At 66.2% G+C, this 115,343-nt stretch carries 103 protein-coding genes (2 of these 103 running past the window's edge); 62 read left to right on the plus strand and 41 right to left on the minus strand.

The window, feature by feature from the left end:
* The 4 genes from AC6CHP_RS04990 to AC6CHP_RS05005 all read left to right on the plus strand — a co-directional run.
* Positions 1-149: the final stretch of a hypothetical protein gene (locus tag AC6CHP_RS04990; RefSeq protein WP_188729867.1), read on the plus strand. Its footprint begins 205 nt before the window's first position; the window shows 149 of its 354 coding nt (coding positions 206-354); its start codon lies off the left edge, out of view; its stop codon occupies positions 147-149.
* Complete coding sequence (locus AC6CHP_RS04995; protein ID WP_377191962.1) at positions 139-759, plus strand: hypothetical protein; 621 nt, start codon at positions 139-141, stop codon at positions 757-759. Before AC6CHP_RS04990 ends, AC6CHP_RS04995 begins: the two co-directional genes overlap by 11 nt.
* Before the next feature lie 82 nt (positions 760-841).
* Positions 842-3,496, plus strand: coding sequence for an ATP-dependent helicase HrpB (hrpB, locus tag AC6CHP_RS05000; protein ID WP_498228384.1), 2,655 nt, complete (start codon positions 842-844; stop codon positions 3,494-3,496).
* Between the two features lie 155 nt (positions 3,497-3,651).
* Entirely contained in the window at positions 3,652-3,804 is a 153-nt protein-coding gene (locus AC6CHP_RS05005) for a hypothetical protein (protein ID WP_181038138.1), read from the plus strand.
* A gap of 43 nt (positions 3,805-3,847) precedes the next feature.
* On the opposite strand, the gene AC6CHP_RS05010 is transcribed toward AC6CHP_RS05005, so the two are convergent.
* A complete protein-coding gene (locus AC6CHP_RS05010; protein WP_188729862.1) occupies positions 3,848-4,525 on the minus strand; it encodes an alpha/beta hydrolase family protein in 678 nt (225 codons plus the stop codon).
* Positions 4,526-4,593: 68 nt separating this feature from the next.
* Here AC6CHP_RS05010 and ligD point away from each other — a divergent pair, with 68 nt between their 5' ends.
* On the plus strand, positions 4,594-5,616 hold the full coding sequence (gene ligD, locus AC6CHP_RS05015) for a non-homologous end-joining DNA ligase (protein WP_377191970.1): 1,023 nt from the start codon (positions 4,594-4,596) through the stop codon (positions 5,614-5,616).
* Positions 5,617-5,679: 63 nt separating this feature from the next.
* Here the strand turns inward: ligD and AC6CHP_RS05020 are convergent, their stop codons facing one another.
* Positions 5,680-6,300 (minus strand): L-threonylcarbamoyladenylate synthase, encoded by a 621-nt coding sequence (locus tag AC6CHP_RS05020; RefSeq protein ID WP_188729858.1) that lies wholly within the window; start codon positions 6,298-6,300, stop codon positions 5,680-5,682.
* 131 nt (positions 6,301-6,431) lie between these two features.
* On the opposite strand from AC6CHP_RS05020, the gene AC6CHP_RS05025 reads away from it, so the two are divergent.
* From AC6CHP_RS05025 to AC6CHP_RS05050, 6 genes are all read left to right on the plus strand, one after another.
* Positions 6,432-6,872 (plus strand): VOC family protein, encoded by a 441-nt coding sequence (locus AC6CHP_RS05025; RefSeq protein ID WP_251420171.1) that lies wholly within the window; start codon positions 6,432-6,434, stop codon positions 6,870-6,872.
* A 77-nt stretch (positions 6,873-6,949) separates the two neighbouring features.
* Positions 6,950-7,636, plus strand: coding sequence for a hypothetical protein (locus AC6CHP_RS05030; RefSeq protein WP_188729854.1), 687 nt, complete (start codon positions 6,950-6,952; stop codon positions 7,634-7,636).
* 18 nt (positions 7,637-7,654) lie between these two features.
* A complete protein-coding gene (locus AC6CHP_RS05035; protein WP_498228387.1) occupies positions 7,655-8,161 on the plus strand; it encodes an HAD domain-containing protein in 507 nt (168 codons plus the stop codon).
* A 153-nt stretch (positions 8,162-8,314) separates the two neighbouring features.
* Positions 8,315-9,568 (plus strand): inorganic phosphate transporter, encoded by a 1,254-nt coding sequence (locus AC6CHP_RS05040; RefSeq protein ID WP_188729851.1) that lies wholly within the window; start codon positions 8,315-8,317, stop codon positions 9,566-9,568.
* Entirely contained in the window at positions 9,565-9,786 is a 222-nt protein-coding gene (locus AC6CHP_RS05045) for a hypothetical protein (RefSeq protein WP_104187371.1), read from the plus strand. The genes AC6CHP_RS05040 and AC6CHP_RS05045 overlap by 4 nt, the downstream gene beginning before the upstream one ends.
* Before the next feature lie 134 nt (positions 9,787-9,920).
* Positions 9,921-10,481 (plus strand): dihydrofolate reductase family protein, encoded by a 561-nt coding sequence (locus AC6CHP_RS05050; RefSeq protein WP_498228389.1) that lies wholly within the window; start codon positions 9,921-9,923, stop codon positions 10,479-10,481.
* A gap of 237 nt (positions 10,482-10,718) precedes the next feature.
* Here AC6CHP_RS05050 and AC6CHP_RS05055 read toward each other — a convergent pair whose 3' ends face one another.
* Both AC6CHP_RS05055 and AC6CHP_RS05060 read right to left on the minus strand, forming a co-directional pair.
* Positions 10,719-12,314, minus strand: a complete 1,596-nt coding sequence (locus AC6CHP_RS05055) for an HNH endonuclease signature motif containing protein (RefSeq protein WP_498228391.1) — start codon at positions 12,312-12,314, stop codon at positions 10,719-10,721.
* Positions 12,315-12,959: 645 nt separating this feature from the next.
* Positions 12,960-13,478 carry a hotdog fold thioesterase gene (locus tag AC6CHP_RS05060; protein WP_498228392.1) on the minus strand — a complete coding sequence of 173 codons (519 nt, stop codon included), beginning with the start codon at positions 13,476-13,478 and terminating at the stop codon, positions 12,960-12,962.
* Positions 13,479-13,671: 193 nt separating this feature from the next.
* Here AC6CHP_RS05060 and polA point away from each other — a divergent pair, with 193 nt between their 5' ends.
* Positions 13,672-16,356, plus strand: a complete 2,685-nt coding sequence (gene polA / locus AC6CHP_RS05065) for a DNA polymerase I (RefSeq protein ID WP_498228826.1) — start codon at positions 13,672-13,674, stop codon at positions 16,354-16,356.
* A gap of 109 nt (positions 16,357-16,465) precedes the next feature.
* Here polA and AC6CHP_RS05070 read toward each other — a convergent pair whose 3' ends face one another.
* Entirely contained in the window at positions 16,466-17,923 is a 1,458-nt protein-coding gene (locus AC6CHP_RS05070; RefSeq protein ID WP_188729843.1) for an APC family permease, read from the minus strand.
* Between the two features lie 231 nt (positions 17,924-18,154).
* On the opposite strand from AC6CHP_RS05070, the gene AC6CHP_RS05075 reads away from it, so the two are divergent.
* Both AC6CHP_RS05075 and rpsA read left to right on the plus strand, forming a co-directional pair.
* Positions 18,155-19,471 (plus strand): GNAT family N-acetyltransferase, encoded by a 1,317-nt coding sequence (locus AC6CHP_RS05075; RefSeq protein ID WP_498228394.1) that lies wholly within the window; start codon positions 18,155-18,157, stop codon positions 19,469-19,471.
* A gap of 219 nt (positions 19,472-19,690) precedes the next feature.
* On the plus strand, positions 19,691-21,169 hold the full coding sequence (gene rpsA, locus AC6CHP_RS05080; protein WP_013600871.1) for a 30S ribosomal protein S1: 1,479 nt from the start codon (positions 19,691-19,693) through the stop codon (positions 21,167-21,169).
* Positions 21,170-21,283: 114 nt separating this feature from the next.
* On the opposite strand, the gene AC6CHP_RS05085 is transcribed toward rpsA, so the two are convergent.
* Both AC6CHP_RS05085 and AC6CHP_RS05090 read right to left on the minus strand, forming a co-directional pair.
* Positions 21,284-21,802 carry a GNAT family N-acetyltransferase gene (locus AC6CHP_RS05085; protein ID WP_498228395.1) on the minus strand — a complete coding sequence of 173 codons (519 nt, stop codon included), beginning with the start codon at positions 21,800-21,802 and terminating at the stop codon, positions 21,284-21,286.
* A complete protein-coding gene (locus AC6CHP_RS05090) occupies positions 21,786-22,475 on the minus strand; it encodes an IMPACT family protein (protein WP_427117169.1) in 690 nt (229 codons plus the stop codon). Before AC6CHP_RS05090 ends, AC6CHP_RS05085 begins: the two co-directional genes overlap by 17 nt.
* A gap of 142 nt (positions 22,476-22,617) precedes the next feature.
* On the opposite strand from AC6CHP_RS05090, the gene coaE reads away from it, so the two are divergent.
* The 4 genes from coaE to AC6CHP_RS05110 all read left to right on the plus strand — a co-directional run bounded on the left by coaE (position 22,618) and on the right by AC6CHP_RS05110 (position 28,739).
* Entirely contained in the window at positions 22,618-23,832 is a 1,215-nt protein-coding gene (coaE, locus tag AC6CHP_RS05095) for a dephospho-CoA kinase (protein ID WP_498228396.1), read from the plus strand.
* A gap of 80 nt (positions 23,833-23,912) precedes the next feature.
* Positions 23,913-26,009 carry an excinuclease ABC subunit UvrB gene (uvrB, locus tag AC6CHP_RS05100; RefSeq protein ID WP_104187347.1) on the plus strand — a complete coding sequence of 699 codons (2,097 nt, stop codon included), beginning with the start codon at positions 23,913-23,915 and terminating at the stop codon, positions 26,007-26,009.
* 203 nt (positions 26,010-26,212) lie between these two features.
* Positions 26,213-27,241 carry a TerC family protein gene (locus tag AC6CHP_RS05105; protein ID WP_188729831.1) on the plus strand — a complete coding sequence of 343 codons (1,029 nt, stop codon included), beginning with the start codon at positions 26,213-26,215 and terminating at the stop codon, positions 27,239-27,241.
* Between the two features lie 103 nt (positions 27,242-27,344).
* Positions 27,345-28,739, plus strand: coding sequence for an MFS transporter (locus tag AC6CHP_RS05110; RefSeq protein ID WP_427117166.1), 1,395 nt, complete (start codon positions 27,345-27,347; stop codon positions 28,737-28,739).
* Here AC6CHP_RS05110 and AC6CHP_RS05115 read toward each other — a convergent pair.
* From AC6CHP_RS05115 to AC6CHP_RS05125, 3 genes are read right to left on the minus strand one after another with little or no spacing between them, the layout of a single operon-like run.
* On the minus strand, positions 28,725-30,080 hold the full coding sequence (locus AC6CHP_RS05115) for an alpha/beta fold hydrolase (RefSeq protein ID WP_498228398.1): 1,356 nt from the start codon (positions 30,078-30,080) through the stop codon (positions 28,725-28,727). The genes AC6CHP_RS05110 and AC6CHP_RS05115 overlap by 15 nt on opposite strands.
* Positions 30,073-30,573: a GNAT family N-acetyltransferase gene (locus AC6CHP_RS05120; RefSeq protein WP_188729824.1), complete on the minus strand. Its 501-nt coding sequence runs from the start codon at positions 30,571-30,573 to the stop codon at positions 30,073-30,075. The genes AC6CHP_RS05115 and AC6CHP_RS05120 overlap by 8 nt, the downstream gene beginning before the upstream one ends.
* Before the next feature lie 43 nt (positions 30,574-30,616).
* On the minus strand, positions 30,617-33,160 hold the full coding sequence (locus AC6CHP_RS05125; RefSeq protein ID WP_498228400.1) for a DEAD/DEAH box helicase: 2,544 nt from the start codon (positions 33,158-33,160) through the stop codon (positions 30,617-30,619).
* Positions 33,161-33,257: 97 nt separating this feature from the next.
* Here AC6CHP_RS05125 and AC6CHP_RS05130 point away from each other — a divergent pair, with 97 nt between their 5' ends.
* From AC6CHP_RS05130 to AC6CHP_RS05210, 17 genes are all read left to right on the plus strand, one after another.
* Positions 33,258-34,037, plus strand: a complete 780-nt coding sequence (locus tag AC6CHP_RS05130) for a trans-aconitate 2-methyltransferase (RefSeq protein ID WP_498228401.1) — start codon at positions 33,258-33,260, stop codon at positions 34,035-34,037.
* A gap of 164 nt (positions 34,038-34,201) precedes the next feature.
* The gene (locus AC6CHP_RS05135; protein WP_498228828.1) at positions 34,202-35,947 is read left to right on the plus strand and encodes an ABC transporter ATP-binding protein; all 1,746 of its coding nucleotides are present in this window, start codon (positions 34,202-34,204) and stop codon (positions 35,945-35,947) included.
* Positions 35,944-37,755, plus strand: a complete 1,812-nt coding sequence (locus tag AC6CHP_RS05140) for an ABC transporter ATP-binding protein (protein ID WP_498228402.1) — start codon at positions 35,944-35,946, stop codon at positions 37,753-37,755. Before AC6CHP_RS05135 ends, AC6CHP_RS05140 begins: the two co-directional genes overlap by 4 nt.
* A complete protein-coding gene (locus tag AC6CHP_RS05145; RefSeq protein WP_498228403.1) occupies positions 37,752-38,132 on the plus strand; it encodes a GntR family transcriptional regulator in 381 nt (126 codons plus the stop codon). Before AC6CHP_RS05140 ends, AC6CHP_RS05145 begins: the two co-directional genes overlap by 4 nt.
* Before the next feature lie 47 nt (positions 38,133-38,179).
* Positions 38,180-41,104 carry an excinuclease ABC subunit UvrA gene (gene uvrA / locus AC6CHP_RS05150; protein ID WP_427117159.1) on the plus strand — a complete coding sequence of 975 codons (2,925 nt, stop codon included), beginning with the start codon at positions 38,180-38,182 and terminating at the stop codon, positions 41,102-41,104.
* 69 nt (positions 41,105-41,173) lie between these two features.
* On the plus strand, positions 41,174-41,890 hold the full coding sequence (locus AC6CHP_RS05155) for an HAD hydrolase-like protein (RefSeq protein ID WP_188729815.1): 717 nt from the start codon (positions 41,174-41,176) through the stop codon (positions 41,888-41,890).
* Entirely contained in the window at positions 41,877-42,545 is a 669-nt protein-coding gene (locus tag AC6CHP_RS05160) for a lysophospholipid acyltransferase family protein (RefSeq protein ID WP_188729813.1), read from the plus strand. The genes AC6CHP_RS05155 and AC6CHP_RS05160 overlap by 14 nt, the downstream gene beginning before the upstream one ends.
* 30 nt (positions 42,546-42,575) lie before the next feature.
* The gene (uvrC, locus tag AC6CHP_RS05165; RefSeq protein ID WP_498228405.1) at positions 42,576-44,597 is read left to right on the plus strand and encodes an excinuclease ABC subunit UvrC; all 2,022 of its coding nucleotides are present in this window, start codon (positions 42,576-42,578) and stop codon (positions 44,595-44,597) included.
* Positions 44,598-44,687: 90 nt separating this feature from the next.
* Positions 44,688-45,611: an RNase adapter RapZ gene (rapZ, locus tag AC6CHP_RS05170; RefSeq protein WP_104187314.1), complete on the plus strand. Its 924-nt coding sequence runs from the start codon at positions 44,688-44,690 to the stop codon at positions 45,609-45,611.
* Complete coding sequence (locus AC6CHP_RS05175) at positions 45,611-46,627, plus strand: gluconeogenesis factor YvcK family protein (protein ID WP_104187311.1); 1,017 nt, start codon at positions 45,611-45,613, stop codon at positions 46,625-46,627. The genes rapZ and AC6CHP_RS05175 overlap by 1 nt, the downstream gene beginning before the upstream one ends.
* 9 nt (positions 46,628-46,636) lie before the next feature.
* On the plus strand, positions 46,637-47,617 hold the full coding sequence (whiA, locus tag AC6CHP_RS05180) for a DNA-binding protein WhiA (RefSeq protein ID WP_015937022.1): 981 nt from the start codon (positions 46,637-46,639) through the stop codon (positions 47,615-47,617).
* Between the two features lie 100 nt (positions 47,618-47,717).
* Positions 47,718-48,344 (plus strand): superoxide dismutase, encoded by a 627-nt coding sequence (locus tag AC6CHP_RS05185; protein ID WP_066280635.1) that lies wholly within the window; start codon positions 47,718-47,720, stop codon positions 48,342-48,344.
* A gap of 262 nt (positions 48,345-48,606) precedes the next feature.
* On the plus strand, positions 48,607-49,617 hold the full coding sequence (gene gap / locus AC6CHP_RS05190) for a type I glyceraldehyde-3-phosphate dehydrogenase (RefSeq protein WP_104187307.1): 1,011 nt from the start codon (positions 48,607-48,609) through the stop codon (positions 49,615-49,617).
* 10 nt (positions 49,618-49,627) lie between these two features.
* Positions 49,628-50,854 carry a phosphoglycerate kinase gene (locus tag AC6CHP_RS05195; RefSeq protein WP_377192004.1) on the plus strand — a complete coding sequence of 409 codons (1,227 nt, stop codon included), beginning with the start codon at positions 49,628-49,630 and terminating at the stop codon, positions 50,852-50,854.
* A 117-nt stretch (positions 50,855-50,971) separates the two neighbouring features.
* On the plus strand, positions 50,972-51,787 hold the full coding sequence (gene tpiA, locus AC6CHP_RS05200) for a triose-phosphate isomerase (RefSeq protein WP_188729807.1): 816 nt from the start codon (positions 50,972-50,974) through the stop codon (positions 51,785-51,787).
* Between the two features lie 50 nt (positions 51,788-51,837).
* Positions 51,838-52,092 carry a preprotein translocase subunit SecG gene (gene secG, locus AC6CHP_RS05205; RefSeq protein ID WP_104187299.1) on the plus strand — a complete coding sequence of 85 codons (255 nt, stop codon included), beginning with the start codon at positions 51,838-51,840 and terminating at the stop codon, positions 52,090-52,092.
* A 119-nt stretch (positions 52,093-52,211) separates the two neighbouring features.
* Positions 52,212-52,604, plus strand: coding sequence for an RNA polymerase-binding protein RbpA (locus AC6CHP_RS05210; protein ID WP_104187296.1), 393 nt, complete (start codon positions 52,212-52,214; stop codon positions 52,602-52,604).
* Here AC6CHP_RS05210 and pgl read toward each other — a convergent pair.
* The 6 genes from pgl to tkt are packed head-to-tail and all read right to left on the minus strand — an operon-like array spanning position 52,557 to position 60,779.
* The gene (gene pgl, locus AC6CHP_RS05215; protein ID WP_188729805.1) at positions 52,557-53,375 is read right to left on the minus strand and encodes a 6-phosphogluconolactonase; all 819 of its coding nucleotides are present in this window, start codon (positions 53,373-53,375) and stop codon (positions 52,557-52,559) included. The genes AC6CHP_RS05210 and pgl overlap by 48 nt on opposite strands.
* Entirely contained in the window at positions 53,365-54,306 is a 942-nt protein-coding gene (locus AC6CHP_RS05220) for a glucose-6-phosphate dehydrogenase assembly protein OpcA (protein ID WP_188729804.1), read from the minus strand. Before AC6CHP_RS05220 ends, pgl begins: the two co-directional genes overlap by 11 nt.
* A complete protein-coding gene (zwf, locus tag AC6CHP_RS05225; protein ID WP_174174572.1) occupies positions 54,303-55,862 on the minus strand; it encodes a glucose-6-phosphate dehydrogenase in 1,560 nt (519 codons plus the stop codon). Before zwf ends, AC6CHP_RS05220 begins: the two co-directional genes overlap by 4 nt.
* A gap of 15 nt (positions 55,863-55,877) precedes the next feature.
* The gene (locus AC6CHP_RS05230) at positions 55,878-57,512 is read right to left on the minus strand and encodes a phosphoglucose isomerase-related protein (RefSeq protein WP_498228411.1); all 1,635 of its coding nucleotides are present in this window, start codon (positions 57,510-57,512) and stop codon (positions 55,878-55,880) included.
* 6 nt (positions 57,513-57,518) lie between these two features.
* Positions 57,519-58,634 carry a transaldolase gene (gene tal / locus AC6CHP_RS05235; RefSeq protein WP_188729800.1) on the minus strand — a complete coding sequence of 372 codons (1,116 nt, stop codon included), beginning with the start codon at positions 58,632-58,634 and terminating at the stop codon, positions 57,519-57,521.
* Between the two features lie 27 nt (positions 58,635-58,661).
* The gene (gene tkt / locus AC6CHP_RS05240) at positions 58,662-60,779 is read right to left on the minus strand and encodes a transketolase (RefSeq protein ID WP_188730143.1); all 2,118 of its coding nucleotides are present in this window, start codon (positions 60,777-60,779) and stop codon (positions 58,662-58,664) included.
* A 543-nt stretch (positions 60,780-61,322) separates the two neighbouring features.
* Between tkt and AC6CHP_RS05245 the strand changes: the two genes are divergently transcribed.
* On the plus strand, positions 61,323-62,282 hold the full coding sequence (locus tag AC6CHP_RS05245) for a heme o synthase (RefSeq protein WP_174174566.1): 960 nt from the start codon (positions 61,323-61,325) through the stop codon (positions 62,280-62,282).
* A 204-nt stretch (positions 62,283-62,486) separates the two neighbouring features.
* Entirely contained in the window at positions 62,487-64,820 is a 2,334-nt protein-coding gene (locus AC6CHP_RS05250) for a SulP family inorganic anion transporter (protein ID WP_498228414.1), read from the plus strand.
* 72 nt (positions 64,821-64,892) lie between these two features.
* Here AC6CHP_RS05250 and AC6CHP_RS05255 read toward each other — a convergent pair whose 3' ends face one another.
* Genes AC6CHP_RS05255 through AC6CHP_RS05265 form a run of 3 tightly spaced genes read right to left on the minus strand, consistent with a single transcriptional unit; the run spans position 64,893 to position 67,607 of the window.
* Entirely contained in the window at positions 64,893-65,837 is a 945-nt protein-coding gene (locus AC6CHP_RS05255; RefSeq protein ID WP_498228416.1) for a COX15/CtaA family protein, read from the minus strand.
* Positions 65,838-65,844: 7 nt separating this feature from the next.
* On the minus strand, positions 65,845-66,642 hold the full coding sequence (locus tag AC6CHP_RS05260) for an ABC transporter permease (RefSeq protein WP_498228418.1): 798 nt from the start codon (positions 66,640-66,642) through the stop codon (positions 65,845-65,847).
* Positions 66,639-67,607, minus strand: a complete 969-nt coding sequence (locus AC6CHP_RS05265) for an ABC transporter ATP-binding protein (RefSeq protein ID WP_498228420.1) — start codon at positions 67,605-67,607, stop codon at positions 66,639-66,641. Before AC6CHP_RS05265 ends, AC6CHP_RS05260 begins: the two co-directional genes overlap by 4 nt.
* Positions 67,608-67,712: 105 nt before the next feature.
* On the opposite strand from AC6CHP_RS05265, the gene AC6CHP_RS05270 reads away from it, so the two are divergent.
* From AC6CHP_RS05270 to AC6CHP_RS05295, 6 genes are all read left to right on the plus strand, one after another.
* Positions 67,713-68,555, plus strand: coding sequence for a helix-turn-helix transcriptional regulator (locus tag AC6CHP_RS05270; RefSeq protein ID WP_377089429.1), 843 nt, complete (start codon positions 67,713-67,715; stop codon positions 68,553-68,555).
* On the plus strand, positions 68,555-70,018 hold the full coding sequence (gene sufB / locus AC6CHP_RS05275; protein WP_104187272.1) for a Fe-S cluster assembly protein SufB: 1,464 nt from the start codon (positions 68,555-68,557) through the stop codon (positions 70,016-70,018). The genes AC6CHP_RS05270 and sufB overlap by 1 nt, the downstream gene beginning before the upstream one ends.
* Positions 70,019-70,020: 2 nt before the next feature.
* Positions 70,021-71,307, plus strand: a complete 1,287-nt coding sequence (gene sufD, locus AC6CHP_RS05280; protein ID WP_427117141.1) for a Fe-S cluster assembly protein SufD — start codon at positions 70,021-70,023, stop codon at positions 71,305-71,307.
* Between the two features lie 22 nt (positions 71,308-71,329).
* Complete coding sequence (locus AC6CHP_RS05285; RefSeq protein WP_104187267.1) at positions 71,330-71,689, plus strand: non-heme iron oxygenase ferredoxin subunit; 360 nt, start codon at positions 71,330-71,332, stop codon at positions 71,687-71,689.
* Positions 71,690-71,769: 80 nt separating this feature from the next.
* The gene (gene sufC / locus AC6CHP_RS05290) at positions 71,770-72,558 is read left to right on the plus strand and encodes a Fe-S cluster assembly ATPase SufC (RefSeq protein ID WP_498228423.1); all 789 of its coding nucleotides are present in this window, start codon (positions 71,770-71,772) and stop codon (positions 72,556-72,558) included.
* Positions 72,559-72,572: 14 nt separating this feature from the next.
* Entirely contained in the window at positions 72,573-72,905 is a 333-nt protein-coding gene (locus tag AC6CHP_RS05295; protein WP_066275677.1) for a metal-sulfur cluster assembly factor, read from the plus strand.
* Between the two features lie 164 nt (positions 72,906-73,069).
* Here AC6CHP_RS05295 and ypfJ read toward each other — a convergent pair whose 3' ends face one another.
* Positions 73,070-73,948: a KPN_02809 family neutral zinc metallopeptidase gene (ypfJ, locus tag AC6CHP_RS05300; protein WP_498228425.1), complete on the minus strand. Its 879-nt coding sequence runs from the start codon at positions 73,946-73,948 to the stop codon at positions 73,070-73,072.
* Positions 73,949-74,007: 59 nt separating this feature from the next.
* Between ypfJ and AC6CHP_RS05305 the strand changes: the two genes are divergently transcribed.
* Positions 74,008-75,414 (plus strand): class I adenylate-forming enzyme family protein, encoded by a 1,407-nt coding sequence (locus tag AC6CHP_RS05305; protein ID WP_498228427.1) that lies wholly within the window; start codon positions 74,008-74,010, stop codon positions 75,412-75,414.
* Positions 75,404-76,582, plus strand: a complete 1,179-nt coding sequence (locus tag AC6CHP_RS05310; RefSeq protein WP_498228429.1) for a thiolase family protein — start codon at positions 75,404-75,406, stop codon at positions 76,580-76,582. Before AC6CHP_RS05305 ends, AC6CHP_RS05310 begins: the two co-directional genes overlap by 11 nt.
* 20 nt (positions 76,583-76,602) lie before the next feature.
* Here the strand turns inward: AC6CHP_RS05310 and AC6CHP_RS05315 are convergent, their stop codons facing one another.
* The 4 genes from AC6CHP_RS05315 to AC6CHP_RS05330 form a co-directional block, all read right to left on the minus strand.
* Positions 76,603-77,226 (minus strand): energy-coupling factor transporter transmembrane component T family protein, encoded by a 624-nt coding sequence (locus AC6CHP_RS05315; RefSeq protein ID WP_190611746.1) that lies wholly within the window; start codon positions 77,224-77,226, stop codon positions 76,603-76,605.
* Positions 77,223-77,948: an energy-coupling factor ABC transporter ATP-binding protein gene (locus AC6CHP_RS05320; protein ID WP_498228431.1), complete on the minus strand. Its 726-nt coding sequence runs from the start codon at positions 77,946-77,948 to the stop codon at positions 77,223-77,225. The genes AC6CHP_RS05315 and AC6CHP_RS05320 overlap by 4 nt, the downstream gene beginning before the upstream one ends.
* Before the next feature lie 10 nt (positions 77,949-77,958).
* Positions 77,959-78,603 carry a biotin transporter BioY gene (locus tag AC6CHP_RS05325; protein ID WP_498228433.1) on the minus strand — a complete coding sequence of 215 codons (645 nt, stop codon included), beginning with the start codon at positions 78,601-78,603 and terminating at the stop codon, positions 77,959-77,961.
* A gap of 201 nt (positions 78,604-78,804) precedes the next feature.
* Complete coding sequence (locus AC6CHP_RS05330) at positions 78,805-80,592, minus strand: multicopper oxidase family protein (RefSeq protein ID WP_498228435.1); 1,788 nt, start codon at positions 80,590-80,592, stop codon at positions 78,805-78,807.
* Between the two features lie 291 nt (positions 80,593-80,883).
* Here AC6CHP_RS05330 and AC6CHP_RS05335 point away from each other — a divergent pair, with 291 nt between their 5' ends.
* The 4 genes from AC6CHP_RS05335 to AC6CHP_RS05350 all read left to right on the plus strand — a co-directional run bounded on the left by AC6CHP_RS05335 (position 80,884) and on the right by AC6CHP_RS05350 (position 84,921).
* Positions 80,884-82,419, plus strand: coding sequence for an alkaline phosphatase (locus tag AC6CHP_RS05335; RefSeq protein ID WP_377192038.1), 1,536 nt, complete (start codon positions 80,884-80,886; stop codon positions 82,417-82,419).
* Positions 82,420-82,503: 84 nt separating this feature from the next.
* The gene (locus AC6CHP_RS05340) at positions 82,504-83,046 is read left to right on the plus strand and encodes a hypothetical protein (RefSeq protein WP_498228437.1); all 543 of its coding nucleotides are present in this window, start codon (positions 82,504-82,506) and stop codon (positions 83,044-83,046) included.
* A gap of 135 nt (positions 83,047-83,181) precedes the next feature.
* Entirely contained in the window at positions 83,182-84,555 is a 1,374-nt protein-coding gene (locus tag AC6CHP_RS05345) for a right-handed parallel beta-helix repeat-containing protein (protein WP_498228439.1), read from the plus strand.
* Between the two features lie 186 nt (positions 84,556-84,741).
* On the plus strand, positions 84,742-84,921 hold the full coding sequence (locus AC6CHP_RS05350) for a hypothetical protein (RefSeq protein ID WP_498228441.1): 180 nt from the start codon (positions 84,742-84,744) through the stop codon (positions 84,919-84,921).
* Positions 84,922-84,945: 24 nt separating this feature from the next.
* Here the strand turns inward: AC6CHP_RS05350 and AC6CHP_RS05355 are convergent, their stop codons facing one another.
* Together AC6CHP_RS05355 and AC6CHP_RS05360 are read right to left on the minus strand one after the other, a co-directional pair.
* Complete coding sequence (locus tag AC6CHP_RS05355; protein ID WP_498228443.1) at positions 84,946-85,638, minus strand: LmeA family phospholipid-binding protein; 693 nt, start codon at positions 85,636-85,638, stop codon at positions 84,946-84,948.
* A gap of 69 nt (positions 85,639-85,707) precedes the next feature.
* Positions 85,708-86,517: an alpha/beta fold hydrolase gene (locus tag AC6CHP_RS05360; RefSeq protein ID WP_498228445.1), complete on the minus strand. Its 810-nt coding sequence runs from the start codon at positions 86,515-86,517 to the stop codon at positions 85,708-85,710.
* Between the two features lie 162 nt (positions 86,518-86,679).
* Between AC6CHP_RS05360 and AC6CHP_RS05365 the strand changes: the two genes are divergently transcribed.
* Entirely contained in the window at positions 86,680-88,278 is a 1,599-nt protein-coding gene (locus tag AC6CHP_RS05365; protein ID WP_498228447.1) for an ABC-F family ATP-binding cassette domain-containing protein, read from the plus strand.
* Positions 88,279-88,407: 129 nt separating this feature from the next.
* On the opposite strand, the gene AC6CHP_RS05370 is transcribed toward AC6CHP_RS05365, so the two are convergent.
* Genes AC6CHP_RS05370 through AC6CHP_RS05385 form a run of 4 tightly spaced genes read right to left on the minus strand, consistent with a single transcriptional unit; the run spans position 88,408 to position 90,464 of the window.
* Complete coding sequence (locus tag AC6CHP_RS05370; protein WP_498228449.1) at positions 88,408-88,884, minus strand: YbaK/EbsC family protein; 477 nt, start codon at positions 88,882-88,884, stop codon at positions 88,408-88,410.
* Between the two features lie 3 nt (positions 88,885-88,887).
* Entirely contained in the window at positions 88,888-89,763 is an 876-nt protein-coding gene (locus AC6CHP_RS05375) for an SURF1 family cytochrome oxidase biogenesis protein (protein ID WP_377192050.1), read from the minus strand.
* Positions 89,764-90,033 carry a hypothetical protein gene (locus AC6CHP_RS05380; protein ID WP_188729759.1) on the minus strand — a complete coding sequence of 90 codons (270 nt, stop codon included), beginning with the start codon at positions 90,031-90,033 and terminating at the stop codon, positions 89,764-89,766.
* Entirely contained in the window at positions 90,030-90,464 is a 435-nt protein-coding gene (locus AC6CHP_RS05385) for a DUF3099 domain-containing protein (RefSeq protein WP_498228451.1), read from the minus strand. Before AC6CHP_RS05385 ends, AC6CHP_RS05380 begins: the two co-directional genes overlap by 4 nt.
* A gap of 154 nt (positions 90,465-90,618) precedes the next feature.
* Between AC6CHP_RS05385 and AC6CHP_RS05390 the strand changes: the two genes are divergently transcribed.
* A complete protein-coding gene (locus AC6CHP_RS05390; protein WP_066275721.1) occupies positions 90,619-91,344 on the plus strand; it encodes a beta-ketoacyl-ACP reductase in 726 nt (241 codons plus the stop codon).
* A 127-nt stretch (positions 91,345-91,471) separates the two neighbouring features.
* Positions 91,472-92,236, plus strand: coding sequence for an SDR family oxidoreductase (locus tag AC6CHP_RS05395; RefSeq protein WP_498228453.1), 765 nt, complete (start codon positions 91,472-91,474; stop codon positions 92,234-92,236).
* A 143-nt stretch (positions 92,237-92,379) separates the two neighbouring features.
* Here AC6CHP_RS05395 and serB read toward each other — a convergent pair whose 3' ends face one another.
* Complete coding sequence (gene serB, locus AC6CHP_RS05400) at positions 92,380-93,273, minus strand: phosphoserine phosphatase SerB (RefSeq protein WP_188729755.1); 894 nt, start codon at positions 93,271-93,273, stop codon at positions 92,380-92,382.
* 100 nt (positions 93,274-93,373) lie between these two features.
* Between serB and map the strand changes: the two genes are divergently transcribed.
* The 6 genes from map (at position 93,374) to lplAB (ending at position 98,256) form a co-directional block, all read left to right on the plus strand.
* Positions 93,374-94,144, plus strand: a complete 771-nt coding sequence (gene map, locus AC6CHP_RS05405; RefSeq protein ID WP_188729753.1) for a type I methionyl aminopeptidase — start codon at positions 93,374-93,376, stop codon at positions 94,142-94,144.
* Positions 94,145-94,235: 91 nt separating this feature from the next.
* Positions 94,236-95,021 carry an ABC transporter ATP-binding protein gene (locus tag AC6CHP_RS05410; protein ID WP_066275729.1) on the plus strand — a complete coding sequence of 262 codons (786 nt, stop codon included), beginning with the start codon at positions 94,236-94,238 and terminating at the stop codon, positions 95,019-95,021.
* An 18-nt stretch (positions 95,022-95,039) separates the two neighbouring features.
* On the plus strand, positions 95,040-95,825 hold the full coding sequence (locus tag AC6CHP_RS05415; protein ID WP_188729751.1) for a sulfite exporter TauE/SafE family protein: 786 nt from the start codon (positions 95,040-95,042) through the stop codon (positions 95,823-95,825).
* Positions 95,826-95,832: 7 nt separating this feature from the next.
* Positions 95,833-96,642 (plus strand): TrmH family RNA methyltransferase, encoded by an 810-nt coding sequence (locus AC6CHP_RS05420; RefSeq protein WP_188729749.1) that lies wholly within the window; start codon positions 95,833-95,835, stop codon positions 96,640-96,642.
* Positions 96,643-96,794: 152 nt separating this feature from the next.
* Positions 96,795-97,052 (plus strand): type B 50S ribosomal protein L31, encoded by a 258-nt coding sequence (locus tag AC6CHP_RS05425; protein ID WP_066275740.1) that lies wholly within the window; start codon positions 96,795-96,797, stop codon positions 97,050-97,052.
* A 112-nt stretch (positions 97,053-97,164) separates the two neighbouring features.
* A complete protein-coding gene (lplAB, locus tag AC6CHP_RS05430) occupies positions 97,165-98,256 on the plus strand; it encodes a lipoate-protein ligase LplAB (RefSeq protein ID WP_188729747.1) in 1,092 nt (363 codons plus the stop codon).
* A 102-nt stretch (positions 98,257-98,358) separates the two neighbouring features.
* On the opposite strand, the gene pepN is transcribed toward lplAB, so the two are convergent.
* Both pepN and AC6CHP_RS05440 read right to left on the minus strand, forming a co-directional pair.
* Positions 98,359-101,055 (minus strand): aminopeptidase N, encoded by a 2,697-nt coding sequence (gene pepN, locus AC6CHP_RS05435; RefSeq protein WP_498228458.1) that lies wholly within the window; start codon positions 101,053-101,055, stop codon positions 98,359-98,361.
* Between the two features lie 20 nt (positions 101,056-101,075).
* Positions 101,076-102,131, minus strand: coding sequence for a YeiH family protein (locus AC6CHP_RS05440; RefSeq protein ID WP_498228460.1), 1,056 nt, complete (start codon positions 102,129-102,131; stop codon positions 101,076-101,078).
* A 113-nt stretch (positions 102,132-102,244) separates the two neighbouring features.
* Between AC6CHP_RS05440 and AC6CHP_RS05445 the strand changes: the two genes are divergently transcribed.
* Genes AC6CHP_RS05445 through AC6CHP_RS05455 form a run of 3 tightly spaced genes read left to right on the plus strand, consistent with a single transcriptional unit; the run spans position 102,245 to position 105,636 of the window.
* The gene (locus AC6CHP_RS05445; RefSeq protein ID WP_066275748.1) at positions 102,245-103,801 is read left to right on the plus strand and encodes a circularly permuted type 2 ATP-grasp protein; all 1,557 of its coding nucleotides are present in this window, start codon (positions 102,245-102,247) and stop codon (positions 103,799-103,801) included.
* 60 nt (positions 103,802-103,861) lie between these two features.
* Complete coding sequence (locus tag AC6CHP_RS05450) at positions 103,862-104,788, plus strand: alpha-E domain-containing protein (protein ID WP_066275749.1); 927 nt, start codon at positions 103,862-103,864, stop codon at positions 104,786-104,788.
* Positions 104,785-105,636 carry a transglutaminase family protein gene (locus tag AC6CHP_RS05455; RefSeq protein WP_174174509.1) on the plus strand — a complete coding sequence of 284 codons (852 nt, stop codon included), beginning with the start codon at positions 104,785-104,787 and terminating at the stop codon, positions 105,634-105,636. The genes AC6CHP_RS05450 and AC6CHP_RS05455 overlap by 4 nt, the downstream gene beginning before the upstream one ends.
* 49 nt (positions 105,637-105,685) lie before the next feature.
* On the opposite strand, the gene AC6CHP_RS05460 is transcribed toward AC6CHP_RS05455, so the two are convergent.
* The 6 genes from AC6CHP_RS05460 to glgC form a co-directional block, all read right to left on the minus strand.
* Positions 105,686-106,339, minus strand: coding sequence for a hypothetical protein (locus AC6CHP_RS05460; protein WP_498228463.1), 654 nt, complete (start codon positions 106,337-106,339; stop codon positions 105,686-105,688).
* Entirely contained in the window at positions 106,336-106,941 is a 606-nt protein-coding gene (locus tag AC6CHP_RS05465; protein ID WP_498228465.1) for an RNA polymerase sigma factor, read from the minus strand. Before AC6CHP_RS05465 ends, AC6CHP_RS05460 begins: the two co-directional genes overlap by 4 nt.
* Before the next feature lie 152 nt (positions 106,942-107,093).
* Positions 107,094-107,486, minus strand: a complete 393-nt coding sequence (locus AC6CHP_RS05470; RefSeq protein ID WP_498228467.1) for a hypothetical protein — start codon at positions 107,484-107,486, stop codon at positions 107,094-107,096.
* Between the two features lie 144 nt (positions 107,487-107,630).
* Positions 107,631-108,098 (minus strand): pyridoxamine 5'-phosphate oxidase family protein, encoded by a 468-nt coding sequence (locus AC6CHP_RS05475; protein WP_498228469.1) that lies wholly within the window; start codon positions 108,096-108,098, stop codon positions 107,631-107,633.
* A 15-nt stretch (positions 108,099-108,113) separates the two neighbouring features.
* Positions 108,114-109,565, minus strand: a complete 1,452-nt coding sequence (locus AC6CHP_RS05480) for an SDR family NAD(P)-dependent oxidoreductase (RefSeq protein ID WP_188729734.1) — start codon at positions 109,563-109,565, stop codon at positions 108,114-108,116.
* A gap of 71 nt (positions 109,566-109,636) precedes the next feature.
* On the minus strand, positions 109,637-111,043 hold the full coding sequence (gene glgC / locus AC6CHP_RS05485; protein WP_498228470.1) for a glucose-1-phosphate adenylyltransferase: 1,407 nt from the start codon (positions 111,041-111,043) through the stop codon (positions 109,637-109,639).
* A 102-nt stretch (positions 111,044-111,145) separates the two neighbouring features.
* Between glgC and glgA the strand changes: the two genes are divergently transcribed.
* The gene (gene glgA, locus AC6CHP_RS05490; protein WP_104187191.1) at positions 111,146-112,351 is read left to right on the plus strand and encodes a glycogen synthase; all 1,206 of its coding nucleotides are present in this window, start codon (positions 111,146-111,148) and stop codon (positions 112,349-112,351) included.
* Between the two features lie 94 nt (positions 112,352-112,445).
* On the opposite strand, the gene AC6CHP_RS05495 is transcribed toward glgA, so the two are convergent.
* Together AC6CHP_RS05495 and AC6CHP_RS05500 are read right to left on the minus strand one after the other, a co-directional pair.
* On the minus strand, positions 112,446-114,557 hold the full coding sequence (locus AC6CHP_RS05495; protein ID WP_498228472.1) for an acyl-CoA dehydrogenase family protein: 2,112 nt from the start codon (positions 114,555-114,557) through the stop codon (positions 112,446-112,448).
* 105 nt (positions 114,558-114,662) lie between these two features.
* Positions 114,663-115,343: the 3' portion of a TetR/AcrR family transcriptional regulator gene (locus AC6CHP_RS05500; RefSeq protein WP_498228831.1), read on the minus strand. It continues 69 nt past the right edge of the window; the window shows 681 of its 750 coding nt (coding positions 70-750); its start codon lies off the right edge, out of view; it ends in the stop codon at positions 114,663-114,665.

The raw sequence follows: 115,343 nt of genomic DNA on the forward strand, positions 1-115,343 counted from the left end.
CCGCGCCCCTCGCGGCGGTCCCGGCAGTGCAGACAGTTGCCGCGGCCGCGCCTGCTGGGGACAGACCTGCTGGGGACATTGCCGCCGTGACCGTTCTTTACCCCCGGCCTGCCGCCGTCGTTCCCTTGCGGGGCAGGCATGCCGCCTGACCATCTCCAGCCGGGTGGGGCGCAAGGCTCCCCGCCAGGGCGCCCGCACCGGAGGTCCTGGGCCGGACTGGCCGCGGCAGTGACGGCGGCCGCCCTTGTTACAGGCGCAGTCAGCATCTACCCGGGTCTAGGCACTGCCGGTTCAGATGAGGCCACCCTCCGCGGCTTCCAGATTCGCGTTCTCAACGTCACCCAGGCCGCCGCTGAGAACAGGCTGGACGGAGTCCTCGATGCCCTTGAGGCGCTTGAACGGGACCTCGACCTGGCCGCCGGCCAGGGTTCAATCTCAGCGGCCCGGTACCGGGGGATCGATGCGGCCCTGGAAGCGGTCCGGGCAGATGTCACCCGCACCATCACGGCCCAGTCAGCCTCGGCCGCGGACGCAAAAGCAGCTGTCACCACGGCGGAGGCGCCTGCGGTGATCGCGGCCACCCCTGAACCGGAGCCGGCGCCGGCACCGGAATATGTGCAGTCCCAGCCGGTCCAGCTTCAGCCGGAGGCACCTGCCGCCGCTCCGGGCCCGGCACCTGAACCCGCCCCGCAGCAACAGAACCTTCCAGACGCCGCCAAGGAAGCCAGGGAGAAAGGCAAGGGCGCCGGAAAGCCCTGACCCTCCGCTTTACAGGCCCGGAACCTGTGCCTGGCGGGGCTCGTCGTCCGCAGCTAACCGAAGGGCCGGGCAAAATGGAGGAATGACTTCCCCCAGCGGCCGGCAGGTGCCCCAACCTGGCCGGGCCTTCGATCTCCCGGCCATCGGCGCCGGCCTTCCCTTTGCCGGCTCGCTCGCGGCTTTGGCCGAAGCGCTGGGCGATGGCGTGACGGGAGGAACGGCGGTAGTCCAAGCGCCGCCGGGAACGGGCAAGACCACCCTGGTTCCACCACTTCTCGCCACCCTCGAGGCGCACCTGAAAGCCGGCGCCCCCATCCGGCCGCGCAGGATTGTTGTCACCCAGCCGCGCCGTGTAGCCGCCCGCGCCGCAGCCCGCCGGCTCGCTGACCTGGACGGCAGCCGTTTAGGCAGCCGTGTGGGTTATACGGTGCGGGGAGAGCGCCAGGCCGGCCCCCAAACGCTCATCGAATTCGTCACGCCCGGCATCCTGCTGCGCCGCCTGCTGGCCGATCCGGACCTGACGGCCGCAGGCGCAGTGGTTCTGGACGAGGTCCACGAACGCGGCCTGGAAACGGATCTCCTGTTTGGCATGCTCACCGAAGTCCGCCAGCTGCGCGGCGACCTCACCGTCGTCGCCATGTCCGCCACCCTGGACGCTCCCAGGTTCGCTGCCCTGCTGGGAGGCCACGACGGCGGCGGGCCGGCTCCGGTCGTTGGCTGCCCCTCGGCGCTCCATCCGCTGGAGACGGAGTGGCGTCCTGCCCCATTCCCGCGGCTGGACGGCAGGGGAGTGACGCGTCCTTTCCTGGATTTCATCGCAGACACCGCCGCCGGGGCCCACCGGCAGGCACTGGCAGCGGACGGCGCTGCCGACGCACTAGTCTTCGTTCCGGGGGCATGGGAAGTTTCACAGGTTGCGGCCGGGCTGCGACGCCGGGTGGGCCCGGGGACTGACGTGCTGGAGCTCCACGGCAGGGTAGGCCCAGCCGAGCAGGACCGGGCGGTATCCGGGCGCCGGCCGGGGGAGAACGCGAGGATCATAGTTTCCACGGACCTGGCCGAGTCGTCGCTGACCGTGCCGGGGGTCCGGCTGGTCGTCGACTCGGGGCTGTCCCGTGAGCCGCGGCGCGACGCCGCCCGGGGAATGAACGGGCTGGTAACGGTTTCCTGCTCCCGCGCCTCTGCCGACCAGCGTGCGGGACGCGCGGCCCGCCAGGGCCCCGGGACAGTGGTCCGCTGCTACAGCCAGCAGGCGTTCGGCGCCGCCCCGGCCCACGTGACCCCGGAAATTTCCGTGGCGGACCTTGCGGGCGCCGCCCTGGTGATGGCGTGCTGGGGGTCACCGCGAGGGAAGGGCCTCGCCCTGCCGGACGCCCCGCCGGAGCAGGCCATGGAAGATGCCATGGAAGTCCTGCACGAACTGGGTGCCGTGTCCGGGGATGGCCACGCTACCGCTGCCGGCAGGACCCTGGCGGGCCTCCCGGTTGATCCGCGGCTGGGCCGCGCCCTGCTCGACGGCGCCGCTGCCGCTGGTCCCAGGGCGGCAGCCGAGGTGGTGGCCGCCGTGGCCAGTGATGCGCGTGCTCCGGGTGCGGACCTGCCGCGCCTCCTGTCCGACCTCCGAAGCGATAAGGGACCTGCCGGCCGGCGCTGGGCTGACGAAGGCCGCCGCCTCCAGGTCTTGGCGCAGCAAGCAGGGCCACTGCCCGACGCTCCCGCACTCCCGTCCCTCACCGGCGGGAGCGCACTGGTGGGTGCCGTCGTCGCCCTTGCCTTCCCAGACCGGGTGGCACGCAGGGTTCCCGGCGACGGGCCGGAGCGGTATCTGCTGTCCTCCGGAACGCGTGCCGGACTCCCCGCCGGAAGCAGCCTTGCCGGGCACGAATGGCTGGCAGTGGCTGAGGTGTCCCGAGGCGAGGGCAGGGACTCGGCCGGTACCGGTGCCGTGATCCGCGCCGCCGCCCCGCTCTCCGCCGGCCTCGCCGAATCAGCCGCATCCCACCTCCTCGTCGAGACGGTGGAGGCGGCCTTGACCCAGGGCCGGGTCACCGCGCGCAAGGTCCGGCGGCTGGGCGCAATCGTCCTCGCGTCCACCCCCGTGCGGCCATCGCCCGCCGAAGGCCGGGCCGCGGTGGCAGCAGCGCTGCAGCAGGAAGGACTCGCCGCACTGGCCTGGTCGACGGCGGCAGAGGCCTTACGCAGGCGGCTCGCCTTCCTGCACCGCGAGCTGGGGGAGCCGTGGCCGGACGTGTCGGAGGCCGGACTCCTCGGCAGGCTGCAGGACTGGCTGGGACCCGAACTTGAGTCGCTTGCCGCCGGCGCTGACGTCAACACGATTAACCTTGCTGAGCCCCTTCGGCGGCTGCTTCCTTGGCCGGAGGCAGCCAGGATGGACGAGCTCGCGCCCGAATTGCTGGAAGTTCCCAGCGGCTCCAGGGTACGGATTGACTACCCCGAGTGGTCTGATGTGACGGCGCCGCCGGTAGTGGCCGTCAAACTCCAGGAGTGCTTTGGCCTGGACGCGACGCCCCGCCTGGTCAACGGCCGGGTGCCGGTGCTGTTCCATCTGCTCTCACCGGCCCGGCGCCCGCTGGCTGTCACCGGCGACCTGGCGTCATTCTGGTCCGGACCCTACGCCCAGGTCCGCGCCGAAATGCGGGGCCGCTACCCTAAGCATCCCTGGCCCGAAGATCCCTGGTCCGCGCCCGCCACTGCACGGACCAAACAGCGGAAATAGCGTCCCGCCGGGACGGCCTCCCCGCCCCGTGAACCGTGCGTGAGATGTCCGATACACGCTTGTTACTTCGCGTCGACGCGCTGAAACATGCGCCGCATAGGCTCGGTTCCACCTGGACAGAGTGGTCCACACGCAGACATGGAAGGACCTACAGAATGTTTCTCCTCAACAATCTCAATCTCCTGCTCGACGGCCGCCGGAGCGATGACAGCCGGTTCCACACAGGCGGAACCGGAAGCACGGAATTCCCCGAAGGGCAGCTCACCTCCGCAGCCTGGGAAGGCTGGTGGCACGAAGAAGCAGCCTGACAGCCGGTCTTCGGCCGGCCCGGCCCCTGGAACCCCTCCGGCGTCAGCCGGAGGCGCGGACAAAGCGGGCCACCGGCTCCGCCAGGGAGGCGCCCACCTCTGCCGCGGAACGCTTGAGGCCTGCCACCGCAAAGGAATGGTCACCGCCGTCCACCCACTGCAGGACGGCTGAGGGTCCGATCCTGCCCACCACATCCTCCAGAAGTTCGGGGGTAGCGAACGTGTCCCGGCTGCCCTGCAGGAAAAGCATGGGCGCGGTGATGCCGTAGAGGTGTTCGTCCCGGAGCTTGTCGGGCTTCCCCGGAGCATGCAGGGGGTAACCCAGGTACACCAGCCCGGCGGCTTCCATCCCCTCCGCCACGGCCATGGATGCCATCCGTCCGCCGAACGATTTGCCGGCCGCCCAGAGGGGGCCGGTGTCGCCGTGGTCCGCCGCCCGCTCCGCCGCAGCCGCAATCGCGGCCCGCCAGGCGGCAATGGCGGCAGGCGGACGGTCCGGAAATTTGCGCCCCGCCTCCCGGTAGGGGAAGTTGAAGCGCAGGGTGGCAATGCCCAGGGAGTTCAACCCATCGGTGAACCCGCGCAGGAAGGGGTGCTCCATGCCTGCGCCGGCACCATGGGCCACCACCACGGTGGCGGACGGACTGTCGGGGCGGGCGTACGCGGCAGACACCGTGCCCTCGCCCACAGCGATGGAAAAGTCTGATTCTGAAACGGACATGCCTCCATCTTGCCGGACCGGCTGCGCAAATCTGCCGGGCCTCCGATGCAGGGGTGTACGTTGTCCCCATGGCGAGTGAACAGACCACACTGACAGTCCCGGGCCCGCACGGCGAGCGCGAAATGCGCATCTCGAGCCCCAGCAGGGTGATCTGGCCCGAACCCGGAATCACCAAACTCGACCTGGCGCGGTATATCACCGACGTCGGGGAAGCGTTCATCGCTGCCAACGGCGGCAGGCCGGTGGCGCTGCAGAGGTTCTCGGGCAGCATCGAGGGGGAGATGTTCTTCTCCAAGAACCCGCCCAAGGGTGCCCCGGAGTTCATCCGGTCCACCCCCGTGGTGTTCCCGAGTGCCCGGTCGCACCCCATGCTGATACTTGACGAACCTGCCGCTGCGGTGTGGGCAGTACAGATGAACACCATCGTGTTCCACCCCTGGCCTTCACGCGCGGACAACACGGACAACCCCGACCAGCTCCGCATCGATCTTGACCCCCAGCCTGGAACAGACTTCGACGACGCCGTCCCGGCTGCCCTGGCGCTGAAGGAGGTGCTGGCGGAGGCCGGCCTGGAATGCTTCATCAAGACCTCCGGCAACCGCGGCCTGCACGTCTATGCGCCCGTCGAACCCACCAGGGAATTCCTTGACGTCCGTCATGCCGTGATCGCCGCGGCCCGGGAGCTGGAACGCCGCATGCCGGACAAGGTCACCACGGCCTGGTGGAAGGAAGAGCGCGGCCAACGGGTGTTCGTGGACTTCAACCAGGCGAACCGGGACCGGACCATCGCCGGCGCCTACAGCCCGCGGCCGCTGGCCCATGCTCCGGTGTCCTGCCCCATCACCTGGGACGAACTGGAACGCGTCGACCCGAAGGACTTCACTATCCTGACCGTGCCGGACCGGCTTAAATCGGCCGGTGACCCTTGGGCTGACATGCACAGCAAGCCGGGGACCATTGACACCCTGCTCGGATGGTGGGACCGCGACCTGAAGTCCGGGCTGGGCGAGCTCCCCTTCCCGCCGGATTACCCCAAAATGCCGGGCGAGCCGCCCCGGGTGCAGCCCAGCAGGGCGCGGAAGCAGGACTAGCCCACCCCGCAAGGGGCGGGCCGCCGTCGATATACCTGCGGCCTGACCGGAGAATCGGGCCGGCTATTCGAAGCGGGACGGGTCGCCGGTTCCGCGCCGGACCACCTCTGCCACCCCGGTGGAGTAGTCGACCACGGTGGTGGGTTCGGAACCACAGTCGCCGGCATCGATCACGGCGTCCACCTGGTGGTCCAGGCGTTCCTTGATTTCCCACCCCTGGGTCAGCGGGTCCTCCTCGTCGGGCAGCAGCAGGGTGCTTGAGAGCAGCGGCTCGCCCAGTTCTGCCAGCAGCGCCTGGACCACGCGGTTGTCCGGGATCCGCACACCCACGGTCTTCTTCTTGGGATGCAGCAGGCGCTTGGGAACTTCCTTCGTTGCCGGAAGGATGAACGTGTAGCCGCCGGGGGTGACGGCCTTGATGCTGCGGAAGACATCGTTCCCGATGTTCACGAACTGTCCCAGCTGGGCAAAGTCCCGGCAGACCAGCGTGAAGTGGTGCTTGTCGTCCAGACGGCGGATGCTCCTGATCCGGTCCAGTGCGTCCCGGTTGCCCACCTGGGCGCCCAGCGCGTAGCAGGAATCCGTGGGGTAGGCGATCAGGCCGCCGTCGAGCACTATCTTCACGGCCTGGGTGATGGCACGCGGCTGGGGATCCTGGGGGTGAACGTCAAAGTATCTGGCCATGACCCAGAGCCTACGGCCCAGCCGGACACTTGTGCACCACCCGCCCCGTTTCCCCTACCACATGCCCCTGCTTTGAGGCAGGATGGTGACTGGTTCCACCATGTCCCGTCCCCACGCCAAGGAGATCCATCATGCCGACCACCCTCAATCCCTACCTCAGCTTCCGCGACAACGCCCGCGAAGCGATGAACTTCTACCAGTCCGTCTTTGGCGGCGAGCTGACCCTGAGCACCTTCGGAGAGTTCCAGGCCAGCGATGATCCAGCGGAGTCGGAGAAGATCATGCACGGCATGCTCACCACCAGCAAGGGGATGGTGCTGATGGGCGCCGACACTCCGAACAGCATGGGGTACACGCCGGGGGCGTCCATTTCCATCTCCCTCAGCGGCGACGATGAAGCGGAACTTCGCGGCTATTACGAGAAGCTCAGCGGCGACGGCGGGACGGTGACCGTGCCCATGGAGCAGTCACCCTGGGGTGACATTTTCGGCATGTGCACGGACCGCTTTGGCGTGGCCTGGCTGGTCAACGTCAACAGTGCCCAGGGCGCCGCGGGAACTCCCCAGGGCTGATCCGCCTTCTGGCGTGCGGCTTCCTGGGGTGGATGCGGGTTCTTGAGGAGGGTGCCCGGCGGTGCGAGGATTGAGGCGTGGAATCCCTCTTTGAGTTCCTTGACGACAAATGGTGGCTGGTCTTCCCCGCGATCGCCTTTGCCGGGCATTGGACCAACTCGCTGCGCAAGGCCGGCGAGCGGCGGCACCAGCGAAGAGTGGAGCTGTACACGCTCAAGAACCAGTCCCGCGAACTCGAAAGGGCCTCCGCAGCGGACGTTGAAGCGCTTGTTGCCACCCACGACGCCATCAACAAGCGCTGGCTGGACTACGAGCTGGACGTTGGGAAGCTCATCGATTTTCCGCTCATGACCGACGTCCGCGAACCGCTCACCGTGGCCTTCCTCCGGGCGAAAAGGGAGGCGGACGGCCAGCGCCCGGATTCCCCGGCGGACATGGCCTCGCCCTCGCGGCTGGAGGCCTACCGGAAGGCAGTCAACAGCTTCGCGGTGGCGCTGGACGTGGCCGAACGTGAAGCCCGCCGGATCCGGGACAGCAAGTTCACCGGCCCGGAACGCGAACGCCTTGCCACTGCCCGGCAGCTGCTCAGGATCGCCGGTGACCATGCCGCCACGCCAGCCGAACGGCAGGCGGCCTACAAGCGCGCCCGCCGTGAACTCGATGGCCTGATCGTCCTGCCGGATGCCACCGTTGCTGCCCTGGAGGGGCAGGTAGCGCCAGGGCTTGACGCCGGACGGGAACCGTCGGACTTCCGGCACCACTAGGCTTTCTGGACCCCGGCCGTGACCCGCACCGTCTATATCGACGTCGATGGCGTTATTTGTCCCTTCGGACCGGAAGGCCCCACCGGCTGGGGAACCGGCTGGAAACATTCCGATGCGGGACTCCTGCCCGTCGCCTACGCACCGGAACTGGTGGACGCACTGAACGGAATCGCCGCAATGGCAGGGGTACGGTGCGTCTGGCTCACAAGCTGGGAAGAACTCGCCCCGCAGTATCTATGCCCCGCCATCGGCCTGGACGGCGCACGGTGGCCATACCTGACGGCGGATGGGGCAGGCGCGGGCGCCGGCTGGTGGAAGCTTCGGGCCATTCAGGATGATGTGGAAGAGACCGGTCCGGAAGCCGTGGCCTGGATCGATGACCAGCTCGCGTTCGAGGCGGAAGCCCAATCCTGGGCCAGGCTCCTTGGCCGCCGGATCCTGGCATTATCCCCGGAACCGAGGCGCGGAATCTCGCCTGCCGAACTGCAGCGGGTGCAGTCGTTTCTGGTGCTGCCGTTGTTTTGACCTGATGCCGGGGACGCGTACGATCGATAAGGTTTCACGCCGGTTGTGTTAACGCCACAGGTCATTCCAAGCGAACAGCTGGTGAATTATGCTGTGCAATGCAGCCGGGGGAGATGAAACTACTGAACGTCGACTCTGCAGATTGGGCAACAGGTGGATATCACCTTCATGGTGGCGCTGGTCATCGCACTGGCACTATTTTTCGACTTCACGAACGGCTTCCATGACACCGCGAATGCCATGGCCACGCCCATTGCAACCGGCGCCATTAAGCCGAAGACAGCGGTGACCCTGGCGGCCATCCTGAACCTCGTGGGCGCCTTCCTCTCCACCGAGGTGGCCAAGACGGTCTCTGGCGGAATCATCCGGGAAGGGTCGGACGGGATCCAGATCACCCCGGACATCATTTTCGCCGGCCTCATGGGTGCCATCCTCTGGAACATGATCACGTGGCTCAAGGGCCTGCCGTCGAGTTCCTCGCACGCGCTGTTCGGCGGTCTGATCGGCGCCGCGATCGCCGGCATCGGCTTCAACTCGATCAACCTCGAAGGCCTGATGCAAAAGGTCATCCTCCCCGCCATCTTCGCCCCGCTGATCGCGGGCATTGTCGCCTACATCTGCACGCGCCTGGCATACGCCCTGACGTCCCGGCATGACCCGGAGACCGGCAGCAAGCTCACCCAGAAACGTGGCGGCTTCCGAACCGGACAGATCTTCACCTCAAGCCTGGTGGCCCTGGCCCACGGCACCAACGACGCCCAGAAGACCATGGGTATCATCACCCTGGTCCTGATCGCCGCAGGCACCCAGGAGGCCGGATCCGGCCCCCAGTTCTGGGTCATTGCCGCTTGTGCCTTCGCCATCGCCATCGGCACCTACGCCGGCGGATGGCGCATCATCCGCACCATGGGTGCCGGCCTCACCGAGGTGAAGCCCGCCCAGGGTTTCGCGGCCGAGACCAGCACCGCGTCCGCGATCCTTGCGTCCTCGCACCTCGGCTTTGCCCTCTCCACCACCCAAGTGGCGTCCGGTTCCGTTATCGGATCCGGCATGGGCCGGAAGGGGACCAGCGTCCGCTGGAGCATGGTGGGAAAAATCGCCCTGGGTTGGCTCTTCACTCTTCCGGCAGCGGGCATTGTGGGGGCCCTGACCGCCCTGCTGGTGAAGACCGGTGTCATCGGCGTCCTGATCGCCGCCGTCGCCGGCACGGCAGCTGTCCTCTTTATGTTCTTCTACTCACGCAAGTCCGCCGTCGGCCACCACAACGCCATCGAGGTGGAGGAAGCCGGCCAGGCCGTGCGCTTCGCCAAGAAGAAGGCCATGGCGCGTGCGCGCGCCCACGCCAAAGCCAAAGCGCAGGCAGAGGCTGACGCTGACGCCAACAACCAGAAGGAGACTCAGCGATGAAGTGGTTGGAACTCCTGACCGTTGCCGGCGCCACCCTGACGGCCGCAGTAACAGTTGTAGTGCTGTACTCGCTCGGCGTGCGGCTCACGGCCATTGCCGCGGATGTTCAGCAGACGTCCCCGGGCATCAAGCGGTCCCTTGCCTACATCTGCTTCGGCCTGTGCAGCCTGGCGGTTCTCTTCGGGCTGTACCTGATCATCCCGTACTTCTCCGGCTGACCAGGCCCCCTGTCGCCGCGCCAGGTTAACGCCGGCAAGCCCGTCACTGTCTTCGCTTGAGGCAGTTCCTGCTCCCCCTCCTCGGGTCCAACCAGTCTCTGGCAGGGGCAGGTGCGGTTGGCTAGGCTTGGCCCATGCCTCACATCCAGTACTACGTTGCCGCATCCCTGGACGGCTTTATTGCCACCCCCACTGATGACCTGGACTGGCTCCTGCAGTTCGACGGATTCGAAGGCGGTAAGGAAAGCTACGAGTCGTTCATGGCGGATGTGGGCTGCATTGTCATGGGTGGAGAAACCTATTCCTGGCTTCTGGAACACGAACCGGACAACTGGCCTTACCCCGCCACGCCGTCCTACGTGTTCACCCACCATGAGTACCCGGCCCCGGCAGGTGCTGACATCACGTTCGTCCGCGGGGATGTTACCGAGTTCGCAGCGGACTTCGAACGCGACGCGGGCGGAAAGAACGTCTGGGTGGTAGGCGGCGGCAACCTGGCCGCGCAGTTCGCCGGCGCCGGCCTGCTCCACGAAATCATCTTGTCCGTGATTCCCGTGGTGTTGGGAAGCGGCAAGCGGCTGCTCCCGCTGGAAGGGCCGACGCCGCCTCTCGAGCTGGTTGCCTCCCGCACCATGGGCAGGGGCATCGTTGAGCTGCGGTACCTTTTGGATGGCAGCCCGGCCAGCGGCACATAGGTCAACGGCCGCGCAGCACACGACATCTAGGTTCAGAACCACGGAGCGCCCGCACGCGGGTCCGGCTGCTGCACGCCCGCATATAGGTCCGGCCGTGCAGCAAGCAGGTGGACTGATCACGGCCTAATGGATGGTGGGCCCTTTTTTCGGGACCGTGAGTTGCCTTACTCCGGCTGCTGTTCTTCGACGCCGCCATCAGACGTCGGTCAAGGGCGTCACCCGTGGAGGGGCGCCAGGTCAGCTGCTGCCATAGAAGAACTCCTCCAGCTCGACTTCTGCCTGGGATAGCCCGCGATGAAGCAGATCCGCGGGGCGGTGTGCCTGCCCCATGTGACGTTCCCGGCGCTGCTCACCGGGTTTCAGGTGCGCGGGCATGGCGGACAGGGCAGACTCCGGCCAGTGGGGTGGTTCCCAGTCCTGGTGTTCGCTTTTGTAGTGGCGTCCGGTGGGTGAGGTCCAGCCGGGTGGTTGGTTTTTGGTGGCTGGTGTTGGTGTCCAGCCGGTGGTGTGCCGGAGTTTGTGGTGTTTGGGGCAGGGTTGTCCGAGGTTGCTGATTCCGGTGGTTCCGCCGTTGTGCCATGCGAGGAGGTGGTCTGCCTCATTGTCCAAAGAGCTGTTGCTGCAGCCGGGGAAGGGGCAGGTGCCGTCGCGCAGCCGGAGCCAGGTCCGCATGGCTTTGGTGACCCTATAGCTGCTCCGCCCGATTTCCAGCGGGGCGCCGTCCCGCGGGTCTATCAGGACGCGGTGGAACGCATCGGCGCCGTTGGCGACCAGGTCCCTCGCCATGGAGGCTGGGATGGGTCCGTATCCGTCGAGCATGGCGGGCTCGTCGGTCAGGCCCATGAGGGCGAGGACCGGGACGGTGACGAGAACCTGCGCCCGGATCCACGGCGACGGGGCGGGATCCGTTCCTGCATCTGCCCCGCTGCTGGTATCTGCCGCGGCGCTGGTGCCCGCCGCGACGCTGGTGTCTGCAGGAATGCCGGGACTGTCGGCTCTCCCGTGGTTGCTGCCACTGTTGGTGCTGCTGGTGAGGATGGCTTCGGCGAAGTGGTCGGCGCGGATTTGGGTGAGGGTGCGGGGTTCGTGGGGTCCTTGTGCGGCGCGGGCGAGGGCGTTGAGCCGGTTCCAGCCTGCCATTGCCTGGTGGGCGGGGAGGTAGGCGGAGAGCCAGGCCATGCCGTCCTGGTCCGGCCTGTAGTCGACCCGCCGGTCTGCCGCGGCGTTGGTATGGCGTTTTTCGATTGATTCGGGATGGTGGCGTTCGCGCCAGGTGCGGGCCTTGTGCTTGAACCGGTGCGCGGGCATCTCCCCGATCGTCGCCGCACCGGCAGGCCGTGGTGTGTCGGGGTCCAGGAAGTGGGCTTCCAGGGCGGTGGCGGCGGTGGGGTCGAGGGTGGCTGCCTCGTCTGCCATGACCTGGGCGTGCTGCCAGGAGATCGTGCCGGCCTGCAGGGCCGCGAGGGTCAGGGGCAAGGTGGTGGTCAGGGCGTGGGATACGGCCAGGAACGCGCTGGCGGCCCGCGGCCCGATGGCCAGCACGCACCCGATCTCGGCGGCCACAGCCATTTCCTGGGCCTGCACCGGCGTCCCGGGAGGGGCGAGGGCGTGGGCGGTGTCGGCGTATTTCATGGCAGCTCGGGCCTTCAGGCCCGCGAGCCCGGCTTCGGACTCCTTGGCGGCGGCGAGGATGTCCAGGCTCCCTTCCGCCAGCCCGGCCAACGGATCAGCAGCCGAGAACGGCTCAGAACCGCACCCGTCCACCTCAGCGTTGAGCACGGCAAGGGCGGCCCTTATATCCGCAAACGCCTTCTCCACCGCTCCCCTGCCCATAAACCCATCATGCCAAGGGGGTCCGACAATGAGGCGGACAGCCCACGGCGGAGATTTCCTCAGCGGCGTTGCCACCGGAAACCGCCAATCCTGCCCCGCCTGCTGGCGCCCAGGTGACCCTGGCGGACCCTGATTGAGCCGGGAGCCGGGAGCCGGGAGTCAGGGGTCGGGAGCCGGTGGGCCCTATAGCGGCGGCAGCGCCACGGTAGTTTCGCCAAACAGGAGTGTCACCTGACCCGAACTGTCTATATCGGAAGGAGTCTTGATGATGTAGGTGCGTGGCGCCATGTCGGCTGTGCAGTTGGGTCCGCCGCGGGTCGAGGCCAAGTTTGATGGTGTAGGCATCGGCAACGTCGATGGAGGACGGAAACGCAGGGCAGCTCGAACTGCCGGCCAGCACAACGGCGAACCTGGCGCCGCCGTCCAGCCAGCCTGCCGTGGGAAAAGGGTATGCAAGATCCCGGCCGGAGGAGTCTTGAGTCGCGGTAATTGCTTCAGCAGGGAGCCCGCCCGTGTGTTCAGATTCAGCAATTGACGCAGGCGCAGCAGAACACGCGGTCAGCAGCAATGAGACACCGACAATCCAGATTCCGCTGATCCTGCCCATGGGTTGAGGTTACGTGGCCGCCGTCTGCATCGTCACTGTCAGCCGTCGTTAGTCGTCCCCTGCGACGGACTGACCGGCCCCTTGTGGACGGGGCTCGGGATGTTGTCCCGGATCATATTGGTGATGCGTGCCGTGGACAGCCGCCTGCCCTGTTCGTCTGTCATCACGATCTCATGGGTGGCCAGGGTCCGGCCCAAATGGATGGCTGTGCACGTTCCCGTCACGGTTCCGGTGGAGATGGAGCGGTGATGGGTGGCGTTGACCTCGATGCCCACCGCATGGCGGCCCGGCCCGGCATGCATCCCGGCGGCGAAGGACCCCAGTGTTTCGGCGAGCACCACGTGCGCCCCGCCGTGGAGGATTCCCGCGACCTGCGTGTTGCCCTCCACCGGCATGGTGGCAACGCTGCGCTCGGGGCTCATCTCCTGGAACCGGATCCCCATTTTCACCACCAGGGCGCCGATCCCTAACCGCCCCAGCCAGGCATGCAGGTGCTCAGGGATGCCGGCGGCGGAAAGCTCGTCGGCGAAGGGGCCGGGCGTGAAATTGTCCATCATGGCAACTAGGCTGGCACCTGTGAGTGAAACAACCAAACCGGCCCCTTTCCCGTCCCAAACCCTGCAGGAGGACAACGCCCCGCAGGGCTCAACCGCCCTCCAGGACGCTGCAGTCGGGGAAGGTGCAGGTCAGGACAACGCTGGGGTCCCGGCCGGCGGGTCCGTTTCAGCGACCGCCGCCCCCGTAGTCCCCATGACCGGCCAGCCGCGGCTGCTCGTCCTGGACGGCCACTCCATGGCATTCCGCGCTTTTTTCGCGCTCCCTGCGGACAAGTTCTCAACCACCAACGGGCAGCACACCAACGCCATCCACGGATTCACCTCCATGCTGATCAACCTCATCAAGGAGCAGCAGCCAACCCACATCGCCGTGGCCTTCGACGTCTCTGACGAGTCCACCCACCGCAAGACCGAATACAGCGAATACAAGGGTGGCCGGAACGAAACCCCCCGGGAGATGAACAACCAGATTGACCTCATTGGGCAGGTCATGGAGGCCTGGGGCATCAAGACCATCAAAATGCCCGGTTATGAGGCTGACGACATCCTGGCCACCCTCGCCGCCATGGGTGAAAAGGCAGGGTACGAGGTACTGCTGGTGTCAGGGGACCGTGACGCGTTCCAGCTCATCACGGACAACGTCTTTGTGCTGTACCCGAAGAAGGGCGTCAGCGATATTCCGCGGATGGATGCCGCCGCCATCGAGGCAAAGTACTTCGTCAGCCCCGGCAGGTACTCCGACCTCGCCGCACTGGTGGGCGAAACCGCGGACAACCTCCCGGGCGTGCCCGGCGTCGGGCCGAAGACCGCAGCAAAGTGGATCAACCTCTACGGGGGACTCGAGGGCGTCCTGGAACACCTGGATTCCATTGGCGGGAAGGTGGGCGACGCGCTGCGTGAGAACGTCGACGCCGTGAAGCGGAACCGCCGGCTGAATCAGCTCCATACGGACCTTGAACTCCCCGTCACACTCGATGACCTGTACCAGCCGCGCCCGGACCAGGCAGCACTTGAGGACCTCTTCGACAAGCTCGAATTCAAGACCATCCGCAACAGGCTCTTCGCGCTGTACGGCGATGAGGACAAGCCGGCCGCCGAGCGGGAGATCATCGACACTCCCGAGTACGTCACCCCGGCTGACGCCGCGGAACTGTCCGCATTCCTGGCCGCAGGCTCCGGACAACGCTCCGCCCTCGCTGTGGACCTCATCCCTGGCCGCATCGGCGAGGACGCCGCAGCGCTGGCCATCGTCCGGGACGGCGCCGCCGCCTACATTGACCTGTCCGGACAGGACGCCGACACGGAGAACGTCCTGGCTGCCTGGCTGCGCGACCCCGGCGCTCCGAAGGTCATGCACGGCTTCAAGGCCGCCCTCAAAGCCCTGACCTCCCGTGGGCTGGAGCTGGAAGGCGTCGTGGACGACACCTCCATCTCCGGCTACCTGATCCAGCCCGACCGGCGCACCTATGAACTCGCCGAGCTGGCCCAGCACCACCTGAACGTGGGCATCCCGGGCGCAACAGCCAAGGCAGGGCAGCTGGAGCTCTCCTTCGACGGCGAGGACGATGCCGCCGCCGACGCACTGGTCCAGGCCGCCGCCGTCGTCCTTGCCCTCAGCGGCTACTTCGAATCGGAACTGAAGGAGCGCCGGGCCGAGGAACTCCTGTCCACCCTGGAGCTGCCCGTCAGCCGGGTCCTGGCGGACATGGAACTCGCCGGCATCGGCATCGACATGGCACGCATGGACGACCAGCTCGCCGACCTTGCCAGGGTCATCGACCAGGCGCAGGAGCAGGCGTTCGCGGCGATCGGCCACGAGGTCAACCTGGGCTCGCCCAAGCAGCTCCAGACGGTCCTGTTCGAGGAACTCCAGCTGCCCAAGACCAAGAAGATCAAGTCTGGCTACACCACGGATGCGGCCTCGCTGAAGAACCTGCTGGAAAAGACCGGGCACGAGTTCCTGGTGCAGCTGATGGCCCACCGGGAGGCCGCCAAGCTGCGCCAGATGCTTGAATCCCTGAAGAAATCGGTGGCAGAGGACGGCCGCATCCACACCACGTACGCGCAGAACGTGGCAGCAACAGGCCGGATCTCCTCCAACAACCCCAACCTGCAGAACATCCCCATCCGCAGCGAGGAAGGCCGGCGCGTCCGCGGCATCTTCGTGGTGGGGAAGGGCTATGAATGCCTGCTGTCCGCAGACTACTCGCAGATTGAGATGCGCATCATGGCGCACCTGTCCGGCGACCAGGGCCTCATCCAGGCCTACAAGGACGGCGAGGACCTCCACCGGTTCGTCGGCTCGAACATCTTCCACGTGCCCACCGAAGAGGTCACCAGCGCCATGCGCTCCAAGGTGAAGGCCATGTCCTATGGCCTGGCCTACGGCCTGACGTCCTTCGGCCTGTCCAAGCAGCTGGAGATCTCCGTGGATGAGGCACGCACCCTCATGAGGGACTACTTCGACCGGTTCGGCGCCGTCCGGGACTACCTCCGCGGCGTCGTCGACCAGGCCCGCGTGGACGGCTACACGGCCACCATCGAGGGACGCAGGCGGTACCTGCCGGACCTGACCAGCACGGACAGGCAGCTGCGCGAAAACGCCGAGCGCATCGCACTGAACAGCCCCATCCAGGGCTCGGCGGCGGACATCATCAAGCGTGCCATGCTCGGTGTCCACGCGGAACTGAAGGCCCAGGGACTGAAATCACGGATGCTGCTCCAGGTCCATGACGAACTCGTCCTGGAGGTCGCCACGGGCGAACGCGCAGCCGTGGAGAAACTGGTTACCGAGCAGATGGCCGCCGCGGCGGACCTCAGCGTTCCGCTGGAGGTCCAGATCGGCGTCGGACCCAGCTGGTACGACGCCGGGCACTAAGCCACGCGCAACGCGAAAGAGGTGGGACGGATAACCGTCCCACCTCTTTCGCGTTGTCAGCAGGCCCCCGGGCGGGGACAGTCTGGCAGGGACAACAGGGCAGGGATACTCAGCTGTTCCTTGCCGACTCCCGCCGCTGCCTCAGCCGCTCCAGCAGGTCGTGCTCAGCATCCGCGCCGGGCGTGATGCCGGACGGGATGCGGAACAGCAGGACCGCTCCGAGCACCCACCAGAGGCCGAACAGGATCCACGGCGGCGGGGTGAGGGCTGCGGGCATGCCGGGCATGTAGAGGCTGAGCAGTCCCAGGCAGAGGACCACCGCGGTAACGCCGATTATGACGCCGCCGTTGCCCTGGCCGCCCACGCGGAGCGGCCGGTCCATCCCGGGCTCGCGCCGGCGCAGGATCACAAACACCACGGCGACCAGGATGTAGGCAATAACGATGCTGGGCGCCCCCGAATCCACAAGCCAGCCGAGCATCGATACGCCGAAGAACGGCGCAACGAAGGACAGCACGCCAATGAACAGGAGCGCGTTGACCGGAGTGCGGTACTTCGGATGCAGCTTGGCGAACCACGCGGGCAGCATGCCGGAACGCGCCATCGAGAACATCAGGCGCGAGGCGCCCAGAAGCAGCGAGTTCCATGAGGTCAGGATTCCCGCGATTCCACCGGCAATCAGGATCTTCGCCATCACGTCACTGCCGAACAGTGCACCCATGGCATCGGCTGTTGCAATATCCGCCTGTGCGATCTCTCCCGCGGGCATCGCAGAGGACGTGGTCAAAACAGTCATGACGTACCAGATGGTTGCGAGGATGACGGCGACGACGACGAGCCTGCCTATTTGCCGGGCGGGGATGTTCACTTCTTCGGCTGACTGGGGGATGACGTCGAAGCCCACGAACAGGAACGGAACCACCACCAAGACGGCGAAGTAGCCGTTCAGGCCGCCCGTGAAGAAGGGCTCCATGTTCGTCGCCGAACCTCCAACGAAGGAACCGAACACCAGCATCAGGCCAATGACCAGCAGGAAGACCACCACGAACGTCTGGGCAACACCGGCAAGCTTCACACCGAGGATGTTGATTCCAGTGATCACTACCGCTGCGACAGCCCCCACCAGCGCCCAGGTCAGGTGCACCTGGTAGCCCGCCACTTCCCACAGCGGGATCTGGCTGAGGTTCGGGAAGAGGTATTGCGCAGTCCGGGGCAGGGCCACGGCCTCAAAGGCAACAATGGTGATGTACCCGCCGGTGATGGCCCAGGAGCCGATGAAGGACCACCGTGGGCCCATCCCGCGGAGCAGGAAGTTGTGTTCACCGCCCGCCTTCGGCATGGCCGCAGTCAGCTCGGCGTAGGTCAGACCCACCACGCCCATGATGGCGCCACCGGTGATCATGGCCAGGACGGCCCCCATAGTGCCGGCGGACGCGATCCAGCCGCCGGTGAGGACCACCCAGCCGAAACCGATCATGGCTCCGAATCCGAGTGCCAGGGCGTCCCAGTTGCCCAGGACTTTCAGTAGGGATGCGTCCGGTGTTTGTTCCGCTTGGGAAACTTGCATGTGTCCTCGCTAGGGTCAGGTACTGCGGGCAGATAATTTGCGTGGGCGCAGACCGCTTGTCCCACGCTTGTGAAGCGCGTCACGTCCTGCTCTAACTTAGACCCCCAGGGCTGACCGCGCACTGTGCATTGGCCCAGGATGCTGCAGCCCTGTTTGAACAGGATGCCGACGACGGTGCCTGCGGCGGAGCTGCGGATGGGGTCCGTGTTTGACTGGTGAAGGCCGCCGGCCATGACTAGGCTCGTAACCGTGGCTGAACTGAGTGGCAACTATGAAATCCGGCGCTTTGGCGCTGTCTCCGAGGGCAAGGACGGTTACGCGGAGGCGGAAGCCTGGTCGCGTGCTGTGTCCTTTGGCTTCCACGAATCCACCAGGACTCCCGAGCACGTGGCAAAAACGCTCGCCACGTACGAAGCTGACGGCCGGGCGCTCACCGGCGTTTACCAGACGGGGGCGGTGGCGCAGTCCTCCATGCCGGCAACGGTGCCGGTGGCCACCTTCGCAACCTTCCGCAAGACCCTCAATATCGGATTTGGCCGGATGCTCGAATCCCAGATGGTCACGTCGGTGACCGTCCGCACGTCGCACCGGCGGCGGGGCCTCCTGCGGACGATGATGAGCGAGGACCTTCGCCTCGCCAAGGATGACGGCATCGCCATGGCCGCCCTTACCGCCTCGGAAGGGACCATTTACGGCCGTTTCGGTTACGGCGTGGCCAGCTTTGAACGCACCGTCAAGGTGGACACCACCGCGCGCTTCAACCTCCGCCACCAGCCTGCCGGAAGCGTGGAGATTGCCGATCCCAAAGCCCTGCTGCACCTGGCGCCGGAGGTCTTCGAGCGTGTGCACCGGCTTACCCCCGGGTCCCTGGGCAGGCAGGACTGGTACCGGCAGTTGGCGTCCGGGTCCTTGGGCCGTGACGGCAAGGAGGACCCTGCCGTCAAGGTTGCGCTCCACTACGGTCCGGGCGGCGACATTGACGGCTATGTCTCCTACAAGTTCCTGGGCTGGGATACGGAGCCCTACACCGTGGAGGTCGTGGACCTGGTGGCAGCCGGCAATGACGCCTACCTGGAACTGTGGCAGTTCCTCGGCGCCATCGACCTGGTGGAACGCGTCTCGTGGGACGAAGCGCCGGTTGACGACCCCCTGGCGTGGGCGCTCGACGACCCGCGCTGCATCGATTCGTCGGACAGCCGGGACATGCTGTGGCTCCGCATCCTCGACGCCGGCAAGGCGCTGGAAGCCCGGCACTACCCGGCGGACGGCCGGCTTGTTTTCGGCATTGCGGACCCGCTGGACCTGACGGCAGGCAAGTACGCCCTGGACGTCGACGGCGGCCAGGCCGCCGTCGAGCGCTTGCCTGACACCGCCCCGGCGGACCTGGCGCTGGATGTCTCCGCCCTGTCCTCGATCTACCTGGGCGGGGTGTGTCCCGTCACGCTGGCCGCGGCGGGGCGGATCACCGAAACCACGCCCGGCGCCGCCCAGAAAGCGCGGCAGATGTTCGCGGTGGAGCGGGCAACGCACTGCCTCACCCACTTCTGAACTGCAAGGACACGTCAAGCCCGCGTGCCTCGCTTTGACCCTCGTAACGGGCAACGACTAGAATGAACAGGCGTGTGTTACGTGTGCCCAGCTTTGGCTGCACGTAAACGCCGCGCAATCAGGATGACCCGGCAAATCCGCCGCGCTCCGCCTCCAGGTCAGTACCCGGAAGTGGTGGTCGCCTGATCAACTAACTATCCACAACGGAGCCCCTACTACATGACCATCACCTCCACCGAGAAGCCCGGTACCCCCGTAGTCGCTATTAACGACATCGGTACCGCTGAGGACTTCCTCGCAGCTGTCGACGCCACCATCAAGTACTTCAACGACGGAGACCTCGTCGAAGGTACCGTCGTCAAGGTCGACCGCGATGAAGTCCTGCTCGACATCGGTTACAAGACCGAAGGTGTCATCCCCTCCCGTGAGCTGTCCATCAAGCACGATGTTGATCCCGGAGACGTCGTCTCCGTTGGCGATCAGGTCGAAGCCCTGGTGCTCACCAAGGAAGACAAAGAAGGCCGCCTGATCCTCTCCAAGAAGCGCGCTCAGTACGAGCGTGCTTGGGGCGACATCGAGAAGGTCAAGGAAGAAGACGGTGTTGTCACCGGTACCGTCATCGAGGTCGTCAAGGGTGGTCTTATCCTCGACATCGGCCTGCGCGGCTTCCTGCCCGCATCCCTCGTCGAGATGCGCCGTGTGCGCGACCTGGCTCCGTACATCGGCCAGCAGATCGAAGCCAAGATCATCGAGCTGGACAAGAACCGCAACAACGTTGTGCTGTCCCGCCGTGCATGGCTCGAGCAGACCCAGTCCGAGGTCCGCTCCACGTTCCTCAACAAGCTGGAAAAGGGCCAGGTCCGTCCCGGCGTCGTTTCCTCCATCGTCAACTTCGGTGCCTTCGTGGACCTGGGCGGCGTAGACGGCCTCGTTCACGTTTCCGAGCTGTCCTGGAAGCACATCGACCACCCGTCCGAGGTTGTCGAAGTTGGCCAGGAAGTCACCGTCGAGGTTCTCGAGGTGGACCTGGACCGCGAGCGCGTTTCCCTGTCGCTCAAGGCTACGCAGGAAGATCCGTGGCAGACCTTCGCCCGCACCCACGCCCTGGGCCAGGTTGTTCCGGGTAAGGTCACCAAGCTGGTTCCGTTCGGTGCGTTCGTCCGCGTCGAAGACGGCATCGAAGGCCTGGTCCACATCTCCGAGCTGGCTGTCCGCCACGTGGAACTGGCCGAGCAGGTTGTCTCCGTTGGCGACGAGCTGTTCGTCAAGGTCATCGACATCGACCTGGAACGCCGCCGCATCTCGCTGTCCCTCAAGCAGGCCAACGAGGGCGTCGACGCCGACAGCACCGAATTCGATCCCGCTCTGTACGGCATGGCCGCAGAGTACGACGAAGAGGGCAACTACAAGTACCCCGAGGGCTTCGATCCCGAGTCCAACGAGTGGCTTGAAGGCTACGAGAACCAGCGCGCCGCCTGGGAGCAGCAGTACGCTGACGCCCAGACCCGCTGGGAAGCCCACAAGAAGCAGGTTGCCCAGCACGCTGCCGACGACGCTGCTGCTGCAACGTCCGGTGACAGCGATTCCGGCACCACCAGCTACTCCTCGGAGCCGGCTGCTGAGTCCAACGCCGGTGCAGGCACGCTTGCATCCGACGAGGCTCTCGCCGCCCTGCGCGAGAAGCTGACCGGCAACTAATTGCCACCGGCCCGGTTTTCCGGGCCCACGCAACAGACCCCCTGCCCACAAGGCAGGGGGTCTGTTGCTATAACCCAGCTGTTGGCTTCAGTCGGTCAGGCGTCACCCAGCGCCTTAAAGTTCGACGACGGCGCGGACCGTCCCGTCGTCGTCGTGCGTCAGGACGGCCCCGGCTGAGGCCAGAATGCGCTGGGCGCCCACGTTTCCCGCCAGGGTGCGGGCAATCACCCGGGAAAGTCCCGCCCTTCGGGCCTCATCCAGCACCAGCCGCAACGCGGCGGCGCCAATGCCCCGGGACCGAAAGCTCCGGCCAAGCCAGATACCCGTATCGGCCGCCGCTCCGGCGGGTCCGGCTGCCGTGGTGCCGGATGCGATGCGGCGCAGCCGGATGGATCCGGCGAGGCTGCCATCGGCGAGAATTCCCCACGTCTTCTCCCCGGCAAGGCCGTCCAGGCCGTAGGCGGCGGCGCGGTGGTAACCGAAGAACCAGGCTGTCCGCTCAGGGTTCCAGCCCGGCCCGCCCAGCGGGGGAGCCACCTCATCGGGGGAGGCATCGCGCTTAGCGAGGGCAAGGAGCCCGTCCAGCACCGCCTCATCCACGTCCACCAGGGACACCTCAGGTGAAGGGGACATCCACCCACTCCGTTCCCTTCGCCACCAGCGAGGCACTGCCGGCCGTCAGCAACTGCACCCGTTCTGCGGCGTCCGCTATTGCGCCGGCGTTGTCCGGCACCGCCACCTGCAGGACAGTGTGCCGGGATCCGTAGCTGGTTCCGGCCATCACCAGGTTTGCGGCCCGCAGGTCGTTTTCGAGCTTCCCGGCCGCAGCATGCGGCACTTCCACCGAGCAGATCCGCAGGCGGCTGCGGCGCACCAGCGGCACAAGGGTTAGCGCCGAGGACACGGACTCGGAGTATGCCCGCACCAGTCCGCCTGCCCCGAGCAGGACACCGCCGAAGTAGCGGACGACGACGGCGCTTACGTCGCTGAGGTCGGCGGCCCCGGGCGTCGTCTCCCGTTTGGCCAAAGCTTCCAGCATGGGAAGGCCCGCTGTTCCGGACGGTTCGCCGTCGTCGTTGGAGCGCTGGATGCTCCGGTCGGGTCCGATGATAAACGCCGAGCAGTGGTGCCGGGCGTCGTGGAACTCGCGGCGGAGGCCTGCCACCAGGTCCCGTGCAGCGTCCTCGCTGTCTGCCCGGCGCAGCACAGTGATGAACCGGGAACGCTTGATCTCCAGCTCGTGGCGGAAATCGGAGCCCGCCGCCAGTGTGGTGTAGCTGGTGGCCCTGCTCTCTTCCCCTTGCACCCGCCCAAGTCTAGGCCCAGGCTCCCATGACCCGGCAAGCCATGGGCTGCCGCGCGTACTCGTCGTCGCCCGCGCTCTTGCGGCCAGCATGTGGCATTTAGGAGATGTACGTGGACCTGGGCCGGGCGATTAGGGTGGGGGGATGCTCAAGATCGGGTTGACGGGCGGCATCGCCTCCGGGAAGTCAGTGGTGGCCTCGCGCCTGAAAGAACGCGGCGCGGTGCTCGTGGATGCTGATGCGTTGGCCCGTGAAGTGGTGGAGCCCGGCACCGAGGGCCTGGACCGCGTTGTGGCGGAGTTTGGCAGAGATGTCCTTGGCGCCGACGGCCGGCTGGACCGCCCCAAACTCGGTACGTTGGTGTTTGGCAGCCCCGAGCGACTCGAGGCCCTCAACGGGATTGTCCACCCCCTGGTCCGTGCACGGGCCGCGGCTATTGTGGCGGCTGCGGCAGAAGATGCCGTGGTAGTGCAGGACATCCCCTTGCTTGTGGAAACCGGGCAGGGGAGCGACTTCCACCTGGTGGTGGTGGTGGATGCGCCGGACGACGTGCGGCTCCAGCGGATGCTGGAGCACCGTGGGATGACGCGGGAGGCTGCACTGTCGCGGATGGCCGCGCAGGCAACGCGGAAGGATCGGCTGGCTGTAGCCGACGTCGTCCTGGACAATTCTGCCAGCGTGCAGCACCTGCTGGTCCAGGTGGACCGGCTCTGGGACGACCGGCTGATGCCCTTCGCCCGCAACCTCGCTGCAGGCAAGCGTGCCGCGAGGAACTACGGACCTGTCCTGGAGCCGTATCGGGAGGAATGGGCCAAGGACGCGGCCCGGATCTCGGCAAGGCTGAAGTCCGCAGCCCACGGGCTCATCCTGGCGGTGGACCACATTGGCTCCACCTCCGTCCCCGGCCTGGCCGCCAAGGACGTCATAGACCTGCAGGTTGCCGTTTCCGGCCTGGACGCAGCAGACAGTGCGGCACCCCTGCTGGCGGCAGCCGGGTTCCCCTTGGTGCCCGGTGCCGGGTCCGATACGCCTAAACCTGGTGCGCCGGATCCCGGGCAGTGGCAGAAACGGTTCCACGCCAACGCGGACCCCGCGCGTCCAGTCAACATCCACGTCCGCGTTGCCGGCTCGCCCGGATGGCGCTATGCCCTGATGTTCCGGGACTGGCTGCGGGCCAACCCGTCCGCACGCATGCTTTACGCAGGGCATAAGGCAGACCTTGCGGGGCGCTTCGCCAGCTCGGCGGGTACGAGGGCATATGCGGAGGCCAAGGAACCGTGGTTCACGGACGTTGCATGGCCCCTTATGTCCGCCTGGGCTGACGAGACCGGCTGGGCGCCGCCGTCGTACGCGTCGTGAAGCCGGTTCCGCGGACCGGAGCTGTTCGCCCGTAACGGACGGGCCCTTATAGTGTCGGTGCCCGGTTGTAGATTAGTTCCATGAGCCTTGCGCAGGATATCAACCGTGTTGTGGCGCCCTTTGAGGTCATCAGCGAATTCAAGCCCGCGGGCGATCAACCCGCCGCCATTGCCGAACTGACGGAGCGCATCAAGAACGGCGAAAAAGACGTGGTGCTTCTCGGCGCCACGGGTACCGGTAAGAGCGCCACCACGGCCTGGCTGATCGAGCAGGTCCAGCGCCCCACCCTGGTGATGGTCCAGAACAAGACCCTCGCGGCACAGCTGGCCAACGAATTCCGCGAACTGCTGCCCAACAACGCGGTGGAATACTTCGTGTCCTACTACGACTACTACCAGCCCGAAGCGTATGTGGCGCAGACGGACACCTTCATCGAGAAGGACTCCTCCATTAACGAGGAAGTTGAAAGGCTCCGCCACTCCGCCACAAACGCCCTGCTGACCCGGCGGGATGTGATCGTCGTGGCTACAGTGTCCTGCATCTACGGCCTGGGTACGCCGGAGGAATACATCGCCGGCATGGTCACGCTGCGCAAGGGCGCGGAGATGAACCGGGACGACCTCCTCCGGAAGTTCGTGTCCATGCAGTACGCCCGCAATGACATGGACTTCCACCGGGGCACGTTCCGGGTCCGCGGGGACACCGTGGAGATCATCCCGATGTACGAGGAACTTGCCATCCGGATCGAGTTCTTCGGTGACGAAATCGAGAACATCCACACGCTCCACCCGCTCACCGGCGAGGTGATCCGGGACGAAGAGGAAATGTATGTCTTCCCCGCCTCCCACTACGTTGCCGGGCCGGAGCGCATGTCCAGGGCCATCAAGCGGATTGAGGACGAGCTCGCCGACCGGCTGAAGGTGCTGGAGGGCCAGAACAAGCTGGTGGAGGCGCAGCGCCTCCGCATGCGGACCAACTACGATCTCGAAATGATGCAGCAGATGGGCTTCTGCAACGGCATCGAGAACTACTCCTCGCACATTGACGGCCGAGCCCCCGGCACGGCGCCGCACTGCCTCCTCGACTACTTCCCGGACGACTTCCTGCTCGTGGTGGACGAATCCCACGTGACCATCCCGCAGATCGGCGCGATGTACGAGGGCGACATGTCCCGCAAGCGGAACCTGGTGGACTTCGGCTTCCGGCTGCCCTCAGCCATGGACAACAGGCCGCTGAAATGGGACGAGTTCCTTCAGCGCGTCGGCCAGACCGTCTACCTGTCGGCCACCCCCGGCAAGTACGAGCTCGGCAAGGCCGACGGGTTCGTCCAGCAGATCATCCGGCCCACCGGGCTCATCGATCCCGAGGTGGTGGTCAAGCCCACCAAGGGCCAGATCGATGACCTGCTGGGGGAGATCAAGACCCGTACCGCCAAGGACGAGCGCATCCTGGTCACCACCCTCACCAAGCGGATGGCGGAGGACCTCACCGACTACCTCCTGGGCCACGGCATCAAGGTGGAGTATCTCCACTCCGACGTGGACACCCTGCGGCGCGTAGAGCTGCTGCGCGAACTCCGGATGGGAAAGTTCGACGTCCTGGTGGGCATCAACCTGCTTCGTGAGGGCCTGGACCTCCCGGAAGTGTCCCTGGTCAGCATCCTGGACGCGGACAAGGAAGGCTTCCTGCGCTCCTCAACCTCACTGATCCAGACCATCGGCCGCGCCGCCCGTAACGTCTCAGGCCAGGTGCACATGTACGCCGACCGCATCACGGACTCCATGGCGCATGCCATCGACGAGACCAACCGGCGCCGAGCCATCCAGGTGGCCTACAACACCGAGCATGGGGTGGACCCGCAGCCGCTGCGCAAGAAGATCGCGGACATCACCGACCAACTGGCCAAGGAAGACGCCGACACCCAGGAGCTGCTCAACAACAGCCGGCTGGCCAAGGGCGGCAAACGGAAGTCCGCGGCGAAGGGTGCCGCCCAAGTGCGCTCAGACGGCCTCGCAGCAGCACCGGCGGAGGATCTGGTGGGGCTGATCGAACAGTTGACGGAGCAGATGCACGGGGCTGCCGCCGAACTGCAGTTCGAGGTGGCAGCCAGGATCAGGGACGAAGTGAGCGAGCTGAAGAAGGAACTGCGGCAGATGCAGGCGGCCGGGCACGCCTGACACAAAGGTAACGGGGGGACGGGCGGCCCGGGTGACTGCGGTACAGTTAAGGTCACGTAGGGGAGTATCCCGAGCGCTACGATCGTCAACACGCAGGGCATAGTTGCCCGGCCGGGCGTAGCGGGCCGCCATTTCAGCACCAAGTGCACAGGCAGGCCGGAGAGACTTACACCGCATCTCTGTACCCTGCGAAAGGCTACCCTGTGCTCGAATTGCCCGTGTGGTTCGAAGTCGGCTCACTTGTCGTCCTCGGCCTGATCCTCCTGATCGACCTTCTTTTGGTGGTCCGGCGTCCCCATGAACCTTCCATGAAGGAAGCCGGACTGTGGGTAGCGTTTTATGTCAGCCTCGCCCTGGTGTTCGCCGGCGCCATGTTCGCCTTCACCGGCCCTGAGTACGGCGGCCAGTTCGTCGCCGGCTGGGTGACGGAATACAGCCTCAGCATCGACAACCTGTTTGTCTTCATCATTATCATGGCCCGCTTCTCCGTGCCCCGGAAGTACCAGCAGGAAGTGCTGATGGTGGGCATCATCATCGCCCTGATCCTGCGCGGCATCTTCATCCTGCTCGGCGCCATCGTCATTGAGCAGTTCAGCTGGGTGTTCTACATCTTCGGCGCGTTCCTGCTGTGGACTGCCTGGAAGCAGGCCCAGGACGAGGGCGAAGACGAAGAAGACCGGGAAAACCCGCTCATCGCCAAGATCCGCAAGGTCTTCCCCATGTCGGAGAACTTCGACGGCAACAAGCTGCGCACCACCGTGGATGGCAAGAGGGTCTTCACCCCGATGCTGATCGTGTTTATCACCATCGGCCTGACGGACCTGCTCTTCGCCGTCGACTCCATCCCCGCAATCTTCGGCCTCACCCAGAGCCCGTTCATCGTGTTCACGGCCAACCTGTTTGCCCTGATGGGCCTGCGCCAGCTGTACTTCCTGCTTGGTGGCCTGATGAACCGCCTGATCTACCTGAAGCACGCGCTGTCCTTCATCCTGGCCTTCATCGGGGTCAAGCTGGTCCTTCATGCGATGCACGTGAACGAACTGCCGTTCATCAACGGCGGGCAGCACATCGAATGGGCTCCCGAAATCCCCACGTTCGTATCCCTGGCGGTGATCGTTGGCACCATCGTGATCGCCGTGATCGCCAGCCTGGTCAGCTCCAAGGCCAAGGAAGCGCACCTGGATCCCCGCCTCGAAGACGACATCCGGAAGAGCCACAGCGACGCCGAGTAGCCCTTTCCTCCCGATACCAGCAAGCAATCCCGGCCGTCGTTCGGCCGGGATTGCCTGCTTTAACCGTCCTGCTGCGCGGCGCGGCGAGGACTATGCTCGGTGCATGGGTCCAATCCTGATGACGGAACAAGGGGTGCGCCAGGTGCAGCGGCGCACCGTGGCGCTGCTGGGCACGGCCCAGGTTTTCGGCGGCATTGGTACCGGCGCCACGGTGTCCATCGGATCGATCCTCGCGGTCGAGCTGTCAGGGTCCAGCGCCTGGGCGGGTGCCGTGGCCACAGTAATGACGCTGGGCGCGGCGCTGGCAGCACTGCCTCTGGCCGCCCTGGCAGACCGCCGGGGACGCCGGATCGGGCAGGTAGCCGGGCTGTCCGCGGCACTGGCGGGTGCTGTGCTGATGGTGCTCGCGGTGGTGTCCGGCCTCTTCGTGCTGCTGGTGCTGGGGGCCGCCGGCATCGGAGTGGGCAGCGCTGCCAGCCTGCAGGCGCGCTTCGCCGCGGTGGACCTTGCCGACCCCGACCACCGCGGCCTGGCCCTGTCAACGGTGGTCTGGGCGGTCACCATCGGCGCCGTCACCGGACCCAACCTGATCCAGCCCGGCACCGTGGTGGGCCAGGCGCTGGGTCTTCCGCCCGTTGCCGGGCCCTTCGTGATTTCCGGTGCCGGCCTGCTGCTGGCAGCCGTTCTGCTCTTTGTTGGGCTTCGGCCGGACCCGTTGCTGCTCGCCAGGGAACTCGCCGCCCAGCAGGCGCGTGAGGGTCTGCAGGCCGCTCAGGCCGTGGAGCTGCCGGCGGCGCCGCGGGTGGACGGCCGTGCAGGTAGCGGCCCTGCCGGACAGGGCGCGCACGACGGCGGGACGCTCGCCCGGGGCCTGCGCGCCATCCGCGGCTCCCGGACCGCGCTCCTGGCCGTGGCCGCCGTCGTCGGAGCCCACGCCGTCATGGTGGGCGTGATGTCCATGACGCCCCTGCACCTGCAGGAACTGGTGGAGGGCCCGGGCACCAGCCATGCAGGCCACACGGCGTCCGGCGACGTACTGGTGATCATCGGGTTCACCATCTCGCTGCACATCGCCGGGATGTTCGCCCTGTCGCCCGTGATGGGCTGGCTGACGGACAAAGCGGGCAGGGCCCAGACCATCATGATCGGTTTCACCCTGCTGATGACGGCCGTGGCTGTCGCCGGGTTCGGCCAGGCATCCACCGCGGCCGTGGCGGTGGGCCTGGTCCTGCTGGGCCTGGGCTGGTCCGCGGCCACCGTGTCCGGCTCCACGCTGCTGGCCGAAAGCGTGGCGCAGGAGTCGCGGGTTGCGGTCCAGGGCGTTTCCGACATGCTGATGGGTGCTGCCGGCGCCGTGGGCGGGGCAGTGTCCGGCCTGGTCCTCAGCTGGATTGGCTACCTGGGGCTCAACCTCCTGGGAGGTGCCGTGGGCGCAGCTGTCCTGGCCGCGGCGTTCCTGACCGTCATGGCCGGGCGGCGGCAGTCAGCGGCCGCCTGAGCGTGCCATGCCCAGGAGCCGGGCGAAGATCCCTTCCCCGTCGTCGGCGATGCCGTCGTGGTGGAAGTCCCCGGACTCCCACACCTGCAGCCCGCGGACGGCGGACGCCGTTTCCAGGGACAGCTTCCGGTCCACATAGATATCGTCCGAGTAGACGGCGGCGGCCACGGGAACCGTGTTGGCTGCCAGCTGCCCGCGGTCGTAGAGCTGTTTCCAGTCCTCTTTGGCGGCCAGCAGTTCCGCCACCTCCCGGAGGGGCTGAAGGGCCGGGTCCTGCTCGAAATACCAGGGATAGACCATTTCGCCGGTCAGGAGCAGCGGCTCAGCGTCAGGCTTGAACTCCGGATACTCGTCCAGGACGCGCCAGGCCGCCCACCCGGTGGCCTGCCCCTGGCCGTAGATGGACTCGTGCATCAGCGCGTAGAGGGGATTGGAACGGCGGGACACGATGCCCTGCACCTGGTCCAGGAAGGCGTCGGAAAGCCGTGGGCCTGCGGCGGTTTCCGTGAAGGCATCCTCCAGCAGGTGGTGCAGGCTGTCCACCCTGGTGTTGCCGCCGAGGAAAGCCCCCACCATCTGGAAGCGCTCCACGGTGAGCGGACCGCCGTCGGGCAGGTATTCCGGGGTGTGCCGCAGGTGGCTGGCAATCCGCTCAACCTCGGCACGGTCCTCCGGGTACCAGGCGAAGTATTCGGCGTTCCGGGCGGCCACGCGCTGGAATGTGGCGCGGTAGACGTCGTCGGCCGGGCCGGCCAGGGGCGCAAGGCCGCCGGTGACCAGTACTTCCCGAAGGCCCTGCGGGGCAAAGGACAGGTAGGTCAGGGCACAAAAGCCGCCGTAGCTCTGTCCGTACACCGTCCACGGGTCCGCCCCCAGGGCTTCCCGGACCAGCTCGGCGTCGGCCACGATGGAATCGGCCCGGAAGTGTTCCAGGTACGCGGCCTGGGCCGCGGCCGGTCCGCGCAGCGGAAGCGTGCTGCGGTCAATGGGCGAGGAGAGGCCGGTGCCCCGCTGGTCCAGCATCAGGATTCGGAAGTCCCTGGCGGCCGCCTTGCTCCAGCCGCCCAGGGATCCGAACCTGTTGCCGCGCCCGCCCGGGCCGCCCTGGAGGAAAAGCAGCCACGGAAGCTCGGAGGCCTGTTCCTCGGAGTGCGCGGCCGAGACGTACTCGCGGGCAAAAACGGTGATGGTTTCGCCATCGGGGAAGCCGCCGAAGTGGTCCAGCGGCACCCTGAAGAAGTGTTCAGCGGTGCGCATGCCACGGAACTCGTGCCGTGCCCTTACCTCGTGCTGGACCCGGACCGCCGGGCTGGCCGGAGCCGGCATCCGTGCGTCAGCCATTGGCGCGGGCCGGGACGGCACTGCCGAACTGTTCGAGCGCCTGGCCGGTGAGCCGGAACGTGGACCAGCCGTCCATGGGCCTGGCACCAAGGCTGCGGTAGAAGTTGATGGAGGGCTCGTTCCAGTCCAGGACGCTCCATTCCACCCTGGCGTATCCGTTGTCTACTGCGGTGGCGGCAAGGTGCTGGAGCAGCGCCTTGCCGTGCCCTTCGCCGCGGGCCTCCGGGCTGACGTAGAGGTCCTCCAGGTAGATCCCGTGGACGCCTTCCCAGGTGGAATAGTTCAGGAACCAGAGGGCGAAACCCTGGACTTCCCCTGCCTGGTTTTCGGCCATGGCTGCGAACACGCGCGGGTTCTCGCCGAACAGCACTTCCTGGAGCATTTCCGGTGTGTTCCGGACGGCGTCCGGCTCCTTCTCGTAGTGCGCCAGTTCGTGGATCATCCGAAGGATCGCGGGTACGTCTTGCCGGGTTGCGGGGCGGATTACACTCATTATTCGAGCTTACCGTCAGGTTCCAGCGCTGGCGTGTGACCGCTCAGAGCCGGTTGACGTCCGTCACCTTGATCACGGCGGTGCCCGTCTCGTCGGAGGCGGCCAGGTCAACCTCGGCGGAAATTCCCCAGTCGTGATTGCCGGCCGGATCCTCGAAGATCTGCCGGACCTTCCACTGGTCACGTTCCTCGGTGATGATGAGCAGTGCCGGTCCGCGGGCATCAGGGCCGGTTCCGATGTCATCGTGTTCATCGAAGTAGTCGTCCAGGGCGTCTTCCCAGCGCTCGGCGTTCCAGCCTGCGGCGCCGTCGAGTTCGCCCAGCGCTGCCGCGTCCTCGTCAGCAAAGAGTTCCACGCGGCGGAACATCTCGTTGCGGACCATCACCCTGAAGGCGCGGATGTTGGACGTGAGCGACGGCGGGGGAGGCGGGGGAGCGTCATGCGGTGTGGGTGCCAGGCCGGACGCAAGTTCCTCCCATTCGTCCAGGAGGCTGGAGTCCACCTGCCGGACCAGTTCGCCGAGCCACGCGACGAGGTCCTCCAGGTCATCGCGGAGCATGTCCTGCGGCACAGTCTGGCGGAGGGCCTTGAAGGCGTCCGCGAGGTACCGCAGGACGATGCCCTCCGAACGGGCCAGTCCGTAGAACTGCACGAACTCGCCGAAGTTCATGGCGCGCTCGTACATGTCCCGGACCACGGACTTGGGCGCCAGCTCGAAGTCGCCCACCCAGGGCGCGGCCTTCCGGTACACCTCGAAGGCTTCGCCCAGGATTTCCGCCAGGGGCTGGGGGTAGGTGACGCTGTCCAGCATGGCCATCCGCTGGTCGTAGTCGATGCCGTCCGCCTTCATGGCCGCCACCGCTTCGCCGCGGGCCTTCTTCTGCTGGGCGGAGAGGATCTGGCGCGGTTTCTCCAGGGTCGCCTCGATCACGGACACCACGTCCAGTGCGTACGACGGCGACTCCGGATCCAGCAGTTCCAGTGCGGCGAGTGCGAAGGGGGACAGCGGCTGGTTCAGTGCGAAATTCGGCTGGAGGTGCACAGTCAGCCGGACCGTGCGGCCGTCCGCTCCCTGCTCGTCGGCGGGGATCCGCTCCACGACTTCCGCCGCGAGCAACTCCCGGTAAATGCCCAGCGCCTTCTTCATGAGCTGCAGCTGGGAGGACCTGGACTCGTGGTTTTCGGTCAGCAGGCGGCGGGCAGCGGCAAACGGGTCGCCGGGCCGCTCCATCAGGTTCATCAGCATTGCGTGGGTCACGGTGAAACTCGATGTCAACGGGTCCGGTGCCGATTCGACGAGCCGTTTGAACGTTGGTTCGCCCCAGCTCACCAAGCCCTCCGGCGGCTTCTTCTTGACCACCTGGCGGAGCTTCTTTTGGTCGTCACCGAACTTGGCGACGGCCTTGGCCATGGCTTTCACATTTTCGGTCACGTGCTCGGGCGCCTGGACCACCACGGTCCCTGCGGTGTCGTAACCTGCCCGGCCGGCCCTGCCCGCAATCTGGTGGAACTCACGGGAGTTAAGCAGGCGGGTGCGGACGCCGTCGTACTTGCTCAGGGCGGTCAGCAGGACGGTGCGGATGGGCACGTTAATGCCCACCCCCAGCGTGTCAGTGCCGCAAATGACCTTCAAAAGCCCCGCCTGGGCGAGCTGTTCCACCAGACGGCGGTACTTCGGCAACATCCCCGCGTGGTGCACACCGATGCCGTGGCGGACCAGCCGGTTCAGCGTCTTGCCGAAGCCGGCCGCGAACCGGAAGTTCGCAATCAGCTCCGCGATCGCGTCCTTCTCCTCGCGGGTGCAGACGTTGATGCTCATCAGGGTCTGGGCGCGGTCGATCGCTTCGATCTGGCTGAAGTGCACCACATACACCGGCACCTGCTTGGTGGAAAGCAGTTCCTCCAGGGTCTCGTGGACCGGCGTCTCGTGGTAGTAGTAATGCAGCGGAATGGGCCGCTCCGCGGAGCTCACCGTGGTGGTGGGCCGCCCGGTCAGATGCGTCAGGCCTTCCTCGAACCGGCTGACGTCGCCGAGCGTGGCAGACATCAGGAGGAACTGTGCCTGCGGGAGCTCCAGCAGGGGCACCTGCCAGGCCCAGCCGCGCTGCGGGTCGGAGTAGAAGTGGAACTCGTCCATGATGACGGTCCCCAGTTCCGCGGCCGCCCCTTCGCGGAGTGCGGTGTTGGCCAGGATCTCCGCCGTGCAGCAGATGATGGGCGCATCCTGGTTAACGCCGGAATCCCCCGTGATCATCCCCACGTTCTCAGCACCGAAAATGTCGCACAGGGCAAAGAACTTCTCGGAGACCAGCGCCTTGATGGGCGCAGTGTAATAACTGCGGCGGCCCTGGGCCATCGCCTGGAAGTGGGCGGCGATGGCCACCAGGGACTTCCCGGACCCGGTGGGCGTCGCCAATATGACGTTGGCCCCGGTTGCCAGCTCCATGATTGCCTCGTCCTGCGCCGGATACAGGGCCAGTCCCCGGCTTTCTGTCCACTCCACAAACCGGGTGTAGAGGTCATCGGGGTCGACGCCGGCAGGCAGGCTGGGGGCGGAAAGCTGGGTCAGCTGATCAACGAGTTTCATTGATTTCCAGCTTAGTGCCCGGCCGGGCCCGGGATTCCGCCGGGCCCGGGTTAGGCTTCGCCCGTAGACGTGACGGCTTCAAGACGTGGAGATGGACATGGAATGGGATCCGGCGAAATACGTCCAGTTCGGCGATTACCGGGACCGGCCCTTTTTCGACCTGACGGGGAGGGTCCACGCGGACCGTCCGGTACAGGTGGTGGACCTTGGCTGCGGACCGGGAAACCTGACAGCGACGCTGGCGGAGCGCTGGCCTTCCGCGGACGTGGTGGGGGTCGACTCCTCTGCCGAGATGCTGTCCAAAGCGGCGGCGCTGACCGGGGCAGGCGGGGGCCTGCGATTCGAGCAGGCTGACATCGCCGGCTGGAAGCCCTCGACGGAGACTGATGTGGTGGTGAGCAATGCCGCCCTCCAGTGGGTGCCGGGCCACCAGGAGATGATGCGTTCGTGGCTGGATGCCCTCCGGCCAGGCGCCTGGTTCGCCCTGCAGGTTCCCGGGAACTTCAACGCCCCGTCCCACGCACTGATGCGCGGGCTGGCCGCCTCTGCGACGTGGGAGCCACAACTTGGCGGCGTCCTGCGAGGCGGGGAGTCGGTGGGCGAGCCTGCGGACTACTTGCGTATCCTGCTCGACGCCGGGTATGCAGCCGATGCCTGGGAGACCACCTACCAGCAGGTCCTGCCGGGCAGGGACGCTGTCCTGGAGTGGGTCCGCGGCACGGCGCTGCGCCCCGTCCTGGCTGCCCTGTCCGCGCCCGATGCTGCCGAGTTCGAGGCGGAGTACGCAGCGGCGCTCCGGGAGGCCTACCCACAGACCGGGCATGGCACGGTGTATCCCTTCCGCAGGGTTTTTGCCGTGGGCCGCAAGAACCCGTGACCAGGATCCAGCCGTTTGAGTACCTCGACAATGCAGTCACGTGGTGTGACAACAGCAGAAAGTGATCTGGCTTACAATAACGGGGTGGCTGATGGGGGAGAGGCTACCGCCGGCTGCCCCCTCGGCTGACTGACCTGAGTGGAGGTACGTTGCTGATCGGACTAATGAGGCGGCTGCTCGGGGCCCACAAAGCCCCTGTGGTTGCCATCGTTGTTCTCCAGTTGGTCCAGGCGGCCGCCACGCTGATGCTGCCTACGGTCAACGCCGCGATCATCGATGACGGGATCGTGGCCGGGAACAATGCGGTCATCACCCGCCTGGGCGCCGTCATGGCGGCCGTGGCCGTCGTCCAGGCAGCGGCTGCCATAGCGGCAGGGTACCTCGCGGCCGTGGTGGCAATGAGGAGCGGACACCAGCTTCGGGGCGAAATCTTTACCAAAATCCAGTCACTGTCCTCGCAGGAAGTGGCAGCCTTCGGCACCCAGAGCCTTACCACCCGGGCCACCAACGATACCCAGCAGATCCAGGCCTTCTCCGTGCTGGTGTTCACCATGCTGGTAGCGGGACCGGCAATGGGCCTGGGCGGCATCGTCCTTGCCCTCCAGCAGGACGTGGCACTGTCTGCGGTGGTGATCGTCATCGTGCCGGTGCTCCTGCTGATCATGTACCTCATCGTGCGGCGCCTCATTCCCCTCTACCGGGAGGGCCAGGACCTCCTGGACCGCGCTGGGGGCATCCTCCGCGAACAGATCATGGGAGCCAATGTCATCCGTGCCTTCGTCCGCCAGGACCACGAGGTCCGGCGCTTCGCCCGGACCAACAGCAGCCTGACGGCCAACAATCTCCAGTCAGCCCTCCTGGTGGCAGGAATGCTGCCGCTGATCATGCTCGTGGTGAACCTCTCGTCCGTGGCCGTTGTGTGGTTGGGCGGCCACCGGATCCAGGCGGGCCTCATGAACATTGGGGCGCTGGCCGCTTTCATCGCCTATATCCTGCAAATCCTGCTGGCCATCATGATGGCGATGTACGTCCTCATGACGGCGCCGCGGGCGGCAGTCTGCGCGGAGCGTATCGGAGCGGTCCTCACCACTGAACCTTCGGTACGCGATCCGCAGGACACCGGAGCCGGGCTACGGACGGCGGGCAGCGGCTTCCTGCAGGACGCCCGAGGGGTTGTGAAGTTCAATCGGGTGGGTTTTTCCTATCCCGGCGCGGAAGAGCCAGTCCTGGCGGAGATCACCTTCACTGCCGGGCCGGGAACCACCACGGCCATCGTGGGCTCTACAGGCAGTGGTAAGTCCACGCTGCTCAACCTGATTCCCCGGTTCCTCGATTCCACGGCAGGAACCATCAGCCTGGATGGTGTGGACATCAAGGACCTGCCGCTGGACACGCTGCGCGCAGCCATGTCGATAGTTCCCCAGCACTCCCATCTGTTTTCGGGCACCATTGCCGACAACCTCCGGATGGCCGCGCCGAATGCCACGGATGAAGAGTTATGGGACGCCCTCGAGGCGGCACAGACCATGCGGTTCATGCGTGAGCTGCCGCTGGGGCTTGCCACGCCCGTGGGCCAGGGCGGAACGAATCTTTCCGGCGGCCAGCGCCAGCGGCTGTGCATCACGCGGGCCCTTCTCCGCAAGAGTCCGCTTTACCTGTTCGACGACAGCTTCTCGGCCCTCGACTACGACACCGATACCAGGCTGCGGCAGGCGCTGGCAGCCCGGCTCGCTGGCGCCACGGTCATTGTGGTGGCGGAACGGATCTCCGCCGTCGAGAACGCGGACCTTATTTTGGTCCTCGACGGCGGTCAGCTGGTGGCGCAGGGTACGCACCTGGAGCTGCTGGAAGGTTCGTCAACCTACCGGGAGATTGCAGACTCGCAGCTGGCACTGGACGGACCGGCATGACGCCGCCGGCTGCAGCTCCCGGAGCGGCTGAAAAGTTCTGGCCTACGGCCAGACGGCTCCTGGGCCGGCTGCGGCCGTTCAGGCGTTTCATGCTCGGCGCCGTGGCGGCCACGTGCGCCTTCGCGGGACTCAACGTGGCGGCGCCGAAATACCTGGGCGACGCCACGGACGTGGTGGTGGAAGGGGTGTTCCAGGGAGCTTTGGACCACGGGCGGCTTGGCTTCCTGCTGGCCGGCGTTTCCCTGATGTATGTCCTTGCTTCACTGTTCAACTGGATCCAGGGCGCGCTGACGGCCCGTTCCGTCCAGGGGCTCATGTACGGCCTGCGGGCTGCTCTGGAGGACAAGCTGCACCGGCTGCCGTCCGCCTATTTCCGGGAACGGTCCCGGGGCGACGTCCTGAGCCGTGCGACGAACGACATCGACAATATTGCCCAGGCCATGAACCAGCTCCTGACGCAGCTGATCATGTCCGTCCTGATGCTGTGCGGGTCCCTGGCCATGATGCTCTGGATCTCGCCCCTGCTCGCAGCGATCGCCATTGCCACCGTGCCGCTGTCCACCCTGATCACCGTTCTCGTGGCCCGCCGTTCGCAGGCACACTTCGCAGGGCAGTGGACGGAGACCGGCGAGCTCAATGCGCACGTCGAGGAGTTTGTCTCAGGACACGAGGTCATCAAGGCCTTTGGGCACCAGGCCCAGGCCGCAGAGACCTTCGGCCGGAGCAATGACAGGCTTGCGCGCGCAGCCACGAAAGCCCAGTACTCGGCCGGTATGGTGCAGCCACTGATGGTGCTGATCTCCAACCTCAACTACATCGCCGTGGCCGTGGTGGGTGCCCTCCAGGTCATCGCCGGCGCCATGACTATCGGCGGGATCCAGGCCTTCATCCAGTTCAGCAGGCTCTTTACCCAGCCAGTGGGACAGATCGGCGGCCTGCTGAACCTTATCCAGTCCTGCGTGGCCTCCGCGGCGCGCGTTTTTGCCCTCCTTGATACGGAGGAGGATCCTCCGGATCCCGAGGAGGCCAAAGCGGTACCGCCTGGCGGACGCATCGAGTTCAATGACGTCACCTTCGGCTATCCGGAATCTGCCCCGGCAGTACACAACCTCTCCTTTTCCGTGGAGCCCGGCCAGACGGTGGCCATCGTGGGGCACACGGGAGCGGGGAAGACCACCGTGGTGAACCTCCTGATGCGGTTCTACGAGCCCGGCTCCGGCCGGATAACCATGGGCGGGACGGACATTGCCGCCATGTCCCGGGACCGGCTCCGGGAGCAGTTCGGGGTAGTGCTGCAGGATGCGTGGCTCTTCGCGGGCACCATCCGGGAAAACATTGCCTACGGACGGCCGGGGGCTACGGAAAGCTGCATTACCGCGGCGGCGGAGGCCAGTTACGTGGACAGGTTCGTCAGGGCGCTGCCCTGCGGTTACGGCACAGTCCTGGAAAACGGTGGTGAGCCCCTGAGCCAGGGCCAGCGGCAACTGCTGACCATTGCCCGCGCCCAACTGGCGGGCAGGGCGGTCCTGATCCTGGACGAAGCCACCAGTTCTGTTGACTCCAGGACCGAGCTCCTGATCCGCCAGGCCATGCAGCGCCTGCGGCAGGGCAGGACCAGCTTCGTCATAGCCCACCGTTTGTCCACGATCCGCAACGCTGATCTAATTCTGGTCATGGACCATGGACGCATCGTTGAACAGGGCACGCACCACAGCCTCCTGGCTGCCAACAGCTACTATGCCCGGCTTCACAACGCCCAGTTCTCCGCGGGCCCGGGCCGGACTGACGCACTCGAGGCTGGCATTTGACGCCGGCAGCAGGCTTTCCCGGAACGTGGAGGCCCAACACCGCCAGCACCGTGGCGTTGTTCGAGCAGCTCCGGTTGCACGTCATCCACCTGGCGGACGACGGATCCCTGCCGCCCGGAACCAGGCTGCCCGCGGTCAGGGCGTTGGCCGAGGTCCTTGACGTTGCTCCGCACACGGTGGCCCGGGCCTATAAAGAGCTTGAGGCGGCCGGAGTGGTGGCCACCCGCGGCAGGAACGGTACGGTGGTGTGCGCACGTGATGAACGTCTCGGCGGGCTTTCCGCCGCGGCCGCAACCTACGCAGCTGCAGCCAAGGCGCAGGGCGCCACGTTCGCCGAGGCAGTGAAGCTGCTGGCTGCTGCCTACGATGTTCCCTGAGGGCGGAACCGTGCAAGTTCGAAGAAGTTTTCGATTAGCATTATGGGGTGCCTAAAGCCGTAGCTGAAGAAACCTCCGCCCCCTCCACTGCATTATCTGTCCCCCCTGCGGCTGCCCCGCAGCGCCCGGACCTTTCCCGCCTTGTGGTGAAGGGCGCCCGCGAGCACAACCTCCGCAACGTGGACCTCGATCTGCCCCGGGACGCGATGATCGTCTTCACCGGGCTCTCCGGATCCGGGAAGTCCTCCCTTGCCTTCGACACCATTTTCGCGGAGGGCCAGCGGCGCTACGTCGAATCGCTGTCCGCCTACGCCCGCCAGTTCCTGGGCCAGGTGGACAAGCCCGACGTCGACTTCATCGAAGGTTTGTCGCCGGCAGTCTCCATCGACCAGAAGTCCACCAGCAAGAACCCCCGCTCCACGGTGGGCACCATCACCGAAATTTACGACTACATGCGCCTGCTCTGGGCCCGTGTAGGCCGTCCGCACTGTCCTGTGTGCGGCGAGCCCGTGGCCAAGCAGACGCCCCAGCAGATCGTGGACCAGCTGCTGGAGCTTGACGAGGGCACGCGCTTCCAGGTGCTTGCTCCCGTGGTGCGCGGACGCAAGGGCGAGTTTGTCGATCTTTTCAAGGAACTGACCGCCAAGGGCTACTCACGCGCACGGGTGGACGGAAACCTGGTGCAGCTGAGCGATCCGCCCAAGCTGGGCAAGCAGTTCAAGCACACCATCGAGGTGGTGGTGGACCGCCTGGTGGTCAAGGAAGGCATCAGCCAGCGGCTCACGGACTCCATCGAGACGGCCCTGGGCCTGGCCGAGGGCCGCGTCCTGGCAGAGTTCGTGGACCTTGAGGCGGACGATCCCGGCCGGCTGCGCGCTTTCTCGGAAAACCTGGCCTGCCCCAACGAACACCCCCTTGCCATCGACGAGATCGAGCCGCGCTCCTTCTCGTTCAACAACCCCTTCGGCGCCTGCGCGGCCTGCAGCGGCATCGGCACAAAGCTGGAAGTGGACGAGGAACTGATCGTTCCCAACCCGGAACTCTCCCTGGGCGAGGGCGCCATTGCACCGTGGTCGCTGGGCACGGCCACCACGGAATACTGGAACAGGCTGCTTGAGGGCCTGGCCAAGGAGCTCGGCTTCTCCATGGACACCCCGTGGGAGAAACTGGGCAAGGACGTGCGCCAGACTGTCCTGCACGGCAAGGACCACAAAGTGGTGGTGCAGTACCGGAACCGGTTTGGCCGGGAACGCAAGTACAGCACCGGTTTCGAAGGCGCCATCCAGTACGTCCACCGCAAGCACGGCGAGACGGACTCGGACTGGGCCCGCGACCGCTACGAAGAGTACATGCGGCAGGTTCCCTGCCCTGCCTGCAACGGTGCCCGCCTCAACCCGGCATCGTTGTCCGTGCTGATCAACGGCAAGTCGATTGCCGATGTCGCCGCCCTTCCCATGCGCGACTGCGCCGACTTCCTGAACAACCTGGTGCTGACCGGGCGCGAAGCGCAGATCGCCCACCAGGTGCTCAAGGAGATCCAGGCGCGCCTGACGTTCCTCCTGGACGTTGGCCTTGAATACCTGAACCTGGAACGTCCGTCCGCGACGCTTTCCGGCGGGGAGGCGCAGCGCATCCGCCTGGCCACCCAGATCGGTTCCGGCCTGGTGGGAGTCCTCTATGTGCTGGACGAGCCGTCCATCGGCCTGCACCAGCGCGACAACCGGCGGCTGATTGACACCCTCACCAGGCTGCGGGACATGGGCAACACGCTCATCGTTGTTGAACACGACGAGGACACCATCCATGTTGCGGACTGGATTGTGGACATCGGACCCGGTGCGGGGGAGCACGGCGGCCAGGTGGTCCACTCCGGCTCCTACAAGGAACTGCTGGAGAATACTGCGTCACTGACCGGCGACTACCTGTCCGGGCGCAAGAAGATCGAAGTCCCCAAGAAGCGCCGCAAGTATGACAAGAAGCGCGAGCTGAAGGTTGTGGGTGCGCGCGAGAACAACCTCGTGAACGTGGACGCAGCCTTCCCGCTGGGCCTCTTCACTGCTGTTACCGGGGTGAGCGGCTCGGGCAAGTCCACCCTGGTTAACGAGATCCTGTACAAGGTCCTGGCCAACAAGCTCAACGGCGCCAAGCAGGTGGCCGGGCGGCACAAGACTGTCCAGGGCCTGGAACACCTGGACAAGGTTGTCCACGTGGACCAGAGCCCCATCGGCCGCACCCCGCGCTCCAACCCCGCCACGTACACGGGCGTCTTCGACAACATCCGGAAACTCTTTGCCGAAACCACCGAAGCCAAGGTGCGCGGCTACCTCCCGGGCAGGTTCTCGTTCAACGTCAAGGGCGGCCGCTGCGAGGCCTGCTCCGGTGACGGCACCCTGAAGATCGAGATGAACTTCCTGCCGGACGTCTACGTCCCGTGCGAGGTATGCCACGGTGCGCGCTACAACCGGGAAACCCTTGAGGTGCATTACAAGGGCAAGACCATCGCGGACGTCCTGAACATGCCCATTGAGGAGGGGGCGGAGTTCTTCGCTGCCTTCTCGCCCATTGCCCGGCACCTCAACACGCTGGTGGACGTGGGGCTGGGCTATGTCCGGCTGGGCCAGCCCGCCACCACGCTGTCCGGTGGCGAGGCCCAGCGCGTCAAGCTGGCCGCGGAGCTGCAGAAGCGCTCCAACGGACGGAGTGTATACGTCCTGGACGAGCCCACCACCGGGCTCCACTTCGAGGACATCCGCAAGCTGCTGATGGTCCTGCAGGGGCTGGTGGACAAGGGCAACACCGTGATCACCATCGAACACAACCTGGACGTCATCAAGAGCGCGGACTGGATCGTGGACCTCGGACCTGACGGCGGCTCCGGCGGTGGCCAGGTGGTTGCGTCGGGAACACCTGAGCAGCTTGCCAAGTCCACCGCCAGCCACACTGCTGCATTCCTGGCTGAAATCCTGGAGTAGGACCGCACAAGTATTCCGTTCCGCGTATGCGAGTTTCAGGCATGAGTGCTGACATGAGAAACTAACCCGGTGACTCAAACAACAGTGCCCGTGATCTTTGACCTGGACGGCACTCTTGTCGATCCGGCCGGTGGGATAACAGACGGAATTGCCTCGGCACTGCGTGCCGTGGGGCTGCCGGTTCCAGGCCAGGACCTGCTCCACTCGATGATCGGGCCGAAGCTCAGTGATGCCCTGCTGAACGTGGCACAGGTGCCGGCGGACCTGCTGGATGAAGTCATCCGCCTCTACCGCGAGTACTACGTTGCCACCGGGATCGCGCAGAGCCGGATTTACCCGGGCGTCCGCGAAGTCCTGGAGTCCTTTGCCGCAGCAGGGCTGCCGGTGGCTGTTGCCACCCAGAAACCGCAGCGCCTGGCCCGCACGGTACTGGAGCATCACGGCGTGGACGGGCTTTTCCACGGCATCCACGGTTCCGCGGATGACGAGAGCGCCGTGCAGGGGATTCCGCTGGGCAAAACCGAAATCATCGCCGCCGCACTCAAGGACCTGGACACGCAGCATGCGGTGATGGTGGGGGACCGGGCCCAGGACGTTTCCGGTGCCATCGCCAACGGCCTGGACTGCATCGGGGTGTCATGGGGATTCGCCCCGGACGGCGAACTGGAAGAGGCAGGTGCCGTGGCGATCGTGGACACCGCGGAAGGCCTTGAGGAGCTGATCGGACGGATGCAGGCTGTCCACGCGGCCGCCATGAGCGGGGTGACCAACGATGGCAATGTTTGATGCCGTACGCTGGACCACCCGCAGCCTGATCTCAGGCACCTGCCGGCCCACCGTCGTCGGACTTGAAAACGTCCCAACCGACGGGCCGTTCATCGTGGCCCCCAACCACCTCTCATTCTTCGACAGCGTCATTGTCCAGGCATTGATGCCGCGTCCCGTCGCTTTCTTCGCGAAAGCCGAATACTTCACCACCGGGGGCGTCAAGGGCAGGGTCATGAAGGCCTTCTTCGAATCCGTCGGTTCCATCCCCGTGGAACGGGGCGAGCAGGCAGCCAGCGTGCAGGCGCTCAAGACGCTGCTGGACATCCTGGAATCCGGGAAAGGCATCGGCATCTACCCGGAAGGCACTCGCTCCCGGGACGGCATCCTCTACCGCGGCCGCACCGGCGTGGGCTGGCTTGCCCTGACCACCGGCGCGCCGGTCATCCCTGTTGGCCTGATCGGAACCGAGAACCTCCAGCGCGCGGGAGAGAGCGGCGTGCGGCCCCAGCACTTCACCATGAAGGTGGGGGAGCCGCTGTACTTCGATAAGACCGGCCCCGACCATTCGCTGCCGGCCCGCCGCGAAGTGACGGACCGCATCATGGACGCCATCGCCGAGCTCAGCGGCCAGGAACGGTCCACCAGCTACAACCAGAGCAAGACCGTGGAATAAGTCCTGCCGGCGCCTCAGTAGACTGTATAGGTGGCAAATCCAGCAAGTTACAGGCCGAAGACGGGTGAAATTCCCACCAACCCCGGGGTGTACCGGTTCCGCGACCAGCACGGCCGGGTGATCTACGTGGGGAAGGCGAAAAGCCTGCGCTCCCGCCTGAACTCCTATTTCGCCAACCCCGCCGGGCTGCTGCCCAAGACCTACGCCATGGTCCACGCGGCCAGCAGCGTCGAATGGACTGTGGTGGGCAGCGAGCTAGAGTCGCTGCAGCTGGAGTACACCTGGATCAAGGAATTCAAGCCGCGCTTCAACGTCGTCTTCCGGGACGACAAAACCTACCCCTACCTGGCCGTGACCCTGAACGAGAAGTATCCGCGCGTCCAGGTGATGCGCGGCGACAAACGGAAGGGCACCCGCTACTTCGGCCCCTACACCGCCGGTGCCATCCGCGAAACCATGGACACCCTGCTCCGCGTCTTTCCGGTGCGGAGCTGCAGCGCGGGTGTGTTCAAGCGCGCGGAAGCCAGCGGCCGGCCCTGCCTCCTGGGCTACATCGACAAGTGTTCAGCCCCCTGCGTGGGCCGGATTTCCCCGCCGGACCACCGTGCCCTGGCCGAGGACTTCTGCGCCTTCATGGGCGGGGAAGCCAAGCGCTTCATCGTCAAGCTGGAAAAGCAGATGGCCGAAGCCGTGGCCGAGCTTGACTATGAGCGCGCCGCCCGGGTCCGCGATGACATCACCGCCCTGCGCAAGGTCTTTGAACGCAACGCCGTTGTGCTCGCAGACGAGACCGACGCCGATATCTTCGCGCTGCACGAGGACGAACTCGAAGCCGCCGTCCAGGTGTTCCACGTCCGCGGCGGCCGGATCCGCGGCCAGCGTGGCTGGGTGGTTGAAAAGGTGGAGGATTCCACCACTCCGGACCTTGTGGAGCATCTGCTGCAGCAGGTTTACGGTGAAGATGGCGACAGCCACGGAAGGCTTCCCCGCGAGGTACTCGTGCCCGTCACCCCAAGCAACGCCGACGAGCTGGCGCAATGGCTCAGCGGACTCCGGGGTGCCAAGGTTGATATCCGCGTGCCGCAGCGGGGGGACAAGGCCACATTGCTGTCCACGGTGAGGGAGAACGCCGAACACGCCCTGAAACTGCACAAGACCCGGCGCGCCGGGGACCTGACCGTGAGGTCCCAGGCGCTCCAGGAACTGCAGGAGGCGCTGGACCTTCCAGTCCCGCTCCTGCGGATCGAATGCTTCGACGTCTCGCACGTGCAGGGCACCAACGTGGTGGCCTCCATGGTGGTGGTGGAGGACGGACTGCCTAAGAAATCCGACTACCGGAAGTTCTCGGTCACCGGACCCGCCGCGGCGGACGACACCGCGGCCATGCACGACGTGCTGACGCGCCGGTTCCGCCACTATCTCCAGGACAAGTCGGCGCAGGTGGATGAGGCCGCCCTGGCCGGTGCCGCTGACGGGCAGGACCCGGCCCAGGACCCGGCACAGGGCCAGGACAGCTCCCTGGACACCACCACGCCGGCGCCGCGGGCGAAGTTCGCCTATCCGCCCAACCTGGTGGTGGTGGACGGCGGCAAGCCCCAGGTCAACGCTGCAGCCCGCGCCCTCGCGGACCTGGGCATCGTGGACGTCTACGTGGTGGGCCTGGCCAAGCGCCTGGAGGAAGTATGGCTGCCGGACAGCGACTTCCCGGTGATCCTGCCCAGGACATCGCAGGGGCTGTACCTGCTGCAGCGGATCCGGGACGAGGCCCACCGTTTCGCCATCTCCTTCCACCGGCAAAAGCGGGGGAAAGCGATGACCGTCTCCGCACTGGACGGGGTGCCGGGCCTCGGCGCGTCCAAGCGCAAGGCACTGCTGGCGCACTTCGGCTCGGTCAAGGGCGTCAAGGCAGCCTCGGCCGCGGAGCTGTCGCAGGCGAAAGGCATCGGGCCGGCCCTGGCCACCGCGATCGTCAACCACTTCGCGCCGGACGGTCCCGGAGCGGCACCGGTGCCGGCCATCAATATGACCACCGGCGAAGTGATCGAAACTTAGCGGAGTTCCCTGAAACTTGGCTAGGGTAAAGAACGGGGTTTCCGCCAACGCGGCAGCCTGCGGGACAACAACAGAAACGGGGCGGACTTAATGGCAGACACGACGGCGGAATCCGGAGCCGGGGAGGACGGGCTGCAGCCCGTCAAGCCCCTCGAAGCGGAGCTGCTGGTGGTCACCGGAATGTCCGGAGCCGGGCGGAGCACAGCCGCTGACGCCCTCGAGGACCACGGCTGGTACGTCGTGGAAAACCTCCCGCCGCAGATGCTGGGTACCCTGGCGGAGCTGGTGTCCCACGCCCCGCAGTCCATTCCGCGGCTCGCAGTGGTCATCGACGTCCGCAGCAAGGGCCTGTTCGCGGATATCCGTGCCGCGCTGGGAGCCCTTGCCGCCAGCGGTGTCACCTTCCGCGTGCTCTTCCTCGATGCCAGCGACAACGTCCTGGTCCGAAGGTTCGAACAGGGCCGCCGGCCGCACCCGCTGCAGGGCGGCGGCCGGATCCTGGACGGAATCGCTGCCGAACGTGAGCTGCTGCAGGAACTCCGCGACAGCTCCGACGTCGTGCTGGATACCTCCGGCTACAACGTGCACGGCCTGGCCACCGCCATCACCGAACTGTTCAGCGAAACCGGCCCCGTAGCCCTGCGCCTGAACGTCATGAGCTTCGGGTTCAAGTACGGCCTGCCCGTGGACGCCAACTATGTGGCCGATGTCCGGTTCATCCCCAACCCTCACTGGGTGCCGCAACTGCGCCCACATACCGGCCTGGACAAGGATGTCAGCGATTACGTGCTTGAGGCCGAGGGCGTCAAGAATTTCGTGGACCGCTACGTCATGGCCCTGGAGCCTGTCCTGGACGGTTACCGCCGAGAAAACAAGCACTACGCCACCATCGCGGTGGGCTGCACGGGCGGGAAGCACCGCTCGGTGGCGGTCGCCGTCGAGCTTTCCAAGAAGCTGGCGCAGTACCCAAGGGTCACGGTGACCACCACCCATCGGGATCTGGGCCGGGAGTAATGTCGCTGTTCACCGGCGCCCTGCCTCTGGTCCCGCCCGCGGGGTCCGCAGCGGGCCAGCATGACAAGGGGCCCAACGTTGTTGCCCTGGGCGGCGGCCACGGCCTGTCCGCCTCGCTCTCTGCCCTGCGCCTGCTCACCTCCGACCTGACGGCCGTGGTGACAGTAGCGGACGACGGCGGATCCTCCGGGCGCCTGCGCGAAGAGTACGGCGTCCTTCCGCCCGGCGACCTGCGGATGGCGCTGTCCGCCCTGTGCGACGACACCGACTGGGGACGCACCTGGCGGGACGTCATGCAGCACCGCTTCCGTCCCGGCAGGGGCCCGGGCGGATCCCTGGACGAACATGCCATGGGAAACCTCCTTATTGTGACCCTTTGGGAGCTGTTGGGCGACGCCGTAGCCGGGCTCAGGTGGGCAGGCGCACTGCTGGGGGCACGCGGCCAGGTATTGCCCATGTCCACCGTGCCGCTCACCATCGAGGGGGATGTGCGCGTCAACGCCCCGGACGGCGGCACCGCCCTCCAGACCATCCGGGGACAGGCCCGCTGTGCCGTGGCAGGGTCCCTGGAGCAGGTGCGGCTGCTGCCCGAGGCAGCCCCGGCCTGCGTCGAAGCCCTGACGGCCATCGAGCTCGCGGACTGGGTGATCCTTGGCCCCGGCTCCTGGTACACCTCCGTGCTGCCGCACCTCCTCCTGCCCGAGATGCGCCAGGCACTGTGCCAGACACCGGCCAAGCGCTGCCTGACCATGAACCTGGCCACGGACACGAAGGAAACAACGGGCATGACCGCCGCCGACCACCTGGACGTGCTGCGGCGCTACGCTCCCGGGTTCAGCGTGGACGTGGTCCTTGCTGATCCCGCCTCCGTCCCGGACCGGCAGGAGTTCGAGAAAGCCGCCGCGATGATCGGCGCCGAGGTGGTCTTGGGTAAAGTAGGGGCGTCGGGCCGCCGTCCCGTCCACGACCCCTTGCGTCTGGCGACGGCGTACCAGGACATTTTTGGGAACAGTTAGGAAGGTGCCATGGCACTGACAGCATCGGTCAAAGAAGAACTGTCCCGTCTGGACATCAAAAAGTCATCAGTGCGCAAGGCCGAGGTTTCCGCCATGCTCCGTTTTGCGGGCGGGCTGCACATCATCTCCGGGCGCATCGTCATCGAGGCGGAAGTGGACCTCGCCTCCACGGCGCGCCGCCTGCGGGCCGCGATCGCCGAAGTCTACGGACACCAGAGCGAAATCATCGTGGTCTCCGCCGGGGGACTGCGCCGGGCCAGCCGCTACGTGGTCCGGGTGGTCCGCGACGGCGAGGCGCTGGCACGCCAGACTGGCCTCCTCGACGGCCGCGGCCGTCCCGTGCGCGGGCTGCCGTCCGCCGTCGTCAACGGTTCCGCCGCTGACGCCGAAGCCGTCTGGCGCGGCGCCTTCCTGGCGCACGGTTCGCTGACGGAACCCGGACGTTCCTCCTCCCTTGAGGTCACCTGCCCGGGGCCGGAGTCCGCGCTGGCGCTGGTGGGCGCCGCACGCCGGCTGGATATCCAGGCGAAGGCCCGCGAAGTCCGCGGCGTGGACCGGGTGGTCATCCGCGACGGCGACACCATCGCTGCCCTCCTTACCCGGATGGGTGCCCACGATGCGCTGATGGTGTGGGAAGAACGGCGGATGCGCAAGGAAGTCCGCGCCACCGCCAACCGCCTGGCCAACTTCGACGACGCCAACCTGCGCCGCTCCGCCCAGGCGGCCGTGGCGGCGGGCGCCCGCGTGGACAGGGCCCTTGAGATCCTTGGCGACGACGTTCCGGACCACCTGAAGTACGCCGGCGAACTCCGGGTGGCGCACAAGCAGGCCAGCCTGGATGAGCTGGGACGCCTTGCGGACCCGGTCATGACCAAGGACGCCATTGCCGGCCGGATCCGCCGGCTGCTGGCCATGGCGGACAAGCGCGCCCTCGACCTCGGCATCCCGGGGACCGACGCCAATGTGACGCCTGAAATGCTGGACGAGTGACAGCCCCATAGAATCAAAAAGGATTCCGGGCGCCAGCCGCCCGGATGCATAATCCGAGAGTTACCAACCGGACCGAATGTCCACGATATTGGAGGATTTTGTGACCGAGTACGTATTGCCCGAACTCAGCTACGATTACGCCGCCCTGGAGCCGCACATTTCCGCGCGCATCATGGAGCTGCACCACAGCAAGCACCACGCAGCCTACGTGGCCGGCGCCAACAACGCCCTGGCCCAGCTGGCGGAAGCCCGGGAGAAGGGCGACTTCGCCAACATCAACCGGCTCTCCAAGGACCTCGCATTCCACACCGGCGGGCACGTCAACCACTCGGTGTTCTGGAACAACCTTTCCCCGGACGGCGGCGACAAGCCCGAGGGTGAACTCGCAGCCGCCATCGATGACGCGTTCGGTTCCTTCGACGCCTTCCGTGCCCAGTTCTCCGCGGCTGCACTTGGCCTGCAGGGTTCAGGTTGGGGCTTCCTGGCCTACGAGCCCATCGGCGGCAATCTGGTCATCGAGCAGCTCTACGACCAGCAGGGCAACGTTGCGCTCGGCACCACCCCGCTGCTGATGCTGGACATGTGGGAGCACGCCTTCTACCTGGACTACGTCAACGTGAAGGCGGACTACGTCAAGGCGTTCTGGAACATCGTCAACTGGGCCGACGTCGCAAAGCGCTTCGAGGCTGCCCGCACCAGCGCCACGGGTCTTATCACCCTGCCGTAGTGAGGTGCATCGCACCACGGTGTAACAAACTTCACAATCCGGACATATAAAGGCCGGGATGTGGACGGTCCGCCCCCGCACTTGCGGGGGCGGACCAAGTTAAACGTAAGATAGGTCACGGAAGGCGGTTAGCCTTCAGCAATGAGGCTGGTCGCCCTCCGTATGTAAATCATCTCTGCCCAATGGCGTGCGGGATCTGTTAGTTGGCTTGATAGCCCGCTCAACTAGTTGTGCTTCTGAAAGCACCAAGGAGACTGAAAAAGTGACGACCCGTATTGGTATCAACGGCTTTGGCCGTATTGGCCGCAACTACTTCCGCGCAGCACTCGCACAGGGCGCGGACCTGGAGATCGTTGCAGTCAACGACCTCACCAGCCCCGAAGCACTCGCACACCTCTTCAAGTACGACTCCGTCGGCGGCCGCCTGAAGGAGACCATCGAGGTCAAGGACGGCAACATCGTCGTCAACGGCACCGTCGTCAAGGTCCTCGCCGAGCGGGATCCCGCCAACCTTCCCTGGGGCGAGCTGGGCGTGGATATCGTGATCGAGTCCACCGGCTTCTTCACCAAGGCTGCCGATGCCCAGAAGCACATCGACGCCGGCGCCAAGAAGGTCCTGATTTCCGCTCCTGCCTCTGACGAGGACATCACCATCGTGATGGGCGTGAACCACAACCTGTACGACAACGCCACGCACCACATCATCTCCAACGCTTCCTGCACCACCAACTGCCTCGGCCCGCTGGCCAAGGTGGTCAACGACGAGTTCGGCATCGAGCGCGGCCTCATGACCACGGTCCACGCCTACACCGCTGACCAGAACCTGCAGGACGGCCCGCACAAGGACCTGCGCCGCGCCCGCGCCGCCGCCATCAACATGGTGCCCACGTCCACCGGTGCTGCCAAGGCCATCGGCCTGGTCCTGCCCGAGCTCAAGGGCAAGCTGGACGGCTACGCCATTCGCGTACCCGTGCCCACCGGCTCCGCCACCGACCTGACGGTCACGGTCTCCCGCGAGACCACCGTGGAGGAAGTCAACGCCGCCCTCAAGCGCGCTGCCGAGTCCGAGGAGCTGCAGGGCTTCCTGACCTACACCGACGAGCCCATCGTCTCCAGCGACATCGTCGGCGACCCGGCTTCGTCCATCTTCGACTCCGGCCTGACCAAGGTGATCGGCAACCAGGTCAAGGTTGTTTCCTGGTATGACAACGAATGGGGCTACTCCAACCGCCTCGTCGACCTCACGGAGCTTGTCGCAGCCAAGCTGGGCTAGGGTTAGACACATGACATCAAACACCCTCAACGAACTCATCGCTGAAGGTGTCCGCGGGCGGTACATTCTGGTTCGAAGTGACCTGAATGTGCCGCTCGACGGCTCTACAGTCACTGACGACGGCCGCATCAAGGCCTCACTGCCAGTGCTGTCAAAGCTTACGGACGCCGGTGCCCGCGTGCTGGTAACAGCCCACCTCGGACGCCCCAAGGGCGCTCCCGAGGAGAAATACTCCCTTCGGCCCGCAGCAAGCCGCCTGGCTGAACTGGCCGGCTTCAAGGTCACCCTCGCCGCCGACACTGTTGGCAGCGCCGCCAGGGAGGCAGCAGCGTCCCTGCAGGACGGCGAGGTCCTTGTCCTCGAGAACGTCCGGTTCGATCCCCGTGAAACCAGCAAGGACGACGCCGAGCGCGGCGCCTTCGCAGACGAGCTGGTGGCCCTGACCGGTGACAACGGCGCCTACGTGGACGACGCCTTCGGAGCCGTGCACCGCAAGCACGCCAGCGTGTACGACGTCGCCACCCGGCTTCCGTCCTACCTCGGCGACCTTGTGCACACCGAGGTTGAGGTCCTGCGGAAGCTCACCACGGACACCCAGCGCCCCTACGTGGTGGTGCTCGGCGGCTCCAAGGTCTCGGACAAGCTGGCCGTCATCGACAACCTGCTGGGCAAGGCTGACACCATCCTGGTGGGCGGCGGAATGCTCTTCACGTTCCTCGCGGCAGCCGGGCACAAAGTGGCCTCCAGCCTGCTCGAGGAGGACCAGATTCCCGTGGTCCAGGATTACCTCAGGCGCGCAGCGGATGCGGGCACGGAGTTTGTCGTGCCCACGGACGTCGTGGTGGCGGAGAAGTTCGCGGCAGACGCTGCCCACGAGACCGTCCCTGCAGACAACATCGAGGGCAGCAGCTTCGGCGCCCAGGGTATCGGACTGGACATTGGACCGGACTCGGCGGCAGCATTCGCCGAGCGGATCAAGGGTGCCAGGACCGTGTTCTGGAACGGCCCGATGGGGGTCTTCGAGTTTGAAGCCTTCTCCGCCGGCACCCGCGCCATCGCCCAGGCCCTCACCGAAACCGAAGCGTTCACCGTGGTAGGCGGCGGAGACTCGGCCGCTGCGGTCCGCACGCTCGGGTTCGCCGACGACCAGTTCGGCCATATTTCCACCGGCGGCGGTGCAAGCCTGGAATACCTCGAAGGCAAGGAACTGCCGGGGCTCAGCGTCCTGGACCGGTAGGGCCCTGCCCGGTGGTTCCCTCCGGCAGCAGTACCTGACCCTTCAGTCCCTCCGGCCGGCAGGTTGCCCACGGCAGCCTGCCGGCCGAACACTTATCTAGTACTTTTTGGAGAATACGTGACAACGTCAACGAACGGCGCTTTCGACCGCAAGCCATTCATCGCGGGCAACTGGAAGATGAACATGGACCACGTGCAGGGCATCACCCTGCTGCAGAAACTTGCCTGGACCCTTTCCGACGCCAAGCACGACTACAGCCGGGTTGAGGTTGCCGTCTTCCCGCCGTTCACGGACCTCCGCGGCGTCCAGACCCTTGTCCAGGGCGACGACCTGGATGTCGCCTACGGCGGGCAGGACCTCTCACAGTTCGACTCCGGTGCCTACACGGGCGATATTTCCGGCCAGTTCCTGAACAAGCTCGGCTGCAAGTACGTCCTGGTGGGCCACAGCGAACGCCGCACCATCCACAACGAATCCGACGACGTCCTCAACGCCAAGGTCAAGGCCGCCTTCAAGCACGGCGTCACGCCCGTGCTCTGCGTCGGCGAAGGCCTGGAGATCCGCCAGGCGGGCACCCACGTCAACCACACCCTGGAGCAGCTGCGTGCCGGTGTGGCCGGGCTGAACGCCGACCAGGCCGCTGAGCTCGTCGTCGCGTACGAACCCGTCTGGGCCATTGGCACCGGTGAAGTAGCCGGCCCGGAAGACGCGCAGGAGATGTGCGCGGCAATCCGCGCCGAGCTCGGGCAGCTGTTCGGAGCGGACACCGCCGCTAAGACCCGCCTGCTGTACGGCGGCTCGGTCAAGGCCAACAACGCGGCAGCAATCCTCAAGGAACGCGATGTTGACGGCCTGCTGGTGGGCGGGGCGAGCCTCGATCCGGCCGAGTTTGCTAATATTGTCAGGTTCGAGAGTCACCTGGTGACGGACTAGTCCGTCCCGCCGCGCACACTCCCGCAATTCCAACTTCCTGAAAGGCCGTCGTGGACGTTCTTCATGTCATTCTGCAGATCCTCCTGGGCATCACCAGCCTCCTGCTGACGCTGCTCATCCTCCTCCACAAGGGACGGGGCGGCGGGATGTCGGACATGTTCGGCGGCGGCATGAGCTCAGGCCTCAGCTCCTCCGGCGTTGCCGAACGCAACCTGAACAGGTTCACCGTCGTCCTGGGCGTCACCTGGGGAATGGTCATCATCGCGCTGGGCCTGATCATGCGCTTCAGCGGCGGCGACTCCTGACCCCCTAACCCGGGAAAAGGCACCGCGCGGGCACTGCCGCCGCGCGGGTCAGAGAACTAAACTGTGGCTGTCGGTTCCCGACAGCCACAGTTTCTGTTTAAGCAGGCAGGAGTCCTTCGATGATTCATCCGGCGTCAGGCTTCCGCGGCACCCGTGCGGGCGTCACGGAAGGGACGGGTTTCAGCTTCGAGTCCGAGGATCACGGCAAGGCCCTGCCCCGTATCCAGGTTTCCTATTGGTGCGCCAAGGGGCACGAGACCAGGCCGGTCTTCGTCAAGCTTCCGGAGGACCAGATTCCGCTGGTGTGGGACTGCCGGCGCTGTGGTGCACCCGCGTCACGGGACGGGCAGGCAGCGGCGGCCGCGGACGCCATGGACGACGGCTACAAGACACACCTCGAATACGTTAAAGAACGGCGCTCCGGCCAGGACGCCGAAGACGTCCTGGCCGGAGCGCTGGAAAAACTACGCGCCCGCGGCGTCCTTGCGGACGAGCTGCTGCGGGACACGTGACGCGGCGTTCTCGTCAATAAGCCACAGGGTCCGGGACGTCCCACGCGGTCCTGCTGCGGGGACCTGCACCGGGTTGGCGCCCGCCAGGGCCAGCCCTACCGCGCCGGCCTTGTCCTCTCCTGCCACCACCATCCACACCTCAGAAGCGGTGTTGATGGCCGGCAGCGTCAGGGAAACCCGCAGCGGCGGCGGCTTGGGTGAATTCCGGACACCCACCACCGTGCGTTCCTTTTCACGCACGCCCGCCTGCTCAGGGAACAGCGATGCGATATGCGCGTCCGGGCCCACGCCCAGCAGGACAACGTCCAGGCGGGGCAGGGCAGCCGGTTCTTCGGGCCGGTCATCCGACATGTCCGCGGCGTGCTCGGCCGCCGCAGCTTCCCGAAGCCTCCGGGCGTAGTCGTCGGCTGCCTCTTCCGGGCCGCCGAATTCATCCGCGGACCCGGGCGCGTGGATCCGCTCGGGGTCCACGGGTATGTGCGAGAGCAGCGCTTCGAACGCCTGGGTGGTGTTCCGGTCCGGGTCCCCGCCGGGAAGGAAGCGCTCGTCGCCCCACCAGAAATTCACCTTGGACCAGTCGACGGCCGGAGCCGCCGGAGAGTCCGCAACCGCCTTGAGCGTGCCGATGCCCACGGTTCCGCCGGTCAGCACCACGGTGGCCTCGCCGAACTTATCCTGCACATCAACAAGCTTTGTGATGAGGCGGGCGGCAATGGCGGCCATCAGGACGGACGAATCAGGATGAATGCTTACTCTTGGGTCAACGCTCACTGGGTCGGACGCTCCTTAGATTGGTACGTGGCAGTCCAATAGTAATCACTTCCCCAAACACCTCGTCGGGGTCCAGGCGGCGGAGCTCCTCGGCGAGGCAGTCCCGCAGGCTGCGGCGCGGAAGCGAAATCCGCTGCGCCGGCTGGCCGGGCTGGGTCAGCTCGGCCACGGACAACCCCGGCCGGAAGAGCTGGATGTCCCCGCCGGGCCGTGTCAGCCGCACGCGCCGGATGCCCGTGCCTGCCGGGTCGGCAACGATGGTCACCGGCGCGTCCAGGGTGAGCGTCAGCCAGGCTGCGAGGAGGATGGTGCTCGGGGAATCAGAGGCGCCCTCGACGGCGACTGCCGTTACGGGGGAGGAGTCCACCTGGTCCAGGACGGCGGCAAGCTGGATCCGCCAGTTGGTCAGGCGCGTCCAGGCGAGGTCCGTGTCACCGGCTTTGTAGGTGGACCGGATGTTCTCCAGGGCACGCTGCGGGTCAGGCTCGTTGGCGGAGTCGGTGATGCGGCGGTGGGCGATCCGTCCGATGGAGGTTTCGCAGGCGTTCTCCGGGGCGCCGTGCGGCCACCAGGCCACGATCGGTGCATCCGGGAGCAGCAGCGCGGCCACCAGGGACTCGCTCTCGTGCGCGAGCTGCCCGTAACCGCGCAGCACGATCACCTCGGAGGCGCCGGCGTCACCGCCCACGCGGATCTGGGCGTCCAGGCGGTCCGGAGCCGTAGCTCCGGCGTCGGCCAGGACAATGATCCGGCACGGATGTTCACGGCTGGCCTCGTTGGCGGCCTCGATGGCTTCTTCCTCAAGCCCGGACTTGGTGACCACCACCAGGGTGAGCACCCGGCCCAGGGCGATCACGCCGCCCTGCTCACGCAGGGACATGATCTTCTTGGAAACCGTTGAGGTGGTGGTGTCCGGCAGGTCTACAATCATGGCCTTCTCCAGGTTCGTCCGTCGCGGGCCAGCAGCTCGTCAGCCGAGGCGGGGCCCCAGCTGCCCGGTGCATAGGGTTCGGGCTGTTCGTTCAACTGGGCCCAGTATTCCTCGAACGGGTCCAGGATCTTCCAGGACAGCTCCACTTCCTCGTGCCGCGGGAACAGCGGCGGCTCGCCCAGGAGCACGTCCAGGATCAGCCGTTCGTACGCCTCGGGGCTGGACTCGGTGAACGAGTGGCCGTAGCCGAAGTCCATGGTCACGTCCCGGACTTCCATCTGGGTGCCCGGGACCTTTGAACCGAACCGGATGGTGACGCCTTCGTCCGGCTGGACACGGATCACCACGGCGTTCTGGCCGAAGTCGTCCTCGGCGTGGTCGCGGAACAACAGGTTGGGCGCCCGCTTGAACACGACGGCGATTTCCGTCACGCGCCGGCCCAGGCGCTTGCCTGCGCGCAGGTAGAACGGGACCCCGGACCAGCGGCGGGTGTGGATGTCCACCCGGATGGCGGCAAAGGTCTCGGTGGTGGAATCGGCGGGGATGCCTTCCTCCTCCAGGTAGCCCTGGACCTGTTCGCCACCCTGCCAGCCTCCGGTGAACTGCCCGCGCGCGGAGTGCGTGGAGAGGTCATCGGGGAGCTTGACGGCGGCGAGGACCTTTTCCTTCTCCGCGCGCAGGTCGTCGGCGTTGAAGGAGATGGGCTCCTCCATCGCCGTCAGGGCCAGCAGCTGGAGCAGGTGGTTCTGGATCACGTCGCGGGCCGCGCCCACGCCGTCGTAGTACCCGGCGCGGCCGCCCGTGCCGATGTCCTCGGCCATGGTGATCTGCACGTGGTCCACGTAGTTCGCGTTCCACAACGGCTCGAACAGCTGGTTGGCGAAACGCAGCGCCAGGATGTTCTGGACCGTTTCCTTGCCCAGGTAGTGGTCGATCCGGAACACCGCGTCCGGCGGGAACACCGATTCGACGATGTCGTTAAGCTGCCGGGCGGACTCAAGGTCGTGCCCGAACGGCTTCTCGATCACCACGCGGCGCCACTTGTCACCCTCAGCCTGTGCCAGGCCGTGCTTGGACAGCTGCCGGCAGACCTGTTCAAAGGCCTTGGGCGGGATGGACAGATAGAACGCGTGGTTCCCGCGGGTGCCGCGCAGCTCATCAAGCTCATCGATGACTTCGCCCAACCGCTCAAAGGCGTCGTCGTCGTCGAACTCTCCCTGCACGAACCTGATGCCCTCGGAGAGCTGGTTCCACACTGCCTCATCAAAGGGGGTGCGGGCGTAAGCCTGCACCGAGGCCTTCACCTCGGCGGCGAAGTCCTCCTTGTCCCACTGCCGCCGGGCAAAACCCACCAGGGCAAAGCTGGGGGGCAGCAGGCCACGGTTGGCGAGGTCGTACACGGCGGGCATGAGCTTCTTGCGGGCAAGGTCACCGGTCACTCCGAAGAGGACCAGCGATGACGGACCGGCGATCCGGTTCAGGCGGCGGTCACGCGGGTCGCGGAGCGGATTCCGCCCACGGCCAGCAGACTTCCTGCCGTATTCAGTTTCTGGCATGGTGCTTTTCGTGCCTTAGCTTTCAGTAACGGAGGCTGACCTGGCGGACAGCGCAGCAATGATGTCCTGCAACTGTGCCACACCGGCAGCCCGGTCAGTGAGGTGCAGCCGAAGCACGGGACGTCCGTGGTCGGACAGGACCTGGGCGTCTCCGGCGGCCTGCGCGGCGATCAGTTCACCGAACGTGAAGGGACGGTCCGGGATGGCGAGGTCCTCCGAGGATGCGGCCGTGACCTGGAGGAACACTCCGATGGCCGGGCCGCCCTTGTGGAACTGGCCCGTTGAGTGGAGGAACCGGGGGCCCCAGCCGAACGTCACGGGACGGCCGGAGACGGCGGCCAGCTCATCGCGGATGCCTTCGAGCTGCGTAAACGCCAGCCGGTCGAAGTAGGCCTGGACGCTGAGGTAGCTGTCGTTCTCCAGAGTGTCCAGCAGTGCCTTCACGGCGTCCCCGGCGGTGCGGGCCTCACCGAGCCAGTCACCGCCGCGGACCTCGATGGCTCCGTCAACGAAGGCTGCCGGAGTGGGCTCGGGCTGGGCGTCCAGCAGGCCGCGCGCAGCCACCTTGGCGGCCTCGACATCGGGCTGGTCGAACGGGTTGATGCCCAGCAGGCGTCCGGCCACGGCAGTGGCGAACTCCCAGACCATCATCTGGGTGGGCAGCCCGTCGGCGATGGCAACCTCGTTTTCACCGAGTTCGACGTCGGCATCGGCTGCCACCAGCCGCACCACCAGGACGTCAGGCGCACCGCCGGTGACCTCGGGCGAGGTGGGGCCGGCAACCACCGGAAGCACACCGGTGCCCAGCTTGCCGGTGGACTCGGCGATCAGCTGCTCGGCCCAGTCGGCGAAGCCTGCAATGCCGGAGCCGTCCTCGGCGATGACGATCTTGTTCCGAAGGGGGCTGGTTCCGCCTAGGGCGGTTCCGAGTGCCAGGCCGATGTTTTCCGGCGCATCATCGTTGAGGATCTCCGCTGCTTCCTCGGCCTCATCCAGGAAGGCCTGGATGTCCACACCGGCCAGGCCGGAGGGCACAAGACCGAAAGCGGTCAGCGCGGAGAAGCGTCCGCCCACGTTGGGGTCGGCGTTGAAGACGGCACGGTAGCCGGCCTCGCGGGAGGCCTTGTCCAGTGGGGAACCGGGATCGGTGACGATGATGATCCGGCTCTTGGCGTTGATGCCGGCGTCGTTGAACGCCTTCTCGAAGACCCGCCGCTGGGAATCCGTTTCAACGGTTGAACCGGACTTGGACGAGACCACGATCGCGGTCTCGTCCAGCCGGTCGGCGAGGGCTGCACGGACCTGGTCGGGGTCCGTGCTGTCCAGCACTGTCAGCTCGACGCCGGCGGTGCCGGCAATAACCTCTGGAGCCAGCGAGGAGCCGCCCATGCCGCACAGCACAATGCGGGTCACGCCTTCTGACGTCAGGGCGTCGCGGAGTTCCAGGATGTCCTTGACCAGAGGCTGGGAGACGGTGGCAGCCTCCACCCACCCGAGGCGGATTGCCGATTCGGCCTCCGCATCGGGACCCCACAGGGTGTGGTCCTTGGCGAAGATGCGGGTGGCGATGCGTTCCTCCACGAGGACGGGGAGGTGCAGTTCCAATGCCTGCTGTGCGGCACCGGTGGCGTCGTAGCTGAGAGTGGTCATAGTGGGTTAGGAAGCCTTCCGTGCAGAGGCGAGGGCGCCCTCGACGTCGGCCAGCAGTTCCTTCCAGCTGGCCACGAACTTGTCCAGGCCTTCGGATTCGAGGAGTGCCACGACGTCGTTGTAGGCGATGCCGAGCTTCTCCAGCGCGTCGAGGGTGGCGTTCGCTTCGGCGTAGGTGCCGGTGACGGTGTCCCCGGTGACCACTCCGTGATCGAAGGTTGCGTCCAGGGTCTTCTCGGGCATGGTGTTCACGACGCCCGGGGCAACGAGTTCGGTGACGTAGAGAGTGTCCGGGTAGGCCGGGTCCTTCACGCCGGTGGAAGCCCACAGGGGACGCTGGGGGAGTGCGCCGGCCTCGGCCAGCAGTGCCCAGCGTTCGGTGGCGAACAGCTCCTCGTAGACCTGGTATGCCAGGCGGGCGTTGGCCAGGCCGGCCTTGCCCTTGAGTGCCTTGGCTTCCTCGGTGCCGATGGCGTCGAGGCGCTTGTCGATCTCGGAATCCACGCGGGAGACGAAGAACGAGGCCACGGAGTGGATCCTGGAAAGATCGTGGCCGTTTTCCTTCGCCTGCTCCAGGCCGGACTGGAAAGCGTTAATAACGGCGCGGTAGCGCTCCAGGGAGAAGATCAGTGTCACGTTGACGCTGATGCCCTCGGCCAGGGTGGCGGTGATGGCTTCGAGGCCCTCGAGGGTGGCCGGGATCTTGATGAGGACGTTGTCCTTGTTGACCCGCTTGTACAGGTGCTTGGCTTCGGCGATGGTGCCTGCCGTGTCCCAGGCCAGGCGGGGGTCAACCTCGATGGAGACGCGTCCGTCAACGCCCTTGGTGGCTGCGGCCACCGGTGCGAAGAGGTCGCAGGCGTCCGCGACGTCGGTGGTGGTGATCTCGAAGATGGTGTCCTCGACGCTTGCGCCTGCTGCTGCCTGCTTGGCGATGGTGGCGTCGTAGTCGGTGCCTGCGGTGATCGCGGCGTGGAAGATCGACGGGTTGGTGGTTACGCCAACGACGTTCTTCTCTTCGATGAGCTTCGCCAGGGTGCCGGTGTCCAGGCGTCCGCGGGAAAGGTCATCAAGCCAGATGGAAACTCCGGCGTCGGAGAGCTGCTGGGTGGGAGTAGTCATTGTTCTGTATCTCCTGGAAATCGTTGGTTAGGCCTGGAGGCCTGCGAGGGAGTCCTTGGCGGCAGCGGCGACGGCCTCTGCGGTGATGCCGAACTCCTGGAAGAGGCGCTTGTAGTCCGCGGAAGCGCCGTAGTGCTCCAGGCTGACGGAACGGCCGGCGTCGCCGACGAATTCCCTCCAGCCGAGGGCAAGTCCTGCTTCGACGGATACGCGGGCCTTGACGGCGGCGGGGAGCACGGACTCGCGGTAGGCGGCGTCCTGCTTGTTGAACCATTCAACGCAGGGCATGGAGACAACGCGGGCGGCGATGCCTTCAGCCTGCAGGGCCTCACGGGCCTGGACGGCCAGCTGGACCTCGGAACCGGTGCCGATGAGGATGACGTCGGCCGGGACGGTGGCGCCGTCCTTCGATGCTTCGGCAAGGACGTAGCCGCCCTTGGCGACGCCGGCAACGGAACCGAAGGTGTCGCCGTCGGCCTCGCCGTCACCGCGCTCCCAGGTGGGGATGTTCTGGCGGGTCAGCACGATGCCGGCGGGGTTGCTGTGGTTCTCCAGCATGGTCTTCCAGGCGACGGCTACCTCGTTGGCGTCACCGGGGCGGACAACATCCAGGCCCACAATGGCGCGCAGGGAAGCGAGCTGTTCCACCGGCTGGTGGGTGGGGCCGTCTTCGCCGAGGCCGATGGAGTCGTGCGTCCAGACGTACAGCGACGGAACACCCATCAGGGCGCCGAGGCGGATGGCGGGCCGCTGGTAGTCGCTGAAGATCAGGAACGTGCCGGAGAATGCGCGGGTCCGTCCGTGCAGGCTGATGCCGTTCACAATCGACGCCGCGGCGTGCTCGCGGATGCCGAAGTGCAGCACGCGGCCGTACGGGTTGCCGGACCAGGCGTCGGTCTGCTTGGAGGCAGGAACGAACGACGGCGAGCCCTCGATGGTGGTGTTGTTCGACTCCGCAAGGTCAGCGGAACCGCCCCAGAGTTCGGGGAGGACGGGGCCCAGTGCGTTCAGGACCTTGCCGGAGGCCGCGCGGGTGGAGACATCCTTGCCGGCCGGGAAGACCGGAAGGGCTGCGTCGACGCCGTCGGGAAGTTCCTTGGCCTCGATGCGCTGCAGGAGCTCGGCGCCGGTGGGGTTGGCGGCCTGCCAGGCGTTGAAGGACTCCTCCCATTCCTTGCGGGCAGCAGCACCCCTGTCCACCACCGCACGGGCGTGGGCAAGAACGTCCTGGTCGACATCGAAGGACTTGGCGGGGTCGAAGCCCAGGACCTCCTTGAGGGCTGCCACTTCCTCGGCACCAAGGGCGGAACCGTGGATCTTGCCGGTGTTCTGCTTCTTGGGCGCCGGGTAGCCGATGATGGTGCGCAGCGAGACGATGGAGGGCTTGGACGTCTCAGCCTTGGCAGCAAGGAGTGCCGAGTAGAGTTCCTGGACGTCTTCCTTGTATTCGCCGGTCTTGGTCCAGTCGACGCGCTGGACGTGCCAGCCGTAGGCCTCGTAGCGCTTCAGGACATCCTCGGTGAAGGCGATGTCGGTATCGTCCTCGATGGAGATGTGGTTCTCGTCGTAAACCACCACGAGGTTGCCGAGTTCCTGGTGGCCGGCGAGCGAGGAAGCCTCTGCCGTGACGCCTTCCTGGAGGTCGCCGTCGGACGCGATGACCCAGATGGTGTGGTCGAACGGGCTGGTGCCGGCGGCAGCATCGGCGTCGAACAGGCCGCGCATCCGGCGCTGGGAGTAGGCGAACCCAACGGACGACGCAAGGCCCTGGCCCAGCGGGCCCGTGGTGATCTCGACGCCGGCCGTGTGCTTGTACTCAGGGTGGCCGGGCGTCAGTGAATCCCAGGTGCGCAGGGCCTCGAGGTCCTTCAGTTCCAAGCCGTAGCCGGACAGGAAAAGCTGGATGTACAGGGTCAGGGAAGTGTGGCCCGGGGACAGGACGAAGCGGTCACGGCCCAGCCAGTCGGGATTCCGTGGGTCATGGCGCATCAGCTTCTGGAAAAGAAGGTACGCGGCCGGCGCCAGGCTCATGGCCGTTCCGGGGTGGCCGTTGCCAACCTTCTCCACCGCGTCCGCGGCCAGTACGCGGACAGTGTCCACCGCACGCTGGTCCAGGCTAGTCCAGGACAGTTCTTGCTCTTCCAAATGTGGCACGAAAACCGGGCCCCTCTCTGTGCTGATGGCAGGTGGCACACCGGATCCGCATGAAGGCACGCTGTGTGGCGCCCGCTGCGGTGTGTACCAGCCGTTCACCATCGAAACGTTGATCTTTCACTCAGCCACTGGCAGTTGGGAATGCGTTTTCCACCGCTTCCTTGCTGCGTGCTGATCTGGTGACAGCTTAGCTCTATTCCATTCTCCGGGCGGCCCAAATCTCACGTTTTGGACGCAATTTCCGCTTATGTGAATGCGTCTGAAGTGAGGTTGAGTTAATCTGCTCGAATTGGCGCGCGAGCGATCACCACCACCAACAGAAGGCCTGGCGGGTGCCGATTGCCGGTGTCGGCGGACGGGCGGTGGCGTGGAGGCCGGCGCGGTATGATATTCGGAGGCCAGCGCCGGGTTGGGGGACACTTGCCAGCCGCCCGGACTCCCGCTGTTGCGTGGATCACTGTTCCGCGGGCGCCCGGTTTGGGGCGGGGCCGGACGACACAGCTGGACAGCCAGACAGAACTGCCAACAGAACGGGTGACTGCCACCGTGAGCACAACAGATACGACGCTGAACGCATCACGGGCTTCGCGGCCCGGGATCGCCCGTAAGGCAAAGGCGTATCTCGCCCTCACGAAGCCCCGGGTCATTGAACTGCTCCTGGTCAGCACACTGCCCACCATGATCTACGCAGAGCGCGGCTTTCCGTCCATCGGGCTCATTCTCGCCACGCTGGTTGGCGGCGCCTTCGCGGCCGGCAGCGCCGGAGCCTTCAACTGCTATATCGACCGCGACATCGACAAACTGATGCACCGCACCGAGAACCGCCCGCTGGTCACCGGTGAGGTCACGCCGCGTGAGGCACTGATCTTCTCGTGGCTCCTGGGTGCCGCCGCCATCGCGATCCTGTGGTTCGGTGCGAACCCCTTGTCAGCCTGGCTCGGGTTGGGCGCCATCTTCTTCTACGTGGTGATCTATACGATCATCCTCAAGCGCCGGACCGCGCAAAACATCGTGTGGGGCGGGGCGGCAGGCTGCTTCCCTGTGCTGATTGCCTGGGCGGCGGTCACCAACTCGGTGGAATGGCCGGCCGTCATCCTCTTCATGGTGATCTTCCTCTGGACGCCCCCGCACTACTGGCCGCTGTCCATGCGCTACGGCGAGGACTACCGCAACGCCAAGGTCCCCATGCTCGGCGCCATCGCCGGCGCCAAGGTGGTCTCCGTGCAGGTGGTCCTCTACGCCTGGGCCATGGTGGCCTGCTCCTTGCTCATGGTTCCGGCCGGTGGAGCCGGATGGGTCTACACCGTCACTGCCGTCCTTGCGGGCGCCTGGTTCCTCTACGAGTCACACGCGCTCTACAACAGGGCCCAGCGTGAGGACATCTCGGACAAGCGGGCCATGAAGGTCTTCCACGGTTCCATCAGCTACCTCACCCTCCTGTTTATCGCCCTGGCTGTGGACCCGTTCATCGGCCCCGCCGTCATGGCCGGCTGACTCCACAATCCCGCAGACTTTGAACCTCCCCCGGCCGCGGCCGGGGGAGGTTTTTTCTTGGCCCCGGATGTGACAGAGTGCCGGGGCAAATAGACACTGCTGCATTTATGACAGAAAGTGTCATGTTGGTCACTTTAACCTGTCATGCCCCGTGACCGTGTGGTTACGGTGGAACTGGTCCTGCTCCCAAGCAAAGGAAGTTCCATGGCACAACCGCCGCACCCAGCAACAGCTGAAGCCCCAATCCATAGCCCGCCGCCGGGTGGCACAGGCAACCGGTACGGGTTCCGCCGGCCGGGCTTCGTGGCCCATCTTGCGGCCGACGTGCCTGCTTCGCTGGTGGTGTTCCTCGTTGCCCTGCCACTGTCATTGGGAATTGCCGCGGCGTCCGGCGCCCCCGTTATGGCCGGCCTTATCGCTGCCGCAGTCGGCGGCCTCGTGGCGGGGAGCCTGGGCGGGTCGCCGCTGCAGGTGAGCGGCCCGGCCGCCGGCCTGACCGTCGTCGTCGCCGGCACTGCCCAGGAGTTCGGCTGGCAGGTGACCTGCGCCATTACCGCGGCAGCCGGCGTTGTCCAGCTGCTGCTGGGCATCAGCCGTGTGGGGCGTGCCGCGCTTGCCGTCTCGCCCGTGGTGGTCAAAGCCATGCTGGCCGGCATCGGGGTCACCATCATCCTGCAGCAGGTCCACGTCCTGCTCGGGTCGCAGCCAGCCGGCTCAGCCCTCGAGAACCTCGGGGCCCTGCCCGCAGCCATCACCGGCGTCGAACTGCACGCCGCCCTCCTGGGCCTTACCGTCGTCGCTATCCTCCTGGGCTGGAAGTACCTGCCCGCCGCGGCGCGCCGTGTCCCGGGGCCGCTGGCCGCCGTCGCTGCCGGCACGGCACTGTCGGTGGCGTTCGCCCCTGCTGTTGAACGTATCTCTTTCACCGGTTCAATCTTTGACGCCGTCGCGTTGCCGCAGCTGCCCGACGGCAGCTGGCGGGCAGCGGCGTTCGCCGTCCTGACGATGGCGCTGATCGCCAGCATCGAGTCCCTCCTGTCCGCCGTCGCCGTGGACAAAATGCAGCACGGGCCCCGGACCAACCTGAACCGCGAGCTGGTGGGACAGGGTGCTGCCAATATCGTTTCCGGATCGCTGGGCGGCCTGCCTGTCACCGGGGTGATCGTCCGCAGCGCCACCAATGTGGAGGCCGGCGCTGCGACCCGGGCCTCCGCCGTCCTGCACGGTGTTTGGGTGCTGGCCTTCTCCGCACTCTTCGCAGGGCTGATCCAGCTGATCCCGCTGTCCGTCCTCGCAGGACTCCTGGTGGTCATCGGCGCCCGCCTGATCAAGGTGGCAGACATCCGCACCAGCCTCCGGACGGGTGACCTGCTGATCTATGCCGTGACCCTGCTGTGCGTGGTCTTCCTGAACCTGCTGGAAGGCGTCATGATCGGCCTGGCACTCGCGGCGGCCAGTGTGCTGTGGCGCGTGCTGCGGGCAACAGTCCACGCGCAGGCGCCTGTTCCGCCGTCCAGGTCCTGGCGGGTAACCATCGACGGTTCGTGCAGCTTCTTCGCACTCCCGCGGCTCAACCGCGTGCTGCACTCGGTCCCGGCCGGGGAACACGTGCTTGTGGAGCTCAACGCGGACTACGTGGACCATGCGTTCCGCGAGGCCCTGCTCGCCTGGCAGCAGCAGTACCAGGCCGCCGGCGGTGCTGTCCTCCTTGAACATCACGGGAACACCCTGTTCCAGGACGCGGCGGACCGGGCGCCGAAGCGCCAGGAAGCGCAGGAGCTTCCGCTCCCACCCAGGACCTCGTGGCAGCCAGACCCGGACGAACTGGCGGAGGGAAATGAAGGACAAAGCACGCTGCCGCCATCACCGGTCCTGCTGGGCATCAACAAGTACCACCGGCGCTTCGCTGACAAGGTCCGGCCGCTGGTGCAGGACCTGGCGGAAGGGCAGAACCCGGACACCCTGTTCGTGGCCTGCGTGGACTCGCGCGTGAACCCCAACCTGATCACCAGCAGTGGCCCCGGCGACCTGCTGACGTTGCGGAACATCGGCAACGTTGTGTGCCATGACGGCCAGGACGCCTCGATCGACTCGGCCCTCTCCTTTGCCCTGAAGGGCCTGGAGGTGGACTCGATCGTGATCTGTGGGCACTCGAACTGTGGAGCCATGAAGGCCGTCATCGCCGACGCCGAAGGTGCGGGCAATCCCGGACTTGGTGCCGGTTTTGACGCCTGGCTGGAGCATGCCCGCCCCAGCTACCTCGAATTGCTGGCGGACCATCCGGTGGCCGCCAGTGCCGCTGCCGCAGGGTATTGCCGGGTGGACCAGCTGGGCATGGTGAACGTCGCGGTCCAGCTGGCCAAGCTGGAAAGCCATCCGGTGGCAGGTCCCGTCCTGGCCGACGGTCGTGTCCAGGCAACAGGCCTCTTCTACGACATCGCCACGGCCCGGGTGGTGCTTGTGCGCCAGGCGGGCATCGAGTTCCTGGACCCGGAACAAGCCGCGGAGATGTCCACGGCCCACGCGCCTGCGGGCTGAGCGCGGCATCGGCAGGCAGGCAAAAGGGCGCCCCGGTTCACGAACCGGGGCGCCCTTGGCAGGGGAGCGGGGTCAGGCCACGGGGCTTGACTTGGCGATGTCCCAGGCGTTTGTTGCAGCGCCCATGAGCATTGCGGCGCCGAGCATGTGGGCTGCCACGAGCAGGGCCGGGACGCCGTTGTAGTACTGGGTGAATCCGATGACGGCCTGGAGCAGGGTGACGCCAAGGAGGCCGAGGACCGCCGTCCGGATGGGGCCAGTGATCCGCCGCAGAAGCACCAGCGCGAGCGCCACCAGGGTTCCTGCCGTCACCAGGTAGGCCGGGACGGCGTGGATGTGGGAGAACAGGTCCCAGTCCAGACCGTTGCGCGGTGCATCGGCGTCTCCTGCGTGCGGACCGGCTCCGGTGACCACCACGCCCAGCATGACGGCGAGGGCGGAAAAAAGCGCGACGGCGGCCGTCACCGGGCGCATGACCCCCGGCAGGGGGGCGAGGGAGACAGTGCGGAACCGGCCGGTCCGGCCGAACGCCCGGTTGACCAGCAGCGTGGCGAGCACCACCAGTGCCATGGAGACCAGGAAGTGGAGGCCCACCACCCAGGGGTTGAGGTTGGTGAGGACGGTGATGCCGCCGATCACGGCCTGGGCGGGGATGCTGGCCAGCAGGCCCAGCGCCAGCAGGAAGAGGTCGCGGCGCTCCTTGCGGAGGTTCCACAGGTACACCAGCATCAGCGCGGCGACGGCGGCCAGGGCGAAGGTGAGGAGGCGGTTGCCGAACTCGATGAACCCGTGGATTCCCATCTCGGGCGTGTTCACCAGGGACGTGTCCGTGCAGCGGGGCCAGGTGGGGCAGCCCAGCCCGGAGGACGTCAGCCGGACGGCTCCACCGGTCAGCACCAGCATGGTCTGCCCGATCAGGGAGGCCACGGCCAGGCGCCGAACACTTGCGTCCACGGTGCGGGGCAGCCGCGACGCGAGGCGGCCGGCGAACTGGGGAAGGCGGAAGGCGGTGCTCACGAGTATCTCAATTCCACTTGAACCAACGGATTGCTGCGGCCCCGGCAATAACTGTCCAGAGCACCAGTATGAGGGAGGCGGCGCCATTCAGCGCACCGTGCAGGAAGGCGTCCCGCAGGGCTTCACCGAGTGCGCCCGAGGGCAGGAGTCCAACGATCTGCTGGGCCGCGGCGGGCAGGCGTTCCGCAGGAATCACGATCCCGCCCAGGGCCCCGAGGAGGATCCAGAGCAGGTTGGTGATTGCCAGGGTTGCTTCGGGTCGGACGGTTCCGGCCACCAGCAGCCCCAGGGCGGTAAAGGCCGCCGCGCCCAGCGCGAGGAGGAGCAGCCCGGGGACCCAGCCGGCCGCCGTCGGCTGCCATCCGAGGCCAAGCCCAACCGCAGCCACCACGCAAACCTGCAGGCAGAGCACCGCCAGCACGGAAAGCACCTTGCCGGCGATCAGCCCGCCCCGGCCCAGGGGGGTGGTGGACAGGAAACGCAGCACACCGTACCGGCGGTCGAATCCCGTGGCGATGCCCTGCCCCGTAAAGGCTGTGGACATGGCGCAGAGGGCAAGGATCCCCGGGACCGCCACGTCGATGCGGCTCGGCCCCAGGCCGTCCAGGAACGGGGTCACTGTCAGGCCAACGAGCGCCAGCAGCGGCAGGACCACAGCGAGGATCAGTTGCTCGCCGTTCCGCAGCATCGCCAGCGCCTCGTATTTGCCCTGCAGCAGGATGCGCCGGAGCAGGGATGCGGGCTGCTGCCGGGCGGGTGCTCCGGCCCCTGCTGCGGGAGCGGTGCCAGAGGGGGTCGGGTTCATCGGATGTCCTTTCCCGAGATGTCCAGAAAGACGTCTTCAAGGCTACGCGCCTGCAACGACATGGCGGCGGGCATGACGTCGTGCACTGCCCACCATTCGGCGAGCGTGGCAAGGTGCCGGGGAGTCAGGGTGCCTGTGGCGGTGTAGCTTCCGGCCCGCTCCTCCAGGACCACGACGTCGGCGGGCAGCACTCCGGACAGGTCCAGTCCCGGCTTCGCGTCGAAGGTGAGGGTGCGCACGTGGTCCGTGCCGGCGTCCACGGCGGGTCCGCGCTGCAGCAGTTCCTGGACTGTTCCCTCGGCGACGTTGCGGCCGCCGTCAATGATGTAGACGTAGTCCGCCAGCCGCTGGGCGTCATCCATCAGGTGCGTGGTGAGGATGATGCCCATCCCCCCATCGCGCAGCTCGCCGATCAGCTCGAACACCAGTTGGCGGGACTGCGGATCCAGTCCTGCGCTGGGTTCGTCGAGGAAGAGGACCTCCGGCCTTCCGACCAGGGCGGCGGCGAGGGCCAGGCGTTGCTTTTGCCCGCCTGAAAGCCGGCGGACGGTGGTCCGGCTGAAGGTGTCGATGCCGAGCCTTTGGATGAGGTCGTCCACGGCCCACGGGCGGGCGTAGAGTCCGGCAATATGCCGCAGCAAGGGGATAGGCCTTGCCGACGGCGGGAGGCCGCCGTCCTGAAGCATCACGCCTACGCGGGAGCGCAGCTCCGCCCCGGCCGTCGCCGGGTCCTGGCCGAGCAGCGAGATGCTCCCGCCGCTGCGCTTCTGCAGGCCCTGCGCGCATTCCAGGGTGGTGGTCTTCCCGGCGCCGTTGGCGCCCAGCAGCGCTGTGACCTGCCCGCGCCCGGCTGAGAGCGAGACGCCGCTCACCACCCGGAGCATTCTTCCATCCATGCTGGAAAGCGGGCCTACATCTTTAATGAGCCCGTTGATGGACAGGACGGGGGACAGGGGCGATCGCACCCCAGTATTCTACGGGAAGTAGTATTGCCGGCAGTCCGCTGCCTGCCGGGTCAGGTCAGCCTCGCCTTACTGGAATGCGGGACCAAATTACGACACTATTATGTTGTGTATTCCATGACCAACGCTACTGCTGTGCCTGTTGCCCGGCACGGGGCCTCCGCTGTTACAGCGGAACGCGGCGCCCTGCCCGCCGGGCCGGTAGCTGACGCCGACGAGCGCACGCGGGACCGCGTCCTCGCGGCCGTCCTGGAACACGGACCCGTCAGCGCAGCCGAACTGGGCGACCTCCTGGGGTTCACCCCGGCCGCCGTCCGCAGGCACCTGGACCACCTGTCCCGTGCCGGCGTCATCGAGGTCAAGCGGGTGGCAAAGTCCGGCAGCGGCGCAGGCCGTCCGGCACGGCGCTACGTGCTCAGCTCCCAGGGCCAGTCGAGCCTCGGCAACGACTACCTCGACATTGCCGCCCTCGCCCTCCAGCAGCTCCAGAAGGTAGCCGGTCCGGACGCCGTGCGGGCCTTCGCCGTCGAGCGTTTCGCCGACATGGAACGCCGGTACGCCCCGGAAATCGACCAGGCCGGCCCGGACATCACCGACCGCGCCAAGGCCCTGGCGGACGCCCTGAGCCGCGACAACTTCGTGGCATCGGCAGCCTCCATAGAAGCCAAAGCTCCGCTGCCCGCCGCGCTTTCCAGCGTCCAGCTCTGCCAGGGCCACTGCCCCATCCAGCAGCTCGCGGCCCGCTTCCCCGTGTTCTGCGACGTGGAAACCGAAGTCTTCTCCAGGCTGGTGGGCGTTGACGTGCGCCGGCTTTCCACCCTGGCCCGCGGCGGCCACGTCTGCACCACCCATATACCCACAGGCCGGCTGTCTGCCGGAGGGCCCACAACGCCCCCGGCAGCCCCCGCCAGCCTGACTGAAGAAAACAACCATCAGCAAGAAAGGCCGTGATGACGGACCAACTATCAGAGAAAGCAGTAGCCGAAAACACTGTGATCTCGGAGATTCTCGAGAAGAATCCCGAGCTTCACGGCATCGGCAACTACGAGTACGGCTGGGCCGACAAGAACGATGCCGGCGCCAACGCACGCCGTGGGCTCAACGAAGAAGTGGTCCGGGACATTTCGGCCAAGAAGAGCGAGCCGGAGTGGATGCTTGACCTCCGCCTCAAAGGCCTGAAGTACTTCGACCGCAAGCCCATGCCCACCTGGGGTGCGGACCTTTCCGGCATCGACTTCGACAACATCAAGTACTTCGTCCGCTCCACGGAGAAGCAGGCTGCCACATGGGAAGACCTGCCCGAGGACATCAAGAACACGTACGACAAGCTGGGCATCCCCGAAGCTGAAAAGCAGCGCCTGGTGTCCGGTGTCGCCGCCCAGTACGAGTCCGAGGTGGTGTACCACCAGCTGCGTGAGGACCTTGAGCGGCAGGGTGTCATCTTCCTGGACACCGACACCGCGCTCAAGGAACACCCCGAGATCTTCCAGGAGTACTTCGGCACGGTGATCCCCGTGGGCGACAACAAGTTCGCGTCGCTGAACACCTCCGTCTGGTCCGGCGGCTCCTTCGTCTACGTCCCCAAGGGCGTCCACGTGGACATCCCGCTGCAGGCATACTTCCGCATCAACACGGAAAACATGGGCCAGTTCGAGCGGACCCTGATCATCGCGGACGAGGACTCCTACGTCCACTACATCGAAGGCTGCACCGCGCCGATCTACACCTCGGACTCGCTGCACTCCGCCGTGGTGGAGATCATCGTGAAGAAGGGCGCCCGCGTCCGCTACACCACCATCCAGAACTGGTCCAACAACGTGTACAACCTGGTGACCAAGCGTGCCATCTGCGAAGAGGGCGCCACCATGGAATGGGTCGACGGCAACATCGGCTCCAAGGTCACCATGAAGTACCCTGCCGTCTACCTCGTGGGCGAGCACGCCAAGGGCGAGACGCTGTCCATCGCGTTCGCCGGCGAAGGCCAGCACCAGGACACCGGCTCGAAGATGGTGCACATTGCGCCCAACACCAAGAGCTCCATCATTTCCAAGTCCGTGGCCCGTGGCGGCGGACGTGCAGCGTACCGCGGCCTGGTGCAGGTCCGCGAAGGCGCCAAGCACTCGGCCAACACCGTCCGCTGCGACGCGCTGCTCGTTGACACGATCAGCCGCTCGGACACCTACCCGTACATCGACATCCGCGAGGATGACGTTGTGATGGGCCACGAGGCAACTGTTTCCCGGGTCAGCGAAGAGCAGCTCTTCTACCTGATGTCCCGCGGCATGCGCGAAGACGAGGCCATGGCGATGATCGTCCGCGGCTTCATCGAGCCGATTGCCCGCGAACTCCCCATGGAGTACGCACTTGAGCTGAACCGCCTGATTGAACTGCAGATGGAAGGGTCCGTCGGATAACGATGACTGAAATCACTACTGAAAAGGCACGCATCGGCGCGCCTTCAGCCCAGCCGTTCATCGACGGCTTCACCGAAGAAGGCGAAAGCCTCTCGCCCATCAACGCGGCAGGCTCCAAGGCCCCGCTGGCCGGCGCGGCGGCGAAAAGCCACTCGCACGGCGGCGGCGTCGGTGTTCCGGACAGCTCGCGCGCCGGCCGCCTGACGTCCTACAAGCTTGCCGACTTCAAGCCGCTCACCGGCATGGAGGAAGACTGGCGCTTCACCCCGCTTAAGCGCCTCCGCGGGCTGCACTCCGAGGTCCTGTCCGGCGCGGCACCCACCGTCGTCGTCACCGGTCCGGAGGAAATCACCGTGGAGAGCGTCGGTCGCGATGACCGCCGAATCGGCACCGCGGGCATCCCCGAGGACCGCGTCTCCGCCAACGCCTGGGAGAACTTCGCCGGCGCCACCGTGGTGACCATCCCCTCCGAGTTCGAAGCGCTCACGGAAGTCAGCGTCGACATTGAAGGCACCTCACTGGACCCGGCTGCCCAGCACCTGGTGATTGTTGCGGAGAAGTTCTCCAAGGCAGTTGTTGTCCTGAACCACCGGGGATCCGCCATCGTCTCCGAAAACGTCGAAATCATCGTCGAAGACGGCGCCAGCCTGACGGTCATTACGCTCCAGGAATGGAACGACGACGCCGTCCACGCTTCCTCCCAGCAGGCGAAGATCGGCCGCGACGCCAAGCTCAAGCACGTCATGGTGAGCCTCGGCGGCGACCTGGTCCGCGTTACGCCGTCGGCCCGTTTCACCGCCCCCGGCGGCGAGGCCGAGATGTTCGGCCTGTACTTCGCCGACGCCGGGCAGCACCTGGAGCAGCGCCTGTTCGTTGACCACGCAGTGGCCAACTGCAAGTCCAACGTGCTCTACAAGGGTGCACTGCAGGGCCGCAACGCCCACGCCGTGTGGGTTGGCGACGTCCTGATCCGCAAGGAAGCCGAAGGCACCGACACCTACGAGGCCAACCGCAACCTGCTGCTGACAGACGGTGCCCGTGCCGACTCCGTGCCCAACCTCGAAATCGAGACCGGGCTGATCGAGGGTGCTGGCCACGCCAGCGCCACCGGCCGGATGGATGACGAGCACCTGTTCTACCTCATGGCCCGCGGCATCCCTGAGGATGTTGCCCGCCGACTGGTGGTCCGCGGCTTCCTGAACGAGATCATCCAGCAGATCAAGGTCCCCTCCATCGAGGAGCGGCTGACCGAGGCTGTTGAGCACGAACTCGCTCTGACGGACAACTAGAAGGCACGGAGCACGGTTACAGATGACTGACCAGCCAAAGGGCGAGCTTGTCTGCAAGGCGGATGAAATCCAGCTGAAGCAGGCGCTGCGGATCCTGATTGATGACTACCCGGTGGCGATCGTCAAAGACTCCATGGGGGAGATCCACGCGATTGGCGACACCTGCTCGCACGCGGACATTTCGCTGTCCGAGGGCGAGGTGGAGGGCTGCGCCATCGAGTGCTGGGGCCACGGCTCACAGTTCGACCTGCGCAGCGGTGAACCGCTGCAGCTCCCGGCCTACGATCCGGTCCCGGTGTTCGCCGTCGAGATCGTCGGGGACGAGGTCTATGTGGACGTCACCAATGTCCTCAACGGCGCCGAGGCTCCCAACTTCAGCTAGCACCACAGAATTACGAACCAACTTCCAGACAGAGACCGCACCGCCGCCGCCCAGGCCCGGTGCAGAGGAGAACAAGACACATGTCTACTCTTGAGATCAAGGACCTGCACGTCAGCATTGAGACGGAGCAGGGCACCAAGGAAATCCTGAAGGGCGTCAGCCTGATCATCCGGACCGGCGAAACCCACGCCATCATGGGCCCCAACGGCTCCGGCAAGTCCACGCTGGCCTCCACCATCGCAGGACACCCGCGCTACAACGTCACCAGCGGCTCCATCACCCTCGACGGCGAAGACGTCCTGGAAATGAGCGTTGACGAGCGTGCCCGCGCCGGCGTTTTCCTTGCCATGCAGTACCCGGTGGAGGTCCCCGGCGTGAGCATGACCAACTTCCTGCGCACCGCCAAGACCGCCATCGACGGCGAAGCCCCCAAGCTCCGCACCTGGACCAAGGACGTCAAGGCTGCCATGGAGCAGCTGCGCATCGACGCCGACTTCGCCCAGCGCAACGTCAACGAGGGCTTCTCCGGCGGTGAGAAGAAGCGGGTGGAAATCCTCCAGCTGGAACTCTTCAAGCCCAAGTTCGCCATCCTGGACGAGACCGACTCCGGCCTGGACGTTGACGCGCTCAAGGTTGTTTCCGAGGGCGTCAACCGCGCCCACGCCGAAGGCAAGATGGGCACTCTGCTCATCACGCACTACACCCGCATCCTGCGCTACATCAAGCCTGACTTCGTGCACGTGTTCGTGGACGGCCAGGTTGTTGAGGAAGGCGGCCCGGAGCTTGCCGACCGCCTCGAAGAAGAAGGCTACGACCGCTACGCCAAGGGTGCCGGCGCAGCCGCTGCACCCGCCGTGGTGCAGGCCTAGTAAGGACTTTCGCCATGACCGAAATCAACGCGGCACGCACGAGCCTTGAGGACGTAGAGGAGGCGCTGAAGGATGTCATCGACCCCGAACTCGGCGTCAACATCGTTGACCTGGGCCTGCTGTACGGCCTGAAGTACTCGGACGACGACGGCGCACTGCTGATCGACATGACGCTGACCACCGCAGCCTGCCCGCTCACCGACGTGCTCGAGGAGCAGGTGGGCAAGGCCCTGGACGGCGTTGTTGATGACTGGCGCCTGAACTGGGTCTGGATGCCGCCATGGGGTCCGGAACGGATCACCGACGACGGCAAGGACCAGATGCGGGCCCTCGGCTTCAACATCTAGATCCCCACCGCCTCCCTAAACTCGCTTCGCTCAGTTAGGGAACCTCCCAACTACCTCCCCAATCTCGCAAGCTCGATTGGGGCCCCTCGGTAGCGTGGGCCCAGGTACGACGACGGCCGGTTACCTTCATCGCGAAGGTAACCGGCCGTCGTCGTTCTCTGGGGTTACAGGGTGGGTGCCGAGAACGTGTCGCACTGGTTGATGTCGCCGGTCTCGTAGCCCTTATAGAACCAGCGCTGGCGCTGTTCGCTGGAGCCGTGGGTCCACGCCTCCGGGGAGACCCGCCCGGTGGCCGCTTCCTGGATCCGGTCATCACCAACAGCGGAAGCGGCGGACAGGGCGTCGTTCAGGTCCTGCTGGGTGAGGGGTTCCAGGAACGGCTGGCCGTCGGGCCCGGGCTGGGTTGATGCATGCTTGGCCCAGAGGCCCGCGTAGCAGTCGGCCTGCAGTTCCACGCGCACGGCGCCGGATTCAGGTCCCTGCGGATCCTGCTGGGCCTGGTCGAGGTTTCCCAGCACGTTCTGGATGTGGTGCCCGAACTCGTGGGCCACCACATATTCCTGCGCCAGGGGTCCACCCGAGGAGCCGAACCTGTCCACCAGCTCCTGGAAGAACCCGGGGTCGAAGTACGCGGTGGTGTCGGTGGGGCAGTAGAAGGGTCCAACAGCACTGGAGGCCGTGCCGCAGCCGGTGCTGACACCCTGCTCAAAGATCACTGTCTCCGGCTGCGGGTACTGGACGTTGTACTGCTGCAGGTAGGCAGGCCAGAAGGCGTTCAGGCTGTTCACGGTGCCGGTGATGCGGCAGTCCACCCGGGCATCCGCGTCCGCTCCTGTCAGGCAGGCGGGAGCCGTGCCCTGGCTCTGCGGCTCCTGCCCGGCCCCGGCCAGGCCCTCCAGCAACTGTGGATTGACACCCAGGAGTGCCGCGATGAGAAGGATGAGCCCACCGCCGATCCCGCCGCCCACTTTGACTCCCCGGCCCATGCCGCGCCGGTCCTGGACCTGGGAGGGATCCAGCTGCACATTGTCGTTGAAACTCATAAAGTCACAATACCCGCGGACCAGAAGCTCAACCGGTGCCGGCCGGTAAAGTTGATCCGATGCCTTTCCTGAACAGAATCCAGCGCTGGGCCGAGGAACGGCCCCACGACACCGCCGTCGTGATTGCCGGGCGCCGCCTCTCCTGGGCGGAGCTCCGGGACTCCGCTGCGGCACTGGTACCCCACACCAAATCCGTGACCTCCCTGTGCGAGGCCAACTCGGTTGACTTCGCGGCGAAATTCGCCGCGGCAGTGGCCGCGGGACGCCAATGCGCCGTCCTCGATCCTGCCTGGCCGGGCCCCCTGCAGGAGGACATGAAGCGGCGCGTGGACGCGTGCGCCCAACCCGCGGCGGTGTCCCCGGATGACGAGCTCGCGGACGGCGATCCCGGGTCCACCTTCCTGATCGGGCTCACGTCCGGTACCACGTCGATTCCAAAAGCCTTCACGCGGTCCCGGCGGTCCTGGCAGGAATCCTTTGAGGCCTCCATCCAATTCTTCGGGCTCCGTGCGGACGATGTGACCCTGGCACCGGGCCCCCTTGCCGCCAGCCTCAACCTGTACGCGCTGGCCGAATGCCTCTACGCCGGTTCGGAATTCCAGACCCTTGCAACCTTTGACGTGGGCGACGTCCATGCCGCCATCACCCACGACCGCGTCACCCGGCTGGTGCTGGTACCCACCATGCTGCGGATGCTCAGCGAGCGCGGCCTGACCGGATGCGTGGATGCCTCCGGCGTCCGGAGCATCATTTGTGCCGGCTCGAAGCTGGACGCGAGGACCCTTGAGGCTGCCCGCCGCTGGGCCCCGAATGCCACCATCTTCGAGTACTACGGTGCTTCCGAGCTGAGTTTCGTCTCGGGGGCGGGGCTGGCCGCCAGCCAGCTCGCCGTCCTGGGTGGAACGGGGATCGGCCGGGCGTTTCCGGGTGTGGACGTGCGGATCCTCGATGATTCGGGGCGGCAGCTGCCCGATGGGGAGGCCGGAAACATCTGCGTCCGCAGCGCCATGGTCAGCAACGGCTACCTCTGGGGTGATGACGGGGAGGCCCTGAAGTCCTTCGACGGCTGGTTCACGGTGGGCGACCAGGGATACCTGGCCGAAGGGGACCTGCACATCCTGGGCCGCCGCGCGGACATGATCCTCACCTCAGGCAGGAACGTCTACCCGCATGAGGTGGAACTGGCGCTGTCGGCGGTGCCGGGTGTGTCCGCCGCCGTCGCAGCGGGAATGCCCGACGACTTGCGCGGGGAACGGGTCGTGGCCGGTGTTGTCCCCTCCCATGGCGGCATCACGGCCACCCAGCTCCGTGCCGGGCTTGAGGACCTCCTTGCCCGGGACAAGCGCCCGCTCCAGTACTACCTGCTGACCGAACTCCCCACCACGGACCGGGGCAAGGTCAGCCGCAACCTGCTGCTGGACTGGATCGCTTCCCGGGACCGCAGGGTGCGCAGCCTTGACAGCTGAGATGCTCCCGCCGGACCGGCAGCCTGTCATTATTGCCGCCCGCCGCACTCCTGTGTGCCGCACCAACGGTGCCCTCCGGAGCCTGCGTGCCCACGAACTGCTCGCGCCCGTGCTCCGGGAGCTCCTGGCGGGAACGGGGGTGGAGCCCGGCAGAGTCGCCGACGTTGTGATCGGCAACGCCGTGGGCGGCGGGGGAAACGTTGCACGCCTTGCCCTGCTGGAGGCAGGGCTGCCGGTCAGTGTTCCGGGGATTACCGTGGACCGCCAGTGCGGCTCCGGACTCGACGCGGTGGTCCTGGCATCGCGGCTGGTGGCTGCGGGCGGAAACCCGCTGTACCTTGCCGGGGGAGTGGAGAGCACCAGTACAGCGCCGCTGCGTGCCTACAGGAACGACGACGGCGGGCCGGATTTCTACGCGCGGGCACAGTTTGTGCCGGCCGGATTCGGCGATCCGGACATGGGCGTGGCTGCAGAAAACGTGGCGCGGGAGTTCGGCGTCAGCCGTGAACGCCAGGACGCGTTTGCCCTGCGCAGCCACCGCCTGGCGCTTGCCGCCAAGGACGCCGGGGTGTTCGACGACGAGCTGGTCCCCTTGGATACGGGCGCAGGGACTGCCGGTGCGGACGATGGCCCCAGGCGGGGGCTCAACGCCGCCGTCCTGGCCCGGTTCGCCGCCGCCTTCGTTGACGGGGGAACTGTCACCGCGGGGAACTCCTGCTTCGACGCCGACGCTGCATCCGCCGTCGTCATCACGTCCCTGCAACGGGCACGGACCCTGGGCGCCGTGGACGGGTTGCTGGTGCTGGGCAGCGGGACGGCTGGAGTGGATCCTGAACTGCTGGGCGTCGGCGCCGCCACCGCAGCCCGGGACGTTCTGTCAGCCGCGGAGGTGTCAGCGGACCAGGTGGACCTGGTGGAGTTCAACGAAGCCTTCGCGTCGCAGACGCTTGCCTGCCTTGACCAGGTGGGAATTAATGCTGAGCGGGCCAACCTCGACGGCGGCGCGCTGGCCCTGGGCCATGCCTACGGCGCGTCCGGTGCCGTCCTGGTGACCCGCCTGCTGGCCCAGGCACGCCGGGCCGGAACACCGGGAAGCCTGGCGCTGGCCATGATCAGCAGCGCCGGCGGCATGGGCACCGCTGCGCTGCTGGAATACCAGCGGCTTTAAAACGCGGTGCCCCGGGGGCGTCAGTCTTCCGCTTCCCCGAGCCCGCGGGCGGCGAGCGCCTCGCCCGTCTGGCGCGCAAACGCCACCGAGGTGATGAAGACAGGCAGGATCAGGGCACGCGGATTGCGCTCCAGCCCCCGTGCCCGGGCGGAGTCCCGGACATCGGCGAAGGTGCCGGCGATGTAGGGGATGCTCCGCAGCATGATGGCGATCGTCAGGGCGAACCGCTCGGGGTCGGCGCCGAAGCGCTTGAAAGGGCCCGCTGCCCTGACCACTCCGTCAAGGAGCCGTTGCACGGGAGTGGTGGCAGTGAGCAGGGATGCAGCCACCACGCAGACCAGGATGTTCAGGACAATCCGCGCCGCCGTAGGTGCTCCCAGCATCCACCACTGGAACACCCCGATGACTGCCAGCACGGCGGCGAGCGGCCGGATGGCGGCCCAGAGCTTCTTCAGGCCCGCTCCGGTCAGGAGGAACAAGCCGCAGAGCCCGGCCAGGACTGCCAACGACACCCGCCAGTCCACCACAATGAACGAGGCCAGGCCGCAGCCGAAGACCAGGAGGAACTTCAGCCCCAAGGGTGCCCGGTGGATGAAGGACTGTCCCGGCACGTAATTGGCCAGCAGGAAGCCGTGGCCCCTCATCGCGGTTTTCCCGCCGGCAGGCCGTCGCGGCACAACGTCCGGTAGTGGTCGACGGCCGGCGCCGCGCCGCCGTCGAACACTACCTCGCCCTTTTCGATGACCAGCACCCTGTCCATCTCCAATGCCAGCTCAAGGTCATGGGTGGACATGATGATCTGCTGGTCCAGCCCTGCCAGGGTCCTGCGCAGGAGTTCAAGGTTACGGAGGTCCAGGAGGGTGGACGGCTCATCGAGGACCAGCACCGACGGGTTCACCGCGAGCACTGCGGCCAGGGCCATGAGCTGCCGTTCCCCGCCGGACAGCTCGTAGATGCTCTGGTCCGCCAGCTCCAGCAGGCCCAGCCGGTCCAGTGCCGCTTCGGCCGCTTGCCGCCTCTCCTTACCGTTACGGACGGAGCGCCGCAGGGACAGCTCCACGTCCTCCCGGCCCGTGGGCATCACCAGCTGGGACAGCGGATCGGTGAAGACAAAACCCACGTTCCGGCGCACTGTCCGGACGTCGCGTACCGTATCCGCGCCGTCCACCGTGACCTTGCCCTCCGTTGGCTGGACCAGGCCGTTGACCAGGCGGAGCACTGTGGACTTACCGGAGCCGTTGGCGCCGATGACGCCGATCCGCTGTTCGGTGAGCTCCAGGCTTATGGCCTCGAGCAGGACTTTCAATACCGGTGCGCTGTCCGTTTCGACGGCGACCGTCACGCCATCAAGGGTCACGGCGGGCATGGCGGGTCCCTTAGACTTTCGCGGGCCTGGCGGCACTGCGCCGGACGCGGCGCACCAGGATGTCCGGGAAGGCCCGGTGGAGTGCGACGGCGATGACGGCGGCCAGGATGTTCTTCACCATGTCACCCGGGTAGAACACCAGGTCGCTCAGGAAAGCCTGCCCGAGGGTGGCCTTGGTGTTCAGCGCGATCCCGGCGATGCCGAGGGAATGGACCACAACGGCGCTGGTGACGGCGGCAGAGACGAAGAACCACAGAGCCCTGGCCTTGGTGGTCCGCCGGATCACGATGGTGGCCAGCCAGCCCACAACGCAGGCAGCGATCGGGAAGGCGATGATGTAGCCGGCTGAAGGGCCGGCGAGGATGCCCAGGCCGCTGCGGCCCTGGCTGAAGATGGGAAGGCCGGCGAGCCCCAGCAGGGTGTAGAGTCCCACGGCGGCGAAGGCCCGTCCCGGTCCAAGAACCAGGCCGGTCAGCATCACGGCCAGCGTCTGGAAGGTGATGGGGACGCCGAATCCGTTCACGGCCAGGCCGGGGACCAGGGCTGCGCCGGCAACCAGGGCGGCGAAGACGGCGATCAGGCCAAGGTCGGTGGCGTTCCAGCGGCGGCGCCCGGTGCTGGCGGGATTCTTAAAGGCGGTGTCGGTGTTGCTCATGGCAGTCCTGTCGGGGTTGTACAAGCGGAATCTAATGTACTGCCGACGTTACTGGTGCGGAACTGCGGGTATTTTGTAGGGGGTCTACTAATCGGGTTGCCTGCAGCTACATGCTGGGCACAAAGGTCGTGGGTTTTCCCTGCCGCGTGGTGGTGAACGTGGTGCCTTAAAGGTGAACGTGGTGCCTTATAGGGGCAACCGTTATTCGATGACGTAGCGCTGCATCATGTCGTTGTCCTCGTGTTCGAGGATGTGGCAGTGCCAGACGTACTCGCCTGTGAACGAGGAGCCGATGGCCAAGGGTGCTCCACCCGCTGCACCCGCCCCAAACGGAACACTGATCCGTGTCACTTCTCCCGGCATCGACACTACGGTGTCCTTCCAGCCCCGCTCGTTGGCCGGTGCCGCCTTGGGGCGGCCCATCAGGAACGGCGTGACGGGCACGCTGTTGCCCTGGCCCGGCGTCACCAGCCCGGTGGCAGGATCCACGTATCCGGTGGCGGCAAGGTATTTGCCGACGTCGAAGCGCTGGCGGTTGAGGACCTGGAACTGGGTGAAATGGAGGTGGATGGGATGCGCGTCCACTGTTGTGTTGATCAGCTCCCACTCCTCAAGGGTGTCGCCCTGCACGGCGGTGACGTCGGTGGTGTGGAAGGGGCGGTTGTTCAACAGGGCCATGATGGGGATGCCCGCGGCATTGAGGACTTCCACGAGGGTCATCTGGCGGGTGGCCGCCGTGGTCAGGCCTGCCAGCCTCGTCATGGGCTGGGGCCGCAACTGTGCGGGCAGCGGCGCCGCATAACCTTTCTGGCTTTGCACGGTGAACTGCATGATTTCGCGGAGCGGAACCCCGCCTTGCTTCGCCGAGACCGGGCCGTCCGGATAAGGGGTGGGGGCATTGTTGCCCAGGACCACCTTGGATCCGGCGGACAGGCCGGCAAAGTCCACCACAAGGTCCGCCCGCTCGCCCGGGCCCAGGACCAGTTTGTTGAGCTTTGCCGGGGCGTCGAGGAGACCCCCGTCCGTGCCGATCTGGGCGAACGCGAGCGCGTTTCCGCCCGCCACGAACTTGAGGTTGTAGAACCTTGAGTTGGACCCGTTGTACACGCGGAACCGGTACTTTCCCTGGTCCACGTCCAGGTTCGGCCAGCACTTTCCGTTGACCGTTGCCACATCCCCGAAAAACTCCGGCGCCCAGGGCCGTGGAGTGCCGTCGCTGGTCGTCAGCACCGGATTGGGCGGGTAGGCGAAGGATCCATCGGGATTGAACATCCGGTCCTGGATGACCAGCGGCACCTCGTATGGGGGCGGCGGGAGGTGGGTTCCGTCTCCGGTGTCGATTCCGGTCCCGGACGGCCCCGGGGCGTCCCGGATGAGGTAACCGCCGGCCAGCCCGGCGTAGACGTTGAGGCGGGTGATGCCCAGCGCATGGTCGTGGTACCAGAGCCCGGCGGCATCCTGGTTGTTGTCGTAGTGGTAGGTGTAGGAACTGCCGGGGGAAAAGACCTGTTCAGGGCCGCCGTCGGACCCTGGCCTGGTGTTGCCGCCATGCAGGTGGGTCGAGGTGCGCGGGGCGTTGGCGTCGTCGCTGCCGGCCGGCACCAGCTCATTGTCGACGGCGAATGCCAGCGGGTGCTCTCCCAGCTGGTTGTGCACAGTGAGGGCGAACGGGGTGCCGCGTTGCGCCACGATGACGGGCCCGAGGTACGTTTGCGACGCGCCGGCAGCCCGGTAGGCGAACGTGTCCGTGGGGTCAAGCTTGCTGTGGAAGTTGTGCTCGGCGTTGATCATGGATAGTTCGGTCTGGCCGCCCGCCCGCATATCGATGACCCCTAGTTCGGCCAGCGTGGGCAGCTGCTCGGAGAACATCGTCAGTGGACCGGGCTGCCGGGCAAATGTGCGGGCAGCCAGTGCGGCATCCGGGTGGACCAGGATGCCGGCGCCGGCTACTGCGCCGGCCTGCAACAGCTGGCGTCGGGTTAGATACATCGCGGACTCTTTTCGCTCGAAAGATGAGTCCCCCTTGATTGACGGTACGAGTCCGGTGCGGCCTGGAACAGGGCCGTTGGGCCCGCGGTTCACGGCACCTCAAGATTGGCTGAAGAAATCGGAAGGATGGAAACGTTTCCTTCCTTCCGCCGTCACTGCTTCCTATGGTGGTCTTACAAGCTCGTCTAGGGGGGTGGATTCTTTGGTAACCGACGATGCGCCTGCTGGAAGGAGAAACGAAAAAGCCACGCCGATTTCGACTTCCGCCCCCGGCTGGGAAAGGACCCGCTCATGAGATACGTTCCGGCCGCACTCATGTCCGATGGCCCTCCGAGGAAGATACGCGGGATCGTGTGGATCGTCCTTGGCGCGGTCTTGGCGATCTCGCTGGTCGCGTACGCGGTGTTCACTGCCACCAGGCCGGCGCCCGCAGCCCTCCAATCGCCGGCGAAAAATGTCATCTACCTGCTGGGCGACGGGATGGGCCGCTCCCATGTCACGGCGGCCAGGGAACGCTACTACGGCGCCGAGGGCAGGCTGGTGATGGAGAGCCTCCCGTCCCACGGTTCGGTCAGCACCTATTCCGTGGAGAAGAACTCCGGCCAGCCCGGGCAGGCCGGCTTCGTGCCGGAGCTGGTCACCGCGTCCCCCGCTGCGGCCACAGCCTTCGCCTCGGGGGTGAAAACGTATAACACTGCCATCGGGGTGGACGCCAAGGGTGTTGTGGTGCCGACCATCATGGAATTGGCCAAACAGGCCGGCTACCGCACAGGCAACGTTTCCACTGCCGAAGTGACCGATGCAACGCCCGCCGGGCAGATGAGCCACGTCCTCGCCCGCGGCTGCCAGGGACCGGACTACTCCGCCGATGCGTGCCAGGATACCGATGTGACCGGCGACAAGCTGCCCACCAGTGATGTCCGGGTCACCCCGATCGCAGACCAGATCGCCCGCAATGGCACCGCCGACGTCATTTTCGGCGGTGGCATGGCCCGGTTTGACGCCAAGGATGAAACCGCGCTGAAGGAGCAGGGCTACTCGATCCTGGGGTCTGTGTCGAGCCGGATCCCCGCCACACGCGCCGACCTGAACGGGGCCTCGGGTGAAAAGGTTTTTGGACTGTTCAATACCGGAAACCTGACCCTCGAAAAGGCCAAGAAGGACAACCCGGACAGACCCCAGGCGGAGGAACCGTCCCTGCAGGAGATGACACAGAAGGCCATCGAACTGCTGGACCAGGAGCAGAGCAACGGTAAAGGTTTCTACCTGCAGGTTGAAGGTGCCCTGATCGACAAGCGCTCCCACGACAATGACGCGGCCCAGACACTGGATGAAGTCAAAGCCTTCGACGACGCCGTCGCCGCTGCCCTGGACTTCGCGAAAAGGGACGGCAACACCCTGGTTATTGTTACCGCAGACCACGAAACGGGCGGTTTCAACATTATTGAAAAGGGCTCCTTCACGAACGCGGAAGCAGCCGGGCCCCCACCGAACGTCGATTTCGGGAACAGCGCCAACAGCTCCACCCCGACCCGGAACGGCGGAAACTTCAAAGACGAGGAGCGCTCGACCGGAATCATCAACGGCGAAGGTTCAGAGGATCCGAAGAACTTCGGTCCGGCCACCTTCCGGACCCCCAATGACCCCGCCGACGTCAAGGACGGTTCCAAGGAAGCCAGCCTTTGGCTGTCCTACGCCTCGGGAAACCACACGGGCGCCGACGTGCCCATATACGCCTACGGGCCAGGTGCGGAACAGTTGCAGGGCAGCGTGGACAACACCGACCTGTTCGACATCGTGGGCCAGGCCCTGCGCGTCCTGCGCTGAGATGAGCGTGAACGACCACCGCAGAATGGCCGCAATCCGGGTATCTGGCACCCCGCGGCCGCCGCAGACGCAGGAGGGGACACGATGAACTGCAAGCCCTGGATTCTCCTGATGGCAGCCCTCGCTGCTGCCTCGCTGGCTGTGCTTGCCCCCGCCGTACTGGGTGGTCGGCCATCTGCCCCTGCGCCCGGTGCGGACAGCGTCCCGCAGGCATCCGCTGCCGCCAAAACAACCTTCCCAGGCCTGGCCAGTGCCGAAGGAGAACCGGACTTGGCAGGACTCCGGACAACCCGGCCGGCCCCGGGCCAAATCCTTGGAATCCAAGGCCCGTTCGATGACAGGATCCTGTTCAAGGACCTGGCTTTTGATGGACAGGCGGCCACGGGAACAGTCAGAGTCACCAGTGATGTCAGCGACCTGCTCGAACTCCAGGTGCTCGCCGGCTTCTACGATGACCGCGGCAACCTCCTTGGCACGGCCCGGTTTGTGCACCATCTCGGCACGGAAGGCCATGCACACTCGGGACCGTCTGAAGAAGGAGAAGAGTTCAGCATCCCGGTACCGGCCGGGCTTGCACCCCTAGCTGTCTCAGCAGCCGTAGGCGTACCCGTCCTCGTCAACGAGTAGCGCGGAAACGTGCACCGGATCGCCGGTACGTTCGGGTACCCGGTGTGCATAGTCCTGTTTTTCGCTGACGGCTTCCCTGCCGGTTGCAACCGGATAAAATCGCTCGTGAGATATCCGTGAGGACCATCCCCGGCAATGAAACTACCTCCGAGACCATTCAGCCGCCGCACGCTCCTCAAGGGGGCCGCTGCCGGCGTCGCAAGTTCCGCTGTGTTCACGGACGAACGCACCCCTTCCCGCGTGGGCAGGAACACCCGGTATGTGACCGTCTTTGGTTCCGACTCGGCCCCGGGCACTGAGGCAGCCCCGTGGCGCAGCCTCGCGCGCGTCCAGGACGCCCTCGGCAGCGGGGACCTGCGCCGCGGCGACGCCGTCCTGCTCAAGCGCGGCGACACATTCTTCGGCACCCTCCACGAGCCGTCCATCCAGGGCACATCGGGAGTCTTTACGGTGGGCGCCTACGGCACCGGCCCACGCCCCAAGGTTGCCGGCTACAAGGTCAGCAGACGGGCCTGGATCCGGCACACCACCGGGGTTTGGAAGCTGGACATCACCGCCCGGTCCGGCCAGTACAGCGGCAACATCGCCGCTCCGTCCACCAATGTTGGTTTCCTGAAGGTGGCGGGCCTCATCCGTGGATGGAAGCGGACCAGCCTGGATGCACTGGCGAACCAGTGGGACTTCTATAGCGACGAGACCTTTGTGTACGTCAGGTCGAACTTTGACCCGGGCGACGGCGTCGAAATCGCCATCCAGCAGGACGGCATCCGGCCCGCTTCCCACAGCATCCTGGATGGCATCCATATCGAGGGTCATGGAGCACACGGTATTGCGACCGGGGGGTCGGAGAACATCCGCATCAGGAACTGCCGCCTGGAGGACCTTGGCGGATCCCGGCTGAGCGCCGACGGCACCCGGTACGGCAACGGCCTCGAGGTCTGGATCGGCGCGTCCAACATCATCATCGAGGACAACACCATCCGGGAATGCTATGACGTCGCCTTCACGATGCAGGGGACGGCAATGCAGGATGCAAAGTCGTGGACCGACATCCACTTCCGGAACAACCGGGTGGAGAACTGCAACCAGACCTTCGAGATGTGGTCTGCCGGCGATGCGACTCCAGGGTCCGGGCACATCCGCTGCACTTTCACAGACAATATCTGCACTGACGCGGGCTACTCATGGGCTGCGACCATCCGGCCGGACACGGACGGCAAGGGCACCCACATCCTCACGTATGACACCGAGCTGCCCATGGATGTAGAGGTCACGCGGAACCAGTTCATCGGCGCGCGGGACAGCTACATCAACATCAGCGGAGACAGGACGGCCCCCAAAGGGCTGAACCTGCACCACAACGTCATCAAGCTCGGGCCAGGCAAGAAAACCGACTACCAGACCGCGGAGACTATCGAGCAGGCCGCACACTGGCAGGCGCGCACCGGTAAGGAGCGCGGTTCAACGTTCGGTGTGCTCACCACCGGCCGTTGCGAAGGGCAATCATGAACACGCCGGGAAACATCCGGGTCCGATGCTCAGGATTTGATCAAGAGCATTGCCTGGATGGCTGGCGAGGCCTACGGTCAGGTGCATGACTCCAAGATCGAGCAGGCATGACGCCCGTGCGACAGGACCCGAAGGGTAAACGGACTGATGCGGCAGCGGAACTTCCCTAGCACGGGCGGGCTCTGTGTGGGCGCCCTGATTCTCGTTATATCGCTCATCGCCCAGCCTGGTGACCCGAATTCGGTGATAGTCAGGGACCTCCTGATCACCTTCAGCGCCGTCTTCACCGGAGCAAACGCGGTCGGGCTCCTGGAACTTCGACGGCGGCAGGAAGTTCCGGACGTATTGACTAAGAAACCCACCTAGGGCCACAGATCAGGGCGGGCGCCGTCATGGAACGAGCTTGACGTTCGCGCCGGAGAGCCCCGCACGGAAGCCGTCGCCCTGGACCGCGACGTCCTGAAGGACGAGGCCCTCGGGGAGGCCCTCAATGCTGTGCTCGATGGTCACGAGCCTTCTTACGGCGGCACCGAGGGCGTCGGAGAGGAAGCCGGGCCCGCCAATGTCGATCGAGCGCGGCTCAACAACCAGCCTGCCGGCGTCGACCCTGACTGTGCCCGTGGCGTTGACGTCCAGCTTGCGGCCCAAGACCTGGACTGTGCGGACCACCAGAACCTGGCCGCCGTCGGCGGCGCGGACCACGGTCCCATCACCGAGTTCCCCGGCAACGACGTCGAACGGAACGGTCGCGTCCACGGCGAGGCGTTCAGCAACCATCCCGCCCGGCCCCGTGACCACGCCCTGCCCTTCGGCCCTAACGTCGTGAAGCAACGAGCCCGCGATAGCCACTGTCCCGGCGTCCAGGGCAAGATCGGCGAGCCACACCTCATCCCCGCGCAGGTCGGCGGGAGGCTCGGCGCCCGCCGTGGGTTCAGCGCCCGTCGTGGGGGAGGGCGCAGGCGCTGCTGCCACCCCGCGCACCGGACTGCTCACCACCCACCACGCGATTGCAACCGCAAGACCCAGGACGATGACCATCCCAGCAGCACCGATCAGCCAGTCCTTGGCACGCGTCCACTCCATCAGGACAGTCTGAAGGCTCGCCCCCGGGCCGCGAAACCCCAAACCGCACTTGCTGCTACTCGATCTGCCTCAGACCCCCATGAACTGACGGAGAGCCGCCACCCAGGAGTGGAACGCATCCAGATGGCTGTCATGGGACGCCCCGGGCAAATCCACGCGCTCGACCCTGCGGCCGCGCTCGCAGAACTCGGACTTGTCCTCCGCAGCGAACATCCCGTGTTCTCCATACACAACGAGCGTTGGTACAGCGATGCTCTCCCACTCGTCCCAGCGGGGCGCGGCCAATCCTTTGATTGCGGCCACCATGACGTCAGCCTCAAACCGCGGCCACAACCCGTCCGACCTGTCCTCCAGGTCAGCCACCCACGCCCGGGCCAAGGGTCCGTCCCCAAGAAGCTCCTGTGCTGTTGTGCGGCTTCCGAAGGGCACAGGCCAGGACCGGAAGTATTCACCCAAGAGTTCATGCTCGTCCACGCCTCCGCCGCGTGCGCCGGTCTCAAGAAGGACCAGCCGGGAGACCAGGTCAGGGCGCCCGGCTGCCACCAGCATCGCCGTGTGCCCGCCCAGAGACTGGCCAATAAGGGTCACGGGTGCGCTGGCCACTGATTCGATAACACGTACGACGTCGGCAATAAAGGCTTCGCGGGAAAGGTCGCCCGGCCGGGTGGTACTTCTGCCGTGGCCGCGGAGGTCGATCAAAACGGTTCGGAATTCCGGTAGCGCAAGGGCCGTCTGGACGAACTCACCCGCACTGCCGGCCAATCCATGCAGGATGACGACAGGCGCTCCGTCGGCCGGTCCCAGTTCGAAGCCGCGGATGTGAACGCCGGGCCCGGTACTGACTCCGAAAGTCCGGGCAGGGAAGTCCATCAAGGTCATGCCGCAACGCTAGCTGAACAGGCGGCTGCAGACGGGGCGTTCTGCGTGGACGTTGCCGGACGGTAGACTTGGATGGGCCGTTCTCCGGCCACTCTGCCCCGGCTCCCTCCCAACATCGTGCGAGGGCTGCGGCGTTCCCTGTTGTGAAAGGCCTTACCTGCTGTGATTACTGTCCAGGATCTTGAACTGCGTGCCGGCGCCCGGCTCCTGATGGACCAGGTGAGCTTCCGCATCGACAAGGGAGACAAGATCGGCCTGGTGGGCCGTAACGGCGCCGGGAAGACCACCCTCACCCGGGTCCTCGCCGGTGAAGGACTCCCCGCCGCGGGGAAAGTGACCCGTACCGGCGAGATCGGCTACCTGCCGCAGGATCCCCGGACGCCGGACATGGAGCAGCTCGCACGGGACCGTATCCTGTCCGTCCGTGGCCTGGACATCGCCGTCGGAAAACTGCGCCTGGCGCACGAGGAAATGGCCAGCGAGGACGCGGCGGTCCAGCGCAAGGCGATGAACCGTTACGAACGGCTCGAATCCGAGTTCCTGGCAGCCGGCGGCTATGCCGCCGAGGCCGAGGCAGCAGCAATCTGCTCCAACCTGGCCCTGCCGGACCGCCTGCTGAACCAGCCGCTGAAGACCCTTTCCGGTGGCCAGCGGCGCCGCGTGGAGCTGGCACGCATCCTCTACTCGGATGCCGAGACGATGCTCCTCGATGAGCCCACCAACCACCTCGACGCCGATTCCATCGCCTGGCTGCGTGACTTCCTCAAGAACCACCAGGGCGGCCTGATCGTGATCAGCCACGACACCGAACTGCTCGAAGCCACCGTTAACAAGGTGTTCCTACTGGACGCCAACCGCGCGCAGATCGACTTCTACAACATGGACTGGAAGCGCTACCTCACGCAGCGCGAAACCGATGAGCGCGCCCGCAAGCGGGAGCGCGCCAACGCCGAGAAGAAGGCCCAGGTCCTTTTCGACCAGGCCAACAAGATGCGCGCCAAGGCCACCAAGGCGGTTGCCGCCCAGAACATGGCCAAGCGCGCCGAACGGCTGCTCAGCGGACTCGAGGCCGTCCGGGAAAACGACCGCGTGGCAGCACTGCGTTTTCCGGACCCCTCGCCGTGCGGCAGGACCCCGCTCACTGCCGAGGGCCTCAGCAAGTCCTACGGTTCGCTGGAGATCTTCACGGACGTGGACCTGGCCATCGACCGCGGCTCCAAGGTGGTCATCCTGGGCCTTAACGGTGCCGGCAAAACTACCCTCCTGCGGATGCTCGCGGGCGTGGACCAGCCTGACACCGGTGACGTTATAGCCGGCCACGGCCTGAAGGTGGGCTACTACGCCCAGGAGCATGAAACCCTCGACGTGGACCGGACCGTCCTGGAAAACATGCGCTCCGCCGCCCCGGACATGAAGGACGCCGAAGTCCGCGGCATCCTGGGTTCGTTCCTGTTCTCAGGCGACGACGTCGACAAGCCCGCCGGCGTCCTCTCCGGCGGTGAGAAGACCCGCCTGGCCCTCGCCACTATCGTGGCCTCCAGCGCCAACGTCCTCCTCCTCGACGAGCCCACCAACAACCTGGACCCTGCCAGCCGCGCAGAAATCCTGGGCGCCCTCAGGAACTACAGCGGCGCCGTCGTTCTGGTCAGCCACGACGAGGGGGCAGTGGAGGCCCTCAACCCCGAGCGCGTAGTCCTGCTGCCCGACGGCGTCGAGGACCACTGGAACGAAGACTACCTGGACCTGATTACGCTGGCCTAAGCCTTTCACTCCGGCTGGCTCCGCTACGCGGCGCAGGCGATTTCCCGCGTGCTGGCTCCTTCGTCGCCTTTGACGCACGCTACATAAATCACCTACACCGCTGCGCTCGTGCCCAATGAGGCTTGAGCATTAGCGCACCTTCAGTTCCAGGGCTTCGGTCATTTTCTGAAGCTGCTTGTAGGTGATGCTGAACATGGAGTGGTGGTCGCCTGCGCCTGCCCAGAGGCGTTGGTGCTCCCGGAGGCTCGTGTCGAGGAGCGTCCTGACTTTTTCCGGGTGACCCACCGGGGCCACTCCGCCTACCGCCTGGCCGGTGTGCTGCAGGACGAAGTCGGGGGAGGCGCGGCGAATCCTGCCCGCCCCCAACTTTTCAGCAACCAGCCTGGTATCCACGCGTGCGGCCCCGCTTGCGAGGATCAGCAAGGGCTCGCCGCCGAGGTCGAAAATCAGGCTGTTCGTGATCGCCGCAAGGTCGCAGCCGAGCGCCTCAGCAGCCGCGGACGCCGTCGGAACGCCCGCGGGAAAAGTCCGCACGGTGTCCCCAACTCCGGCAGCTACCAATGCCGCGCGCACCAAGGCAACCGGGCCGTCGTCGTGCTCCGTCATCCTTCAGTACCCCTGCGCATCCAGGAGGGCGTCTTCCTCTTCTTCGGAGGTCGCTTTCTTCCGCTTCCTGGGAGGTGAGGGGCGACGGCGGTGCTCGCCGCCTGCCGGGCGGGCCGAGCCCTCTGGCGTCCCGTCGTCGTCCTCGGCGTCGATGGCGGCGTTGCGTGCCTGCTGGCGGGCAGCGTAGCCAAAACCAACGAACATCAGCACGCCGAACGCGAACCACTGCAGCGAGTACGAAAGGTGTGTGCCTTCCTCGGTGGAAGGCTTCGGGAACGGGAACGGCATCTCCGCTGCAGGCGGCGTCTCCGACGCGAGCTGGCCGTACGCCCCGGTCAACAGCGGATACCCGAGCTGTCCGGCATAAGCGGCAAGGTCGATGGATGCCAGCTGGCCTTCGGGGGCGCCGCGCTGGAGTTCGGGCTCGGGATGCTTCAAACGCACGACGGCGGTCACGTCACCGGCAGGGGGTTCCGGCACCGAGTCCGGGGCGCCTGGATTATCGTTGCCGATGGGCAGCCAGCCCCGGTCGATGACCACTGTCTCACCGGAGTCAAGACGGAACGGGACCACCACTTCGTAGCCCGGCTGGCCATTGAGCGGACGGTTCCGGACCACGCGCTGGCCGTCGGTGAGGTACGTGCCCCTCAGCTCCACCTGGGTCCACTCCATGGCGGGGTCCAGCTCATCAAATTGCTCCCTGGCGTCCGCGAACGCGATGGGAGTTGCCGAGTAGTTGGTCACCACGCGGTTGATTTCGGCCAGGGTCTCGGCGCGCCGGTCCATCTGCCAGCGGCCCAGGAATACGCAGGCGGAGGCGAAGATGGCAGCCAGCAGCAGATAACCCAGCCACTTGCTGGAGAAGAGGAAACGGTACATTCAGCTGTCCTGCCCTGAGCCGCCGGACGCCCGTGCGTCGTCGAGGGGCAGGGTTTCCTTCCAGAGGCCCCGCGTCTGAAGGTAGTCCTCCAGCCATTCCCGGTGGTCGGCGCAGGCAAGCCAGGTCTTGCGGCGTTCCGGTGAATGGATCTTGGGGTTGTTCCACAGGAGCTGCCAGGAAGCCTGCGCCCGGCATGCCTTGCGGGAACAGATGGCACCGGCTTCCGCCATGGCGGGATCGGTGCCGGCGGCGAAGTCGAAGATGCTCACGAGGCCTTCCTTTCCTGCCCGGACGGAGATTTGTCGTCGTCAATAATCAGCTCGCCCTGCAGGAGTTCACTGCCGGGATCCTCCCCGGCGGGCCGCACCGGCGGGCTTTCCAGCTCAGCCAGCGGGGCCGAATCCAGCAGGAGGTCGCTGTGGCCTTCGGCTTTGTCGTTCCCGTTCGCGATGATCACGGCGATCCAGGGCAGGAACACCGCGCCGGCCACCGGAATGACCTTGAACCAGCCGTCCACCACGAAAATCAGGACCAGGCACACCATGCGGATTCCCATGGCCAACGCGTACTTGATCATGCGCTGGCGCATGTCCTCCGAATGGGCTCCAGCGGCATCCGTGATGCTGTGGACTTCCGAATCACCGGAGAACCGGCCGGGTTCTCCAGGCGCGGATTGTCCCGCATGGTTTTCAAGGGTCACGGTGGTTTATCACGCTCCAAAGGCTTGCATCAATTCTCTCACCATCGGCAGTGGCGCCCAAACCCGGGCCGGGTCGGGCGCTAAGATCGAAGTCAGCCAAATCACCCCCATCTACAGCGGCCCCAGCGCGCCGCAGAATTCCGGAGCCTCCTACATGACTGAAGCAGCCACAGCCCCCCGCAGCGTCCTGATCACCGGCGGCAACCGCGGCATCGGCCTGGCCATCGCCGAGGCGTTCCTGGCCAACGGCGACAAGGTTGCCGTGACCTACCGCAGCGAAACCAAGCTGCCGGAGGGGATCCTCGGCGTCAAGGCGGACGTCACGGACGAGGCATCCGTGGACGCGGCCTTCAAGGAAGTGGAAGCTGCCCACGGCCCGGTGGAAGTCCTGGTGGCCAACGCCGGCATCACCAAGGACACCCTGCTGCTGCGCATGAGCGAAGACGACTTCACGTCCGTCATCGACACCAACCTCACCGGCGCTTTCCGGGTCATCAAGCGCGCCTCCAAGGGCATGATCCGGCTCCGGAAGGGCCGCGTTGTGCTGATCTCCTCCGTGTCGGGCCTGTACGGTGCGCCCGGACAGATCAACTACTCGGCCTCTAAAGCGGGCCTGGTGGGCATCGCACGCTCCCTGACCCGCGAACTCGGTTCGCGGGGCATCACCGCCAACGTCGTGGCGCCCGGCTTCATCAACACGGACATGACTGCCGAACTTCCCGAAGCCACCCAGAAGGACTACCTGTCCAGCATCCCGGCGGGCCGTTTTGCCGAGGCCTCCGAGGTTGCCAACGTGGTCCGCTGGATCTCCAGCGACGAGGCCGCCTACATCTCCGGAGCCGTCATCCCTGTTGACGGCGGCCTGGGCATGGGGCACTGACCGGCGCCGGCAAACTAGCAGCCAGGCGCTTCTTTGTGTAGGTCACACAAGGGAATTGTCCGGGGCCGCTGGCATGATGGACTGCAGGCCATCAGCAATTTAGACGTTTCAGACAAAAGGAGCCCGCATGGGACTGCTGGATAACAAGACTGCCATCGTGACCGGATCCTCGCGCGGAATCGGCGCGGAGGTAGCCAAGAACCTTGCCCGCGAGGGCGCCGCCGTCGTGGTGAACTACCGCCAGAAGGCACCGCGCGCCAATAAGGTTGTGCAGGGGATCGAAGCCGACGGCGGACGTGCAGTGGCCGTGGGCGCGGACCTCACCACCCAGGAAGGCGTGCAGGCGCTGGCCTCCGCGGCCATGGAGAACTTCGGTTCCCTGGACATCCTGGTGCTGAATGCCTCCGGCGGCATGGAAACCGGGATGGGCGAGGACTACGCACTCAATCTGAACCGCGACGCCCAGATCAACATGCTCAACGCTGCCGTGCCGCTGATGAAGGAAGGCTCGCGGGTGGTCTTCGTGACCAGCCACCAGGCCCACTTCATCAACACGGTGCCCACCATGGAGGCCTACGAGCCGGTGGCCCGCAGCAAGCGTGCCGGCGAGGACGCCCTGCGCGAACTCATCCCCAACCTGGCCGAGAAGGGCATCACCCTGGTGGTTGTCTCGGGCGACATGATCGAGGGCACCGTCACGGCCACCCTGCTTGACCGCTCCACGCCGGGTGCCATCGAGGCCCGCCGGGCCGAAGCCGGCAAGCTGTACTCGGTGGAGGAGTTCGCGGAGGTTGTGGCCGGCATGGTCACCGCCGACGTCGAGTCCGGCCACACCGAATACGCCGGCGGTGCAGACTACTTCGGCAAGGGAGCCGGCCAGGCCACTAGCTAGGCCCACGCTGCCCTACACGATATGGCAGCCGCGGCAATGTCCCTTCCGGACACTGCCGCGGCTGCTCCCCACCCGCACCCTAACCTCGCAAGCTCGGTCAGGGAACCCTGCGGGCGTGGGCCCATTTCGCGGTTAAGAACGAGTCACACGCCGGCGACGTACCGGACGGCGTCGAGGTACGGCATGTTAACGGCAGCGTCCGCCACAGCCCGCACCGCAGGTTTGGCGTTGAACGCGACGCCGATGCCGGCCGCCCCGAGCATGTCCAGGTCGTTGGCTCCGTCGCCCACCGCCACAGTGTGCTCCAGGGCGATGCCCTCGGCGGCGGCCCACTCTCGCAGGTACTTTTCCTTGGCTGCCCTGTCCACCACAGCGCCCAGCACCCTGCCCGTCAGCTCGCCGTCGACAATCTCCAGCTCGTTTGCCTGCCAGTAATCCAGGCCCAGTTCGCCGGCGATTGGCTCCAGGATCTGGTTGAACCCGCCGGACACCACGGCTACCACGTGCCCTGCCGCCTTGAAGGCGGCCACGAGTTCGGCCGCTCCCAGGCTCAGCTTCACTTCGTTGCGGACGGAATGGACGACGGCGGCCGGCAGCCCTGCGAGCACCGCGACGCGGGCGTGAAGGCTTTGGGTGAAGTCCAGCTCACCGCGCATGGCGGCCTCGGTAACGGCCGCCACTTCTTCCCGCTTGCCGGCGTAGGCTGCCAGGAGTTCGATGACCTCTTGCTGGATCAGGGTGGAATCAACGTCCATGATCAGCAGCTTGCGTTCTGCCGACCTGAGGACGGCCGGGACGAGCGCCGTGTCGAGTCCGGCGATGGGGGCTTCGGCAACGGCGTGGCGCAGTGCGGCGAGCCCGGCTGCGGTGGCGTCCGGCAGCTGGAGCTCGGCCACATGGACCTGGTAGCGGCCGTCGCCGGAGGAGGCCTCGGACAGCACGGCGGCGCCTTGTGCGGTGAGGGTGGAACGGAGCTGCTCCAGCCCTGTTGGAGACACATTCAGGCCATAGCTGACCGCAGTCACGTTCGAAGTCATGCCTGCCATCTTAGCCAGCGGGGGAGGGTCCCTTGAATTCATTTCACTGCTGCTGGAAGGTGGCAAGCGGATAATATTACGCCCACACCTGGAGGAACCATTGATTGAACTGCTCACACCGCGAGAGATTGACCTGGCCCGTCCCTCGGGCCAGTTCGTAGCCAATACGCTGCGGGATCTGAGGGAGCGAACCGCACCTGGAACGAATCTCCTGGAGATCAACGACTGGGCCGCTGCCATGATCAGTGCAGCGGGAGCCCGCTCCTGCTATGTCGACTACGCTCCCTCGTTCGGCCGCGGGCCCTTTGGGAAAGTCATCTGCACGTCCGTCAACGATGCCGTGCTGCACGGACTCCCTCATGATTACGTCCTCAAGGACGGGGACCTGCTGACCCTGGACTTCGCAGCCAGCGTCAATGGGTGGGTTACGGACTCCGCCATCAGCTTCGTCGTCGGGGATTCTGCTGCCCCCGAGGACACCCGCATGATCGAAACCACCGAGAGGGCATTGGCGGCGGGCATCGGTGCGGCACAGCCCGGAGCGCGCATCGGGGACATCTCCCACGCAATCGGCTCGGTGCTCAAGTCGGCTAATTACCAGGTCAACACCCAGTTCGGCGGGCACGGCGTTGGAAGCACCATGCACCAGGACCCCCACATTCCGAACACCGGCAAAGCAGGCCGCGGATATGAGCTCCGCCCCGGCTTGCTCCTGGCTATCGAACCGTGGGTCATGGACGGCACCAGCAAACTTGTCACGGCTCCTGACGGCTGGACCCTGTGCAGTTCCAACGGCCGCCGGACCGCCCACTCCGAACACACCATCGCTGTCACCGAATCCGGACCCGTGATCCTCACGCAGCCGGCCTGACGGGCGCCTGGCAAAGCTGCCCAATCAGGGTTTCACTGTTACCTTGCCCCGGTTATCAGTCGGCCTCTTTTTTGTCCTAGTGTCTACTCCTATGAGTGATGTTCTGGAATTGGCTTCCGTCAGCGTTGTCCGAGGTAAGAAAACCCTGCTGGACAAGATCGACTGGGAAGTCAACGAAGGCGAGCGCTGGGTAATCCTTGGGCCCAACGGTGCCGGCAAGACCACGCTCCTGCAGATCGCGGCCGCGCGCCTGCACCCCAGCAGCGGGAAAGCGGGCATCCTCGACGAAACCCTGGGCCGCACCGATGTCTTCGAGCTCCGTCCGCGCATCGGCCTGTCCTCCGCCGCGCTGGCCACCCAGATCCCGGAACAGGAAAACGTCCTCAACGTGGTGGTCACCGCCGCCTACGGAGTCACCGGCCGGTGGCGTGAGGGATACGAGCGCGACGACGAGCGGCGGGCTTTCCGCCTGCTCAACGACTGGGGAATGGGCCCGCTGCTCAACAGGACGTTTGCCACACTTTCCGAAGGTGAACGCAAGCGTGTCCAGATCGCCCGCGCGCTGATGACCGACCCCGAGCTGTTGCTCCTCGACGAACCGGCGGCAGGCCTGGACCTTGGGGGCCGCGAGGAACTCGTGCACAAGCTGGGAGAGCTGGCACAGGATGAGGACGCACCGGCCATGGTCCTGGTCACCCACCACCTTGAGGAAGTCCCTCCGGGATTCACCCACGCCATGCTGCTGCGCGACGGCGGAGTGGTTGCCGCAGGCCCCATCACGGACGTGCTGACCGCAGAGAACCTCAGCAAGACCTTCGGGCTGGACCTGGACATGAGCGTCAACGCCGGCCGGTACACCGCCGTCGCCCGCCGCTAACAGCGGCAGCGCAGCATCTTGGATCTTCTCAGCAGCATCTTTGTGGCCATCGCCGGCCTCTGGGCCGGCACCATCAACGCCGTGGTGGGTTCCGGCACCCTGGTGACATTCCCCGTCCTGATCGCCCTGGGGGTCGCCCCGGTGGTGGCCTCCATGAGCAACGCCATGGGGCTGGTGTTCGGCACGGCCGCCGGCGCCTTCGGCTACCGCCGTGAACTGAAGGGGCGCGGACGCCAGCTGATGCGGCTCCTGCCGGCCTCCCTTCTCGGCGGCATCTCCGGCGCCTGGCTGCTCCTGCACCTGCCGGAGGAGGTCTTCCACTACGTTGCCCCCGTCCTGATCGTCCTGGCCCTCCTGATGGTGGTGTTCCAGCCCCGGCTGCAAGCATGGGTCCGGTCCCGTGAGGAGAACCCGGAGCACGCTGTGCGCGACAAGCGGCACGGGGTGCTGCTGGTGGTGCTCGTCTATCTGGCCGGTGTCTACGGCGGCTACTTCGTGGCTGCCCAGGGGATCCTGCTGGTGGGCATCCTGGGTATCTTCCTCACCGGCACCATCCAGAACGCCAACGCCATGAAGAACATCCTGGTACTGGGCGTGAACCTCGTGGCCGCCGTGTCCTATGTGCTCTTCGCCTTCGACCGGATCAACTGGCTTGTGGTACTGCTGATCGCCGTGAGCTCGAGCATCGGCGGACTTCTCGGGGCCAAGGTGGGCCGCCGGCTCTCACCCACGGTGCTGCGCGCAGTGATCCTGGTCCTGGGCCTGGTGGCGCTGGGATTCATGATCGCGAATCTGCTGAAATAATCACCCGGTGACAATCCACTATCTTGAATCGGCCGCGGACCCCCGGGTCTCCGACTACACGCAGCTCACGGACGTGCACCTGCGCAAGCTGCGCGAACCTGCCGAGGGGATGTATATCGCCGAGTCTTCCCGCGTGCTGCGGCGTGCCCTGGCAGCAGGACACCAGCCGCGCTCGTTCTTCCTGGCGGAGAAGTGGCTCGAGGACCTCCGGGACGTCCTGGATACCTACCCGCAGGTCCCGGCCTTCATCGGCAGTGCGGCACTGCTGGAGGACATCACCGGCTTCCACCTCCACCGCGGCGCCATGGCTGCCATGCAGCGCCCGGCGCCCGTTCCGCTGCCGGAACTGCTGGCCGGGGCACGCAGGGTGGCTGTCCTGGAGGACATCGTGGACCACACCAATGTGGGCGCCATCTTCCGGTCGGCCGCCGCGCTGGACATCGATGCCGTCCTCGTCTCGCCCCGCTGCGGGGACCCCCTTTACCGGCGGAGCGTCCGGGTGAGCATGGGCACGGTGTTCCAAGTGCCGTGGGCCCGGCTCACCGGCTGGCCGGAGGACCTGCACCTGCTCAAGGACCACGGCTTCACCGTTGCCGCGCTGGAGCTCACGGACGACGCCCAGGACGTGGATGCCGTCGCCGCCCGGAACCCCGGGAAGCTTGCCCTGGTGCTCGGCACCGAGGGTGCCGGCATGAGCGCCGGGACTCTCGCCGCCGTCGACATCGCCGTGAAAATACCCATGCGCAACGGCGTGGATTCCCTGAATGTGGCGGCCGCATCAGCTGTGGCCTTCTGGGAGCTGCGGCCCCGGAACTAGGGGTGTAGCCAGCCAGGAGGTTGGTTCGCGGGCATCCGCGTTCTTACGCTATTATTGACAGCTGGCTGTAGTGCGCCCCCGGGCGACGCTGGCGCCATCCCATTCATACCTGGCAGCTGGCAAAATCCAGTTGTGCGAACAAAGGTCCAATTATGAAGTCTGATATCCACCCGAAGTACGAAGCTGTTGTTTTCAACGACCTGGCTTCCGGCACGAAGTTCCTGACCAAGTCCACCGTTTCCTCCTCGAAGACCATCGAATGGGAAGACGGCAACACCTACCCGGTCATCGATGTCGAAATCTCCTCCGAGTCGCACCCGTTCTACACGGGCAAGCAGCGCATCATGGACTCCGCAGGCCGCGTCGAGCGCTTCAACGCTCGCTTCAAGGGCTTCGGCGGCAAGAAGTAACACACTTCCGCAAAGTTCTTTTGGGAAAGCCCGCACCGGTAAACGGTGCGGGCTTTCTGCGTCCCGGCCGCCTGTTACTGGCATCCGGCACTTCTGGGGCAGGATGGATGGCATGACCGCCACACCCTCTTCAGCGAGCCTCTCCGCCTCCCGCCGCCACGGTGAATACAAAGTGCCCGGCGGCAAGCTTGTGGTCGTGGACCTGGACGTTGTTGACGGCCACCTCGCCAACGTCAGCCTCAGCGGCGACTTCTTCCTGGAACCGGACGAGGCACTCCTGGACATCAACCGGGGGCTCACGGGACTGCCGGACACCACGACGGCGGCCGAGCTGGCCGCCGTCGTATCCTCTTCGTTGCCGGCCGGCGCCGCCCTGTTCGGCTTCTCCGCGGACGCCGTCGCCATCGCCGTCCGCCGTGCCCTGGCCAAGGCAACCTCCTGGGCGGACCACCACTGGAACCTCATCGCACCCACTGTCCTGCCCACAGAAATCAACGTGGCCCTGGACGAGGTCCTCACCGAGGAGGTCGGCGCGGGCCGCCGCCACCCCACCCTCCGGTTTTGGGACTGGCAGGAGCCGTCAACGGTGATTGGCAGCTTCCAGTCCTACCGCAACGAGGTGGACCCCGGCGGCGTGGCTAAGCACGGGATCAAGGTTGTCCGGCGCATCAGCGGCGGGGGAGCGATGTTCATGGAGGCCGGCAACTGCATCACGTACTCGCTGTACCTGCCGCAGACCCTCGTTGACGGACTCAGCTTCGCGGACTCCTATCCTTTCCTGGACGCATGGGTGATGGCAGCACTGGAAAAGCTTGGCATCAACGCCTTCTACGTGCCCCTGAATGACATCGCCACGGACCAGGGCAAGATCGGCGGGGCCGCGCAGAAGCGGCTCGCCAACGGCGGCATGCTGCACCACGTGACCATGAGCTACGACATCGACGCCGATAAAATGGTTGACGTACTCCGGATCGGCAAGGAAAAGCTCTCGGACAAGGGGACCCGCAGCGCCAAGAAACGGGTGGACCCGCTCCGGCGCCAGACCGGACTGGCCCGCACCGCCATCATCGCCGCCATGGTGGACGTTTTCACCGACCGGTACGGCGCCACGCCATCACAGCTGACGGAGGGCGAGCTTGCCACCGCCCGGGAGCGCGTCGGCACCAAGTTCGGCACTGCGGAGTGGCTCCACCGCGTCCCCTGAACCCATCCATTGTCCCTGCCGGCCCCTAACCTCACAAGTTCGGCCAGGGAACCCTGCCGGCATGGGCCCACCTACTGTCGTTTTGGGGGTTCGAAACGGCACTTACGGAGCAATCGATGGTGTGCTGACGACGGCGGCCTGCGCCGTCAGTGCCCGCAGCAGGTGGCTGCGCTGCTCCACAATGATGCGCTGCAGGGCGCGGGGCGCGTCTGCATTGGCGGCCAGCCATTCGTCCGTGCGCCGGATGGCCGGGTGCGCTGCCGGGTCGGTGCCCTCGGGCAGGTCGTGGGCCAGCGGGTAGAGGCCCCGGACAATCCGGCTGGCGATCTCGATGCTGCGTTCCTCCCATACGCTGCGCAGGCACCCGAAATACGGCTCCACGTACGGCTCCAGCAGATCCGCGGGCGCCGTCATGAATCCGCTGATGGTGGCGCTGAGCAGCTGGTTGGAGAGCTCGTTCCGGTCCACTGCCGCTTTCCATGCTGCCGCCTTGGCCTCCGGGTCCGGGCGGGCGGCGAGGGCTGTGGCGTGGCCGGCGCGTCCGGACGCCGTCGTGTCACGGGCGAGTTCGGCGTCCAGTTCCTCCACTGCCGCCTGGCCGTTGGCTGCCAGGGCATGCCAGAGGTGCCAGCGCAGCTCGGCATCCACCGCCAGGCCCGCCACTGGTGCTGTGCCGTCAAGGAGTCCGCGCAGCCGGGGCAGCATGGCATCATCGTGCCGGCTGGCGCTGGCGAGGGTGCGCGCCCAGGCCAGCTGCTGGTCTGAGCCGGGTGCGGCCCTGTCCAGTTCCGCCGCTGCGGCTGCCAGGAACGTGGAGCGGAGGGCGCCACGTCCGCTGGCCGGCGTGTAGCGTTCGACGGCGGTGCCTGCGTTGTCGAGGATGTTCAGCAGGACGCCGATTCCCGTTTCGGCCGGACCAAACGCAGCCACGGCTTCGACGTACCGCGCCGCCGGGCTTTCCCCGTCCCGGGCCGAGTTCCAGAGCGCCGTCCAGCAGAGCGCCCGGGCCATGGGGTCCGCGATCCGGTCCAGGGACGAACGGACTGTTGCCTCAGACGCCGGGTCCAGCCGCACCTTGGCGTAGGTGAGGTCGTCGTCGTTGACCAGCAGGAGCGCGGGCCGGGGCTGGCCGGCGAGCTGGGGGAGTTCCGTCCGGGCCCCGGCCACGTCCGTTTCGAAACTGTCGGTGCGCACCAGGGCCCCGCCGCCGTCGAAATTGTAGGAACCAACGCGCAGCCGGTGCGGCCGAAGCTCCTCCCGTCCCGTGACGGGGTCCGCGGCTGCCTGGACGATGACCGCCCTGCCCAGCACGCCGTCGTCGGCCGCGTCCGGCACAACCGCGCCCGGTACAACTGCGCCCGGTACAACCTCGCCGGGCACAGTCTTCCCGGGCACAATCTCCAGGGACAGCGTGGAGATGCCCGAGGTCTGCAGCCACTGCTGTGCCCAGCCGGCCAGGTCCCGCCCTGAGGAGGCACTCAAGGCGGCCAGCAGGTCGTCAAGCGTTGTGTTGCCGTACGCGTGCTTGCGGAAGTAGTCGCGGGAGCCGCTGATGAACGCCTCGAACCCAACGTAGGCCACCAGTTGCTTTAGAACGGAGGCGCCCTTGGCGTAGGTGATGCCGTCGAAGTTCTGCTTGGCGGCTTCAAGGTCCGGGATGTCCGCGACGATCGGGTGGGTGGTGGGCAGCTGGTCCTGCACGTAGGCCCAGGCCTTGCGCTTGTTGGCGAAGTTCACCCACGCGGTGTCCCAGTCCGTGGCCCGGTCCACGCCCAGGGTGCCCATGTAGTCGGCGAACGACTCCTTGAGCCACAGGTCATCCCACCACTGCATGGTGACCAGGTCGCCGAACCACATGTGCGCCATCTCGTGCATCAGGGTATTGGCGCGCCCCTGGTACTGGGCGTCCGTGGCACGCGAGGTGAACACGTAGCTCTCGGTGAACGTCACCAGGCCGGGGTTTTCCATGGCACCAAGGTTGTACTCGGGCACAAAGGCCTGGTCGTATTTGCCCCAGGGGTAGGGGTAGTCGAAGAGCCGGTTGAAGAAGTCCAGGCCGTTCTTGGTGAGCCGGAACAGCTCGTGAGCGTCAAAGGAGTCTGCCATCGATGCCCGGCAGTAGAGGGCGAGCGGCACGTCCAGGGAGGTGCCGTCGTCGAGCGTTGCCTGCCAGCGGTCCTCGGCCTTGAAGTACGGCCCGGCCAGCACGGTGGTGATGTAGGTGGACATCCGGCCGGTGGTGGCGAAGTCCCACCGGGCGGTGGACGGGTCGCTGCTGAGGAGGGTGCGGGCCGCCTCCCGGCCGTTGGAGGCCACCTGCCAGCCGGCCGGTGCGGTCACGTGGAAGGTGAAGGAGGCCTTGAGGTCGGGCTGTTCGAAGTTGGCGAAGACCCGGCGGGCGTCAGCGGGCTCGTACTGCGTGTAGAGGTAGCACTGGCCGTCGGCGGGATCAAAGAAGCGGTGCATGCCTTCGCCGGAGCGGCTGTACAAGGCGGTGCCAGTGACGTCCACCTGGTTTTCGGACTGCAGGTTGTCCAGCCTGATCCTGGCGCCGTCCGCGACGTCCTCCACGCGCAGTTCCCTCCCATTGAGGACAACACTGTGGACCTCGCCGATGAAGTCCAGGAATGTTGATGCCCCCGGCTCCGACGCCGTGAAGGTGATGATGCTGCGTGTCGGATAGCCCGCCACTTCCGGATCTGCCGCCTGCCGCACGTCCAGGGAGACGTCGTAACCGGTGGTGCTGATCAGGGCTGAACGGTGGGCGGCTTCATCGCGCTGCAGATTCTCATGTGACACCCAGCTATCTAATCACGTGGTTATCCGGCGATCAGCAGGGCCGCCGCCAGCCCCAGGACGGCGATCAGGAACCACGACGCCAGTGCCGCCAGCAGTGCCCGCCCGCCTGTATGCAGGAGTGTCCGGATCCTGACGGCGGACCCCAGGCCGAAGAGCGCGGCGCCCAGCAGGATGTCCTGCAGTGCCGCCCCCGCCTCGAGCCAGCCTTCAGTCACCCAGCCTGTGGAGCGGAGGCCCACCATCGCCACGAAGCCCAGGACGAACAGCGGCACCACCGGCGGCAGTTTCGCGTTGTCGCGGTCCGCGGGGTTCTCCGCCCGTGGCGCGAACCGGTGGTGCGCACCGGCCAGTGCCGCCACCGGCGCCAGCAGGAGTACCCGGGTGAGCTTGACGACGACGGCGATGCCCAGTGCCGCTGTCCCCGCGGTTTGCGCCGTGGCTACCACCTGGCCCACATCGTGCACGGAGGCGCCCGTCCAGGCGCCGAACACGGGTGCGCTGAGCTGCAGGGGATGGACCAGCAGGGGCAGGACGCCGATGGCAAGGGTCCCGCAAAGCGTCACGAGCGCCACCGGCAGGACGGTGTCCACGTGCCGGATCCTGCGGACGGCGGCCATGGCGCCGATGGCGGAGGCACCGCAGATCGAGAAGCCGGTGGCCACCAGCAGCGAGGTCACCGGCGGCAGCCGGAACAGCCGGGAGATCAGGTAGGTTCCGCCAAAGCTGGCCGCCACCACGGCGACGATCAGGACCAGCGCCAGCCAGCCCAGTCCCAGCACGTCCATGATGCTGACTTTCAGGCCCAGCAGCACGATGCCGCCGCGCATGAGATGCTTCCCCGCGAAGTCCAGCCCCGGCCGCGCCCTGCCGGCTGTCCACACCCCGGACGCGGGAAGGTTGGCGGCCAGCACGCCCAGCACCACTGCCAGCGTCATCGAGGGAAGAGCGGGAACCAGCCGGTGAACCAGGAACGCGGCCGCCAGGGCGACGGCTGCTGTGGCCAGGCCAGGGAGAAGCCTCCCGGGCCGTCCGGGCAGGTCCGGACCGGGCTTGCGGAAGGATCTGCGGACTGGCACTCACCTACTGTGCCGGAAAAGAGGCGCAATGCACGAACCAGGGCACAGGCGCCAACACGCCAGAATGGATGGCAGTAATGAATTCGAAACAAAAAGATGGTTGGCTATTGGACATGTCAGACCTATTCCAGGATTACTCCGTGGCCGCCGGCCGGTCCGGAGCCTACGACGAGATGTTCGCTCCCGGGCAACAGGCCCGGGACTCGTACGGGCAGGTGGCGGACGCCCTCCGCAAGCTCTCCCTTGCCGATGTGAGCGCCCGCGCAGATTCCATGGCGCGTACCTTCCTGGACCGCGGTGTGACCTTCGACTTTGCCGGGGAGGAGCGCCCCTTCCCGCTGGACATCGTTCCCCGGGTCATTCCGGCGGGGGAGTGGGACGTGCTGGAGCGCGGCGTGGCCCAGCGTGTCCGCGCGCTGGAGGCCTTCCTCAACGACGTGTACGACAAAATGACTGTCGTGGCCGACGGCGTGATCCCCCGGCAGCTGGTCACCACCAGCGCGCACTTCCACCGGCAGGTCCACGGGTTCGAACCGGCAGGCGGCGTCCGTGTCCACATTTCCGGCATCGACGTTGTGCGCGACGCCGCCGGGACCTTCCGCGTGCTTGAGGACAACGTCCGCGTACCCTCCGGCGTGAGCTACGTCCTGGAGAACCGCCGGGCCATGGCCAAGGGCCTGCCTGAGGCGTTCGGCCAGCAGCTCATCCGGCCGGTCGAGGAGTACCCCCGCCGCCTGCTCTCCGCCCTGCGCAAGACCGCACCCTCCGGCGTCGACGATCCCACCGTGGTGGTCCTCACCCCCGGTGTGTTCAACAGCGCCTACTTCGAGCACACCCTCCTCGCGGGCCTCATGGGCGTGGAACTCGTGGAAGGCCGCGACCTCATCTGCCGCGGAAACCGCGTCTACATGCGCACCACGGCCGGCGAACAGCGCGTGGACGTCATCTACAAGCGGATCGACGACGATTTCCTGGACCCGCTGCAGTTCCGCTCGGATTCCATGCTCGGTTGCCCGGGCCTCGTCAACGCCGCCCGGGCAGGCGGCGTGACCATCGCCAACGCCGTGGGCAACGGCGTCGCGGACGACAAACTGGTCTACAGTTACGTCCCTGACCTCATCCGCTACTACCTCAGCGAGGAACCCATCATCGCCAACGTGGACACGTACCGCCTGGAGGAGAAGGAAGCCCGCGAATACACCCTTGACAACCTGGCCGAACTGGTGGTAAAGCCGGTGGACGGCTCGGGCGGCAAGGGCCTGGTCATCGGACCGGACGCGTCCAGGGACGAACTCGATGCCCTCCGCCAGCGGGTCATCGCTGATCCCCGGGGCTGGATTGCCCAGCCGGTGCTGCAACTCTCCACGGTCCCCACGCTGAGCGGGGACAAGTTCGGCCCCCGACACGTTGACCTGCGGCCCTTCGCAGTGAACGACGGCGACAACGTCTGGGTGCTCCCGGGCGGGCTGACGCGCGTGGCGCTCAAGGAGGGGTCGCTGATCGTGAATTCCAGCCAGGGAGGCGGATCGAAGGACACCTGGGTCCTGGCGGATTCGCCCCAGGTACCGGTGGAAACCGTGCCCCGGCCCTCCATTTCCGTCCGGGAACGCGTCTCGGTATGGCCGGTGGAGAGCAACTGGCGGGACCGCCAGTCGGAGCAGCAGCAGTGAGCCGGGCTGTGACCTGGCAGTTTCCTTTTCCAGTTTCGGGCACGCAGGAGGTAGCCGCGAATGCTTAGCCGTATTGCCGAGTCCCTATTCTGGATCGGCCGTTATGTGGAGCGGGCGGACGGCACAGCCCGCATCCTTGACGTCCACCTCGAACGGCTCAACCACCTGCCCATGGACGAGCGCAAGAGCGTGGCCCAGGAACTCCTGGCCGTCATGGGCGCACGCCCGCAGAGCGAGGACTTCGGCCTGCCCGAGCTTCTCCACGCCCTGGCCTATGACAAGACCAGCGCCACCTCCATCGCAGGGTCCCTGGGGGCCGCGCGGGAGAATGCCCGTCGCGCCCGGGAAACTGTCTCCTCGGGCCTGTGGGAGAGCCTGAACACCACCTACTACGGGCTGAGCCAGCACCGCAAGGACGTGGTGGGGACCTACCGGTTCTGCAACTGGACGCTGGAACGGACCGCAATGGTCAGCGGCCTGGCGGACACCACCGTCAGCCATGACGAAAGCTGGCTTTTCCTGGTGCTGGGCCGCTCCCTGGAACGCGCGGACATGACCGCCCGCATGCTCTCCACCCGGGACGTGCTGTCCGCCGGGATGTCCTGGGTCAACATGCTCCGCTGCGCCGGGGCGTACGAGTCCTTCCTGCGTACCCGCCGTGCCGCCTTCGGCGACCAGCACGCCGCCGAGTTCCTGCTGCTGGACCGGCTCTTCCCAAGGTCAATCGTCTATGCCCTGAGGGACGCAGACGAGTGCCTCGCCAAGCTGGATCCCTCCGCCCAGCGGGTCGGCTTCATCAACGACGCACGGCGGATCGTGGGCCAGGCGCGGACCTTCCTTGAGTTCCACCGGACGGATGACCTGATGTCCGAGCTCCCGGAGCACATGGAGCGCGTGCAGAAAGCCGTGGCGCAGGCGTCGGACGCCATTTCCCGTAAGTACTTCAATCAGGCGGATGAACTGGCCTGGGTGGGAGAAGTTTCATGACCCGGCTGAGCATCGTCCACAAGACGGCCTACAAGTACAACAAGCGGGTCACCCTGTCCTACAACGAGGCCCGGATGACCCCGCTCACCGATTCCCAGCAGGTGGTGCTGGAATCGGTGGTCAAGGTTTCGCCGTCGCAGGCCGCCGTCAGCACCTACCGAGACTACTGGGGCACCCGGGTCACGGCGTTCGACATGCAGATGCCGCACGACCACCTCGAGGTGGTTTCCAACATCACGGTGGAAGTCCACCGCGCCGAGAAGATCCCGGCCGAGGCGGACATTGCCGGCTGGGACGTCCTGGCCTCGCCGGAAACCCTCAACACGTTCAGCGACTGGCTGCCGCAGTCCAGGCTCAGCGGCCCGGGGGACGAAGTGCTGGGCATCATTCCCGGTGTGGTGGCCGGGAAGAACCCGCACGAGGCCGCCATGGCCGTGTTTGAGTGGATGCGCGGCGAGATGACCTACATGTCCGGTTCAACCGCGGTCACCACCAACGCAGAGGAGGCATGGGGCCAGCGCCAGGGTGTCTGCCAGGACTTGGCGCACCTGGCGATCGGTGCGCTGCGCAGCTGCGGTATCCCGGCACGGTACGTGTCCGGCTACCTGCACCCGCGGTCCAGTGCCGGCATCGGCGAGACAGTGGCGGGACAGTCGCATGCCTGGCTGGAGTTCTGGGACGGCGACTGGCGCAGCTGGGACCCCACCAACCACAAGCCCGCCGGTGACTTCCACGTCACCGTGGCCCGGGGGCGGGACTACCGTGACGTGCCGCCGCTGAAGGGCATCCTGTCCGGCGGTGGCGGTTCCGCGCTGAGCGTCAGCGTGGAGATCACCCAGCTCGCCTGACCGGCAGCCCTGTGGAGCCGCGCGCTTGCCCAGGGCTTCTGGAGAGTTCCTAACTTTCCAGAACGGGGATGCCCAGCCGGGAGCAGACATCGGCGGGCCCCGGTATCACGGCGACTGTGTCGTCCACGACGCAGGCCCTCAGTTCCGGGACGAAGTGCCCGGGACCGAAGGTGTTGGGGAAAGCAGTGGCGGGCTTGCCGTGGGCATCCGTTACGGTGCCTGTCGGGGCGGGAGCCGGGGCGGGTTCCTTGTAGCCCGGCGGAATAAGGTCGTCAGTGATTCCCCCCGGGTTCATCAGCCCCTGGTCCCAATTGAAGGCGCAAAGGCCCACAGGGTCCGCAATCTGCTGTTTTCCTGCCTGGGGGTCACCCTGCCGGGCTGCGGCGTCGTAGTCGAACCCCTCGTCCATGGCCCCGGCAAGGAGATAGGGCTGCATCCTGTCTCCGGGGGAATGGGGGGAAGGGTAGGTGGCGGTCAGGTCCGCGCGGTAATAGCACCGGATGTCGCGTTTGTCCTCAACCGGCGCGAAGGCCACGTAAGCTACGGCCGCCGTCGAGCCTGCCAACGCCAGGCCGGCCAGGGACAACGCCATCGGCCTGCGCCACGACGGACTGCGGCGCGGCTGGGCCGCGGCTTCACGGACCACCGCATCCCGCGCAGCCTGGCGGGTTTCCGCAGGATACTGGATGTCTGAAAACTTCATGACTGCCTCGATTCCACAGGGTTGTTCTGCTCCCGCCGGAGCAAGGGTGAGACCGCAGCGGCGGCCCGCAACTTCTTCTTCGCCCGGTTCACGCGGGATCGGATTGTTCCAATGCGTACGTGGAGGGCCTCCGCTGCCTCCACGTACGAGCAGCCGTTAACTGCACACAGCAGCAGCGCATCCCGTTCGCCGCCAGTAAGGTTCGTAGCGCCGTCAAGCAGGTCCTTCACCAGATTTTCCGCATCCACGCGGGCCGCAATTGCAGACGAAGGATCGGCCTCCACAGCAGCGTGCGGCAACCGACTCAGGAACTGCTCGTGCCGGCGGACGGAGCGGGCACGGTTCCGTGCTGAGTTGGTGGCTACGCCGAGCAGCCACGGAAGGAGCGAGTCCCGTTCCAGGACCAGCCGGCTGCGCTGCCGCCAGGCCTCAAGGAACGTGATGGAGACGAGGTCTTCGGCATCCTGCCAGGACCCGGTCCGGCTCAGGCAGTACCGGAATACGGCATCTGCATAACGGTCAAACAGCCCGCCCAGTGCTTCTGCCTCGCCCTGAATGCACCTGTCCCACAGTTCCGCATCTGTTCCCCCAAGTTGTTCCATACCTCATAGTGTCCGGGAGTCCGCAAAAAGTTCCCTGTCACGTTCTTTGGCACAACCCTGAGCGGGTTCGGCAGCGTGACGATCCTCGTGGCGACGGAGGCCGGGCCGCTACCGCGCAGCACTCCGTCTGGGCTGTTGCCATAGGACAGGCGCTAGGACCCTGTATGGAGGACCGAGCCGCCCAGGTTCTTCTGGATGAGCTTCGGGTCCTCGCTGACCACGGTCCAGTTCTTGCCGACGTTGACCGCGCGCTGCCCAACCGGCCTCCAGAAATCCAGTTGCGCCTCCAGATGGACGTCGTCGGTGTAGATCGCAAGGTAGGTGAACTCGCTGCAGCTTGCGGAGGAGGCAGAGTATTTGGAAGGTGGGGTGTCCAGCACCAGCTCCTGGCATACCAGGCCAGCGGATTCCACAGCTTCCTGCAAGTCGTCTATCGACTCGTACGTTCCGCCGTCTTCCGGCGGGGGCGTGGCGTCAGAAGTAGAGCATGACGCCAGGAAGAGCACAAGGAGAGCTGCGGTTGAGCCCGCAGTGAGTCGGTTCATCTCTGGTCCCCATTCAGAATTGCCGCCGTCACCCCAGACTACGTCGCCCCACTCACACGCCGCACGTTCAGGGCATCCCCGCGTACCGCTCAGATTATTAACGGCTCACCCGATAGGGATGCCGGCCGGGGCAGTGCGGCGGTTCTACTCCTGGGCAGTCTTGATGGCGCCGCTGAGCTGGGTCCACCAGGTCATGGGTTCCGTCACCCTGAAGCGGCGGCCCGTGATGGTGTCCGGGGTGATGCGGACGAACACGTCCTTCTTACCCGCCTGCCACGGAAAGAGGAAGAGCTGCGTGGTCTCCAGGACCTGCTCCGTGCCGGTGACGACGGCGGCCGTCCCCTTCACCACCACGCTCCAGGCCAGTCCGGTGTCAGGATCCACTCCGTCGGCTTCCACGGCCACCGCAGCGTCTTCCGAGGCTCCGGAGAGCTTGGTTCCTTCGCTCGTGCGGAACACCAGGGTGCCGCCGTCCACCGTGTAATTGATGGGGAAAATATCCGGACGCCCCGAGACCAGGATGGCCAGCCTGCCGACGGACACGTTCCGGAGCATGGCCCAGCACTCGTGGTGTTCAAGATTCTGTACTTCAGATATCGGTTCGCCGCTCATGCCGCGAGCTTACCCTCACCAGGGGCTGGGTTTGTAGTCCTTGAGGAACACCCCGTACTGGTCTTCGCCGTTCTCGCCCATAACGATGGGATCGTAAACGCGGGCGGCGCCGTCCACGAGGTCCAGGGGTGCATGGAAGCCTTCCTCCATGAGCCTGACCTTGGTGAAGTGCGGACGCTCATCGGTAATCCAGCCCGTGTCCACCGCGGTCATCAGGATGCCGTCGCTGTCCAGCATCTCCTGGGCGCTGGTGCGCGTCATCATGTTGAGCGCTGCTTTGGCCATATTGGTGTGCGGGTGGCCGGGGCCCTTGTAGGCGCGGGAGAACTGGCCTTCCATCGCGGAGACGTTCACGATGTACTTACGCCGGGCAGTGGAGCGTTTCATGGCGGCGCGCAGCCGGCTCACCAGCAGGAACGGTGCCGTCACGTTGCAGAGCTGCACCTCCAGCATTTCCAGCGGGTCAACCTCGTCCACCACCTGGGTCCAGCTGTTAATCGTGGCCAGGTCCGGAACCAGGCCGCCGGCGTCGATGGCCGTTCCGGAGGCAATCCGCTCCAATGATGCGGAACCGGTGGACAGCGCCAGGGATGTGATCGCGTCTCCGGCCAGGACAGGGTGCTCGGTGACGCTGCTGGCCAGCGCGAGGGGGTGCTTGTCGTGCGCGTGGCCGAATGTCACCAGTTCCGGTCCGCCGTTGGCCTGCTCGAGGGCTGCCGGCAGGGGCTCGTCCTCGGCGTCCACCAACGGCTTGTAGGCATTGCCGGACCGGCGGACGGTCTGGGCCGCATTGTTGATGATGATGTCCAGCGGCCCGGCCTCGGAGAGCGAGTCCGTCAGGGCCATGACCTGGGCGGGATCCCGCAGGTCGATGCCAACAATCCGGAGCCGGTGCAGCCACTCGCCGCTGTCCTCCATCGCGGCGAACCGGCGGGCGGCATCCTTGGGGAAGCGGGTGGTGATGGTGGTGTGGGCGCCGTCGCGCAGCAGCCGAAGTGCGATGTACATACCGATTTTCGCCCGCCCGCCAGTCAGCAGGGCGCGGCGGCCGGTCAGGTCGGTCCGCGCGTCCCGCTTGCTGTGGCTGAACGCGGCGCACTCCGGGCACAGCTGGTGGTAGAAAGCGTCCACCTGCGTGTAGTGCTGCTTGCAGATGTAGCACGGGCGCGACCGGATGAGGTGTCCCGCGACTGCGCCCGTGGCCGAGGTGGCCAGCTTGTTGCCGCGGGTCTCGTCGTCGATCCGGTCGGGAGCGGCGGTGGCGGTCTGGGCGAGCACGGCCCGGTCTGCCTCGGAAATCAGGTCACGCTTGGTGACCCGCCGGTGCCTCTTGACGGCCTTGAACATCTTCCCGGTGGCGCGCCGCACCGAGATGTAGTCCGGGTGCTCCTCGTCATAGGCGTGGATGGTGTTCAGGACCTTGAGGCAGGCCTGGATTTCCTCAGGGGTCAGATCGGGGGAGCTCATTGGACCGATTTTACAGCCTGGGACACTGCCGGCCGCACCTGTAGAGGCGGGCCGGCCCTGGGGACCTAAGGCTAGATCCTGGCCCCCGGTGAAGCGTCGGCGGCAGCCGCGGCGTGCGTCTCGGCCACCCTGTCCACGGATTCCTGCAGATCCGGGTGCTGGCCTGCCGCCGCCTTGACCGCATTCGGGACAAGGTGGAGGTTCCGGGCAGCAAGCTGCCGCTCCTCGTCAGTGGGTTCGGGAACGGTCTGCCCCTTGGCCAGGACCGTAATGCCGGAATCGGTGACCTTGAAGCCGCGGGCACGGTCCAGGTCCGCGTCCAGCCCGATCGCAGCCCCTGCGGGCACCTTGACGTTCTTGTCGATGATGGCCCGGTTGATAACGGCGCCCGCGCCGATCTGCACCTTGTCCATCAGGACGGAGTCGATAACCCGGCTGCTGGTGGCCACGTAGACATCGTTGGAAAGGACAGAGCCCTCCACGATGCCGCCGGAAATCACCACGCCGCTGGAAACGATCGAATCCAGCGCGGTGCCCACCGTGTTGTTCTGGCCGCGCACGAACTTTGCCGGCGGGGAGATGCTCTGCCTCGTGTAAATGGGCCACTCGGAGTTGTAGAGGTTGAAAACCGGCAGTGGGGAAATGAGGTCCATGTGGGCGTCGTAGAAAGAGTCGATGGTGCCCACATCCCGCCAGTAGGTGCGGTCACGCTCGGTGGAGCCGGGGATGTCGTTGAGGGTGAAGTCGTACACATCGGCTTCGCCCTGGTTGACGAAGTAGGGGATGATGTCCCCGCCCATGTCGTGCTTGGTGTCCAGCCGCTCGGCGTCCACGTGGAGCGCGGCCACCAAAGCGTCGGCGTCAAAGACGTAGTTGCCCATCGAGGCCAGGAACTGCGAGGGATCGGCGGCGAGGCCCGGAGTGCTGGAGGGCTTCTCCACGAACGCCGAAATCTTCTGCGGGTTGTCCTGGTCCACCTCGATGACGCCGAACTGGTCCGCCATGTGCAGCGGCTGCCGGACAGCGGCGACCGTTGCCTTGGCGCCGCTGTTGACGTGCTGCTCCACCATCTGGGCGAAGTCCATGCGGTAGACGTGGTCGGCACCGACCACCACCACGATGTCCGGGTTGGCGTCATGGATCAGGTTCAGGGACTGGTAGATGGCGTTGGCGCTGCCCAGGAACCAGCTCTTGCCCACACGCTGCTGCGCCGGCACCGAGGCGACGTAGTTGCCCAGCTGGGTGGACATGCGCCAGGTCTCCGAGATGTGGCGGTCAAGGCTGTGGGACTTGTACTGCGTCAATACAACAATCTGCAGGTAGCGGGAATTCACCAGGTTGGACAGCGCAAAGTCAATCAGGCGGTAGCTCCCGGCGAAGGGTACAGCAGGTTTGGCCCGGTCTGCCGTCAGTGGCATCAGTCTGTTTCCCTCGCCACCCGCGAGGACAATGGCCAGGACTTTTTTGTTCAACGGCATGATGGTCGCTCCTGTACGCCTTCGTAACTCCCCAAGACAGTCCGGTACGCCCGGACCCCTTCACACTAGAACAGTTAAGCGGGAAGGACTACCTTGGGTCTTGTGCGAATAGACATTGTGACCAAAGAGTTCCCGCCGGAGATCTACGGTGGCGCCGGAGTCCACGTGGCCGAATTGAGCAGGGTGCTTAGTAAGCATGTTGACCTGCAGGTTCGTGCTTTTGGGGCTCCCCGCGATACCGACTATCATGGCGCCGCCGTAACGTCCTACCAGGTGCCGGAGGACCTTGGCGGAGCCAACGCCGCGGTCCAGACCCTCGGTGTGGACCTGCGGATTGTGCCGGACGTGGAAGGCGCGGACCTGGTCCATTCGCACACCTGGTACGCCAACATGGCAGGGCACCTGGCATCCCTGCTGCACGGTATCCCGCATGTCCTGAGCGCCCACAGCCTGGAGCCGCTGCGGCCCTGGAAGGCGGAGCAGCTCGGTGGCGGGTATGCGCTCTCGTCCTGGGTGGAGAAGACCGCGTACGAGGCAGCCGCAGCCATCATCGCGGTTTCGGAGGGCATGCGCCAGGACATCCTGCGCAGCTACCCGGACGTCGATCCCGAAAAGGTCCGGGTGGTCCACAACGGCATCGACGTCGAGATGTGGCAACGTGACGAGAATGACGACGCCGTCCGCGCCCTGGGCATCGATCCCGCCAAGCCCAGCGTGGTCTTTGTGGGCAGGAACACACGCCAGAAGGGCGTGCCCTACCTCCTCCGCGCAGCGGCCAAGCTGCCGGCTGACGTTCAACTCGTCCTGTGCCTGGGCGCCGCGGACACTCCCGAACTTGCTGCCGAAACGGCACGCCTCATAGAGGAACTGCAAAGCCAGCGGACCGGCGTCGTGCTTATTGAACGGATGCTGCCTCGCCACGAGCTCATCCAGGTGCTCAGCCACGCGACTGCCTTCGCCTGCCCCTCCATTTACGAGCCGCTGGGCATCGTCAACCTGGAGGCCATGGCGTGCGGCGCAGCGGTGGTTGCCAGCGCCACCGGCGGAATTCCGGAGGTGGTGGAGCACGGCCAGACCGGCCTCCTGGTTGACCTCGAGCAGGTCACCGACGGCACCGGAACGCCCCTCGATCCCGAAAAATTCGTGACCGAATTCGCCGCAGCCCTTACCGAGGTGGTCTCCGACCCGGAGCGCGCCCGCGCCATGGGCCAGGCAGGCCGGCTGCGTGCCGAGAAGCACTTCTCCTGGGAATCCATTACGGAAACCACGCTCGAGGTGTACCGCTCCGTGCTTCCGGCCCGGAGCTAGCGAACCTATGTGAAGGACTGCCTCATGACGACGACGGCGCCGCTTCCCTCGCAAGGGGAGCGGCGCCGTCGTCGTTCATGGCGCCAGGGGACGGTCAGTTCCGCTTGGCCGCGGCGGTCCTGGCCAGCAGCACCTTCTCGTCCACCGGGGCCTGGCCGCTCGCCCGCTGGCTGCGGAAGTAGGCCCGTGCCTCGTCCTGCCGTTCTTTCTCGGCGCCTGTGGCCACGGCGGCGCGCACATGGTCATCGCCATAACCGAACGCTTCCACGAGGTCCAGGGCGTGCGGCCGGATCTTCACCAGCAGCCTGTTGATGTATTCGCCCACTGTGCGGCCCCGCTGCATGGAGAGGCGCCCGTTCATGAGGTACCAGGACAGGTTCTTCTCGATCAGCGACAGGCCGAAGAGGTCCCGCAGCCAGGTCAGGACCATCCTGGTCCCGGGATCTTCCACCTCGCGGAGCGCGTCCGTGAAGGCCTCCCACTGCAGGAGCTCGGCGTGCGCCTGCGCGGCGTCGATGAGTTCGTTCTGGTGCCGGTTGAACAGCGCGGCGCCCTTCTCCTGCGAGAGCCTGTTGCTGCCCCGGAGCGAGCCCGCCGCCTCCGCCACCATGGTCTGCACCCGGTCAGTGAGCAGCGCGCGCTGGCCCGCCTCGTCGCGGAGGGCGATGGCAGCCCGCTGCACCGAACCGGTGTCGGCCATGAACTGGGCAACCTGGCGCAGGCCGGTCCGGTGGATCGCGGCGCCGGTGGCCTGGCCCACCACGTAGCGTGCCATGACGCCGAAGTCCACGTTCCGGAACTCCTTGGCGTAATCAGCCAGGAGACGCTTTGCCACCAGCTGCAGCAACACCGTGTTGTCACCTTCGAACGTGGCGTAGACGTCCAGGTCTGCCCGCAGTGAGGCGAAGCGGTTTTCGATCAGGAAGCCGGCGCCGCCGCAGGCTTCCCGGCATTCCTGCAGGGTGTCCAGCGCGTGCCAGGTGCTCAGGGCCTTCAGGGCGGCAGCCAGGGTTTCCAGGTCCTGGCGGTCCTCGTCCGTGTCGTGGGCGCCGGAGAAGACGTCGTCGAATTTCTCCAGCAGTTGTTCGTGGGCGAATCCGGCGGCGTAGGTGGTAGCGAGCCGCGTGAACAGGCGCCGCTGGTGCCGCTGGTAGTCGAGGAGGACTTCCTCGTCTGTATGAGAAGAGGCGTTGAACTGGCGGCGTTCCGTGGCGTAGCCGATGGCCGCTTTCAGTGCCACTTTGGACGCCGCCACCGCAGCGCCGTCCAGTGATACCCGTCCCTGGACCAGTGTGCCGAGCATGGTGAAGAACCGGCGGCCGGGACTGGCAATGGGCGACGAATAGGTTCCGTCAGGAGCAACGTCACCGTAGCGGTTGAGGAGGTTTGTCCGGGGGATCCGGACGCCGGTGAAGTGCAGCCGGCCGTTGTCGATGCCATTGAGCCCGCCCTTGATGCCGTCGTCCTCGCCCCCGATTCCCGGCAGGAAGTCCTTGGTCTCCGGATCCCTAAGGTCCACGTAGAAGGCATGGACGCCATGGTTTACTCCGCGGGTGACCAGCTGGGCGAACACCACGGCGCCCAGTCCGTCGGTGGCCGCATTGCCGATGTAGTCCTTCCAGGCGGCGCGGAAGGGGGTGTGCACCACGAACTCCTCCGTGGACGGGTCATAGGTTGCGGTTGTCGCAATGCTGGCCACGTCCGAGCCGTGTCCCGTCTCGGTCATGGCGAAGCAGCCGGGAATGTCCAGGTTCATGATGCCCGGAAGCCACCTGGCATGGTGTCCGGCAGTGCCGAGGTGCATCACGGCAGAGCCGAAAAGTCCCCACTGCACCCCGGCCTTGATCTGGAGCGAGGGATCGGCCACCACAAGCTCCTCGAAGCCGGCGATGTTGCCGCCGTGGTCGTCGGAACCGCCCAGCGCTGCCGGAAATGCGCGGTGGACGGCTTCATTCTCCACCAGGTACCGCAGCTGCCCGAACACCCTTTTTCGGTGCTCGGTGTGCGTCAGGCCCTCGATCTTGTGGAGTTCGGGGCGGGCGGCCAGCTCCCGGGCCTGGAGCCGGACATCGGCCCACTTGCCCAGCAGTTGCCGGCCCAGTGCTTCCACGTCGACGGCGGGCTGGGCCCGGGAAGGGCCCGGTGCCGGTTTAGCGGCGGCGGGGCGCTGCCCCTTGCCGGCTGGACGGTCCACTACTTCAGTCATGTCAATGTCCTTCGTTGGTGCTGACAGTGCTTATTGCTACGTGGTTGCGGGTGGTTGGTTGCGTTGGCTGCGGGTCGAGCTGTTGGTCCGGCGGGCAGTGCGGGGTCATCCACGTGCCGAAGGCGAGAGTTCGGGGGCGATGCCCACGCACAGCCAGGCCGTGATCTGCCGTGCCATCGCCTCCTGGCCGGGCTTGGCAGGGGAGTCCGGAGTGCTGAGCCATTGTTCCCCGGCGTTCCTTACCAGTCCGATCGCCGCCTTGGGCCAGTAGCCGATGACCGCCTGCTTGCCGTCGCCCAGGTGCGACCTCATGGGGGTGGCGATCATGTCGGCCACGGCGTCAAAGAAGTGCCCGAGGGCCCCGGACACTGCGCCCGAGGATACCTCCGGGTCGCCGCTGCCGTACCGGGTGACGAACGTGTAGACGTTAGGGCTGGTGTCCGCCATCTGGAGGTAGGCGGAGACCATGGCCAGGAGTCCTTCGCGCGGAGTGTCCGCGTTCTGGGCGGCTTCCTGGATCCGGCGCTGCATCTGGCTCAGGACAACTTCGCCCACCGCCTGCTGAAGCCCGGCCTTGTCACCGAAATAGCGGTAGAACACGGACTTCGAGGTGCCGGCGGCGGCAGCGATCTCTTCCATGGAGGCGTCGCTGCCCAGCACGTGCACTGCTCGCCGTGCGGACTTGATCAGCTCCCTGCGGCGTTCCTCCCGGTGGCTCTGCCAGCGCGAAGAGCGCCCGTCCGGGCTGCCGGGTGCAGGCGGCCCGGCTGGGCCGTTGTCGTGGTT

The organism is Pseudarthrobacter sp. GQ63, assembly GCF_059758765.1.

Coding starts and splice junctions, on each gene's coding strand:
- AC6CHP_RS04995 (WP_377191962.1), top strand. CDS start 139: ATGCCGCCTGACCATCTCCAGCCGGGTGGGGCGCAAGGCTCCCCGCCA.
- hrpB (WP_498228384.1), top strand. CDS start 842: ATGACTTCCCCCAGCGGCCGGCAGGTGCCCCAACCTGGCCGGGCCTTC.
- AC6CHP_RS05005 (WP_181038138.1), top strand. CDS start 3,652: ATGTTTCTCCTCAACAATCTCAATCTCCTGCTCGACGGCCGCCGGAGC.
- AC6CHP_RS05010 (WP_188729862.1), bottom strand. CDS start 4,525: ATGTCCGTTTCAGAATCAGACTTTTCCATCGCTGTGGGCGAGGGCACG.
- ligD (WP_377191970.1), top strand. CDS start 4,594: ATGGCGAGTGAACAGACCACACTGACAGTCCCGGGCCCGCACGGCGAG.
- AC6CHP_RS05020 (WP_188729858.1), bottom strand. CDS start 6,300: ATGGCCAGATACTTTGACGTTCACCCCCAGGATCCCCAGCCGCGTGCC.
- AC6CHP_RS05025 (WP_251420171.1), top strand. CDS start 6,432: ATGCCGACCACCCTCAATCCCTACCTCAGCTTCCGCGACAACGCCCGC.
- AC6CHP_RS05045 (WP_104187371.1), top strand. CDS start 9,565: ATGAAGTGGTTGGAACTCCTGACCGTTGCCGGCGCCACCCTGACGGCC.
- AC6CHP_RS05050 (WP_498228389.1), top strand. CDS start 9,921: ATGCCTCACATCCAGTACTACGTTGCCGCATCCCTGGACGGCTTTATT.
- AC6CHP_RS05055 (WP_498228391.1), bottom strand. CDS start 12,314: ATGGGCAGGGGAGCGGTGGAGAAGGCGTTTGCGGATATAAGGGCCGCC.
- AC6CHP_RS05060 (WP_498228392.1), bottom strand. CDS start 13,478: ATGATGGACAATTTCACGCCCGGCCCCTTCGCCGACGAGCTTTCCGCC.
- polA (WP_498228826.1), top strand. CDS start 13,672: ATGACCGGCCAGCCGCGGCTGCTCGTCCTGGACGGCCACTCCATGGCA.
- AC6CHP_RS05070 (WP_188729843.1), bottom strand. CDS start 17,923: ATGCAAGTTTCCCAAGCGGAACAAACACCGGACGCATCCCTACTGAAA.
- AC6CHP_RS05075 (WP_498228394.1), top strand. CDS start 18,155: ATGACTAGGCTCGTAACCGTGGCTGAACTGAGTGGCAACTATGAAATC.
- rpsA (WP_013600871.1), top strand. CDS start 19,691: ATGACCATCACCTCCACCGAGAAGCCCGGTACCCCCGTAGTCGCTATT.
- AC6CHP_RS05085 (WP_498228395.1), bottom strand. CDS start 21,802: ATGTCCCCTTCACCTGAGGTGTCCCTGGTGGACGTGGATGAGGCGGTG.
- coaE (WP_498228396.1), top strand. CDS start 22,618: ATGCTCAAGATCGGGTTGACGGGCGGCATCGCCTCCGGGAAGTCAGTG.
- uvrB (WP_104187347.1), top strand. CDS start 23,913: ATGAGCCTTGCGCAGGATATCAACCGTGTTGTGGCGCCCTTTGAGGTC.
- AC6CHP_RS05110 (WP_427117166.1), top strand. CDS start 27,345: ATGGGTCCAATCCTGATGACGGAACAAGGGGTGCGCCAGGTGCAGCGG.
- AC6CHP_RS05115 (WP_498228398.1), bottom strand. CDS start 30,080: ATGGCTGACGCACGGATGCCGGCTCCGGCCAGCCCGGCGGTCCGGGTC.
- AC6CHP_RS05120 (WP_188729824.1), bottom strand. CDS start 30,573: ATGAGTGTAATCCGCCCCGCAACCCGGCAAGACGTACCCGCGATCCTT.
- AC6CHP_RS05125 (WP_498228400.1), bottom strand. CDS start 33,160: ATGAAACTCGTTGATCAGCTGACCCAGCTTTCCGCCCCCAGCCTGCCT.
- AC6CHP_RS05130 (WP_498228401.1), top strand. CDS start 33,258: ATGGAATGGGATCCGGCGAAATACGTCCAGTTCGGCGATTACCGGGAC.
- AC6CHP_RS05135 (WP_498228828.1), top strand. CDS start 34,202: ATGAGGCGGCTGCTCGGGGCCCACAAAGCCCCTGTGGTTGCCATCGTT.
- AC6CHP_RS05140 (WP_498228402.1), top strand. CDS start 35,944: ATGACGCCGCCGGCTGCAGCTCCCGGAGCGGCTGAAAAGTTCTGGCCT.
- AC6CHP_RS05160 (WP_188729813.1), top strand. CDS start 41,877: ATGGCAATGTTTGATGCCGTACGCTGGACCACCCGCAGCCTGATCTCA.
- rapZ (WP_104187314.1), top strand. CDS start 44,688: ATGGCAGACACGACGGCGGAATCCGGAGCCGGGGAGGACGGGCTGCAG.
- AC6CHP_RS05175 (WP_104187311.1), top strand. CDS start 45,611: ATGTCGCTGTTCACCGGCGCCCTGCCTCTGGTCCCGCCCGCGGGGTCC.
- whiA (WP_015937022.1), top strand. CDS start 46,637: ATGGCACTGACAGCATCGGTCAAAGAAGAACTGTCCCGTCTGGACATC.
- AC6CHP_RS05195 (WP_377192004.1), top strand. CDS start 49,628: ATGACATCAAACACCCTCAACGAACTCATCGCTGAAGGTGTCCGCGGG.
- AC6CHP_RS05210 (WP_104187296.1), top strand. CDS start 52,212: ATGATTCATCCGGCGTCAGGCTTCCGCGGCACCCGTGCGGGCGTCACG.
- AC6CHP_RS05220 (WP_188729804.1), bottom strand. CDS start 54,306: ATGATTGTAGACCTGCCGGACACCACCACCTCAACGGTTTCCAAGAAG.
- zwf (WP_174174572.1), bottom strand. CDS start 55,862: ATGCCAGAAACTGAATACGGCAGGAAGTCTGCTGGCCGTGGGCGGAAT.
- AC6CHP_RS05230 (WP_498228411.1), bottom strand. CDS start 57,512: ATGACCACTCTCAGCTACGACGCCACCGGTGCCGCACAGCAGGCATTG.
- tal (WP_188729800.1), bottom strand. CDS start 58,634: ATGACTACTCCCACCCAGCAGCTCTCCGACGCCGGAGTTTCCATCTGG.
- AC6CHP_RS05250 (WP_498228414.1), top strand. CDS start 62,487: ATGGCACAACCGCCGCACCCAGCAACAGCTGAAGCCCCAATCCATAGC.
- AC6CHP_RS05260 (WP_498228418.1), bottom strand. CDS start 66,642: ATGAACCCGACCCCCTCTGGCACCGCTCCCGCAGCAGGGGCCGGAGCA.
- sufB (WP_104187272.1), top strand. CDS start 68,555: ATGACGGACCAACTATCAGAGAAAGCAGTAGCCGAAAACACTGTGATC.
- sufD (WP_427117141.1), top strand. CDS start 70,021: ATGACTGAAATCACTACTGAAAAGGCACGCATCGGCGCGCCTTCAGCC.
- AC6CHP_RS05285 (WP_104187267.1), top strand. CDS start 71,330: ATGACTGACCAGCCAAAGGGCGAGCTTGTCTGCAAGGCGGATGAAATC.
- sufC (WP_498228423.1), top strand. CDS start 71,770: ATGTCTACTCTTGAGATCAAGGACCTGCACGTCAGCATTGAGACGGAG.
- AC6CHP_RS05295 (WP_066275677.1), top strand. CDS start 72,573: ATGACCGAAATCAACGCGGCACGCACGAGCCTTGAGGACGTAGAGGAG.
- ypfJ (WP_498228425.1), bottom strand. CDS start 73,948: ATGAGTTTCAACGACAATGTGCAGCTGGATCCCTCCCAGGTCCAGGAC.
- AC6CHP_RS05305 (WP_498228427.1), top strand. CDS start 74,008: ATGCCTTTCCTGAACAGAATCCAGCGCTGGGCCGAGGAACGGCCCCAC.
- AC6CHP_RS05315 (WP_190611746.1), bottom strand. CDS start 77,226: ATGAGGGGCCACGGCTTCCTGCTGGCCAATTACGTGCCGGGACAGTCC.
- AC6CHP_RS05320 (WP_498228431.1), bottom strand. CDS start 77,948: ATGCCCGCCGTGACCCTTGATGGCGTGACGGTCGCCGTCGAAACGGAC.
- AC6CHP_RS05325 (WP_498228433.1), bottom strand. CDS start 78,603: ATGAGCAACACCGACACCGCCTTTAAGAATCCCGCCAGCACCGGGCGC.
- AC6CHP_RS05330 (WP_498228435.1), bottom strand. CDS start 80,592: ATGTATCTAACCCGACGCCAGCTGTTGCAGGCCGGCGCAGTAGCCGGC.
- AC6CHP_RS05335 (WP_377192038.1), top strand. CDS start 80,884: ATGAGATACGTTCCGGCCGCACTCATGTCCGATGGCCCTCCGAGGAAG.
- AC6CHP_RS05340 (WP_498228437.1), top strand. CDS start 82,504: ATGAACTGCAAGCCCTGGATTCTCCTGATGGCAGCCCTCGCTGCTGCC.
- AC6CHP_RS05345 (WP_498228439.1), top strand. CDS start 83,182: ATGAAACTACCTCCGAGACCATTCAGCCGCCGCACGCTCCTCAAGGGG.
- AC6CHP_RS05355 (WP_498228443.1), bottom strand. CDS start 85,638: ATGGAGTGGACGCGTGCCAAGGACTGGCTGATCGGTGCTGCTGGGATG.
- AC6CHP_RS05360 (WP_498228445.1), bottom strand. CDS start 86,517: ATGACCTTGATGGACTTCCCTGCCCGGACTTTCGGAGTCAGTACCGGG.
- AC6CHP_RS05370 (WP_498228449.1), bottom strand. CDS start 88,884: ATGACGGAGCACGACGACGGCCCGGTTGCCTTGGTGCGCGCGGCATTG.
- AC6CHP_RS05375 (WP_377192050.1), bottom strand. CDS start 89,763: ATGTACCGTTTCCTCTTCTCCAGCAAGTGGCTGGGTTATCTGCTGCTG.
- AC6CHP_RS05390 (WP_066275721.1), top strand. CDS start 90,619: ATGACTGAAGCAGCCACAGCCCCCCGCAGCGTCCTGATCACCGGCGGC.
- AC6CHP_RS05395 (WP_498228453.1), top strand. CDS start 91,472: ATGGGACTGCTGGATAACAAGACTGCCATCGTGACCGGATCCTCGCGC.
- serB (WP_188729755.1), bottom strand. CDS start 93,273: ATGACTTCGAACGTGACTGCGGTCAGCTATGGCCTGAATGTGTCTCCA.
- AC6CHP_RS05410 (WP_066275729.1), top strand. CDS start 94,236: ATGAGTGATGTTCTGGAATTGGCTTCCGTCAGCGTTGTCCGAGGTAAG.
- AC6CHP_RS05425 (WP_066275740.1), top strand. CDS start 96,795: ATGAAGTCTGATATCCACCCGAAGTACGAAGCTGTTGTTTTCAACGAC.
- lplAB (WP_188729747.1), top strand. CDS start 97,165: ATGACCGCCACACCCTCTTCAGCGAGCCTCTCCGCCTCCCGCCGCCAC.
- AC6CHP_RS05445 (WP_066275748.1), top strand. CDS start 102,245: ATGTCAGACCTATTCCAGGATTACTCCGTGGCCGCCGGCCGGTCCGGA.
- AC6CHP_RS05450 (WP_066275749.1), top strand. CDS start 103,862: ATGCTTAGCCGTATTGCCGAGTCCCTATTCTGGATCGGCCGTTATGTG.
- AC6CHP_RS05455 (WP_174174509.1), top strand. CDS start 104,785: ATGACCCGGCTGAGCATCGTCCACAAGACGGCCTACAAGTACAACAAG.
- AC6CHP_RS05460 (WP_498228463.1), bottom strand. CDS start 106,339: ATGAAGTTTTCAGACATCCAGTATCCTGCGGAAACCCGCCAGGCTGCG.
- AC6CHP_RS05465 (WP_498228465.1), bottom strand. CDS start 106,941: ATGGAACAACTTGGGGGAACAGATGCGGAACTGTGGGACAGGTGCATT.
- AC6CHP_RS05470 (WP_498228467.1), bottom strand. CDS start 107,486: ATGAACCGACTCACTGCGGGCTCAACCGCAGCTCTCCTTGTGCTCTTC.
- AC6CHP_RS05475 (WP_498228469.1), bottom strand. CDS start 108,098: ATGAGCGGCGAACCGATATCTGAAGTACAGAATCTTGAACACCACGAG.
- AC6CHP_RS05480 (WP_188729734.1), bottom strand. CDS start 109,565: ATGAGCTCCCCCGATCTGACCCCTGAGGAAATCCAGGCCTGCCTCAAG.
- glgC (WP_498228470.1), bottom strand. CDS start 111,043: ATGCCGTTGAACAAAAAAGTCCTGGCCATTGTCCTCGCGGGTGGCGAG.
- AC6CHP_RS05495 (WP_498228472.1), bottom strand. CDS start 114,557: ATGACTGAAGTAGTGGACCGTCCAGCCGGCAAGGGGCAGCGCCCCGCC.